Annotated in this window: 104 protein-coding genes, 1 tRNA gene and 1 pseudogene (2 of these 106 only partly in view); 29 read left to right on the forward strand and 77 right to left on the reverse strand. The window is 49.2% G+C overall.

The genetic code is table 11. The features are described 5' to 3' along the window. The 13 genes from ybgF to serA all read right to left on the reverse strand — a co-directional run. On the reverse strand, positions 1-557 hold the 5' portion of the coding sequence (ybgF, locus tag WJM45_RS14225) for a tol-pal system protein YbgF (protein ID WP_341325744.1). Its footprint begins 262 nt before the window's first position; the window shows 557 of its 819 coding nt (coding positions 1-557); its start codon is at positions 555-557; its stop codon lies beyond the left edge, outside the window. Continuing rightward, positions 557-1,156 carry a peptidoglycan-associated lipoprotein Pal gene (pal, locus tag WJM45_RS14230; RefSeq protein ID WP_341325745.1) on the reverse strand — a complete coding sequence of 200 codons (600 nt, stop codon included), beginning with the start codon at positions 1,154-1,156 and terminating at the stop codon, positions 557-559. The genes ybgF and pal overlap by 1 nt, the downstream gene beginning before the upstream one ends. Before the next feature lie 87 nt (positions 1,157-1,243). After that, complete coding sequence (gene tolB, locus WJM45_RS14235; RefSeq protein WP_341325746.1) at positions 1,244-2,536, reverse strand: Tol-Pal system beta propeller repeat protein TolB; 1,293 nt, start codon at positions 2,534-2,536, stop codon at positions 1,244-1,246. A gap of 307 nt (positions 2,537-2,843) precedes the next feature. Then, positions 2,844-4,181: a cell envelope integrity protein TolA gene (gene tolA / locus WJM45_RS14240; RefSeq protein ID WP_341325747.1), complete on the reverse strand. Its 1,338-nt coding sequence runs from the start codon at positions 4,179-4,181 to the stop codon at positions 2,844-2,846. A gap of 5 nt (positions 4,182-4,186) precedes the next feature. After that, positions 4,187-4,615, reverse strand: a complete 429-nt coding sequence (gene tolR / locus WJM45_RS14245) for a protein TolR (RefSeq protein WP_341325748.1) — start codon at positions 4,613-4,615, stop codon at positions 4,187-4,189. After that, positions 4,612-5,289 (reverse strand): protein TolQ, encoded by a 678-nt coding sequence (tolQ, locus tag WJM45_RS14250; protein ID WP_014147531.1) that lies wholly within the window; start codon positions 5,287-5,289, stop codon positions 4,612-4,614. Before tolQ ends, tolR begins: the two co-directional genes overlap by 4 nt. Beyond that, entirely contained in the window at positions 5,279-5,683 is a 405-nt protein-coding gene (gene ybgC / locus WJM45_RS14255; protein ID WP_125220522.1) for a tol-pal system-associated acyl-CoA thioesterase, read from the reverse strand. The genes tolQ and ybgC overlap by 11 nt, the downstream gene beginning before the upstream one ends. A 448-nt stretch (positions 5,684-6,131) precedes the next feature. Then, the gene (ruvB, locus tag WJM45_RS14260; RefSeq protein ID WP_341328950.1) at positions 6,132-7,163 is read right to left on the reverse strand and encodes a Holliday junction branch migration DNA helicase RuvB; all 1,032 of its coding nucleotides are present in this window, start codon (positions 7,161-7,163) and stop codon (positions 6,132-6,134) included. Further along, positions 7,163-7,768, reverse strand: a complete 606-nt coding sequence (ruvA, locus tag WJM45_RS14265) for a Holliday junction branch migration protein RuvA (protein ID WP_341325749.1) — start codon at positions 7,766-7,768, stop codon at positions 7,163-7,165. The genes ruvB and ruvA overlap by 1 nt, the downstream gene beginning before the upstream one ends. Continuing rightward, entirely contained in the window at positions 7,765-8,265 is a 501-nt protein-coding gene (gene ruvC, locus WJM45_RS14270) for a crossover junction endodeoxyribonuclease RuvC (protein WP_341325750.1), read from the reverse strand. The genes ruvA and ruvC overlap by 4 nt, the downstream gene beginning before the upstream one ends. A gap of 117 nt (positions 8,266-8,382) precedes the next feature. Beyond that, on the reverse strand, positions 8,383-9,135 hold the full coding sequence (locus WJM45_RS14275; RefSeq protein ID WP_341325751.1) for a YebC/PmpR family DNA-binding transcriptional regulator: 753 nt from the start codon (positions 9,133-9,135) through the stop codon (positions 8,383-8,385). 53 nt (positions 9,136-9,188) lie between these two features. Then, positions 9,189-9,830, reverse strand: coding sequence for an HAD-IB family phosphatase (locus WJM45_RS14280; RefSeq protein WP_341325752.1), 642 nt, complete (start codon positions 9,828-9,830; stop codon positions 9,189-9,191). Continuing rightward, a complete protein-coding gene (serA, locus tag WJM45_RS14285) occupies positions 9,827-11,410 on the reverse strand; it encodes a phosphoglycerate dehydrogenase (RefSeq protein ID WP_341325753.1) in 1,584 nt (527 codons plus the stop codon). The genes WJM45_RS14280 and serA overlap by 4 nt, the downstream gene beginning before the upstream one ends. 149 nt (positions 11,411-11,559) lie before the next feature. On the opposite strand from serA, the gene WJM45_RS14290 reads away from it, so the two are divergent. The 5 genes from WJM45_RS14290 (at position 11,560) to soxX (ending at position 14,888) form a co-directional block, all read left to right on the forward strand. Beyond that, positions 11,560-12,144, forward strand: a complete 585-nt coding sequence (locus WJM45_RS14290; RefSeq protein ID WP_341325754.1) for a TlpA disulfide reductase family protein — start codon at positions 11,560-11,562, stop codon at positions 12,142-12,144. Positions 12,145-12,463: 319 nt separating this feature from the next. Beyond that, positions 12,464-12,889 carry a protoporphyrinogen oxidase HemJ gene (gene hemJ / locus WJM45_RS14295; RefSeq protein ID WP_341325755.1) on the forward strand — a complete coding sequence of 142 codons (426 nt, stop codon included), beginning with the start codon at positions 12,464-12,466 and terminating at the stop codon, positions 12,887-12,889. Between the two features lie 225 nt (positions 12,890-13,114). Further along, on the forward strand, positions 13,115-13,906 hold the full coding sequence (locus tag WJM45_RS14300) for a hydroxymethylpyrimidine/phosphomethylpyrimidine kinase (protein ID WP_341325756.1): 792 nt from the start codon (positions 13,115-13,117) through the stop codon (positions 13,904-13,906). Beyond that, positions 13,903-14,529 carry a thiamine phosphate synthase gene (gene thiE / locus WJM45_RS14305; protein WP_341325757.1) on the forward strand — a complete coding sequence of 209 codons (627 nt, stop codon included), beginning with the start codon at positions 13,903-13,905 and terminating at the stop codon, positions 14,527-14,529. The genes WJM45_RS14300 and thiE overlap by 4 nt, the downstream gene beginning before the upstream one ends. Further along, a complete protein-coding gene (gene soxX / locus WJM45_RS14310) occupies positions 14,526-14,888 on the forward strand; it encodes a sulfur oxidation c-type cytochrome SoxX (protein ID WP_341325758.1) in 363 nt (120 codons plus the stop codon). Before thiE ends, soxX begins: the two co-directional genes overlap by 4 nt. Positions 14,889-15,124: 236 nt before the next feature. Here the strand turns inward: soxX and WJM45_RS14315 are convergent, their stop codons facing one another. The 5 genes from WJM45_RS14315 to orn form a co-directional block, all read right to left on the reverse strand. Further along, positions 15,125-19,270 carry an EAL domain-containing protein gene (locus tag WJM45_RS14315; RefSeq protein WP_341325759.1) on the reverse strand — a complete coding sequence of 1,382 codons (4,146 nt, stop codon included), beginning with the start codon at positions 19,268-19,270 and terminating at the stop codon, positions 15,125-15,127. A gap of 391 nt (positions 19,271-19,661) precedes the next feature. Further along, the gene (serS, locus tag WJM45_RS14320) at positions 19,662-20,936 is read right to left on the reverse strand and encodes a serine--tRNA ligase (RefSeq protein WP_341325760.1); all 1,275 of its coding nucleotides are present in this window, start codon (positions 20,934-20,936) and stop codon (positions 19,662-19,664) included. A gap of 96 nt (positions 20,937-21,032) precedes the next feature. Beyond that, positions 21,033-21,350: a DUF190 domain-containing protein gene (locus tag WJM45_RS14325; RefSeq protein WP_341325761.1), complete on the reverse strand. Its 318-nt coding sequence runs from the start codon at positions 21,348-21,350 to the stop codon at positions 21,033-21,035. Continuing rightward, on the reverse strand, positions 21,347-22,057 hold the full coding sequence (gene crcB / locus WJM45_RS14330) for a fluoride efflux transporter CrcB (protein WP_341325762.1): 711 nt from the start codon (positions 22,055-22,057) through the stop codon (positions 21,347-21,349). The genes WJM45_RS14325 and crcB overlap by 4 nt, the downstream gene beginning before the upstream one ends. Next, positions 22,057-22,602, reverse strand: coding sequence for an oligoribonuclease (orn, locus tag WJM45_RS14335; RefSeq protein ID WP_341325763.1), 546 nt, complete (start codon positions 22,600-22,602; stop codon positions 22,057-22,059). Before orn ends, crcB begins: the two co-directional genes overlap by 1 nt. An 86-nt stretch (positions 22,603-22,688) precedes the next feature. Here orn and WJM45_RS14340 point away from each other — a divergent pair, with 86 nt between their 5' ends. From WJM45_RS14340 to WJM45_RS14360, 5 genes are all read left to right on the forward strand, one after another. Next, positions 22,689-23,942 carry a M48 family metallopeptidase gene (locus tag WJM45_RS14340; protein ID WP_341325764.1) on the forward strand — a complete coding sequence of 418 codons (1,254 nt, stop codon included), beginning with the start codon at positions 22,689-22,691 and terminating at the stop codon, positions 23,940-23,942. After that, the gene (rsgA, locus tag WJM45_RS14345; RefSeq protein WP_341325765.1) at positions 23,939-24,823 is read left to right on the forward strand and encodes a ribosome small subunit-dependent GTPase A; all 885 of its coding nucleotides are present in this window, start codon (positions 23,939-23,941) and stop codon (positions 24,821-24,823) included. The genes WJM45_RS14340 and rsgA overlap by 4 nt, the downstream gene beginning before the upstream one ends. Before the next feature lie 558 nt (positions 24,824-25,381). Beyond that, positions 25,382-25,981, forward strand: a complete 600-nt coding sequence (locus tag WJM45_RS14350) for a DUF502 domain-containing protein (RefSeq protein ID WP_341325766.1) — start codon at positions 25,382-25,384, stop codon at positions 25,979-25,981. Between the two features lie 11 nt (positions 25,982-25,992). Continuing rightward, on the forward strand, positions 25,993-27,654 hold the full coding sequence (locus tag WJM45_RS14355; RefSeq protein ID WP_341325767.1) for a multicopper oxidase domain-containing protein: 1,662 nt from the start codon (positions 25,993-25,995) through the stop codon (positions 27,652-27,654). Next, positions 27,651-28,370 carry a multicopper oxidase domain-containing protein gene (locus WJM45_RS14360; RefSeq protein ID WP_341325768.1) on the forward strand — a complete coding sequence of 240 codons (720 nt, stop codon included), beginning with the start codon at positions 27,651-27,653 and terminating at the stop codon, positions 28,368-28,370. The genes WJM45_RS14355 and WJM45_RS14360 overlap by 4 nt, the downstream gene beginning before the upstream one ends. 158 nt (positions 28,371-28,528) lie before the next feature. On the opposite strand, the gene WJM45_RS14365 is transcribed toward WJM45_RS14360, so the two are convergent. Both WJM45_RS14365 and WJM45_RS14370 read right to left on the reverse strand, forming a co-directional pair. Then, entirely contained in the window at positions 28,529-30,622 is a 2,094-nt protein-coding gene (locus tag WJM45_RS14365; RefSeq protein ID WP_341325769.1) for an EAL domain-containing protein, read from the reverse strand. A gap of 76 nt (positions 30,623-30,698) precedes the next feature. After that, on the reverse strand, positions 30,699-31,568 hold the full coding sequence (locus WJM45_RS14370; protein WP_341325770.1) for an HDOD domain-containing protein: 870 nt from the start codon (positions 31,566-31,568) through the stop codon (positions 30,699-30,701). Positions 31,569-31,931: 363 nt separating this feature from the next. On the opposite strand from WJM45_RS14370, the gene gcvT reads away from it, so the two are divergent. Together gcvT and gcvP are read left to right on the forward strand one after the other, a co-directional pair. Then, positions 31,932-33,056, forward strand: a complete 1,125-nt coding sequence (gene gcvT, locus WJM45_RS14375) for a glycine cleavage system aminomethyltransferase GcvT (protein ID WP_341325771.1) — start codon at positions 31,932-31,934, stop codon at positions 33,054-33,056. Positions 33,057-33,058: 2 nt separating this feature from the next. After that, complete coding sequence (gcvP, locus tag WJM45_RS14380) at positions 33,059-35,950, forward strand: aminomethyl-transferring glycine dehydrogenase (RefSeq protein ID WP_341325772.1); 2,892 nt, start codon at positions 33,059-33,061, stop codon at positions 35,948-35,950. Between the two features lie 414 nt (positions 35,951-36,364). On the opposite strand, the gene WJM45_RS14385 is transcribed toward gcvP, so the two are convergent. From WJM45_RS14385 to WJM45_RS14405, 5 genes are all read right to left on the reverse strand, one after another. Further along, entirely contained in the window at positions 36,365-38,443 is a 2,079-nt protein-coding gene (locus WJM45_RS14385; RefSeq protein WP_341325773.1) for an EAL domain-containing protein, read from the reverse strand. Beyond that, entirely contained in the window at positions 38,444-43,033 is a 4,590-nt protein-coding gene (locus WJM45_RS14390; RefSeq protein WP_341325774.1) for a PAS domain S-box protein, read from the reverse strand. It abuts the gene before it with no gap. Next, positions 43,030-44,328 carry an urea ABC transporter substrate-binding protein gene (locus tag WJM45_RS14395; protein WP_341325775.1) on the reverse strand — a complete coding sequence of 433 codons (1,299 nt, stop codon included), beginning with the start codon at positions 44,326-44,328 and terminating at the stop codon, positions 43,030-43,032. Before WJM45_RS14395 ends, WJM45_RS14390 begins: the two co-directional genes overlap by 4 nt. A 270-nt stretch (positions 44,329-44,598) precedes the next feature. Then, positions 44,599-45,759 (reverse strand): ribonuclease D, encoded by a 1,161-nt coding sequence (gene rnd / locus WJM45_RS14400; RefSeq protein WP_341325776.1) that lies wholly within the window; start codon positions 45,757-45,759, stop codon positions 44,599-44,601. A 572-nt stretch (positions 45,760-46,331) separates the two neighbouring features. After that, positions 46,332-47,105, reverse strand: coding sequence for an EAL domain-containing protein (locus WJM45_RS14405; RefSeq protein WP_341325777.1), 774 nt, complete (start codon positions 47,103-47,105; stop codon positions 46,332-46,334). Between the two features lie 255 nt (positions 47,106-47,360). Between WJM45_RS14405 and rlmKL the strand changes: the two genes are divergently transcribed. The 3 genes from rlmKL to WJM45_RS14420 are packed head-to-tail and all read left to right on the forward strand — an operon-like array spanning position 47,361 to position 50,046. Beyond that, on the forward strand, positions 47,361-49,553 hold the full coding sequence (rlmKL, locus tag WJM45_RS14410) for a bifunctional 23S rRNA (guanine(2069)-N(7))-methyltransferase RlmK/23S rRNA (guanine(2445)-N(2))-methyltransferase RlmL (protein ID WP_341325778.1): 2,193 nt from the start codon (positions 47,361-47,363) through the stop codon (positions 49,551-49,553). Continuing rightward, entirely contained in the window at positions 49,550-49,822 is a 273-nt protein-coding gene (locus WJM45_RS14415; protein WP_341325779.1) for an acylphosphatase, read from the forward strand. The genes rlmKL and WJM45_RS14415 overlap by 4 nt, the downstream gene beginning before the upstream one ends. Before the next feature lie 53 nt (positions 49,823-49,875). Beyond that, positions 49,876-50,046, forward strand: coding sequence for a hypothetical protein (locus WJM45_RS14420; RefSeq protein WP_341325780.1), 171 nt, complete (start codon positions 49,876-49,878; stop codon positions 50,044-50,046). Positions 50,047-50,230: 184 nt separating this feature from the next. Here WJM45_RS14420 and WJM45_RS14425 read toward each other — a convergent pair whose 3' ends face one another. The 15 genes from WJM45_RS14425 to WJM45_RS14495 all read right to left on the reverse strand — a co-directional run bounded on the left by WJM45_RS14425 (position 50,231) and on the right by WJM45_RS14495 (position 65,210). Next, complete coding sequence (locus tag WJM45_RS14425; protein ID WP_341325781.1) at positions 50,231-50,698, reverse strand: MEKHLA domain-containing protein; 468 nt, start codon at positions 50,696-50,698, stop codon at positions 50,231-50,233. A gap of 523 nt (positions 50,699-51,221) precedes the next feature. After that, a complete protein-coding gene (locus WJM45_RS14430; RefSeq protein WP_341325782.1) occupies positions 51,222-52,550 on the reverse strand; it encodes a PepSY-associated TM helix domain-containing protein in 1,329 nt (442 codons plus the stop codon). 133 nt (positions 52,551-52,683) lie between these two features. After that, positions 52,684-53,592: a flagellar hook-associated protein FlgL gene (flgL, locus tag WJM45_RS14435; RefSeq protein ID WP_341325783.1), complete on the reverse strand. Its 909-nt coding sequence runs from the start codon at positions 53,590-53,592 to the stop codon at positions 52,684-52,686. 13 nt (positions 53,593-53,605) lie between these two features. Then, positions 53,606-55,255, reverse strand: coding sequence for a flagellar hook-associated protein FlgK (gene flgK / locus WJM45_RS14440; RefSeq protein WP_341325784.1), 1,650 nt, complete (start codon positions 55,253-55,255; stop codon positions 53,606-53,608). 37 nt (positions 55,256-55,292) lie between these two features. Further along, positions 55,293-56,297: a flagellar assembly peptidoglycan hydrolase FlgJ gene (gene flgJ, locus WJM45_RS14445; RefSeq protein ID WP_341325785.1), complete on the reverse strand. Its 1,005-nt coding sequence runs from the start codon at positions 56,295-56,297 to the stop codon at positions 55,293-55,295. A gap of 12 nt (positions 56,298-56,309) precedes the next feature. Beyond that, positions 56,310-57,410: a flagellar basal body P-ring protein FlgI gene (locus tag WJM45_RS14450; protein WP_341325786.1), complete on the reverse strand. Its 1,101-nt coding sequence runs from the start codon at positions 57,408-57,410 to the stop codon at positions 56,310-56,312. A 31-nt stretch (positions 57,411-57,441) separates the two neighbouring features. Beyond that, positions 57,442-58,110 (reverse strand): flagellar basal body L-ring protein FlgH, encoded by a 669-nt coding sequence (gene flgH, locus WJM45_RS14455; RefSeq protein ID WP_341325787.1) that lies wholly within the window; start codon positions 58,108-58,110, stop codon positions 57,442-57,444. 9 nt (positions 58,111-58,119) lie between these two features. Continuing rightward, complete coding sequence (gene flgG, locus WJM45_RS14460) at positions 58,120-58,908, reverse strand: flagellar basal-body rod protein FlgG (RefSeq protein ID WP_017842462.1); 789 nt, start codon at positions 58,906-58,908, stop codon at positions 58,120-58,122. Between the two features lie 63 nt (positions 58,909-58,971). Then, positions 58,972-59,715: a flagellar basal-body rod protein FlgF gene (gene flgF / locus WJM45_RS14465; RefSeq protein WP_341325788.1), complete on the reverse strand. Its 744-nt coding sequence runs from the start codon at positions 59,713-59,715 to the stop codon at positions 58,972-58,974. A gap of 22 nt (positions 59,716-59,737) precedes the next feature. Next, entirely contained in the window at positions 59,738-61,093 is a 1,356-nt protein-coding gene (flgE, locus tag WJM45_RS14470) for a flagellar hook protein FlgE (protein ID WP_341325789.1), read from the reverse strand. A gap of 24 nt (positions 61,094-61,117) precedes the next feature. After that, positions 61,118-61,786, reverse strand: a complete 669-nt coding sequence (locus WJM45_RS14475) for a flagellar hook assembly protein FlgD (RefSeq protein ID WP_341325790.1) — start codon at positions 61,784-61,786, stop codon at positions 61,118-61,120. Between the two features lie 12 nt (positions 61,787-61,798). After that, complete coding sequence (gene flgC / locus WJM45_RS14480; RefSeq protein WP_014147484.1) at positions 61,799-62,215, reverse strand: flagellar basal body rod protein FlgC; 417 nt, start codon at positions 62,213-62,215, stop codon at positions 61,799-61,801. 2 nt (positions 62,216-62,217) lie between these two features. Beyond that, complete coding sequence (gene flgB / locus WJM45_RS14485; protein ID WP_341325791.1) at positions 62,218-62,610, reverse strand: flagellar basal body rod protein FlgB; 393 nt, start codon at positions 62,608-62,610, stop codon at positions 62,218-62,220. A gap of 693 nt (positions 62,611-63,303) precedes the next feature. Next, on the reverse strand, positions 63,304-64,125 hold the full coding sequence (locus WJM45_RS14490) for a protein-glutamate O-methyltransferase CheR (protein ID WP_341325792.1): 822 nt from the start codon (positions 64,123-64,125) through the stop codon (positions 63,304-63,306). Between the two features lie 149 nt (positions 64,126-64,274). Further along, the gene (locus tag WJM45_RS14495; protein WP_341325793.1) at positions 64,275-65,210 is read right to left on the reverse strand and encodes a chemotaxis protein CheV; all 936 of its coding nucleotides are present in this window, start codon (positions 65,208-65,210) and stop codon (positions 64,275-64,277) included. A gap of 322 nt (positions 65,211-65,532) precedes the next feature. Between WJM45_RS14495 and flgA the strand changes: the two genes are divergently transcribed. From flgA to WJM45_RS14520, 5 genes are all read left to right on the forward strand, one after another. Next, the gene (gene flgA / locus WJM45_RS14500; protein WP_341325794.1) at positions 65,533-66,237 is read left to right on the forward strand and encodes a flagellar basal body P-ring formation chaperone FlgA; all 705 of its coding nucleotides are present in this window, start codon (positions 65,533-65,535) and stop codon (positions 66,235-66,237) included. Between the two features lie 76 nt (positions 66,238-66,313). Continuing rightward, entirely contained in the window at positions 66,314-66,622 is a 309-nt protein-coding gene (gene flgM / locus WJM45_RS14505) for a flagellar biosynthesis anti-sigma factor FlgM (RefSeq protein WP_341325795.1), read from the forward strand. Beyond that, positions 66,619-67,119, forward strand: a complete 501-nt coding sequence (locus WJM45_RS14510; protein WP_341325796.1) for a flagellar protein FlgN — start codon at positions 66,619-66,621, stop codon at positions 67,117-67,119. Before flgM ends, WJM45_RS14510 begins: the two co-directional genes overlap by 4 nt. A gap of 30 nt (positions 67,120-67,149) precedes the next feature. Continuing rightward, entirely contained in the window at positions 67,150-67,935 is a 786-nt protein-coding gene (locus WJM45_RS14515; protein ID WP_341325797.1) for a flagellar regulator YcgR PilZN domain-containing protein, read from the forward strand. Positions 67,936-67,949: 14 nt separating this feature from the next. Beyond that, a tRNA-Arg gene (locus WJM45_RS14520) sits at positions 67,950-68,026 on the forward strand. A gap of 257 nt (positions 68,027-68,283) precedes the next feature. Here the strand turns inward: WJM45_RS14520 and WJM45_RS14525 are convergent. Continuing rightward, positions 68,284-69,315 carry a hypothetical protein gene (locus WJM45_RS14525; protein ID WP_341325798.1) on the reverse strand — a complete coding sequence of 344 codons (1,032 nt, stop codon included), beginning with the start codon at positions 69,313-69,315 and terminating at the stop codon, positions 68,284-68,286. A gap of 677 nt (positions 69,316-69,992) precedes the next feature. Here WJM45_RS14525 and WJM45_RS14530 point away from each other — a divergent pair. From WJM45_RS14530 to WJM45_RS14550, 5 genes are all read left to right on the forward strand, one after another. Next, entirely contained in the window at positions 69,993-70,163 is a 171-nt protein-coding gene (locus WJM45_RS14530; protein WP_341325799.1) for a hypothetical protein, read from the forward strand. Next, on the forward strand, positions 70,156-70,290 hold the full coding sequence (locus tag WJM45_RS14535; protein ID WP_341325800.1) for a hypothetical protein: 135 nt from the start codon (positions 70,156-70,158) through the stop codon (positions 70,288-70,290). Before WJM45_RS14530 ends, WJM45_RS14535 begins: the two co-directional genes overlap by 8 nt. Before the next feature lie 15 nt (positions 70,291-70,305). Further along, positions 70,306-72,831 (forward strand): DNA phosphorothioation-associated putative methyltransferase, encoded by a 2,526-nt coding sequence (locus WJM45_RS14540; RefSeq protein WP_341325801.1) that lies wholly within the window; start codon positions 70,306-70,308, stop codon positions 72,829-72,831. A gap of 523 nt (positions 72,832-73,354) precedes the next feature. Further along, a complete protein-coding gene (locus WJM45_RS14545) occupies positions 73,355-73,627 on the forward strand; it encodes a DUF1778 domain-containing protein (RefSeq protein ID WP_341325802.1) in 273 nt (90 codons plus the stop codon). Beyond that, a complete protein-coding gene (locus tag WJM45_RS14550; RefSeq protein WP_341325803.1) occupies positions 73,624-74,121 on the forward strand; it encodes a GNAT family N-acetyltransferase in 498 nt (165 codons plus the stop codon). Before WJM45_RS14545 ends, WJM45_RS14550 begins: the two co-directional genes overlap by 4 nt. 1,142 nt (positions 74,122-75,263) lie before the next feature. On the opposite strand, the gene WJM45_RS14555 is transcribed toward WJM45_RS14550, so the two are convergent. The 7 genes from WJM45_RS14555 to WJM45_RS14585 all read right to left on the reverse strand — a co-directional run bounded on the left by WJM45_RS14555 (position 75,264) and on the right by WJM45_RS14585 (position 78,750). Further along, positions 75,264-75,581, reverse strand: a complete 318-nt coding sequence (locus WJM45_RS14555) for a type II toxin-antitoxin system RelE/ParE family toxin (RefSeq protein ID WP_341325804.1) — start codon at positions 75,579-75,581, stop codon at positions 75,264-75,266. Then, complete coding sequence (locus WJM45_RS14560; protein ID WP_341325805.1) at positions 75,569-75,826, reverse strand: type II toxin-antitoxin system Phd/YefM family antitoxin; 258 nt, start codon at positions 75,824-75,826, stop codon at positions 75,569-75,571. The genes WJM45_RS14555 and WJM45_RS14560 overlap by 13 nt, the downstream gene beginning before the upstream one ends. Positions 75,827-76,272: 446 nt before the next feature. Next, positions 76,273-76,902, reverse strand: a complete 630-nt coding sequence (locus WJM45_RS14565) for a GNA1162 family protein (protein ID WP_341325806.1) — start codon at positions 76,900-76,902, stop codon at positions 76,273-76,275. Then, positions 76,899-77,297, reverse strand: coding sequence for a DUF4810 domain-containing protein (locus WJM45_RS14570; RefSeq protein ID WP_341325807.1), 399 nt, complete (start codon positions 77,295-77,297; stop codon positions 76,899-76,901). Before WJM45_RS14570 ends, WJM45_RS14565 begins: the two co-directional genes overlap by 4 nt. 2 nt (positions 77,298-77,299) lie before the next feature. Beyond that, entirely contained in the window at positions 77,300-77,983 is a 684-nt protein-coding gene (locus WJM45_RS14575; protein WP_341325808.1) for a CsgG/HfaB family protein, read from the reverse strand. A gap of 153 nt (positions 77,984-78,136) precedes the next feature. Continuing rightward, positions 78,137-78,523, reverse strand: coding sequence for a type II toxin-antitoxin system VapC family toxin (locus WJM45_RS14580; protein WP_341325809.1), 387 nt, complete (start codon positions 78,521-78,523; stop codon positions 78,137-78,139). Beyond that, positions 78,520-78,750: a hypothetical protein gene (locus tag WJM45_RS14585; protein ID WP_341325810.1), complete on the reverse strand. Its 231-nt coding sequence runs from the start codon at positions 78,748-78,750 to the stop codon at positions 78,520-78,522. Before WJM45_RS14585 ends, WJM45_RS14580 begins: the two co-directional genes overlap by 4 nt. A gap of 202 nt (positions 78,751-78,952) precedes the next feature. On the opposite strand from WJM45_RS14585, the gene WJM45_RS14590 reads away from it, so the two are divergent. Further along, positions 78,953-80,284 carry an ISNCY family transposase gene (locus tag WJM45_RS14590; RefSeq protein WP_341325811.1) on the forward strand — a complete coding sequence of 444 codons (1,332 nt, stop codon included), beginning with the start codon at positions 78,953-78,955 and terminating at the stop codon, positions 80,282-80,284. Positions 80,285-80,408: 124 nt separating this feature from the next. Here WJM45_RS14590 and WJM45_RS14595 read toward each other — a convergent pair whose 3' ends face one another. Next, positions 80,409-81,146 carry an IS5 family transposase gene (locus WJM45_RS14595; protein ID WP_341325812.1) on the reverse strand — a complete coding sequence of 246 codons (738 nt, stop codon included), beginning with the start codon at positions 81,144-81,146 and terminating at the stop codon, positions 80,409-80,411. Positions 81,147-81,362: 216 nt separating this feature from the next. On the opposite strand from WJM45_RS14595, the gene WJM45_RS14600 reads away from it, so the two are divergent. Further along, positions 81,363-82,694 (forward strand): ISNCY family transposase, encoded by a 1,332-nt coding sequence (locus WJM45_RS14600; protein ID WP_341325813.1) that lies wholly within the window; start codon positions 81,363-81,365, stop codon positions 82,692-82,694. A 74-nt stretch (positions 82,695-82,768) separates the two neighbouring features. Here WJM45_RS14600 and WJM45_RS14605 read toward each other — a convergent pair whose 3' ends face one another. The 24 genes and pseudogenes from WJM45_RS14605 to coxB form a co-directional block, all read right to left on the reverse strand. Further along, on the reverse strand, positions 82,769-83,170 hold the full coding sequence (locus WJM45_RS14605; protein ID WP_341325814.1) for a type II toxin-antitoxin system VapC family toxin: 402 nt from the start codon (positions 83,168-83,170) through the stop codon (positions 82,769-82,771). After that, a complete protein-coding gene (locus WJM45_RS14610) occupies positions 83,154-83,399 on the reverse strand; it encodes a type II toxin-antitoxin system prevent-host-death family antitoxin (protein WP_341325815.1) in 246 nt (81 codons plus the stop codon). The genes WJM45_RS14605 and WJM45_RS14610 overlap by 17 nt, the downstream gene beginning before the upstream one ends. A gap of 339 nt (positions 83,400-83,738) precedes the next feature. Then, on the reverse strand, positions 83,739-83,972 hold the full coding sequence (locus WJM45_RS14615) for a hypothetical protein (RefSeq protein ID WP_341325816.1): 234 nt from the start codon (positions 83,970-83,972) through the stop codon (positions 83,739-83,741). Between the two features lie 187 nt (positions 83,973-84,159). After that, positions 84,160-84,393, reverse strand: a complete 234-nt coding sequence (locus WJM45_RS14620; RefSeq protein ID WP_341325817.1) for a hypothetical protein — start codon at positions 84,391-84,393, stop codon at positions 84,160-84,162. 202 nt (positions 84,394-84,595) lie between these two features. Further along, positions 84,596-84,892 (reverse strand): type II toxin-antitoxin system RelE/ParE family toxin, encoded by a 297-nt coding sequence (locus WJM45_RS14625; RefSeq protein ID WP_341325818.1) that lies wholly within the window; start codon positions 84,890-84,892, stop codon positions 84,596-84,598. Further along, positions 84,889-85,122, reverse strand: coding sequence for an addiction module protein (locus WJM45_RS14630; RefSeq protein ID WP_341325819.1), 234 nt, complete (start codon positions 85,120-85,122; stop codon positions 84,889-84,891). The genes WJM45_RS14625 and WJM45_RS14630 overlap by 4 nt, the downstream gene beginning before the upstream one ends. A gap of 771 nt (positions 85,123-85,893) precedes the next feature. After that, a complete protein-coding gene (locus tag WJM45_RS14635) occupies positions 85,894-86,157 on the reverse strand; it encodes a type II toxin-antitoxin system RelE/ParE family toxin (RefSeq protein ID WP_341325820.1) in 264 nt (87 codons plus the stop codon). Continuing rightward, on the reverse strand, positions 86,144-86,377 hold the full coding sequence (locus WJM45_RS14640) for a hypothetical protein (RefSeq protein ID WP_014147379.1): 234 nt from the start codon (positions 86,375-86,377) through the stop codon (positions 86,144-86,146). Before WJM45_RS14640 ends, WJM45_RS14635 begins: the two co-directional genes overlap by 14 nt. Positions 86,378-86,653: 276 nt before the next feature. Next, on the reverse strand, positions 86,654-87,991 hold the full coding sequence (gene ltrA / locus WJM45_RS14645) for a group II intron reverse transcriptase/maturase (RefSeq protein ID WP_341325821.1): 1,338 nt from the start codon (positions 87,989-87,991) through the stop codon (positions 86,654-86,656). Positions 87,992-88,651: 660 nt separating this feature from the next. Then, on the reverse strand, positions 88,652-90,349 hold the full coding sequence (gene rmuC, locus WJM45_RS14650; RefSeq protein WP_341325822.1) for a DNA recombination protein RmuC: 1,698 nt from the start codon (positions 90,347-90,349) through the stop codon (positions 88,652-88,654). A 36-nt stretch (positions 90,350-90,385) separates the two neighbouring features. After that, positions 90,386-91,894, reverse strand: coding sequence for a DndE family protein (locus WJM45_RS14655; RefSeq protein WP_341325823.1), 1,509 nt, complete (start codon positions 91,892-91,894; stop codon positions 90,386-90,388). Then, positions 91,891-93,939, reverse strand: coding sequence for a DNA sulfur modification protein DndD (gene dndD, locus WJM45_RS14660; protein WP_341325824.1), 2,049 nt, complete (start codon positions 93,937-93,939; stop codon positions 91,891-91,893). Before dndD ends, WJM45_RS14655 begins: the two co-directional genes overlap by 4 nt. Positions 93,940-93,944: 5 nt before the next feature. After that, on the reverse strand, positions 93,945-94,142 hold the full coding sequence (locus WJM45_RS14665) for a DNA modification system-associated small protein (RefSeq protein WP_341325825.1): 198 nt from the start codon (positions 94,140-94,142) through the stop codon (positions 93,945-93,947). A gap of 3 nt (positions 94,143-94,145) precedes the next feature. Beyond that, positions 94,146-95,285 carry a DNA phosphorothioation system sulfurtransferase DndC gene (gene dndC / locus WJM45_RS14670; protein WP_341325826.1) on the reverse strand — a complete coding sequence of 380 codons (1,140 nt, stop codon included), beginning with the start codon at positions 95,283-95,285 and terminating at the stop codon, positions 94,146-94,148. An 874-nt stretch (positions 95,286-96,159) separates the two neighbouring features. Then, positions 96,160-97,607 (reverse strand): annotated as a pseudogene (locus tag WJM45_RS14675) (IS3 family transposase). Positions 97,608-98,345: 738 nt separating this feature from the next. Then, positions 98,346-99,575: an NADH:ubiquinone reductase (Na(+)-transporting) subunit F gene (nqrF, locus tag WJM45_RS14680; RefSeq protein WP_341325827.1), complete on the reverse strand. Its 1,230-nt coding sequence runs from the start codon at positions 99,573-99,575 to the stop codon at positions 98,346-98,348. 235 nt (positions 99,576-99,810) lie between these two features. Then, entirely contained in the window at positions 99,811-100,419 is a 609-nt protein-coding gene (nqrE, locus tag WJM45_RS14685; protein ID WP_341328951.1) for an NADH:ubiquinone reductase (Na(+)-transporting) subunit E, read from the reverse strand. A 7-nt stretch (positions 100,420-100,426) separates the two neighbouring features. Next, positions 100,427-101,251 carry a Na(+)-translocating NADH-quinone reductase subunit C gene (locus tag WJM45_RS14690; RefSeq protein WP_341325828.1) on the reverse strand — a complete coding sequence of 275 codons (825 nt, stop codon included), beginning with the start codon at positions 101,249-101,251 and terminating at the stop codon, positions 100,427-100,429. Then, positions 101,238-102,443: an NADH:ubiquinone reductase (Na(+)-transporting) subunit B gene (locus WJM45_RS14695; protein ID WP_341325829.1), complete on the reverse strand. Its 1,206-nt coding sequence runs from the start codon at positions 102,441-102,443 to the stop codon at positions 101,238-101,240. The genes WJM45_RS14690 and WJM45_RS14695 overlap by 14 nt, the downstream gene beginning before the upstream one ends. After that, positions 102,440-103,804: a Na(+)-translocating NADH-quinone reductase subunit A gene (locus tag WJM45_RS14700; RefSeq protein ID WP_341325830.1), complete on the reverse strand. Its 1,365-nt coding sequence runs from the start codon at positions 103,802-103,804 to the stop codon at positions 102,440-102,442. The genes WJM45_RS14695 and WJM45_RS14700 overlap by 4 nt, the downstream gene beginning before the upstream one ends. A gap of 362 nt (positions 103,805-104,166) precedes the next feature. Beyond that, a complete protein-coding gene (locus WJM45_RS14705; RefSeq protein ID WP_341325831.1) occupies positions 104,167-104,946 on the reverse strand; it encodes a cytochrome c oxidase assembly protein in 780 nt (259 codons plus the stop codon). Beyond that, complete coding sequence (locus tag WJM45_RS14710; protein ID WP_341325832.1) at positions 104,937-105,269, reverse strand: hypothetical protein; 333 nt, start codon at positions 105,267-105,269, stop codon at positions 104,937-104,939. The genes WJM45_RS14705 and WJM45_RS14710 overlap by 10 nt, the downstream gene beginning before the upstream one ends. Before the next feature lie 26 nt (positions 105,270-105,295). Then, a complete protein-coding gene (gene ctaD, locus WJM45_RS14715; RefSeq protein ID WP_341325833.1) occupies positions 105,296-107,818 on the reverse strand; it encodes a cytochrome c oxidase subunit I in 2,523 nt (840 codons plus the stop codon). Beyond that, entirely contained in the window at positions 107,805-108,506 is a 702-nt protein-coding gene (gene coxB / locus WJM45_RS14720; RefSeq protein WP_341325834.1) for a cytochrome c oxidase subunit II, read from the reverse strand. The genes ctaD and coxB overlap by 14 nt, the downstream gene beginning before the upstream one ends. Positions 108,507-108,545: 39 nt before the next feature. Here coxB and WJM45_RS14725 point away from each other — a divergent pair, with 39 nt between their 5' ends. Beyond that, positions 108,546-108,998 carry a DUF2231 domain-containing protein gene (locus WJM45_RS14725; protein ID WP_341325835.1) on the forward strand — a complete coding sequence of 151 codons (453 nt, stop codon included), beginning with the start codon at positions 108,546-108,548 and terminating at the stop codon, positions 108,996-108,998. A gap of 33 nt (positions 108,999-109,031) precedes the next feature. On the opposite strand, the gene WJM45_RS14730 is transcribed toward WJM45_RS14725, so the two are convergent. The 3 genes from WJM45_RS14730 to WJM45_RS14740 form a co-directional block, all read right to left on the reverse strand. Next, positions 109,032-109,442, reverse strand: coding sequence for a CopD family protein (locus tag WJM45_RS14730; protein WP_341325836.1), 411 nt, complete (start codon positions 109,440-109,442; stop codon positions 109,032-109,034). A 310-nt stretch (positions 109,443-109,752) separates the two neighbouring features. Then, positions 109,753-111,258, reverse strand: coding sequence for a phenylacetate--CoA ligase family protein (locus WJM45_RS14735; RefSeq protein ID WP_341325837.1), 1,506 nt, complete (start codon positions 111,256-111,258; stop codon positions 109,753-109,755). A 459-nt stretch (positions 111,259-111,717) separates the two neighbouring features. Continuing rightward, positions 111,718-112,734: an IS110 family transposase gene (locus WJM45_RS14740; protein ID WP_341325838.1), complete on the reverse strand. Its 1,017-nt coding sequence runs from the start codon at positions 112,732-112,734 to the stop codon at positions 111,718-111,720. A 1,451-nt stretch (positions 112,735-114,185) separates the two neighbouring features. Between WJM45_RS14740 and WJM45_RS14745 the strand changes: the two genes are divergently transcribed. Continuing rightward, the gene (locus WJM45_RS14745) at positions 114,186-114,983 is read left to right on the forward strand and encodes a hypothetical protein (protein ID WP_341325839.1); all 798 of its coding nucleotides are present in this window, start codon (positions 114,186-114,188) and stop codon (positions 114,981-114,983) included. Here WJM45_RS14745 and WJM45_RS14750 read toward each other — a convergent pair. Beyond that, positions 114,980-115,343: the end of a DUF2156 domain-containing protein gene (locus WJM45_RS14750; RefSeq protein ID WP_341325840.1), read on the reverse strand. Its footprint extends 620 nt past the window's final position; only the last 364 of its 984 coding nucleotides appear in the window; the start codon falls outside the window, past its right edge; the stop codon is at positions 114,980-114,982. The genes WJM45_RS14745 and WJM45_RS14750 overlap by 4 nt on opposite strands.

Here is a 115,343-nt window from a genome sequence, read left to right on the forward strand (position 1 = left end):
TTATCGGAATACTCTCCCGCCGGATAATCAGTCAAAAATTGTTTAAACTCGGAAATGGCGTTACTGTAATGGCCATTTTTCAACGTTTCATAAGCCTTCTGATAACGCTGCTTTTCGGACTCGACACTTGCCTGCTTTACCGGTTCCGGCTTTGCCGGGACTTCTTGCGGTTGCTGTATCACTGGCGCAACCACAGGTGCCGGTTGCGGTGTCGCCGCCGGTTCAGTCGCTGTTTCCGAAATGGATGGCGCGCCAACTCCCGCATTCTCGACAGCTTGAAGCCGCTGATCCAAATCGGAATAAATCGTATTTTGACGCTTTTTCAACTCGGTGATCGTATACGCCTGCTCTTCCACTTGCCCACGCAATTGCTGAACCTCGACTTGCAATTGTTCGACGCGGCCCAGTATTTCATAGAGCGTACTAGCGGTCGAAGGTTTGGGAGCGTTGGCAACAGCGGCAGGATAAGCGGCGTTATCGACTACCGGCGGTAACGGCATTCTTTGCGCGAATACGCTACCGCTAATTGATAACAATAACAGCAGGCGTAATTTCATTATTGACCCTGGTAAAGCAATTCGACCCGGCGATTCAACTGATAGGCCGACTCATCATGTCCGTCAACGGCCGGCTTTTCTTCGCCGTAACTAACGACTTGCAATTGGCTTTCCGATACACCTTGAACTTTCATCATTCTGGCGACCGACTTGGCTCGTTGTTCGCCCAATGCAATATTGTATTCGGATGAACCGCGCTCATCGGCATGTCCCTCCAAAGTCAATCGTCGAGTTGGATGCGACAGCAAATATTGTGCGTGCGCTGCTATCACCGGAATAAAATCTTGCTGTACCTGACTGCTGTCGTACATGAAATAAATCGTGCTTTTCGACAATGGATTCGACGGGTCGCTGAATTCAGATCCTAAAAACGCGTTAGGATATTCGGCACTGCCGCTACCGTACCCACTGCCACTGCCACCGCCATAGGTCTCCGAGCCGGATATTCCCGACCCATCGCCATAACCGGATAGACTCGCATCAGCAGTACCGCCCTGCGTTCCGTCCATGAAATCGGTAGCCGTTTCGTCATCCGAACTACAGCCCGTTAATAATGAAGCCGCAATTGCCAACGCCAAGACTGATTGATTCAATTTCATTTAAGTGCTTCTCCAAAAATATAAGCCACTAATATTACAATAATTTGTTAATTTCCAACAGATTGTCCGTTGGCGACATTTGCCGGGCTAAGGCGACCAGGCCGGTTCACGCACCTCACCGCTGTTAAGTACTAATTTTTGTTGCATTCTACCATCGATGGATACGACCGATAAAACCGTTCTGTCGCCCTGTTTCGTGGCATAGAGTATTTTAGTGCCGTTCGGCGAAAAACTCGGAGCATCGTCCAAAGGTCCTCCAGTCAACACGTTAATTGTTCTCGACCCCATATCCATCACCGCTATGCGATAATCGCCTTTGTTACCATGAACCATTGCCAAACTATTGCCGTCGCTTGAGAACGACGCGCCGGCATTATATGCACCATCGAAAGTCAATCGTTTTACCTGGCCACCGCGCGCCGGCATCATATACAGTTGCGGCTTACCTCCGCGGTCGGACGTAAATACGATATGGCTGCCGTCAGGCGACCATACCGGCTCGGTATCGATCGAATAACCGGTCGACAATTTAGTCAGCGAGCGCGAGGATAAATCCAATGTAAAGATATCGGGACTGCCATCCTTCGAGAGCGTCAACGCCAACTTAGAACCGTCCGGCGACCAGGCCGGCGCGCCGTTAATACCGCGGAAATCGGCCACTCGGGTCCGTTTACCGGTCGCCAGCTCTTGCACATAAATCGCTGACGACTTGCTTTCAAACGATACATAAGCCAGCATCCTTCCGTCGGGAGACCAGGCCGGAGACATAATCGGCTCATAGGAAGCCGCTACCGCCCTAGGCCCATAGCCATCGGAATCAGCGACTTCTAGATTATATTTTTTCCTTCCATTCGGCTCTTTGTTGACCGTAACATAGGCAATACGTCCGCTAAAGTCGCCTTTCTTACCGATCAGCTTTTCAAATATTAGATCGCTTATATGATGTGCCGATTTACGCAGTTCGTTACTCGGAACCGTCATCCGATAACCCAGCATTTGTTCGTTTTTATAAACATCGAACAATTGAAAATTAATATTATACCTTCCGCCCTCCGGTATGACTTGACCGATCACCAAATAGTCTTGACCCAATACCTGCCAATTACGGAAGCGCACTTCCTCCGGCCTTGTCGGCTTCGTCAACATATCCTTGCGCGGCAAGGTATTGAAATAACCGCTACGATTTAAATCGTTATCCACAACCTCGGCGATATCGACCGGAATGGCTGCCTGCCCCGCTTGTCTACCAAACGGCACGATCGCGATCGGCATTGCTTTTTCCGAACCTTTAGTGATTTGAATGGTTAATTCAGCATGGCTAAGCGATGCATACAACGCGATGAAACTCAAAAGCGTAAAATTTCTTATCGAATAAAGCACGTTTACCTCTTAATACCTGTAATCATTTGGATGGTTGCACCCATCGCTGTTTTCAATTGTATAGCTTTCGCACTTCAAATTTCGGCAGTGCCGTAGGAGCGACCTACATGGACGTATTTTACCCAGCACCTAAACTCCATGACCCATTGGCTATGGTTGATTGTCTTGGATAATTCATCCAGCACCTAAATAAGCCATGCATTTGATCATTGCCAAAGAGCTATGGAATTTAGGTGCTGGATTTAGGTGCTGGGCCTTTGACCGGCACCCCGGGGCCGAATTTTCATCTACGATCGGTATAGCGTATTCAACATCCCGGACAAAATACAAACGTAAAGCTTCTGAACGACGCATAGAGCTCTTTGGGAAATGTTAATGGCGATGCCTTATTAACCGCATTTTCAGCAGATCGGTCAAACGCCGGATCACCACTGCTTGACACAACCGATGCATCCATTACCGTGCCGTCTGAAAGTAAATTGACCCGAATTGTACATTTTAATTGTCCTTGCGACGAAACCGGTCTAATCCAACTTCTTTCAACTTTATTTCTAATCTCCGCTATCGCTTTATTTTTGGCGTCGCTTAATTCTTGCTGACGCTTAGCTTCGGCTTGTTTTCTAGCTTCTTCGGCTGCGGCTGCAGCCTGCTTTCTAGCATCTTCTTCCTGTCGCAATTTTTCTGCTTGCTGTCTAGCCAATTCCGATAACCGCTCGGCCTCTCTTTTTTCTGCTTCGGCTTTTTGCCTCGCCAATTCTTCTTGACGGCGCTTTTCGGCCGCCGCTTCCTCAGCTTTTCGTTTTTCTTCGGCGGCTCTTTTCGCAGTCTCTTCTGCCTTACGCTTTTCAGCTGCTAAACGATCGGCTTCGGCTTTTTGTTTGGCGGCTTCCTCAGCCTTGCGTTTCTCCGCGGCCAATTGTTCAGCCTTTGCCTTCTCCGCTGCCGCTTTTTGCTTGGCCGCTTCCTCGGCTTTACGTTTCTCGGCCGCGACACGTTCGGCTTCGGCTTTTTGTTTGGCGGCCTCTTCAGCCTTGCGCTTCTCCGCAGCCACTTGTTCAGCCTTTGCTTTCTCCGCTGCCGCTTTTTGCTTGGCCGCTTCCTCGGCTTTACGTTTCTCGGCCGCGACACGTTCGGCTTCGGCTTTTTGTTTGGCTGCCGCTTCAGCCTTGCGCTTCTCCGCGGCCAATTGTTCGGCCTTTAGTTTTTCCGCTGCCGCCTTTTGTTTCGCCGCTTCCTCGGTTTTACGCTTCTCGATCGCGGCACGTTCGGCTTCGGCTTTTTGTTTGGCTGTTTCTTCCGCTTTACGCTTCTCTGCGGCCAATTGTTCGGCCTTTAATTTTTCGGCAGCCATTTTTTTTTGCTGCTCGACCAATTGTTGCCGCTTAAGCTTTTCGTCTTCTTGCCGTTTAGCTTCTTCCATTTGGCGTTGCGACTCGAGTAGCTTATTTTGCTGCGTCTTCAGTCGCTCCGCCTCAGCCTGAATCAACGATTCATCGATCACCATCGCTTCAATAATTTCGGGCGCGGGACCTGTCTCAAACACTGGAGATTTCGAATCGAAGCTGAACATGAATACGCCAAGAAGCAGAACGTGCAAAGTCAGGGCCAGGATAAAAGGCCCGGTTAATTTACGCTTACTAATCATACGTATTAATGCTGATATGGCTGCGTCATTAATCCTACTTTGGGGACTCCCGCATTTTTTAAGGCCGCCATCGCACTGATAACTTTGCCATAATCGACAAACTGATCGCCTCGAATAAATACTTGTATTGCCGGTTTATCCCTAAGCACATCGGCAACCGTGGCTGTCATTTCATCGGTCCCCATCTCCTGACTTTCCTGTCCTGCCATATCCACATAGAAACGCCCTTCGCGATCGATAGACACGATTACCGGCGGATCGCTCTGCTGCTCGGCAGTCTCGGTGTCCGCTTGAGGCAAATCAACGTCGACCCCGGTCTGAAGCATCGGCGCAGTCACCATGAAAATAATCAACAACACCAAAGTCACGTCGATGTAAGGAACGACATTGATCTCGGCTTTAGGCTTTCTGCGGCCTGATTGTCTACTGCTCATTGACTGTGCGCCTGCCTTTGCAATAAAACGACAAATTCATCGATAAAGAGTTCATACCGCCCGATCAAACGATCCAAACGACTGGCAAAACGGTTATAGGCAATTACAGCAGGAATAGCGGCAAACAAACCCATCGCAGTGGCTATCAATGCCTCGGCGATGCCCGGAGCGACTTGAGCCAAGGTTGCTTGTTGCACATTACCCAATGAACGAAATGAATTCATGATTCCCCAAACCGTTCCGAATAAACCGACATACGGGCTAATCGATCCGACCGTCGCCAAAAAAGGCAAATGTTCGTCGAGTCTTTCCAGCTCGCGGTTTAACTCGATCTTCATCGCGCGCTGCGCATTCTCGACTTGAACTTCGGGATCAATACCGGCTTTTTGCCGCATTCTCGAATACTCTCGGTAGCCCGCCAGAAAAATTTTCTCGATACCTTCCGGTTCGAAATCGGCATCGGTCAATCTTTTATATAGATCGCTAAGCTCGACACCCGACCAAAACTCCTCTTCAAATTCATCCGCAATATCGGCCGCTTTAGCAAGTTCCCTAGTTTTCGAAAAAATATAAGTCCAAGAAACAACTGACGCGACAACTAAGATCAACATCACCAGTTGAACAATAAAACTGGCTTCTTTAATTAAATGAAACAAGGATAAATCAGCATTCATTATGTAATGGCTCTAATAAAATGTCAGGTATGGCTTTAGGCCTCATGTTTTTGGAATCCAAGCAAGCGATACGCACCGTACCGGTACATAACACATCGCTTCCTCGGGTAATGGTTTGCTCGAATATTAGACTGGCTTTTTTAGCTAAAGTCACTATGGCGCTGACATTTATTTGTTCGTTAAAGCGCGCGGGCATCAAATAGTCGATCTGAACCGAGCGTACAACGAAAATAATGCCTTGCTCGTCGATCAAGCGATCTTGCTCGAACCCCATTGAGCGCAGCATTTCGGTTCGCGCCCGCTCGAAAAACTTCAAATAATTCGCATAGAAAACGACGCCTCCGGCATCGGTATCCTCATAATAAACCCGAACGGGCCAATTGAATGTTTGCATAGGGATGATTGTTTAGGGACTATTTGAGATGCAAAAGCATGAACAAGAGCGGTGAACAGTGAACAGTGAACAGTGAACAGTGAACAGTGAACAGTGAACAGTGAAATGATGCAGGATTTTACCCGCTTGTCAAGCGCCGATTTCACCTTTCACCTTTCACCTTTCACCTTTCACCTTTCACCTTTCACCTTTCACCTTTCACCTTTCACCTTTCACCTTTCACCTTTCACCTTTCACCTTTCACCTTTCACCTTTCACCTTTCACCTTTCACCTTTCACCTTTCACCTTTCACCTTTCACCTTTCACCTTTCACCTTTCACCTTTCACCTTTCACCTTTCACCTTTCACCTTTCACCTTTCACCTTTCACCTTTCACCTTTCACCTTTCACCTTTCACCTTTCACCTTTCACCTTTCACCTTTCACCTTTCACCTTTCACCTTTCCTCTCAAGTAAACAACTCGTCGGTCACACCCATTTGCACCGGCGGCTGCAAGCCGAAATGCAAATAAGCGTTCTGCGTTACGACTCGCCCTCTGGGCGTACGCATGATAAAGCCTTGCTGTAATAAATACGGCTCCAACACATCCTCGATCGTGCCTCGCTCTTCGCTGATCGCGGCCGCCAATGTATCTAGCCCTACCGGGCCTCCGGCAAAATTGTCGATCATCGTTCTAAGCAATTTTCTATCCAACGCATCAAAGCCGTTATTATCGACCTTGAGCATCGCCAGCGCTTCGCCGGCGATTTGTTCGGAAACCTTGCCGTCGCCTTTGACTTCGGCGAAATCGCGCACACGCCGCAACAATCGATTGGCAATACGCGGAGTTCCCCTCGAACGGCGTGCGATTTCATGAGCACCTGCCGATTCGATTGCAATTTTCAGTAAATTTGCCGAACGCGTCACAATGGCGGCCAATTCCTCGACCGTATAAAATTCGAGCCGCTGCACGATGCCGAAACGGTCGCGCAAGGGCGATGTCAAAAGCCCTGCTCTCGTCGTCGCGCCGACCAGCGTGAACGGCGGCAGATCAAGCTTGATCGACCGAGCCGCCGGACCCTCGCCGATCATGATATCGATTTGATAGTCCTCCATCGCCGGATACAGCACTTCTTCGACCATCGGACTCAAACGGTGAATTTCGTCAATGAACAAGACATCATGCGCCTCAAGGTTGGTCAACAATGCCGCAAGGTCTCCGGCTTTGTCGAGCACCGGCCCCGAAGTCTGACGAATATGCACATTCATTTCGGCGGCGATGATGTTGGCCAAGGTGGTTTTACCAAGGCCGGGCGGCCCGAAAATCAGAACATGATCCAATGCTTCCTTACGTCCGAGCGCGGCCCGGATAAAGATATCCATCTGCGTTCGCAGTTCTTGCTGACCGACATAATCCTGTAAACGCTTAGGCCGAATCGCTCGATCCTGGCGCTCTTCATCATTGTTGCCTTCTGCACTGATCAAGCGGTCGCTTTGAATCATTTCGCTGCTCCTTGCAGAGCTAATCTGATGATGTCCTCACAACTTTTGCCTTCGGCGGGAATCGCGCGAACCATTCGCCCCGCATCTTGCGGTTTGTAACCCAACGCGCATAACGCGCTAATCGCCTCCTGAACCGGCTGCGCGGCAATCGCCGGCAATATCGTCTCGCCACTTTCGGCCGAAGCCGACGATCCTTCCAATTCGGGTAAGCGGTCGCGCATTTCGATGATCAAGCGCTCGGCGGTCTTTTTGCCGACACCGGGCAAGCGCACTAAAGACTGAGTATCGTTATTGTGAATACAACGATGAAACTCTTCGGCGCTTTGGCCCGACAAGATCGTCAAGGCCAATTTCGGCCCGACACCGTTGACTTTGATCAAGGTTCTGAACATCAAACGATCGGATTCGGACGCAAAACCGAATAGGATATGCGCGTCTTCCCTTACAACTAGATGCGTGAACAACTTGACCTCTTCACCGAGTTTGGGCAAGTTATAAAACGTCGTCATCGGCGCTTCGACTTCATAACCGACGCCATTGACATCGATCACAAGTAAAGGCGGCGCCTTACTCGCCAGCTTTCCCCGCAAATAACCGATCATCCGGGCATTCCGAGCCGAAGGCGTTGCGCGGTTTGCTGGTAATGCGCATGACACAGGCAGATCCCAAGCGCATCGCCGGCATCGATTTGCATGTCGCCTTGTAAATTTAACAGAATTTTAACCATGTGCTGGACCTGCGCTTTTTCGGCATTACCCTTACCAACCAAGGCCTGCTTGACCTGCCTCGCCGCATACTCATAAACCGGCAAACCGGCCGCCTGTACCGCGCAAATAGCGGCCCCCCGGGCCTGGCCCAATTTAAGTGCCGAATCGGCGTTTTTATGCATGAAGACCTGTTCTATCGCCATTTGGTCGGGCCGGTAGAGCTCGACCACCTGTACCAATCCTTCGAAAATGAGTTTCAATCGGTCCGGAAAATAATCCGAACCGACCCTGATGCTGCCGCTGGCAATATATTTCGCGCCACGGGACGTATCCTCGATGATCCCGTAACCGGTGATACGAGACCCCGGATCTATGCCTAAAATTTTGGTCACTAAATAATGATATCGGTTGCGTATGAACGGTAAAAAAGTTTTTTCATTCGAAAATACAACACGCTAGATAAAGAGAAAAACCCTTTGAAGGAGATAGCCTTATGAATCGGAAAGCGATCAACCAGCGGACATTTGCTCCATGATTTCATCGCTGATATCGGCATTCGAATAGACGTTTTGCACATCGTCCAAATCTTCGAGCCGGTCGATCAGCCGCATCAACTTTTCGGCTTCCTCTGCGTTCAACTCGGCACTGGTCGAAGGCTGCATCGTTATCTCGGAATTTTCCGGCTTGAAATCTTTCGCAATCAACGCTTCCTTAACGTCCATATAACTCTCCGGTGCCGTGATGACGTCGATAGACCCGTCTTCGTTGGTTACGACATCATCGGCTCCGGCTTCGAGCGCCGCTTCAATCACCGCATCCTCATCGAGCGAATCCGGAAAACTGATAATGCCGACTTTGTTGAACAAATAAGCGACCGAACCGTCGGTACCAAGATTACCGCCCGCCTTACTGAAAGCATGGCGCACCTCGCCGACCGTACGATTGCGATTATCGGTCAAACAATCGACCATGATCGCGACACCGGCGGGTCCATAGCCTTCATAGCGCACTTCCTCGTAGTTTTCAGCTTCCAGCGCTCCGGTTGCTTTTTTGATCGTATTATCGATCGTATCGCGCTTCATATTGGCGCCCAACGCCTTATCGATCGCGGTGCGCAAAGTCGGGTTCGAAGCCGGATCGCCGCCGCCCGCCTTTGCCGCAACTGAAATTTCACGAATCATTTTGGTAAAAATTTTGCCGCGCTTGGCATCCTGCCCGGCCTTCCTATGCTTGATATTTGCCCATTTACTGTGTCCAGCCATTGCGTCTCTCTAAAACTTTTTAAAAAGGGCGGATTTTAACATTTCGCCATCAGTTAAGAAATATAATCCAACACACCGAGCAACGACGCATCGTCAACGTAGTAATCAGCATGCTCCCGAACTTTAGGCCTGTCGACCACCCCCCCGAAACCGATAAAACATGCGCCTGCCTGCTTCGCTTCCAAGTCGGTATTGCCGTCGCCGACCATTGCCAGCGACAAGCCATTCTGTTTTAAACGGGTACAGATTTCGGCTTTACCACCGGCTCTCGCTAAAACCGAGTCGCGGTCATAATCAATATAAGTCCCATCTTCATTAAAAAAAACATCGACCGCATGCACATGACTCTCCGGCACATTCAAAAATGCCGCCATCGGTAGAATAGACTGTCGAATGCCGCCGCTAACGATATAGACTTCGCGGCAATCGGCGTGTAGTCTGGCAAATAATTCGGTAACGCCTTCGACGATTTCACTTAGATATCGCTCGGCCAGCCAGTCGATTGCCGATCGGTCCGGTTTGATCAAATCCAAACGTTGTCCGTACACGGCCTCCAGCGGTACCTCGCCATTCATCGCCGCATCGGTCAATGTAGCAATAGCCTCGCCTTGCCCTAAGCGCTCGGCCAACTCGTCAATGCCTTCAATCCGACTCAAGGTGCTGTCGAAATCGAAACAAATTCGATCGAATCTCATAATATAATCTGCGTCGCTTGGAAAACCGCCGGCACATCGCACAACTGACCCAGTATTTCATCGGTTAAAGGTTCGGAAATGCTAATCACCGCCATGGCACACTCCTCTTCGTCAGCCGCACTCACCTCCATGCGCGTGATATTGATATTGGAATTGCCGAGCACCGCACTGATGGCCGAAATAACACCCGGTTTGTCATCGTGACGAGTCACAATCAACGTACCTTCGGGAACGACTTCTATTTCGAAGCGATCGATTTGAACCAAACGCGGATGCGATTCGCCGAGGAGCGTTCCGGACAAGACAATCGATTGATCTCCGCAAAAACCGGTGACTTTGACCAACGACAAATAATCGTGTGTTTCCTCGGTTTTCGACTCGACTAAGGCGATACCTTGCCGTTTGGCAATTTTTTCGGCATTGACCCGATTAACAGGTGTCGACAACTTACCTGCCAACAAACCGACCAAGGCCTCGACCGATACCGGACGCGCCTCGACTTCGGACGCCTTGCCCAATAAAGCAACCTCGACCCGTTCGATCGGCTTCGTCGCCAAGTTGGCCAAGACCTTGCCGAGGATATTGGCCAATCTCATAAACTGGCTGGCTTTTTTTAACTGCTCGGCAGACATCCTTGGCAAATTGAGCGCATTGACCGCCTCGCCGGTCGTTAAATAGGTCACGGCCTGGCGCGCGATTTCGACACTGACCGCGACTTGAGCTTCACTGGTCGACGCGCCCAGATGCGGCGTAAAAACAACATTATCCAACGTCAACAATGGCGAATTGACCGGCGGTTCATGTTCGTAAACATCCAACGCCGCTCCGGCGATATCATTATTAATGAGCGCATCGTAAAGAGCGGCTTCGTCGATCAAACCGCCTCGAGCGCAGTTAATCAGCATTGCACTCTTTTTCATTCGAGCCAATTGGTTGCGCCCGATAATGTTTTTGGTTTTTTCGATCAATGGGCAATGCAATGTCAAATAATCGGCCTTTTCAATCAACTCGTCGAGATCGACCGGTTTAACGCCATAACTTTCGAAGATTTCCGGGGTAACGAACGGATCGTATGCGATGACCTGCATTCCCAATCCTAAAGCCCGTTGAGAAACGATGCGCCCAATCGTGCCGAAACCGAGTATCGACAAGGTTTTATGCGCCACTTCGGAGCCCATTAATTTGGAACGCTCCCATTTCCCTGCGCGAATCGAACGGTCGGCAAACGGCAAATGACGACTCAGCGACAACAAATGCGCGATCGCCAATTCGGCGGTAGTCGTCGCATTGGCATCGGGCGTATTCATAACGATGACGCCTTGTTCGGTTGCGGCGGCCAAATCGACATTATCGACGCCGATACCGGCGCGACCGACAACTTTCAAACGTGAAGCCGCTTTGAGAACTTTATCGGTCACTTTAGTATCGCTACGAATCAACAAGGCATCGAAATCGCCTATTATTTCGCAAAGACCGTCTTCGTTAAGTCCGGTTTCGATATGAATATGAATATCGTCTCGATCATTCAAATAGTTAATGCCGGCTTCAGCCAGCTTGTCGGAGATGAGTATTTTGTACATGGATGTCAATATCTTGAAATGGGGCTCAGAAAGTGCATAGCTTAACAGCTTTGCTATAATCGGTTAATCGTAATCAAGCAAAAAAGACAGTTCGAGATCGATCTCGATCGCAAGCCCTGTCAAAATCCCAACAAAACATTAAAAACCTCATGAAAACCAAAGAGTGGTTCATCGGATTGATCGTCGCCGGTTTAATCGCATCAGCCGCCTGGATCTCGTTCAACCCGGCATCGATGGCGGCCCCCGACATTACATTCACGAGTATTACCGGAGAAAAAATCAACCTGAAGGATTGGCAAGGGAAACCGGTCATCGTCACTTTCTGGGCTACCGACTGCCCTGGCTGCATCAAGGAAATTCCGCATTTGATCGAATTGTACCGAGAATATCATAAGCGCGGCTTGGAAATAATAGCGGTAGCAATGTACTATGACCCACCGAACCATGTCGTCGAAATGACCCGCACCAAGCAATTACCTTATACGGTTACACTCGATCTTAGGGCCGAACACGCCAAGGCCTTCGGCGACGTGCGCCTAACCCCAACAACCTTTTTAATCAAGCCGGACGGCACGATTGCTTTGCATAAAATAGGCACATTCGACCTAAAGGATATGAAAAATCGCATTGATTCTTTTATCCTAGATTCAGCAGTTTTCTACCTCGTTCCCAAGCTCCAGCTCTCGCCGTTATACACAAGTATCGGTAAACTTGCTAAACAGAGTTCGTCATAGACCTGGAAACGGTGCTGTTTGATACATCTGCGGATATTGAACATCAGTGGCTTCGAAATCGCGATCTGGGGATCGCTCCCACAGAGCATCCGCCCCCTTGTGGGAGCGACGCCTTCTTCGTCCCTCACCTAACGCTAGGTGAGGGAAAGTCGGGAACGTTGAGCGACAAAAATTGGTATCGAAGCCTCATTAGCTAAGATTACAAAACAGTAATTTTTGACTTATGTATAACGATGAGAGCTCCAGCTTGGGAGCGAGAAACTTCCTGCTCTTCATGGTTAAATGCTCTCCTAATCGTACACAACTAAAAGGTTGATTTATGCTCTGGTTAAAAGCCTTACATCTGATCTTCATGGTTACCTGGTTCGCGGGTTTATTCTATTTGCCGCGTCTGTTCGTTTATCACGCAATGAGTAGCGACGATATCAGCAACGAACGTTTCAAAGTCATGGAACGAAAACTCTTTTTCGGCATCATGACGCCGGGCATGATGGTCACGTTTATCTTCGGCATCTGGATGCTGATCGATTATGCCTGGGCTCTATACGGACAAAGCGGCTGGCTGCATGCCAAATTGGCGTTGTTATTTCTACTGGTGATCTATCATATTTTCTGCGGCATTTGGCTATTCGACTTCAAACACGACCGCAACCGCCGCTCTCATGTTTATTACCGTTGGATGAACGAAGTGCCGGTACTATTTTTAGTCGGCATCGTGATACTGGCCGTCGTTAAACCGTTTTGATTCCTTCTCCGCGAAAAATGAAACTCGACATTTGCTCTGATCGCACAGAGAAAGTCAGGCCAGACCACGCGAAGTTTATAAAACATTCCAATAGGTTACCCATAGATTTTGAACAATCTTTCCGGAGAGTAGAATTGTTTTGCGAAGCCACAACAACCCATTGAATTAACTTCTTATTCTTCATGATCTTCATGGTGAAATGCTTTTTCTAGGATTAACCCTAATATGACCACTACACGCCCTACCGTTCTTTGCTTTTCCGGCCACGATCCCAGCGGCGGAGCCGGCATACAAGCCGATATCGAAACCTTGATCAGCCACCGCTGCCATGCCGCCAGCGTCATAACGGCTTTGACCGAACAAGATACCGGTAATGTCAAAAAACTCATTCCGCAAAAACCCGGCGACATCGTTGACCAAGCCAATACTCTATTGGCTGACTTATCGATACAAGCCATCAAAATCGGCCTAATCGGGCATTATGAAACCGCAAAGGCCATTCATACTATTCTTGAAAAACATCCTAACATCCCGGTCGTTCTCGATCCGGTTCTGGCGGCCGGCGGCGGCACCGAACTAGCCGGCGAGCAGCTGATAGACGCGATCAACGACCTGTTATTGCCCTGCACAACCGTGCTGACGCCCAATAGCGTGGAGGCGCGCAAACTGAGCGGCCGGCAAGATCTCAATGACGCCGCGTTGAGTTTATTAGATAAGGGTTGCCAATATGTGTTGGTCACAGGCACGCACGAACAAAGCGACACCGTGTGCAACCGGCTGTATCATGATCGCGCGCTATTCGAGTCGTTTCATTGGGAGCGTCTGCCGCATAGTTATCACGGCTCCGGCTGCACACTGGCATCCGCGATTGCCGCAATGATCGCTCATGGACTCGCGCCATTTTCAGCGGTCAACGAAGCTCAAGACTATACTTGGAACGCTCTCGAGAATGCTTATCGGCCCGGAAAGGGCCAGCACAACCCGAATCGACTTTTTTGGATGGAAAACGACGCATGAACATGCCTAAACGCGGGCTTTACGCGATTACTCAAACCGATGACAAAACAGTTGAAACTATCATTGAAGAAGTTGCCGCCGCGATACGCGGCGGCGCGGTGATGGTGCAATACCGAGACAAAAACCCTTCCGACACCTTGAAACTCGCCAAGTCGCTGCTCGAAACCTGTCATGCGGCCAATGTACCTTTGATCGTCAATGACGATATCGAGCTGGCTGCAACGATCGGCGCGGACGGCGTTCATCTCGGCAAGGATGATGAAGATATTGTCTTGGCCAGAAATCGCCTTGGAGTCAATGCCATCGTCGGCATTTCTTGTTACGACAGTATCGAACGCGCTCTGGAGGCCGAAAAGTTAGGCGCCAGTTACGCGGCATTCGGACGCTTTTTTGCTTCCGGAACCAAACCGCTTGCCTCACCGGCAAAACTGGAAACACTGCAACTTGCCAAGCAAAAATTAACGATTCCTATCGTCGCGATCGGCGGCATCCTACCTGAAAACGGCAAATCACTGATCGATGCCGGTGCCGATTTTCTGGCCGTGGTCGGTGGCCTGTATGGCCGGGACACTGAACAAGCGGCAAAAATGTTTAACTCGTTATTCGATCGCTCAAACCCATGAACAAATCGCAGCCTTTGCTTCGTTTCGGACAATACGCTGCGCTTGTCCCCTTACTAATAACGGCCTGCTCCACGAATACCGGCCTAATACGACAACAAGGCAAACAATTAGCTTTCGACCGAGACAAAGGCAATTGCCTTGCCTGCCATGCCATCGAAGACGGCGAGTCGCCAGGCAATATCGGTCCGCCGCTAAACAACCTGAGCGCCCGCTTCAAAACTCGGCAACAATTGAAACAACAAATCCGGGATGCGAGCGTTTTCAATCCGGAAACCAGCATGCCGCCATACGGACGAAATAAAATACTGACCGAAGAAGAGCTCGATCAGGTAGTCGACTATTTATGGTCGCTCGAATAACTATACCTTTCGCACTTCAAATTTCGGCATTGCTTAAGGGGGCCCGGGGTGTTCGGTCGATTTTTGCTCCTGCAAAATCGACATTCACGCCATCCATGGCACTCGCAAAGGCTTTGACAGCATGGATGCTGTCATAGAGTCTACATGGACGCATTCATGGCATCCTTTGACGAACGCCCCGGCGCCGAATTTTGATCTACGACGGGTAATATACCCCGCGGCTGCGGATGAAATTGTTACATCATCTTGTCACACACTCTTTTGCCCATCGCGAACTGTTTGAACTCGTCTTCGGGCAACGGCTTACTGTAGTAATAACCTTGCGCATAAGCACATGGACGAGTCTTGAGAAATTCAGCCTGCCCTTCCTCCTCAACGCCTTCGGCGATGACTTCGAGCCGAAAATTATTAGCGATATCGAGAATCGACTCGACGAGCGAAGCGTCACTCGGATCGTCCAGTATGTCTCTTATGAAAGTCCGGTCGATTTTGATAATATCGACGGGCAGTTTCTTCAAATAACTGAGCGATGAAAAACCGGTGCCGAAATCATCCAATGCGATTTTAATGCCCTGAGACCTCAGCTTTTGCAATTGCCGAATATAATGCTCCTTGTGGCTCATCATCAAGCTTTCGGTTATTTCAACAACGAAATTACTCGCACCGACACCGCTCTGGTTGATTATATCCAGCCATTTATCGACACAACTGCCGTTGACAAATTGTAGCGACGAAAAATTGACCGCAATCGATAACTCGGCCCCCAATTCGCTATTCAAACCGGCAATAAAATGGCAAGCCTTGGCTAACACGAACTCGCCAATCTGCCCGATAAGATTCAAGCTTTCGGCAACCGGAATAAATTCATCCGGCGAAATAAAGCCTCTCACCGGATGTTGCCAGCGGATTAAAGCCTCTGCGCCGCATAAATTCTGGCTTTGCAAGTCGACGACCGGTTGATAATAGACAATAAAACGTTCGAATTTAACGGCGTTTTTAATATCGTTGACGATACGGTGCTGACGCTGGGCCTTCTCATGCATTTCTTGGGTAAAAAAACGATAGGCGTTGCGCCCCTCCGCCTTGGCCGAATACATCGCATTATCGGCATTTTTAAGCAATGTTTCGGCCTCTCTTCCATCATTCGGATAAATCGTGATGCCGACACTGGCCGTAATATTCAGCTCATGGTCGTCCGCCTGAATCGGCATTTGAATGGCTTCGAGTATTTTTTCGGTCGGCGCGATCATATCGGTTTCGGACTCCAAGTTGGGGACCAGCACCGTGAATTCATCCCCGCCGAATCTGGCAAAAGTATCGGACTCCCTGAAGACATGCGCCATGCGTGCGGCAACTTCTTGCAGTACGCGGTCGCCTAGTGAATGTCCAAGCGCATCGTTGATATCCTTAAAACCGTCAAGATCGATAAACATTAACCCGAATAGCTTTCGTTCGCGGTGCGCTTTGGTAATAGCCTGCTGTAATCGATCATAAAACAAGTTACGATTAGGCAATTGAGTCAGCGCATCGAAATTAGCCTGCTGATGAATCAATTGTTGAGCGCGCAACGAGTCGCCGATATCCGAAAAAATACCGACATATTTCGAAACTCCTCCTTGCGCTTCTTTCAATGCGCTAATCGAAAGCCATTCCGGGTAAATCTCGCCACTCTTACGCTTGTTCCAGATCTCGCCCTGCCAACTTCCCGATTCCTCAAGAGTATGCCAAAGATTTCGGTAAAACGACTTCGTCTGCTTACCGGAATTGAGTATTTTCGGGTCTTTTCCCAATACCTCGTTCTTACTGTAGCCCGTAATTTCAGTGAATGCCGGATTGACTGAAATAATCCGGTTATTTTCGTCGGTAATCACGATGGCTTCATTAGCGGCATCGAACACACTGGCCGATAGACGAATTTGCTGCTCGGTTAAGTATTGCGAAGTAACATCCTCGATGGTTAACACGGCTCCCGTCACCTCGTTACCGGCTAAGCTTCGGTAAGGATAAAGCGTGAGGTCATAATGTAGCCCCTGTTTTTCTTTCTTTATCAAGACGCTCTGTTGTGTCTGTATCACTTGTTGCACAGGACCGACTAGATTTTCACAACCGAATAATATTTCCAACGATTCGATTGTGAGATTACCGTTTGCCATCGAATTCAGTTGCAGAAAACGCTGACCGACTCCATTATAACGGGTGATTCGCATCCGACTATCGATCACGATCACGGCCATTTCGATGCTTTCCAGTATGTTTCTCAAGTCGTCGTTTAACCCGACCAGCTCCTTCGTTTTAACGGTCAATTCATCGTTCACCAAGGTTAATTCCTCGTTGATCGATTGCAACTCCTCATTAGACGTTTCCAGCTCTTCATTGGTCGACTGGAGTTCTTCGTTGGTTGCCTGCGCTTCTTCGTGCATGATTTGCCATTCGCCGACCGAGTTATCCAGCGCGTCGGTCACGGTTCGCAAAGTCTCGCGAGTCGTTTGCAGCTCATGTTCCAATTCGGTAATACATAACGCCGCCTCTCGATCCGGGGAACTAACTTCGGAATGCTCGGCGGCAGGCTCAAATGAAATCAGCAATAAACTATCATTAGCCAGCTGATGGTAAACCGGCGTAACCGAAATCCGGTAATGATAAGGCATGCCTTCGGAGACCAAGGTCAACGGCGGACTCTTGACAGGTTTATTATCGGATAACGCCTGATGGCAGAAAGCTCTCAGCTCGGTTTTGAAGACCGGATCGATGATCGAAAATAGATTAAAATCCGCCTTGCCTTGCCGAATTTTAATAAAATCGTCGCAGCGATTATAAAACTCGAGAACGCGCCCCTCTCGTGTCGAAAGAATACTGGGCGGCACATATTTTTCAAATAGTTTATCCTGACCGACTATTCTATGGGCCGGAAAAATCGGATTGCTCACGCCGTCATTTTCCGTCAATGCAAAATCGATCATTTTTTTGGCATTTAAATCGGGACGGATGACGAGGGTACTGTTTTTGACGAACAACTTATTGTTACGATCGAGCCGTGTAAAGGCATCGTTAAGTTTCCATAGTGATTCGGCCTGCCCGAGAAACAGAATTCCGTTATTCAGTAATGAATAATGAAAATTCTTGAGCACCTGTTCCTGCATCGTCTGGTTTAGATAAATCAAAAGATTGCGACAGCTAATTAAATCCAGGCGAATGAATGGCGGATTCTTGATTAAATCTTGACGCGAAAAAATAACCAAATCCCGCAGGCTCCGATTAATACTAAAGCCTTGTTCCAGCGGCAAAAAATACTTTTCTCGGAATTCTCGACTTAAACCCTGTAAGGCAATTTCGTTATACTCGCCTCTCCGGGCGATTCGTATCGCATTGGCGTTGATATCGGTGCCGTAAATTTGCACCCGATAGCGGGAAATTGCGGCACCGAGCTCTTCCATTAACAACATCGCGATCGAATAAGCCTCCTCGCCGGTCGCGCAGCCGGGCACCCAAATACGGATTTCATCGCCCGGAGACTTAGCGTTGACAATCGTTTTGAGCGCATCCCTTAATGCCTCGAATGACTGTTCGTCTCGAAAAAAAGACGTTACGCAAACCAAGAAGCTGTAAGCTAGTCGCGACAGCTCTTCTGTGTTATCCAAACAAAACCGGACATATTCATCGAAGTCTTCGATTTGCAAAATAGCCATACGGCGATGGATTTGCCGGTTGATCGTACTGCTTTTGTAATTCACGAAATCCATTCCGGTCGTACTCAAGATGCGGTCGATCAATAAGTTGACCGCCTTAGGCGTGCCTTGTACAGGATTGTTTCCTAGATTCTTTTCGAAATTACGCGCTATCGCTGCCAACTTTCCGGCAGCCTCCGCCGGCTCAACAACTAAATCGACATCGGCGCAATCGATCGCGGCCTTCGGCATACTGCTGAATTTGGCCGATTCCGGGCGCTGAGCCATCGTAATGCCGCCCGCCGCCTTGACGGCTTTCAAGCCATTCGCTCCATCGCTACCGGCACCTGAAAAAATAATGGCAATTGCCTTCTCTTGGCATGATTCGGCAAGACTCTTGAAAAAATAATCGATTGAAGCCTTAGGAACTTGCTTAGAAAGCGGGCGGCTTAATTTGAAATGCTTGTTGTCGATTGCAATATCGAAATCGTGAGGAGCGACATAAATAGCATTGGCCTGTAAACGGGCACCGTTTTTAGCTTCGTTAACCGGCAGAGCCGTTTCTTTGCGTAATAATTCGGCCAACAAGCTAGGCTGATCGGCCGAACTGTGCTGTACGATGATAAAACTCATTCCGGTGTCCGGCGATAAATGCGATACGAAAGGAAGCAAAGCCTCCAACCCGCCCGCAGATGCGCCAATGCCAACAACAATCATGCTTGAATAGTCATAGTGATAAAACCACAAAGATTAGCATATTTAACGACTCTTTATGAGTAATCACATAAAATGCAATCGACTACTCAAAAAGTATACTCATCGTAGATGAAAATTCGGCCTCGGGGCGTCCTGTCAAGCGAGTAATCGTACCCTCTTCCACGCTCAGACTATCGGAAAGAGAACCGTTTCAATTGCTAACGCGAACATAGCCATAATTTAGGCGCTGGATCTTCATGAGCGTTACTGAGTCGGCGGATCATTCAACCCGCCCCGCTTGAGGGATAAACGTCTTAGGCTTCGCCAGTCAGGACGAAGGCGCCGCTCCCGCAAAGGATTCCAAGAGCCGCCTATCCACCATACACTCCTGACTGCTTACTGCTCACCAACATTACTCAATGACATCAATGCCGCCGAGATAAGGCCTCAGCACTTCCGGCACATGAATCCTACCTTGCTCGTCCTGATAATTTTCGATCACCGCAATCAATGTCCTTCCTGCGGCCAACCCGGAACCATTCAGCGTATGAACCAATTCCGGCTTACCGGTTTCGGGATTGCGCCAACGCGCCTGCAAGCGCCTTGCCTGAAAATCTTTGAAATTGCTGCATGACGAAATCTCCCGATAGACGCCCTGCCCAGGCAACCATACTTCCAAGTCATAGGTTTTCGCCGATGAAAAGCCCGTATCGCCGGCGCACAGCAAAACTTTACGATACGGCAGTTTAAGTTTTTTCAGAATCGTTTCGGCATGCCCGGTCAATTCTTCATGAGCCGCCTCGGAGTCTTCAGGCTTAACGATCTGCACTAGCTCGACCTTTTCGAATTGATGCTGACGAATCATGCCTTTGACGTCTTTACCGTAAGCACCTGCTTCACTTCGAAAACACGGCGTATGACAAACGAATTTCAAGGGCATATTCTTAGCGTCGACGATTTCGTCCCGCACGATATTGGTGACCGGCACTTCGGCGGTCGGGATCAAATAATACGGCGGCTCGCTTCCGACTTTGAACAAGTCCTGCTCGAATTTCGGCAACTGTCCGGTTCCGCGCAAACTCTGCGCATTGACCAGAAACGGCACATAGGTTTCGATATAACCATGTTCGCTAATGTGCGTATCGAGCATGAATTGAATAAGCGCACGCTGCAAGCGCGCCAGCGCTCCCTGCAACACAACAAAACGCGCACTGGCAATCTTCGCGCCCAATTCGAAGTCCATGCCGCCGACTTTCGCGCCTAATTCGACATGATCCTTCGCTTCGAAATCGAATTGCCCCGGCTCGCCCCATCGGCTAATTTCGACGTTACTTTCCTCGTCGCAGCCTTCCGGCACCGAATCGTCCAAGATATTCGGAATCCCTTCCATCAATTCGGTCATTTTGGACTGGATGTCGCCGAGCTCGGTTTCAGCCGTTTTCAACTGGTCGCCTAAATGTTGCACCTGATCGAGCAAGGGCTGAATATCTTCGCCATTGGCCTTGGCCTTGCCGATCGACTTCGACCGACTGTTACGTTCGTTTTGCAGGTCCTGCGTTTTGACTTGTATCGCCTTACGCTTGGCCTCCAATTCGGAATAAAAGGCCGCATTGAATTCGAACGCACGGCGCTTCAGTTGCTGTTGAACAAAATCGAGATCGGATCTGAATAAACGAGGGTCTAACATTTGGACTTTTTTTACCTTTAATAAAAAAGTATTTCTAACAGTACTAAGAACACTTTTAATAGAACAATTATCCTAGATTTCTAAAATCATGGAACATCAAGAATCGACGCTGATAGGCGCGGTCGCCGGCCAGGTGACAATGTGCGGCAAATCGAACCGTGACCGCAAAGCGATAATCGCATTTTCGGCCTTTTCAGGCTCGTCATAAAATTCGACGACCACCGGCAAATCCACGGACAGCGTCAACAGAGATGTCGTATGCATTTCCCGGTTCTCTCCATAACCTTCGATCGCTCGAAATACACTGACGCCTGAAATCGCTTGTTCATTGTGCAACATGTCGACGATTTCGCCCGAGCTTGCCTTGCCTTCCAATGCGTAAATACGCACGACAGTTACCGGTTTCGACTTCATAGCTTTTTCCCTATCCAATAACCCGACCAAAGCGCCAATCCGCAAAAAATCGCATTACTCAAAAAAACGCTTAGCATCCAATTCACATTGAGGTCGAGCGGATGCTCGTCTTCAATTAAATATAGAATCAAATACAAACCCGAAAAAGTCACGAACGCGCCGGCACCGATGATCATTACCGCAGCGCGGTATTCAGGCGATAGTGCAATTTTTTCGACAATTAACGAAGCCACCAAACCGATCAATAAGGCGCCAAGCGCATTGATCGTGGCCATCGCATACGGAAACGCCCAACCCATTGAACGAATCACGCCGCCTGAATAAAGCATCAATAAGCGTCCGCCTAACAAGCCGATCCAAACGGCAATTAAGCAAGCGGCGATGCTAACGCCGATATTTAACGCGGCCTTGCCGAAACTGCCTTGCTCGATTAAATAGACAGTTTCCAAAGAAAAAGTCGAGAAGGTTGTAAACGACCCGAATAATCCGACCAGAATCGCGGCCCGATATTCGACGGTCATCGCGACGCGCTGCAGTATCAATACTTCGACTAACAGCCCCATCAAAAAGGAACCCATTACATTGACCGCCAATGTACCGTAGGGAAAGCCTCGCCCCAACCATTGATAGACGCCGGTCGACACCAAAAACCGAAGCACGGACCCGCAAGCCCCGCCCATGGCGACCGCAATAACTTGATTTAACATTAATATCTGATGAAATGTTTCCGATAGTAACGGAGTTCTTCGATCGATTCGACAATGTCGTCTAAGGCGCGGTGCGCTTCTTTCTTGACGAAACCGTCCTTGACCGTAGGCGCCCATCTGGCTGCAAGTTCTTTCAGGGTCGACACATCGAGATTACGATAATGAAAATAAGCTTCGAGTTTTTTCATCGAACGGTACATAAAACGCCGATCCTGGCCGATACTGTTACCGCACATCGGCGATACGCCTTCGGGAACCCATAGCTTTAAAAACTCCAAAGTTTGATGTTCGGCTTCGGCTTCATCGACAGTCGATGTTTGCACCCGCTCGAGTAGACCGGATTGACCATGATGCGTTTGATTCCATTCGTCCATTTTGGCCAGTACTTTTTCATCTTGATAAATCGCCAACACCGGGCCCTTCGCTAATATTTCAAGGTCTTTATCGGTAACGATTGTGGCAATCTCGATAATTGCATCGTTATCCGGATCAAGACCGGTCATTTCGAGATCGATCCAAATCAGACGAGATGACACTTGCTCCATTTTAATTCCCTGTATGATTAAAGTTGCGCGAAATTATAGCATTGGCTACTCTGTATGCCTACTTCTCAACCTTGACGCTTTATATAATGAATACTTTTACCGTTATCTTCCTTTTTGCGCTGATTGTTTCCTATGCGATTCAGTTTTGGCTGTCCATGCGGCAATCGGATTATGTTATGAAACACCGCGACGAGGTACCCGATGCCTTCAAGGATAAAGTCTCGCTCGAAGCCCATCAGAAAGCCGCCGATTATACGATAGATAAAGGCAAGCTCGGCAAGATTGACAGCTTGATAGGCTTAGTATTCCTACTGTTGATTACTCTGGGCGGCGGTATCGAATATGCATTCAATCTATGGTCCGGATTCGAATTGTCGCCAATGCTTACCGGTTTGGGCTCGGTCGCAACCATTATATTGTTTATGACCTTAGTGGAAATTCCGACACATGTTTATCAAACCTTCGTAATCGAAGAAAAATACGGCTTCAATAAAAGCACACCGCAACAATTCATTAAGGATCAGTTACTACAACTGGGTTTGATGTTGGCAATCGGCCTACCGATTTTGGCCTTGATTCTTTGGGTCATGGACAGCATCGGTTCGCTATGGTGGCTTTGGGCCTGGGCTATTCTCATCAGTTTTTCATTATTGATGAGCTGGCTATTTCCGACCGTTATCGCCCCGCTGTTCAATAAATTCACACCGATGGAAGACGGATCGCTGAAACAGCGTATACAAGGCTTGCTGGCCCGTTGCGGCTTCAACAGCCAAGGTATTTTCATCATGGACGGTTCGAAACGCTCCGGACACGGTAATGCTTATTTCACCGGCCTTGGCAACAACAAACGCATTGTGTTCTTCGATACCTTAGTTAATTCTCTCGAGGAAGAAGAACTTGAAGCGGTGCTGGCGCACGAACTGGGGCATTTCAAATGTAAGCATGTCATTAAAATGTTGGTCGCCAGTTCGATCATGAGTCTAATTAGCCTGGCCATTCTCGGATGGTTGATCGACAAGCCTTGGTTTTTCAGTGGCTTGGGCGTTTCAGAAGCGTCGAACGCAGCTGCCTTGCTACTGTTCACGTTGGTTTCGCCGGTTTTCACGCCATTTATGCAGCCGATCAGTGCCTATTTTCAGCGTAAATTCGAATTCGAAGCCGACGACTTTGCCGCCGCGAATGCTCGCGCCGATAAGATGATCAGCGGTCTAGTTAAGCTCTACGAAGAAAATGCCAGCACGTTGACGCCGGACCCGTTATATTCGGCCTTCCATTATAGTCATCCACCGGCGGCCATTCGCATCGCGCATCTGGAAACCAAGCTTGCGGCAAACGGATGAGTCCGCTTCAGGAAGGGCTTGTCATCGCGCATTTAGGTCAAGGTATTGCCGTCGAGAGCGACGGTAAAACCGTGCTTTGCCAACCGAAACGGAAGCTCGAAACCGTGACGGTCGGCGATAAAGTTTTATGGCAACTTTCGGCCCCCGATCAAGGCAGTATCGAGGAAATCCTGCCGCGACGCTCCCTCCTGACGCGTCCTTCTCGGAACGACAAAGTCAGACCGGTCGCCGCGAATATCGATACCGTTTTCGTGGTCTTCGCTCCCGAACCTTATTGCGATTTTTTGCTGATCGACCAATACTTGGCTATTTGCGAAAATCGCAATATCAATGCAGCCTTGGTCTATAACAAAACCGACCTGAATCCTCAGACCGCTCTAATCGACGAACTGACTATCTATGAGAATCTGGGTTATTCGATTTTCCGTGTCAGTGCCACCCATCGACACGGATTAGATCAGCTTAAACTCGCACTGACAGACCAAACCGGCATTCTGACCGGCCAGTCCGGCGTCGGCAAATCGTCATTGACCAATGCGCTGATTCCCGACAAGGATCTAAAAATCAATACCATCAGCGCAACCACGAAACACGGTCGGCACACAACGACCGCCGCGACGCTTTATCATCTTCCATCCGGAGGCAATCTGATCGACAGCCCCGGCGTCGCCATTTTCGGACTCGACGGACTCTCCGAAGCGCAATTGGCTTACGGTTACCGCGAATTTCAACCGTTAATCGACCACTGCCGTTTCAATAATTGCCGGCATGTCAACGACAAGGATTGTGCGGTTAGAGCAGCGGCCGAACAAGGAAATATTCCAATGTCACGCTACCAGCGCTTTTTAAAGCTCCGGGATAAAATGCCTCGAGCTTCTTGACGTTTCAATCAAAACGGAAACCTCTCGACGTTGTCCTGAATTAATTCAATACCAGTATAATATACCTCGAAGGGTTAAGACGGCCTCAGGTAGCGCTACCTAATACTGACCGGTTTCTTAAACCGAACTCAGGTTTCGTGGAGTCTATATCACTGATTATACCCATCGCAGATCAAAATTCGGCACCAGGGTGTCCGTCAAAGGACGCCGTGAATACATCCCTGTAGGCTCTATGCCAGCTCCATGCTGGCAAAGCCTTTGCCGCACACCCTGGCGCCTCCTCAGGCACTGCCGAAATTTGAAGTGCGAAAGGTATATTAATCGGTGAACTCAAACCCTACAGATTAACCATAAAGCACATAAAGTATTGCATCGACTTACCCTAAAATGTCAACCACTTTTTAGGGGAACAAAATGATTTGCATAGGCAGAACAAGCCATTGAATTAACCTCTTATTCTTTATAACCTTCATGGTGAAATGCTTTTTCTAGAGTAAATCCATTCCTTACAAGACACACTCTACCTGCCACTATAAAAATAACGAGGAGACCATTATCATGAAAAACCTACGAACCTTTGCGGATTACGTACTGATTGGCATCATCGGCTTCGTTCCTATCGCCATTATTCTGCAAATTGTATTTTATGTGCAAAGTCTACTGATCAATTTCATTTTGCTTATCCATGGCCGTTATGAAAACCCATTCGTGACCTTTACATTATTCGCTTCGGCGCTTGCGATACTCGGTTATTTCGGCTACTTACTCAAGCAGGAAAAAGCGCATTTACTGTATTACCTGGAAAAAATGATCTTACGCATTCCTTTTATCGGCACCGTTTACCGCGTCACGCAAAAACTCTTTAAATTATTTCTGACCAAAGAAGAGGCGCAGGTTCGCGCTGTGGTTTATGTCGAGTACCCCAAGGAAGGCATGTGGGTGCCTGCCTATGTTACAAACCGCATCGGCGACAATTATGTTTTATATGTACCGACTTCGCCGAACCCAACCTCTGGCTTTACCGTGATCGTCCATAAATCGAAGGTAGTCAATTCGCAAATGGATATCGAGGCGGTATCGAGTTTCATCATCAGCGTCGGCGTCGACTACGCCAAGCCGGAAGAAGTAGCGGCACTCACCCACACCAGCGCGCCATAAGCCCTATCACTATGCATCGACACTTTTTTGTTTTATTTAGCCTTTTGATCGGCTCTCAGCCGGCATTTGCCTGGCTGACACCGCCTGCCATGCAAGAACCTGCGGGTATCGAGCCGCCTACAACAGTACCGTATCGCCTCGATGAAGCCGGCGGCATCGAAAAACCCTGTTCGAACGAACAGCCCGAATGGCGCGATGCGCAAAAGATCGACGGTTTAGAAATCGCCGCATCGCCCTTGTGCGAACCGGACAATCCCTACGATATTGCCGTGTCGGTCAAAGGCACCAATAACGTCTCGATGCATACCTTGATGCAAACCCACTTCGCCCAAGATGCGTTGATCAAGACCGACGATCTCGACGGCGACGGCGACCCGGATGTCATCCGCATCAAATTGGAAGTAACCGAACTGAACGGCCAGAGCCCCGACGGCGAATTCTTGATCAACACTTTCCCTATCGCACCGGGCATCGAACCGGGGCTTTGGGTTTACTCACCCAAGATGGTCGGCATGGGCGTCAAGCATTTCAATTCGCTCGTGGCAAACCCGATTCTGCGCGCACCGTCCCCGGTGATTCGGGTCGAGCAAGGCGATAAAGTTTACATCACCCTGGAAAATACCCATTATCTGCCGCATACGATCCATCTGCACGGCGTCGATCATCCCTGGCTGAATTCCGAAGGAAAGGATAACGACGGCGTCGAGGAACACCCAGTCTTTCCGGGGCAAAACCATACTTACGAAATTCAAACCCGTCATGCCGGCACGATGATTTATCACTGCCATGTACAAACCGCGCAACATATGATGATGGGCTTGACCGGCATGATCATCGTCGAGGAAAACCGGCCTAATAATTGGCTGCAAACCTTCAATATCGGCGCCGGCCATGTGCGACACCCCTCGGTTGCGGTCAAGGAAAAATTCAGCCGCGAATATGACTTGGTCTATCAATCGATCGACAAGCGGCTCGCTAGCATCGTGCAGGGCGCGAACGACCCAAGACTGATCGCGCAACGCATGAACCGCGAATATAACATGACCGAGTCGTTCGAAAATTATTTCCTCTTGAACGGCCGCTCGTTTCCTTACACGCTACGAGACGGCATCATCGTCGCCGAGGAAAACGAACATATCAAGCTCAATTTAGTCAATGTGCAGCGATCGGCCGCGGCGATTCATTTCCATGGACATAAAGCAACCATCATGGCTTATGACGGCGTCAAGGCGCCGGAAGGCTCGCAAATCACCCGCGACGTTTTCGACATTGCTCCGGCACAACGCCTCGACCTCGATCTGTACACCAAAAACGACGGGCTGCATAGTTACGGCCCGGGCTTGTGGATGTTTCACGACCATGTCGTGACCGGCACGACCACCGACGGCCTGGAACCTGGCGGCAATATGTCCATTTTGGCTTACCGGCATTTGCTCGACGACCAAGGCATGCCGCATATGCATGACGAAATGTTCGACCAGGTTTTCACTAAAAATTATTACCAGAAGAAACTGCCGGTCTGGGGCAGCGGAGAATATGGCGACGCACTCGGCGAAGCCGGCATGCTCGCGCCGGATTATGTTCGCATCGCCGGCTTCGGTCTCGCGGTCGGTTTATTGCTCGGACTGATTATTTTTATTGTCGTTGCGCTCAACAGGAAACACTCACAATGACCCGACAAAATTTTATTCCCCGGATTCAAAAGTTATCAAGCGCGTCGTTATGCTTGCTTTTGTTGGCGGCGGTCAGCCCTCCCAGCACGGCAATGATGAAACACGGCAATATGATGATGGATGAAACCGGCATGATCATGAATGCCAATGCCGACAATTTGCCACGCGACTGTAAGGAAATTTCCGAGGATGTCGATATCGTGATCCGCGCGGGCCATGAGCATGCGCAAAAATTCCCCGGCAAGATGTTTGCGTTCGACAAGCAAGAATGGGATGTTAAACCGTGCAGTCGAATCAACATCACCTTCATCAACGACGACCAAATCCGGCATCAAATGATGATTCACGGCCTGCCCGGTTATCTATACCCGGACGGCATGGTGCATTTGGAACTATACGGCCAAGGAAAATTACAGGCCTCGCTGATCGTTCCGTCGCGGCCTAAAACCTATCTGGTGCACTGCGAGATACCGCAGCACATGGAAAAAGGCATGAAGGCGCAATTGAAGGTGGACGGCGGGGACGGCGACCTGCCGAGCATTCCCGGCATCAGCGAACCGGTCACGCCGGATGTGTATCCGGTAGCATGGAGTCAAACGACCTGGATTGCCTTGATCGTTTCGCTGACTATGGGATTGGCCGCACCTATTATTGGCGGCGTTTGGTTAAACAAACGCTTACAAGCAAAGAAGCTATCTGCTAAGGATAGCGCTTGAATCTAGCCAATTTGAAAAGCTATGTATTCGGTAATGGTTGAAAATACCCACTTCTACCGGAAACACTTATAAATCCAAAGTGACTTGAGCCTTCAAGTTTAGAGATGGGTGTAGTATTAATTTCAACTATCAACGCGAACATGGTCATTTGAAAGGCTCTATGCGGCTAGCAGTAATTGCTTGAATTCGTCTGCCGTGCCCGGCGGACTAAAATAGTACCCTTGATAATTCGGACAACCCAACGACTTGAGCAATTCGAGTTGATCCTTAGTTTCAACCCCTTCGGCAACAACTTCCAACCCCATGTGCCGCGCCATCGCAATGATCGTATCGACGATTGAGGCATCATCCTTTTCGGTACACATATCCTGAATGAAAGTACGGTCGATTTTCAGCACATTCACCGGCAAACGTTTGATATAGCGCAAGGACGAATATCCGGTACCGAAATCGTCGATCGAGAAACGAATACCTAAATCATGTAGATCCCGCATAATTTCAACGGCCTTGTCCAAATCGTAAATCACGATATTTTCGGTGATTTCCATTTCCAAGCAATGCGCCGGTACTCCGGTTTTTTTTACGACTCGTTCGATACCGGCGGTAAAATCAGTATCTCTGAATTGGCGCGGACTAATATTGATGCAAAGATGATAATCGTCTTTCCAAATACCTTCAGCGACCCATTGCGCCAATTGGTAACAGGCGGTTTCGAATACCCATTGACCTACAATCGAAATCAACGCGCTACTTTCCAATACCGAAATAAATTCATCGGGGGCAATAATACCCAGTTCGGGATGATTCCAACGAATCAGCACTTCGGCACCGCTGACCTGTCCGTTGTCGATATTGACTTGCGCTTGATAATAAAGCCGAAACTGGCGCTCCTCGATCGCTTTGCGCAATGCCACTTCCAGCTTTAATTGCCGACTTACCGCCTCACTCATGCCCTGCTTGTAAAAAGCGATGCCGTTGCGGCCTTGCGCTTTAGCATGATACATCGCGGTATCGGCATGTTGAATCAATTCGTGCGAACCGCCTTCGAGTAACGGAAATAATGCTATACCGATGCTCGCGGTCACTTGAATCCGGTGACTTTCGGCATGAATAATCTTGGCGATGTCCTGACGGGATTTTTCGGCGATTTCCCCCGCTTTTTCAGCCGCCTTTGCTTTGTCGATAGGCAAACCGCTCAAAATGATAATGAACTCATCGCCACCCAATCTAGCCACGACATCATCGCGGCGGACATTGGCTTTTAATGCCAATGCAATCTGCATCAATACCGAATCGCCGGCAAGATGACCCAGGGTATCGTTGATTTTTTTAAAATGATCCAAGTCAATAAACAAAACCGCGCCTGTTTCATTATGCCGCAACGCCCTTGCAATTTCTCGCTCGAGTTCATTATGCAATTGCGTTCGATTGATTAAGCCGGTCAATGAATCGTGATAGGCCAAAAACTCGATTTTTTCCTGAACTCTTTTATATTCGCTGATATCGCGAATGATCGTGGAAAAAAAGGCAACGCCGCCAAATTCTGCAAAATGCGAGATCAGAACCTGAGATACCGGAATCGTATCCTTACTTCGCGTCAACAACTCGGTTTCACCGCACCATTGCCCCTTGCGAATTGCATTCGGAATCGCTTCGGAACGAATGATTTTCGCGCATTCAATCGGGTAAAAGTCGGTCAAACGAAAATCGGACAAATTTTGAACTTGACTAAAACCTAATAGCTTTCTACCGGCGCAATTCATATATTGAGCGAAACCGTCTGCATCGAAAATAGCCACCATATCGGGCGTCACCTCCAATATTGACATCAGACGCTGCTGCATATCGGTCGCTTGTTTTTTCTCAAGGAAGTGCAACCAATCGCGCATGACCCGGCTAATCACATGGGTTATATCCGCTAACGCACTTTCGGTTTTGACCAAGTAATCCCAAGCACCGGCATTCATCGAATGTATCGCCGGCGTGGCATCGTCCGGCCCGGTCAAAATTACGACAGGACAATCCAAATGGTCGACGTGGCCGGAGAGCAAATCGGTTGCCAAACCATCGGGTAGAAAAAAATCGATCAACATAAGATCGGGACGTTTTTCATTAAGGCATTCGCGCGCTTTTTGCAAATTTTCAGCAATCGTCAAACGGTAACCGGCTTCATTTTCCAATGTATTCTTGATAAGCTCGACATAAACATGATTATCCTCGACCAATAAGATATTGAGTTCCTGTTTATCCATAACCTGTTACCTATTTTTGGAATACTTATCAATTAGCATTGACAATGCTAATTTTCCGGTGATTGACATTATACGATCAGCTGCCTGAGCACATCATTGTTTGAACTTCCTTGCTTTGTTCTTGCACCGCCTCGACAGTTTCGAGCAACTTATTCATGCTCAAGCCGATCAATTCGAGAGCCTGCGGATCGAAACCTAGACCTTCGATTCCAGCTTTACTCGAATCAACCGACAAAGGTCCACGGCGGTTCGATAAAACATTGGCGATATGCACCATGCCGGCTTCAATCGCAAATGCTTCCGCTTGATTAGGCTGATGATGAAAAGCGACGCTTCGGCACAGAATTTCGGGTAACCTCCAAGCTCTAGCCAAGGCGCCGCCGACTTGGGCATGATTAAACGACAATAAACGCTGTTCCGCCTCTTCGATACGGCAACCGGTCATTTTCGACTCATCTAACACCGCGCGAGCCAAATCAGGCAATTGGTAATACAAAACGATTTTTCCGACATCATGCAATAAACCGGAGGTGAAGAGCGCTTCACAGTCAGCATGATGACTTTGTTTGGCAATGGCTCGAGCCATTAAACCGCATTCGACACTATGCCGCCAAAACTCCTGAAAGTCGATCAATGGATTGGCTAAACGCTTGAGTACCGTCGTGGCGGAGGTCGCCAGTATCAGATTGCTCAAATCGTCCTCGCCGATAATCGATATCGCTTGATCGACTCTGTCGATCTTTCGAGGCAACGCATAATAGGACGAATTAACGATGCGTAATATTCTCATCGTCAAAGCAGGATCCTGAGAAACCAAACTCTCGATGTCGTGTCGACTATGATCGGGATCGGCCATTATCAGGTTGATCTTTCGGCATATTTCAGGCAACGTGACTAAATTGATCACGCCACTGACTAATTTTTCGGGTGTATATTTTTCAACCACTCAATTTATCCCGCTATCTCATTTCAGTAAAAGCTTCTAATAAAAATAGACCTTTATAGCACTTACTTGCAAAAATTTCCGACAGTTTACTTGTAGCCCCAGCAATTCCCAGTTTGAGGAATTTCGCCATATTCAAGGTATGCGGGGCATGCCTGTCGAGGAACGCCGTAACGCCAGAAACTAACGCTCATGAAGCCTCCGCCATCGCCCCAACAAATGAAATTTCGGCGTGGGAGGGTGCGATCACTCGCCCGACAGGACGCCGAATTTTGATCTACGATGATGATATCTAAATTTAGTCGCGCAAACGGCACCATTCCCGGAAAACCGAATTTTGTTATACACGCAAGGCGGCGTTAAACTATGGCTTCCTACTCTACCGTCTCTTTACCGACAGTGACCACAATGCACAAAACCGCGCTATACGGGCTACACATCGAATTAGGCGCCAAAATGGTTCCGTTCGCTGATTACCAAATGCCTTTGCAGTATAGCAAAGGGATCATTCACGAACATCTGCATTGCCGGAATCAGGCTTCGCTATTCGATATCTCGCACATGGGTCAATGTTTGCTTAAGGGGCCTAGCGCCGCCATCGGCCTGGAAAAACTGACGCCGGCCATTATCTCCCGCCTCGGTCCCGGTCGGCAGCAATATACAGTGCTGACGAATTCGGACGGCGGAATTATCGACGACATCGTCGTAACTCGGCTCGGCCAGGAATTGACGATCGTCGTCAATGCCGCCTGTAAGGAAAAAGATTTTAAACATTTGCGCAAACAACTGATAAACGACTGTCAATTACAGGAACTGACCGAACATGCCCTATTAGCTCTGCAAGGGCCTTCGGCCTCCCACGTCTTACAAGAGATTGCACCGGAAGTCTGCCGCTTACAATTCATGCATGCCTATCGTACCGAAATAGACGGCATACCTTGCATGATCAGTCGTAGCGGCTATACCGGCGAAGACGGCTTCGAAATTTCGTTGCCGAACCGGTTCGCCGAAAAACTGGCTCGAATTCTGTTGAATTTCCCTGAAGTCGAGCCGGCCGGCTTAGGCGCCAGGGACACATTGAGGCTAGAAGCCGGACTCAGTCTTTATGGTCATGAGCTCGATGAAAAAACCACACCAATCGAAGCCGGACTGTCCTGGCTGATCAAAAATACCCACCAGAGCTATCCGGGAGCCGGCACGCTGCTCAACCAAATGCAAAACGGCTCCGAAATACAACGCGCCGGCTTGCTCGTCGAAGCCAAAATGCCGGTTCGGGAAAACGCGCAGGTCTTCGACAACGAAGATAAATTAATCGGCCGCGTGACTAGCGGCAGTTTTTCACCTAGCTTGAGCAGACCGATCGCGCTAGCCTTGATTGACAGTGAAGCGGCCGTCATCGGTGCAACGCTGTTTACACGGGTTCGTAATAATCTGATCAAACTCACCGTCTGCGATCTACCTTTCGTCCCCCACCGTTATCACCGGAGTTAGCCATGTCCTCATCCGCCCCCGCTTTGAGTCAATTGGAAATGCGCGGCAGCTTCATCAACCGCCATATCGGCTCGAATCCCGATGAACTCAAAAAAATGCTCGAAGCCCTTGGTCTGGATGCACTTGAAGACTTGATCAGTGCCGCAGTACCGGCGGATATTGTCGACCTCGAACCGTTAAGCCTAACCGAAACCATAAGCGAAAGAGCGGTCATCGAACATCTGCGCAAGATCAAGGAACGTAATAAAGTCTTAACCTCATTAATCGGCATGGGTTATTACGACACTTCGATGCCGGCCGCAATCAAACGCAACGTCCTCGAAAATCCGGGCTGGTATACCGCTTACACGCCTTACCAAGCCGAAGTTAGCCAAGGGCGCCTCGAGGCTTTACTGAATTTTCAGCAAATGGTGATCGATTTGACCGGCATGGAGTTGGCCAACGCCTCATTACTCGACGAGGCGACCGCCGCGGCCGAAGCGATGAGCATGTCCAAGCGTCTGTCCGGTAGCTCATCGAGCACTTTTTTCGCGGACCGAGACTGTCATCCGCAAACGCTCGCAGTCCTCAAAACCCGCGCCGAATCGATGGGCTTTGACTTAGTCGTCGGCGATGTCTTCAACGACCTGGATAAACAATCCTGCTTTGGCGTACTCGTGCAATACCCTGGGTCAACCGGAAAAATCCGAGATCTAACGCCTATCGTCGACACGGCTCATCAACAATCGGCCTTGGTCACAGTTGCTTGCGACCTGCTCAGTCTGGTGCTGCTCAAACCGCCCGGTCACTTCGGAGCCGACATTGCGGTCGGCAATTCGCAACGCTTCGGCGTACCGATGGGCTACGGCGGACCGCATGCCGCGTTCTTTGCCACGCGCGACGAATACAAACGTTCGGTTCCCGGGCGAGTCATCGGCGTTTCGAAAGATCGGCACGGCCAATTCGCACTACGTATGGCACTACAAACCCGCGAACAACACATTCGCCGCGACAAGGCAACTAGCAACATTTGCACTGCCCAAGTATTGCCTGCCGTGCTGGCCGGATTCTATGCCGTTTATCACGGCCCCACCGGCCTGCGCATGATTGCCGGTCGCGTGCACCGCTACACCCGAATTCTCGCCGAAGGATTGATACAGCTCGGCTTCACCATCGAAACAAGCTGTTATTTCGACACGCTGTTGATCAAGACGCCGAATCGTGCAAAACGCATCATCACCAACGCCCAGGAAGCCGGTATCAATCTCAGATTCATCGACAGCAACAGGATCGGCCTGTCGCTCGATGAAACGACCTCGCGCCAAACTATTCGCAGCTTGTGGCGGGTTTTTGCGGCGCAACCGGTCGACTTGCCGCAAATCAATGCCTTGGACGCACATCTTGACGACTGCATACCGAACGCATTACTCCGCAGCGATGCGATCCTTCAGCATCCGGTATTCAGCAACTATCACAGCGAAACCGAAATGATGCGTTACATGCGCCGTCTAGCCCGGCGCGATATCGCGCTGGATCGCTCGATGATCCCGCTCGGCTCATGCACGATGAAACTGAATGCCGCTACTGAAATGCAAACGATTTCTTATCACGAAATCAACGGCCTGCATCCGTTCGCCCCGTTATCGCAAACCCACGGATACCAGCAATTGTTCGACGAACTGGAAGCGATGCTCTGCGACCTGACCGGCTTCGACGCGATCTCGCTTCAGCCGAACGCCGGCTCGCAAGGCGAATTCACGGGGCTTTTAGTCATTCGTAAATACCATCGAGTCAACGGTCAAGATCAGCGCAACATTTGTTTGATTCCGGCCTCCGCACACGGCACGAATCCTGCCAGCGCGGTGATGGCCGGGCTCAACGTGGTCGTGCTCGCCTGCGACGACGACGGAAACGTCAGCGTCGACGATTTACGCAAAAAAACCGAACAGTATCGCGATACGCTGGCCGCGTTGATGATCACCTACCCGTCGACGCACGGCGTGTTTGAGGAAGCCTTTCGTGAAATCTGCGCGATTGTGCATGACGCCGGAGGCCAGGTTTATCTGGACGGCGCCAATTTCAATGCCCTTGCTGGCATTTGCCGACCCGGCAAAATCGGCGCCGATGTCGCACATTTGAACCTGCACAAGACCTTCGCGATTCCGCACGGCGGCGGCGGACCGGGCGTCGGACCGATCGGCGTCGGCGCGCATCTCGCGCCTTATCTGCCGGATCATCCTGTCGTCAAAGGCGTCAACCCTTATAAAAACGAACACGGCACGATCGGTTCGGTATCCGCCGCGCCTTGGGGTTCGGCGAGTATCTTGTCGATCTCGTGGGCCTATATCGCGATGATGGGCGCGGCCGGTTTAAAAAAAGCGACGCTGACCGCCATTCTGAATGCAAACTACATCGCCCATCGCCTTGCACCGCATTATCCGATTCTATACACCGGCAAGAACGGTTTTGTCGCGCATGAATGTATCATCGATTGCCGGGCCTTCAAAAAAACCTGCAACGTCACCGTCGAGGATATTGCCAAACGCTTGATCGACTACGGCTTCCACGCGCCGACCGTAGCCTTCCCGGTCGGCGACACAATGATGATCGAGCCGACCGAAAGCGAATCGAAACGCGAAATCGACCGCTTTTGCGACGCGCTGATTGCAATCCGGCAAGAAATCGCCGATATCGAAAGCGGCTCGGCCGATCCTGAAAACAATCTGCTGCATAACGCGCCGCATACGCATCGCTTGCTATTGGATAATTGGCAACTGCCTTATTCCAAACAACAAGCCTATTTCCCCGACAATCATCAGCACGACGACAAATATTGGCCGCCGGTCGGACGCATCGACAATGTTTACGGCGATAGGCATTTAGTATGCACCTGCCCCCCCCGTTTCGGATTATGAGTAGCTTCCTAAGTTATAGAGGCAGTGAACGTATTGGCAAATGCCTCATAAAAAATATTTCACCATGAAGAACATGAAGGCCTAGCCATTGCCCCGGCAAATGAAAGTTCTCGGTAGCGGAGGGCTCAGGGCAAGAGCTACCTGAGACCAACACACCCCACACATTATCAGTCAACCCCGACTTGCTCGTTCAATCTTTCTTGATTGTCGGGAAGCTAGAGCTTCCTGAACAGGTTACCCAAGCTGGAGCTTGGGTAACAGCATCTACTGGAGCTTGGGTAACTGCAAAATATTTCACCCTAACTCTTCATGTCACTTCATGCTCTTCATGGTTATTTCATAATTTTGAATACTTTCACAGTCTCTAGAGCTTAGGAAGGAGCGAATTAGATAGGAGTCGCTCGATCGTTGCGTCTAAACCGCCCGAAGACTATTCAAAAACATCGGAACAGCTTCCGCCGGCATCGGTTTGGCGAACAAAAAGCCCTGCATGATATCGGCATCTCTATGCAGCAGATAGTCTCGCTGCGCCTCGGTTTCAACGCCTTCGGCAACCACCTCGATACCGAGCGCATGAGCCAGCGCAATCGTTGCCGAACAAATAGCCGCATCGTTCGGATCGGTTTCGATATCCTTGACAAAGGTACGATCCAATTTCAAGCGTTGAATCGGCAATAGTTTTAAATAAGACAACGATGAATAGCCGGTACCGAAATCATCGATAGCGAGCTCCACGCCGATGTTTCGTAAAGCCTTGAAAATCTCGATTGCAACTTCAGGGTTTAGCATCGCCGCCGACTCGGTGATTTCCAATTCCAAATCGCCGCCTGCTAATTCGTTTGCCCGTAGAACGCTAGCAACCCGTTGGACCAAATGCGCTTGCCGTAATTGCTGTACCGATAGATTCACCGCAATTCTCACATCCTTGAAACCTTGACCGCGCCAATCCCGTAATTGCGAACAAGCGGTATTGAGCACCCACTCGCCCAACCGGTCTATCAAACCGATTTCCTCGGCGACAGGGATAAATTGATCGGGAGGAACATTGCCCAAAACGGGATGCTCCCAACGAAGCAGTACTTCCAAGCCGATCACATGGTCGCTTTCGGATTTAACCTGCGGCTGATAGTGTAAATACAACTGCCCTTTTTCCAAGGCTTCATGGAGGCTATGTTCCAACAACAATCTGTCATTGGTGAGATGCTTCATCTCGGCCCGGAAAAACTGGTAATTGTTTCGCCCGACCGCTTTGGCATGATACATCGCGGTATCGGCATTTTTCATCAACAACTCGATGGTCTCGCCATCATGTGGATATAAACTAATACCAATACTGGGCGTGGTTCGTAAATTAACCCCATTAACTAAATAAGGTTTCGACAACGCGGTCAATATTTTATCCGCAACATGGGCTGAGGCATGCGCGGCATTTTTATCGGTCAGTACAATCACGAACTCATCACCGCCCAAACGTACGACCAAATCGCTATCGCGCACGCTATCCTTAAGCCGATGCGCCACTTCGATCAACAGGCCGTCGCCTACCTGATGCCCCAACGAATCATTAATCACCTTAAACCGATCCAAATCGATAAACATTACCGCCGCCTCTTCTTCTTTTCGGCGAACCAGCAGCATCGTCTGCTTCAGACTAATTTGCAGATACAAACGATTCGGTAAATCGGTCAACGGGTCATGATGCGCGATATGGCGAATCTTTTCCTCGGTGGCTTTTTGCGCACTGATATCGGCGAAGCTGGCGATATAATAATCGACCGAACCCGACACGCTGCGCACGACCGATATCGTCAATAGTTTCGGATAGACGCAGCCGTCCTTATGCCTATCCCAAATCTCGCCTTGCCAGAATCCCGACTCATTGATCGAATGCCACATCGCGCGATATTCGTCGGGAGTCGTTTTACCTGAAGCTAGAATACTGGGGCTTTTTCCGCGAACCTCACTCGCCGTGTACCCGGTTAACCGCGAGAATGCCGGATTGATTTTAAGAATGTGATTGTTCCGGTCGGTTATCATGATCGCTTCGCCACTGTGCTCAAACACATGCGCCGCCAAGCGTAATTGAGCCTCCGCGTATTTGCGTTGCAAAATATTGCGCACTCGAGCCATCAACACCGGAACCACGACCGGCTTGGTTAAATAATCGTCGGCCCCAAGATCCAGACCGGCGACTTGGCTTTGTTCGGAGCTATCCGCACTGACAAATATCACCGGAATATCTTTTGTTTCCGGTCGCGCGCGCAATTCACGCATCACCTCAATACCATTCATGCCGGGCATCATCACATCCAGCAGAATCAACTCAGGTTTGTCGTGGCGCTCGGCCAAATCCAATGCGGCAGGACCGTTGACGGCAATTTTGATACGGTAATCGGCTTTCAAAGCAGCCGCTAAAACATGGATATTGGCGGGCACATCGTCGGCCAACAATATGAGCGGTTTCTTCCCGGTTTCGTCCACCGTCTGAATCATTTAACTATCCTGCTTCAACAAGGTCAAAAGTCGTTCAATCGTGGTCATTGCGCCGCTGTAATCGAATCTGTCGAGTTGATCTCGCAAGCGTTTCAGCAGTTCGCCGGCCTGGCCGGAGCGATAAAGCACCGATAATGCATCTAAAGATGCTTCGGGAACCAACTCCCGCTCCTCGACATAGGGTAACAAATCATTTAATACTTGCGCGATGGCTTTTACATCGGAATCCGATTTTTGGACACCGCTCGTTTCAAGCGGCGTTAACGAATTGGCAATCGCGTCAACGGCCTGCTGTAGTTGTAGAATAAAAGACCGGTATAAGTCGGAATTGGATCCGGAATATATGTCCTTTTCCAATGCGGCGGCTGCGAGACTCAACGAATCCGCGCCCAAATGCCCCGCCAATCCTTTAATAGAGTGCAGCATGGCTGCCGCTTCGTCGTATCGCTGTTCCCGCATTAGCCGGTCGAATTGTGCCGGCGAATTGCTGTATTCATCGAAAAAACCGACCAACAACCGACGTAATAACACGGCATTACCATCGACCCTCCTTAATGCCCGATCCATATCGAAGCCGGGCAAATCAGGCAACTTTACGGCATTCGCCACAACTTCGGATTCCAAATTGACTTTGCGCGCGTCCTCTTTGACGCTCAAACCCTTGAACCATTTAACCAAGACCCGCTCAAGGTCGCTAGGGTCGACCGGCTTCGCGACAAAGTCGTCCGCGCCGACGAGCCGGCATCGAGCGCGTTCCTCGGGCATTACCGCCGCACTCATCACGACAACCGGCAAGACACGGTAATCCGGTATCGCCTTGATTCGGCGAGTGGCTTCGAAACCGTCCATTTCCGGCATCTGCAAATCCATCAGCACCATGTCGAAAATTTCTTGTTCAAGCTTGTCTAACGCGACTCGACCGTTTTCGGCAACCGTGACCGATGCGCCTCTATTTTGCAAAATTTCAACGACGACTTCTTGGTTGAGCACATTATCCTCAACCACCAAAATTTTTTTACCTTCGAGACGAATCGCGCCAAGCACTTTATCTTCAGGCTTAGGAATCACGGAATGCCCTGCCAGCGTTTCGTATAACACCGATGGCGTTACCGGTTTGGTCAAGATCTTATCGAAATGGACCCTATCGGCTTGAGCTAAAAGCTGCTCTTTATCATAAGCCGTAATCATGATCACTGTCAGCGGATGTTTCAACAAGCCCTGACGACAATCCTTTTCAAGCCGACCCGCTACTTCGGCCCCGCTCATGCCGGGCATACGCCAGTCGAGCAGCACCGTAGAAAACGGACAATTCTTTTGTTCCGCCCCATAAATACGGCGCAAAGCATCTTCTCCCGAATCAGATGTTTCGCAGAACACCCCCCACTCGGTTAATAAACACTCGAGTATCAAACGAGAAGTCGATTGATCGTCAACGACAAGTACCCGCTGAGCTCGGATCCGGCTTAAATCGAGATTTTGCGGCGCTTCCGCTTCGATACCGACGCGAACCGTAAACGTAAAAACAGCCCCCTCGCCTTCGACGCCGGCGGCACCGATCGTGCCACCCATTAAAGCGACTATCTTGCTGCAAATCGCCAAACCCAAACCGGTTCCGCCGAATTGCCTAGTAATCGAGCTATCGGCTTGCGTAAACGGCTGAAATAATAACTCGGCTTTTTCCTGAGACAAACCGATGCCGGTATCGCGAACCGAGAATTGCAACAGTAACGAATCGTCGCTCTGCTCAATCGCTTCGACCTTGATATGAACTTCGCCCTCGTTGGTAAACTTAATTGCATTACCGACCAGGTTATTAAGCACCTGAGTCAAGCGTAACGGATCGCCAATCAACGTACGATTTACAGCCGAATCGATTTCAAAAAACAGCTCCAAGCCTTTTTCCTCTATACGCGCGGCGAACAAATCGGCGACCGATGTCAGTACCGACTCCACTCGAAACGGCACCCGGTCTATTTCAAGACGCCCGGCCTCGATTTTCGAATAATCGAGCACATCGTTAAGAATGCTCAGCAGGGCTTTCGACGAAGCATGCACTTTTTGCAGAAAATCCTTCTGCCGGACATTGAGTTCGGTTTCCAAAACCAATTGCGTCAAGCCCAATATGGCATTCATCGGCGTGCGAATTTCATGACTCATATTGGCGAGAAACGCCGACTTGGCTCGATTGGCCGCTTCCGCGCTTTGCTTGGCTTCGATTAAGGCCGCTTCGGTTTCCTTTCGAGCACCGATATCGCGCAAAAAGACGACCAATCGGCCTTCGCCAACCGGTAAATAATTGACGCTAACTTCGATATCCAATAATCGACCATCTTTATGCCGATGCCGGGTTTCGAATCGATCCGCCCCGTTTTTAAAAATATTATCGAGATGCTGTTGAGTTTCTTCGGGGCTTTCAATCGCTTCGATATTCCGTATTGTCATTTGCCGCAGCTCATCCCGTTCATAGCCGATTAAACGGCAATAAGCGTCATTGACATCGATAAAACGACCTTGACTGTCGCACAACGCAAAACCGTCCTGTGTCGTTTCGAGAATGGTGCGATACTCGGCCTCGGACTCCTTACGCGCAGTGATATCGATAATCATGCCGATAAAATTGATCGGTTGCCCTTGTAAGTCTCGCAATACTGTTACCGTCAAATCCCCCCAAACCACTCGTCCGGATTTTGCGACGTATCGCTTTTCGAGCCGATAATCGTCTCTTCGACCCTCTACGATTTCTGCAACCAAACCCACTTCCATCGACAAGTCATCGGCATAAGTCAGTTTTGCGAAATTGACATCCGACAGCTCGGTCGTCGAATATTCTAAAAAACGAGCCAAACTATCGTTCGCCTGCAACAAATTACCCTCGGCATCGGCAAAAGCCATGCCGATACTGGCTTTTTCGAAAATTGTTCGAAAACGCATTTCGCTATCCAACAACGCTTGCTCAACCTTTTTTAATTTACCGATATCGACCGCTATCCCGAGATAACCGCTAATCATTCGATCGACATTACGCATCGTACTAACCGACAACAATACCGGAATCACCGAGCCATCCTTACGCCGATAGAGCCATTCATGCTCATTGGGTTTATTATTACGCGATTTAACAATAATCGTATCGAAACCGGGTCTTACCGGTATCCCCAACTGTTCGGAAAACTCTTGCGTCCGCTTTTCTAGCTCATCGGAATCATGAAATATGTCGGGGCTTTGCTTGCCGATCACTTCGTCCGCCAGATAGCCCAGCATGTCTTCGGCAGCACGGTTGAATACGGTAATGATCCCTTCCGGTGTAGTCGCAATAATCGCATGCGCGGCATTATCCAGTATCGCGGCATGCAGCGTTAACAAATCCTGCAAACGCCGGTTCGCGTTTTCCAAATCTGCAGTTCGCTGCTCGACGCGGAGTTCCAACAGCAATTGATCTTCCGCCAACCGGTCGGCCATACGGTTGAAACTGCCCGCCAACTCCTTCAGTTCCTGCCAGCCTTCGACCGGCACTCTTCGATCGATATCGCCGCCGGCAATAGACCCGGCGACTTCAGTCACCTTTCGTATCGGCAAAATCAACGCCCTGCCGAACCACAGCGCGGTGAGACTCGACAAAACAAACAATAACGCCAATGCTCCCCAAGTCAGTTGTCGTAGTCTCTGAGCCGCAGCAAGAGCTTCGTCGACATCCATTTTGACGACCATCCCCCAGCCCAAGGATGGCAAATAGCGCCATACCGATACGATATCGACGCCCACATAATCCTGAGTCACGCCCATACCGAGTTCACCCGACAAGGCTGATCGCATCGGACTAGCGGTTTCCGTCAATGGTACATGATAGCGAAAAGCGGCCTCGCTAATTCGACTCAAGGGGGCGACATACAATGTGTGATCGCCCTCACGCTGCGCCAGCACGGTCTCGCCGGTCCCACCCAAGCCGGTGTTGTCGGCAGTGACTTGTGTCAATCGATTGAGATCCAATTGAAAAGCCAGGGTTCCAATCGGCCTGCCGTCGCGCAGCAACGGCGTGACGATAAAAACAGCGGGGTTATTTCCGGAAGGTTCGTAGAGCGCCACCGGCGTCACTTGTGTATCGAGCAATGCCAAAGCGCTACGCTGGGCTTCGGCCAGCGCCGTATCGCGTAAAAACCCGGAATTTAAATTAGTGCCGAGGTCGCCTTCATGCAATATCGAAAAAATGACATTACCGAGTTTATCGATCAACAACAGGTCGTAATATCCGCTACTGTCTTTAAATCTGACAAAATCGCTTCGATACTTGCGTATTTCATTTCGATATTGCACAGAATCGATCGACCCGTCGAATAAAGCCGAAAGCGTGTCCAAGGCTTGATTCGTCAACGACATATTGGCTAAAAATTGAGCATCGTCCAAGCGTTCGCTTAGGTAAGCCTCGATTTGATCCTGTTTTTTATCGGCAATCGAAGACAAATGCGTCATGACCGTTCTAGTTAATTCTTGCTCGAACGTTCCGACGAACAAATAAGCCAAGCCCGCCAACGGCAACGGCGACACCATCAAAAAAACGAATAAAGAGCGAGGAATGATTTTACCTAGAATCATTGGCTGTCCTTGTGTTGCAAGGATTGATCCTCGAATGCGTCATCGACTTGCAAACCTTGACTCGCGCCGGCTTTAACATTTGATGACACGCTTTCCAACACCTCGAACCACTGCTCCCGAGTTCGATAATACGGCCAAGACTTGGGCCGTAGCGGCTTTTCGGTGGCAAAAACCTGCTCAAATTGCCCTCCGGGCATCACTTGCCCGATACGCACCATTTTCCAAGTATGCCGGGTCGATAAATCAACCGATGTAATTGCCGAAGGGCCGTTCACCGTTTGCCTTAAGATAGTTCGATTGACACGCGCCGCTTCGGCCGACCCTGCATCACGTACCGCTTGGGCCCAAAGTTTTACACTCACATAGGCCGCCTCCATCGCATCGCCAATCAAGCGGTCCTTGCCGAAACGCGCTCCGAATGCGTTAACGAATCGTTTGTTTTGAGGACGATCTACCGATTGAAAATAACTGCTTACCGTAAAATGCCGTTTGAACTTATCACCTCTCCAGGCTTGCATCTCACCCTCGCTAACACTAAACGACATCAAGGGTATATCGGCCAAACCCGCAGTCAGTAATCCGGCAAAAAATGCCTTATTCGTATCGCCGTTCAAAGTATTGAGTACGACATCGGGCCTTTGCTGCCGGATGTCCCGAACGACCGCGGCAACATCTTGTTGGCCTAAAGGCACATAACGTTCGGCTAATACTTGTCCGTCGATAGCGGTTATCAAATCACGAATAATAATATTTGCCGTATGGGGAAAAATATAATCCGAACCGACTAGATAGACGCGGCTACCGAAATGCTCGAGCGCCCAATGTGTCCCGGGAACGATTTGTTGATTCGGCGCGGAGCCGGTATAGACGATATTTGGCGACTGCTCGAGCCCTTCATATTGGACCGGATAAAACAGTAGATGATCGAAGCGCTCAACGACCGGTTTGACCGCTTTACGACAAGCAGATGTCCAACAAGCAAACAATGCATCGACTTTCTCTTGTGTAATCAGTCGCTCGGCCTCATGAAAAAACACTTGCCAATCGGATTGTCCGTCGACGACTTTCATTTCGACGAGACGTCCCAGCAACCCGCCTTCGTTATTGATTTCGTCAACCGCCAAGCTAATCGCATCGATCAATGGCGCCTCGCTGACCGACATCGTGCCGGTCAGCGAATAAATCACGCCAATTCGAATCGGCTCGGGCCCGGGTGGCGTTGCCCGAATCGTCAATAATGCGATTAACAACACGGCAACGCTAATCCGTAGCAAAATAGTTAGTATTTTATGCATCGAGTGCCGCTCCCAACATCGGATAATCCGAAAAAATCTGTCATCCATGGCAACTGGATCCTTCAGCGCCTCCTTAAGCATCACCGAAATTTGAAGTACAGTTTCCTCGTTCCCACCGCTCCTGCGTGGGAATGCATACCAACCATACCTCGGCAGCCGAGGTATGGGTTCCCACGGAGGACCGTGGGAACCAGAAAAACCAACCATCCATGGTAATTGGCATCTCCAGCGCCTCCATAAGCATCACCGAATTTGAAGTAGAGTGGATAATCAACTACAAGGATTATCGATGGTATAGACTTTTTCTCCGTCAATACCGAGTACTTGCTCGCCTTTCAATAACCCCATCAACTCGCGACCAGCCATTGCATAGCGCCAACCTTTCAACAATAATGATTCGGGATCTTCAAACAATAACAGTTCCAATGCCTTACGATCGGCCAATATAGCCGGATTCAGTGAATTTTCGTCCGCTCTAATGCGTACCAATGCCGTCAAGATATCCAAAATCGCTTCTTGCTGCGGGGTCTTTTTGGGGGATCGGCCATTTTCGTGCAGTGGTATCGGCGGCCTTTGCTTCGCCTCATTGATCAATTGGCAAAGTACTTTGCCGTGCTTGTTGACCATGCGCTCATTGATATTATGGACTTTCAACATTTCTTCGACGGTACCGGGCTGCTGCTTTGCCAGCTCGAACATCATATCGTCGCGCAACAGCCAATTTCGCGGTCTATCTTCTTTTTGCGCGGTTTGTTCGCGCCACTTGGCCAAGGTTTGTACGATCGATAATTGTTTACCGGTCAATTTATTTTTGCCGCGAATTTTAAGCCAAGCATTTTCCGGTGAAATATCGTAAAGTTCGGGGTCGTTCAACATCGCAAAATCGTTTTCCAGCCAATCCAAACGATTGAGCTCGGCCAATTTTTTGAGCATGGTCTGATAAATTTGACATAAATAAATCACGTCGTCGGCAGCATACTGTAATTGGGCCTGACTGAGCGGCCTAACCGTCCAGTCGGTGCGGGTATGAGCTTTGCTGAGATTGATGTTCAAAAAACTCGATACCAGCATCGCATAACCGGGATTTTCCTGAAACCCTAATAAAGGGGCTGCAATTTGCGTATCGAAAATAGGCTGCGGAATTTTACCTGTCAATTGATAAAAAATTTCCAGATCCTGCCGACAGGAATGGAACACTTTGGTTATCGCCGGATTATAGATAGCCTCGAACAGCGCGCTTAAATCATTCAAAGCGATCGGGTCGACACAAGCAACCCATTCGGGCGTTGCGATTTGCAGCAAACAAAATTTGGGATAATAAGTTTTTTCCCTGAGAAACTCGGTATCGAGCGCTAGCCAAGATTCCTTGGCGATCTGCCGGCACAATTCGTCAAGCTTTTGCGGAGTATCGATATATTGAATGGCGGTCATGGTTCGTCACGTTAACTAAATGTATGCAACATGGCGGGCTTAATCTCTCAAACGAGAGGTAAACCAGACACCTTGCGAAAAACATGCGATTATCACTTAGTTAAGTTAATTTTGCGACTCGAATTTATCCCTTTTGCATCTCAAATTTCGGCAATGCCTTAGGAGGCACCGGGGTGCTCGGCCCATGCGCATCAAGCTAAGCACAAATCCCTGCTGCTAAATCGCAATCGACCGCTTCCGGCTAATCTAATCTGCGTAGCCCGGATGGAGCTTAGCGCAATCCGGGAATCTCGGAGCCACGCCATTCCCGTATTCCGCTACGCTATACCCTTCGCACTTCAAATTTCGGCAGTGCCTTAGAAGGCACCGGGGTGCTCGGCAAAGGCTTTGCCAGCATGGAGCTGGCATAGAGCCTACAGGGATGTATTCACGGCGTCCTTTGACGGGCACCCCGGTGCCGAATTTTGATCTCCGATAGGTATACATACGGGCTACATGCTTGCTACATTTCGGAGCGGAGACATTTGGCAAATTTTTCCGATAAAAACGGTATGACTCGCTCTCCCTGGCGTTCAACGACCGGCAAACGCATTCGGCGCCAAAGCCGCCAACGATTGAAAGGCCGGCTTAGCGAAATAATAGCCCTGAAACAATTCCAGACCGAAAGATTGCAGCACACTCAGCTCTTCATAGGTTTCGATACCCTCGGCAAGAGGTATGATCGATAGCTCGCCGCATAGCTGCAAAATCGCTTTGACGATAGCTTGACGATTACGATCTTGGTCGATATGACGAATCAAAGCCATATCCAGTTTAATGATGTCGGTTTGGATCTCGGCTAATAAATTGAGTCCGGAATATCCGGTTCCGAAATCGTCTATCGCGGTTTTAAAACCTTGCGATTGATAATACCGAACGATTTCGAGTAAATGCGCATGATCCTTGACTTGCTCGCCTTCGGTAATTTCAAAAATAATACGATCAACCGGAAATCCGTAGATTTTGGCGGCTTCCAATGTGGTTCTTATACACAACTCGGGCCGGTACACCGCATTCGGCATAAAATTAATACTCAAAAAAGTATCCATGTTTAACTCCGAGGCCAACTTAATTGCCTTGGTACGGCAACTTTGGTCGAAACGATAGCAGTTTGCATCGTTGACTTGCTCGAACACCTTACCTGCCGGTTCATTATTCAAGCCTCTCGCCAAGGCCTCATGAGCATAAATCGACTGCGTCGTCGTATTCACGATAGGCTGAAACGCCATCGTGAAGTCGAAACCTAGTCCGACCCCGCCCGCACATTCCGCGCAACCGAGTTGTTTATAATGGTTATCCGGTTTCATATTTTATTAACCCGCTCAGTTTGTTGTTATTTTTAGATATTGCGTGTCGTACCCTAATGCACTCCAACGCTGAAGCGATGGGAACAAGCAAAAAAGACCCTTACATTAGTGCATGCTTTACGATTAATCAGGCTATTCTAGTCGTCTTAACCCATCAATTGGAATTGAAATACTCGACGTACTCGCTCAAACTATGCTTTTTATTATCCAGTTCTCACTTTTCGCGTGCGAACCCATACGGAACTTAACTTAATAATGACCTCATTCTCACTGTTCGCGACATCGCCGAAAGCCCTGGAGCAACTGCTTGCCGACGAACTGTCCGCGCTGGGCGCGCAAAACATCAAACAAACCGTTGCCGGCGTCGCGTTCGAAGGCGCGCTTGAAACGGCTTACCGGGTCTGCCTGTGGTCCCGCATCGCCAACCGAATCTTGCTGGTACTCGATACTTTCGAGGTCAACAGCCAAGACGATCTGTATCGCGGCGTCAAAAGAATCAACTGGTTCGAACACATAAAGCCGGACGATTCGATCGCGGTCACGTTCAGCGCGAAAAACTCGAAAGCGATCAACAACACTCATTTCGGCGCACTCAAGGTCAAGGACGCGATCGTCGATCAAATGCGCGCGAAATTCAACAAACGCCCCTCGATCGACACCGAGCAGCCCTCGTTACGCGTCAATGTTTATCTACACGGCGAGAAGGCGCAATTAAGCATCGATCTGTCCGGCGAGAGCTTGCATAAACGCGGTTATCGCGATATCAACATCAAGGCGCCGATCAAGGAAAATTTAGCTGCGGCGATTCTGATCCGCTCGGGATGGCCCGCGATCGCCAAACAAAACGGCTCGCTAATCGATCCGATGTGCGGTTCCGGCACGCTCTTGGTCGAAGGCGCGATGATCGCCTCCGATATCGCACCGGGGTTACTGCGCAAACATTACGGTTTCAGCGGCTGGAAAAAGCATGACCCCGAACTTTGGCAAAATCTGCTCGACGAAGCCGAACGACGTAAAACCGAAGGACTGAAAACATTGCCTGTAATCGTCGGTTTCGACCAAAGCCGACATAGCCTGAATGCGGCGGCACTACACATCGAGCGAGCCGGATTCAACGGCAAGATTCACCTGGAACGGCGCGAGATCGCCGATGCGCGGCCTGCCGCCGGCTGGCCGAAAGGCCTTTTGGTCTGTAATCCTCCTTACGGAGAACGCCTCGGCGACGCGGAAGAAACCGCCGAGCTTTATCAAAAGTTCGGCGACACGCTGAAAGCCGGATTTGCCGGCTGGCAAGCCGCGCTGATCGTCAGCGACCCCGAACTCGGATTCCGCCTCGGGATTCGTTCGCAAAAACCGATCACGCTGTATAACGGCGCGCTCGAATGCAAATTGCTGCGCATGACGATAGCCGATGCGGCCTTTTTCATCCCGAAGCCGAAAAACCGCGACGAACGCCTCGCGCAAATCGCGGAAAGCGTGACCGGCAGCGGCGATACCGGGGCGGAAATGTTCGCGAACCGGGTTAGAAAAAATCTGAAAAAACTGAGCAAATGGGCCAAGCAAAATCAAATCGATTGCTACCGGGTTTACGATGCCGACCTGCCCGAATATGCGGTCGCGGTCGATCTGTACCAAGGCGATAAAACCTGGATCGTCGTTCAGGAATACGAACCGCCCAAATCGATAGACCCGGACAAGGCCGACCAACGCTTGGCCGGGGTCTTGGCGGAAATTCCGAGCGTGTTCGGCATTTCGAAAGAACAGGTCTTTCTGAAAATACGGCGCAAACAAAAAAGCTCCGATCAATACGAAAAACAAGGCCACAACAACGAATTCCATGTTATCCGAGAAGGCGGCTGCAAGTTGCGCGTCAATTTCGCCGATTATCTCGATACCGGCTTATTTCTCGATCATCGCCCGATGCGGCTGCGCATTCAACGCGAAGCCCAGGGAAAGCGCTTTCTAAATCTGTTCGCCTATACCGGAAGCGCAACCGTACATGCCGCAATCGGCGGCGCGAAATCGACCACTACGGTCGACATGTCGAAAACTTATCTGGATTGGGCAGAGCAGAACCTGGCCTTGAATGTCGCCGGCGGCGATCACGAATTCATCCGTGCCGATTGTTTGGAATGGCTGGCCAATGAAGCCAAACAGCCTTATGCCCGTCAATACGACCTGATCTTTTTGGACCCGCCGACGTTTTCCAACTCCAAGCGCATGGACGACGTGTTCGATATTCAAAACGATCATGTCGAATTGATCGAAAACGCCGTAGCCTTGCTGGCGCCCGGCGGCGTGCTGTATTTCTCGACCAATTTCAGGCGTTTTAAACTCGATACCGAGGCTTTATCGGACCTGGTGATAGAGGACATTACGCCGGCGACGATTCCGGAAGACTTTGCCAGAAATCCCAAGATTCATTATTGCTGGAGGATTAGCGAATGACTAAACAAGTCAGAATACTCGTATCGGGGCGAGTGCAAGGCGTTTATTTCCGCGCCTTCACGCAAAAGGAAGCGAAGAAACATCAACTGTCCGGATTCGCGAAAAACCTTCCGGACGGACGGGTCGAAGTCGTCGCGGCCGGGCCTAAGGAAGCAGTTGAAAAATTAGTAAGCTGGTGCCATAAAGGACCGATCACGGCCCGGGTCGATCATGTCGATACCGAGGAACTGACAGACATCGATCTGCCGGCCGGCTTTGAGATTCGGTGAAAAGTATACTTGGGAGCCATATTAATCAATCTTATCGGGTTGATTAACAAAAAATGTCATTTATTTTTTACCATGAAGCGCATGAAGGACTTGAAGATACAGTGTTTTCAATTGAAATGCGTTACTCACCATTAACAGCCTATGTCATCATTATTGTCGCTGGAGTGCTGGCTTTGCCTGCCTGCGCAGACGAAGCCAGCACTCCAGCCCCGCCATTGTTTTGATATTTTTAGTCATTAACTGGATTTGAAAAACCTGTATTACCGCATTGAATTTATTGATTCAGTTCATCTGTGATATTGGGACAGTTCATAAAGCACTCAATTCTCTTCCCTTCATTATCTTCATGCCCTTCATGGTAATAAAAAACAAGCTATGAACAATGTGCTGCATCAGCACCCGTATACTTTATAAAAAGCGCCAATCACCGAAGCACGCGGCCTGACCTTTATAGTTTCCGAATCGATCGATCAGATTCCAAACCACGGCATTTTCGATCATGAAACGGGCTCCGGAACTCGAAATACGCACGCCTTGATAATGATCGATATAGCCCTGTTCTGCCACCTTCTTCAACAGACGACTTCGTTCTTGCCGATTGACCGGCTCCGCGGATAACCTGGACGGTATTCGAGTGAATTCATCCCAATTCATTTCGAATAAGGTCAATGCCTGAGCATTGGCATAATTAAACACGGGATCTTCGGCGGTGTCGTGCGAAACTACGGCGAATGGCGCATGAAACAAAGCTTCGGCAAATTGCTGACTCCCGCAAATGCCGGTAATCAGCGGTTTACCGAGCAAGCGATGATAGCTGTCGCCCAATAAAGCGGCATGTTCTGCTAAAAAATGATTATTAAACGAAGGTTTTTCCATCGATCTTAGAAAAGCATTTCACCATGAAGAATATGAAGCAGCGTAGCCCGGATGAAGCGTAGCGCAATCCGGGAAGCTCGGAGCCGCGCCACTCCCGTATTTCACTACGCTGCATACGGGCTACATGGCTAAACTACCGATTTTACTGTAAAAGATCGTAAATTTGGATTCATTATCTAATTTTTCGATATGCAAAACTCCATTCTGGCAATGCCGGTTCCGGAGAGGGTGCGGTTGCTCGATCGACAGGCGTCGGCGGCAGGGCAGATTTTTGCTCCTGCAAAATCTGCATTCATGCCATCCATGGCAATCTGATAGCCGCCGTCGAGCCTACATGGACGTATTCACCCAGCACCTAAATAAGCCATGATTTTGAATCATTGCCAAAGACCTATGAAATTTAGGTGCTGGGTTCACGGCGTCCTGTCGAGCGAGTGACCGCACCCTCCCCACGCCGCACAATTTCATTTGCCGGGCCTTCATGAACAATTAGAATAATTCTTTTATTCCGGACTAAGATTATTTATTTCGATAACCCGGATGCAAACTCAAGACAGCGCCGCCATAGCTTTTGCGCCTTTACTCTAAAATATGGTTCGTTTCGCTCGATATAACGTGCCAATAAAACGGCCCAACGCCTCCACTCCAAGCCGATGCGTTGCCCTATTATTAGCGTATAAGACCGCAAAGGGCGAAAATTCGGCACGTTCACTGGTCTGTCCTTAAGCCAGCCCTTCCTTCGCAACCACACCATCAACCCGCTGACATAAAGTATCAACGGAAGCCACCCGACTAAAAACCATAAAAACCTTCCCCAAGGTCCCAGCGCTTCGCCGGTATGAATCGGCCAAATGGCAATAGTCAAAGCTTGACCGGACGTAAAACTATAGGGATCGCGCGCCGCCTTGATATGGCCGCTCCAGCGGTCCACCCATACCGTCGTGTACGGATGCTTTCGATTGATTTCTTCATTCTGGCGCAAATCGACCCGATAGATCCCGACCGCTCCCGCCGGGGTCGTGATGCGTCTGAGCTTAGCTTTCGGAAACGGGCCACGGGCCAATAGTACAGCTTCTTCCAACGTGACAGGCCTGTCATTCGCAACGGCGGTGCTGCGAATCGGCGGACCTTGATCACCATGACCCAAATTATCGGAACCGGTCAAATTTTCCAACACGGAAGGAAAACTCAAATGAAGTCCGGTGACGATCAACGCCGGCAACAATAACGCACCGACCAAGCCAATCATCCGATGTAGATCGAATGCCAAACGCACGATACCGGAATGATAACGAATCTTAAAGGCTTGCAAAATTCGTCCTTTGCCCGGCCACCATAAGTAGATGCCGGTTAGAATCGAAACGCCGAACAACAAGCCGAGATAGCCGACCAGTCGCCAACCGCTGCGATCCAGCCGAAGCTGCGTGTGTAGATCGAGCAGCCAAGTCGTTAGCGTACGCCCCCAAAACCGACTGGCAACGACCTCCCCGGTATAAGGATTGACCGAAACCATCAATGGCGCATAGAGTTCGCCGATCGTCTCGTGCGGCTTTTCATACCAAACGGTTACCATGCCGTTCGGCGTTTGCGGCATTTCCAATGTCCATGGCCCATGCCTTGCCGGATGGGCCGCCTTGACCGAAGCCATGATACGATCGAGCGGCAAATAATTGCCGGCTTGGTTTTCTACCTTATGACTTGGATTCAACAAACCATCCAGTTCCTCGCGATAAACGCTAAGACTGCCGGTCAAACCCAACAATACGAATAACAAACCCAAACTTAACGCCAGGTAAAGATGAAGAGTCAACCAGACATTTCGTCCCGGCAGACGCTGAATAATTCGCCGCATGAAAACCTTACTATGCTAAATAAACAGGCGGATTATCCCATACGCGCAGATCAGTGTCTCTTTTGGATGCTCAAGATACAGCGCAAACGCATTAATGCGATATGTATAAATGAGTTTGGACTTCGTCTGTAAGCTATAAATAATTGAATAAAGAGAGGCGCTGTACCGTGGTAAAGGTTTGTTGAGCCGCTTGTAACGCTATTGTTTGTAAATTGAATTGACTAATGGCTTCGGCATAATCGAGGTCTTCCGTTTCGGACAATACCGTTTTCATGTTCAATAGAATATCGTCATTGTATATTTCTTGACGATCCAGCGCGTTTAAACGAACCCCCACAGATGATTGTATGGATGCAATTCTCTCCATAGCTACATCCAGTTCACCCAGGGTTGTCGGTTGCGGATTATCACTTTTAAACTCATCCGACATTTTCCGAACGATATCGAGCAGATTATCGACTCCGCCTGGTGTAGAAGGACCAAACACGCTCGCACCGCCATCGCCGTCGCTAATCTGCCTTGCATCACCGATCTTCACCAAACGCCGAGTATTGTCGCCGACATATTCATAAAAAGGAGGGGCAATCGCGGCATTGTCATACTCAAACGGAGCGTCAAGCGATGCCAATCCGGCAAACAAATATTCGCCGTTGGCATTTTTTGTATTTGCCAAGCCTGTTAACTGCTCATTCAACCTATCCAATTCGTCCGCTATCGCAAGCCGCTCTTCCGGACTGTTGATGGCGTTCAAACCTTGCAAGGCAAGGTCTCGAATCGAAAAAACCACATCGGTTACGGTATCTAGCGTAATATTCTCTAAAGAAAGTCTTTGCCGTGCCGTATCGATATTGCGTTGATATTGCTCGGTTTGTTCGATACGCTGTTTAAAATCCAAAATTCTGACCGCGGCAACCGGATCTTCCGATGGCGTCAGAATTTTCTTGCCCGACGACAGCTTCAACTGGGTTTGATTGAGCTGCGCGCTCTGTTTAAGCATTGAGTTAAGGCTTAATTGATGGGACATCACTGTTGAAACTCGCATGATTAATCCTCTGCTACCTGAACGCGTTCAGCATCGTGTCGAATACCGTGCGCGCAACATTAACAGCTTGCGCCGCAGCTTGATAAGAATTTTGATATTTAATGAGATTAGCCGCCTCTTCATCCAAATTGACTCCGGCAAGGTTTTCTCTGGCCTGATTGGCTCTGTTAAATAATATTTCCTGAGCCGACCGGCTAACATTAGCCGAATGAGCAGCAACACCGATTTGCGATACCAGTTGGCCGTAAGTCTGCGTCAAAGATCGGCCGCCGGTCATGAACGCACCCGACTCCAAATCCGCCAATTTCAATGCATTGCGATTGTCGCCCGGCAGCGCCGTTCCACCTGGCGGAACCTGTTCGGCCGCCGCGATCAAAGCGGGATCTTTTATTTCGGTGTTGATATTTTTAGCCGCATTATAGGTCGGTCGGATCAAAAAGCTGGCATCGCCGGTTGGGGCTGTCGTCACATCAATCTCGATACCGCCGACCGTTTCGGGAAAAGTACCCGAAATAGGGATATTCACGTTATCGCTCAAGCGCTTCAAACTATAGCTCCCGCCGATATAATCGAGCCGGTAATCGCTGGCTTGCAATTGATTAATCGTTGCGGGATCGAAAACCGCGCTAACGGCACCGCCTCCGGGAAAAGTATCATCCCCTATCACCGTAATTTCCGGGGTTCCCATGGAAAATAGGTCCAGCCCGCCATCGCCATTCAAGTCCGAGCCCTGTTTATGCAGCGCATTGAATTGTACGCTTAATCCAGCCGCAACCAAGCCTAATTGCTGCTGAGCGGGATTGAGTATTTCATCGCGAAAACGCATCACTCCGGCCAATTCTCCACCGGTAATGAACTTCGAGACATTTTGATCGCCGATGAATACTTGCTGGCGCTCAGGCTCGCTATTGGAGGGCTTCAAACTTACCGGCGATACATTCATTCCCAACACAAGCGATTGCCCCTGTCCAATGAAAACGCTAACAGTACCGTCTTGCTGATCAACCGCCGAAACATTGGTTAATTTTGCCAATTTTTGTAACATTAAGTCTCGACCATCGAGCAAATCGTTCGGCATACTACTGCCGGAAGACTGCCCTATATCGGAAGCAATGCGTTTGTTTAAATCGGCAATACCCGATGCCAGTAAGTTAATCTCATTGACCATGGATTGCATATCGACATTGACTTGATTTCGCAACGAATCCAATTGCCCCGCCATCATATTAAAGTGGTTGGCTAGCGAATCCGCCTCTCCAAGCATGACTTGCCGGATCGGAATCGATGTCGGATCGCCTGCAACATCGTTCACGGATTTAAAAAACGCACTTAATGAAGACGCAAGTCCCGAATCATCGTCGGCAACAATAAAATCGACTTGTCTGGCCATCGATTGCAACTTATCCGCTTCGCCGAATCCTGAAGCACTGGAGCGTAATTGCGCGCTGATGAACTGATCGTAACTCCGGGTAATATCGGTAACCTGTACGCCCGCGCCCATATAACCACCGGCACCGGAAAATTGCGCCGGCATGGTTGATAATTCGGTACGCTGCCGGCTATAACCTTCAGTATTGACATTGGCAATATTGTGACTGGTCGTGTCCAGCGAGCGTTGAAAAGCCATAAGCCCTGAAATTGCTGTGCCTAAAATTCCACTCATTTTCTTGCCCTGCTATTACCGTGTAAATTGTTTTCAACTATTGCATCGCTACAACAACATTCGGTTGATAACTCGCCACATCATCGCTGTGATAAATTCTCATCACCTTATCCGCATAATGCGGGTCGGTCGCGTAACCGGCTTTTTGCAACTCCTGCATGTAGCGCCCCGGATTGTTTGCATGTTTCAATGCTTGACTGTAACGGGGGCTGTTTTTCACTAACCGGACATAGTCGTCGAAACTTTCCTGATAAGAATCATAAGATCTAAACCCGGCCATCTGCTTTTGAGGAATACCTTTTTCATATTCCAATGTGGCAACATTCGCCCGCTTGCCTGTCCATGAAGATCCCGCTTTAATATTAAACAAATTGAAACTGCTGCTGCCGTCCTTATGTTTGATCACCGACCTTCCCCAGCCGGTTTCCAAGGCGGCTTGCGCCAGCAGCACCTTAGGTTCGACACCCAATTCGGCGGCGGCTTTCTCGGCATGACCATGCAAGCGTTTCACAAATTGACTTGCTGTTCGAATTGGCTCCTGCGATTTTATCCCTTCACCCTCAATGGATTTGGACTCTATTGGTTGTATCGGCCGATCGCTGTTTTTTATTAGCCTTGATTTGACTTCGGACAAAATCGGATTGAAATTCGACGCATCTTTCTTAGTATTGCTTGCGGATAGAAACCGCTGTAACGGATTGTTCAAATAATCGTCAAGCGTCATTCTTTCGGTTTCGCCGACTTTTTCGCCGCCCAATTGCTTTACGATTAAATCGGCTAAACCGACGCCCGGTTTACCAGATAAGTGTACGGCTAATTGTTGATCGTACATTTCGCGGTAAAATTTGCTCTGATCGTTATCAAGCATGCTGTCGGCCAATTTAGCCTCACGCATACTTTTCAACACCATGTTTAAAAATAACGACTCGAATTGCTTGGCGACCTCGTTGATTGCCCCGGGCGTTTCTTGTTTAGCCTGATTTCGTAACCGGGACAAACCGGAAAAATCGGTATAGACATCGGCACTGCCTGGACTCAACACGACCCACCTCCGCTAAATAACAATCAATTCCGCTCGTAAGGAACCTGCAGACTTGAGCGCTTCTAATATGGCGACCAAATCGCTCGGCGCCGCACCGATATTATTGACTGCGGCGACGATTTCATCGAGCGATACGCCGGGATTAAACACAAACATTCGATTATTTTCTTCTTCGACGATAATATCGGTTTGCGGCACCACCGCCGTTTCGCCTCCCCCGAAAGGCTCCGGTTGAACAACTTGCGGGCTTTCACTAACCGTTACGGTCAAGCTACCGTGCGTCACGGCGGCCGGCTGCACAGTCACTTTACCGTTGATCACGACCGTACCGGTTCTGGAGTTGACGATCACTCGTGCCGGCGCATCGTCAGGCGCTAGCGTCAAATTTTCGACCATCGAGGTAAACATGACCCGCTGAGACGTATCGGAGGGTGCGCTGACTTTGACGGAAGTCGCGTCAACCGCAGTCGCGGTATTTTTCCCGAAAGTTCGATTAATTTCCGCGGCCATGCGATTGGCATTGGTAAAATCGGCGTTATGCAAATTGAACACCAGATACTGACCGTCTGCAAATGGCGTCGCCACCTCCCTCTCGACCGTTGCTCCATTGGGAATCCGGCCTACAGCCGGGTTATTGATGGTAATTTTAGACCCGTCCAAACCGCCGGCGCTCAAACCGCCCACGACTAGATTCCCCTGAGCGACCGCATAAACCTGACCGTCCGCCCCTTTCAACGGACTCATCAGTAACGAACCGCCGCGCAAACTCTTCGCATCGCCGATCGATGAAACCGTCACATCGATCGTTTGCCCCGGTTTCGAAAAAGGCGGTAATTCGGCATGAATCGAAACCGCCGCGACATTACGCGCTCTGGGATCGATGTTCGGCGGCAAAGTCATTCCAAGACGCGCCAACATACTGCGCAGCGCTTGACCAGTAAATAATGTTCTGTCTCCGGATTTGTCGAGACCGACAACCAAGCCGTAGCCAACCAACTGGTTGGTTCTAACACCGGCTACCGAGGCCAGATCCTTGATCCGCTCGGCATGAACCGTTGACATTAAGCCCAACCAGAGCAACGCAATGACTATCACATACTTTATTTGTTTCATGGTCAGTTCTCTCAACCGGTCAATCCATGCATTAAAACGGAAACCACGGGCTCATGAAAAAACGCGCCAACCAACCCATTTTGCTGGCGTCGGCAACCGCTCCATCGCCGGTATACATGATTGTCGCATCAGCTACTCGACTAGACAGCACGCTATTCGCGACATCGATATCGACCGGTCGGACAATGCCGGACAAGCGCACATATTCGCTGCCTTGATTAAGCGCGACACGTTTTTCGCCGCGAACTCTCAAATTACCGTTCGGCAATACCTCGACGACAGTTACCGATAAATCGCCGGTTAGACTGTTGCTTTGATTGGCCTCGCCTTCGCCGGTAAATTGATGGTTTGTCGCGACTTCGGTTTCGACATCATGCCCTAGCAATTGAGCCGCTTCCATACCGAAGATCATCGGCGCCTTTACCGACAAAGAAGTATTTTTTCTAGCTTCCATATCCGATAATTTCTTCGCCTGCGTTCTTTCGACCAAGCGAATTGTCAAAACATCGCCGACCCGTTTGGCGGTATGATCCTCGAATAAGCGCATATCGTAATTGGCTTGATAAATCGAACCGCTATTTTGGGCCGGCGCCCGCAAATCGGCGGGTTCGACCGGCGCGAACGCCGGGTCGCGAGTCGGTAAGGGAGTGCAAGCTACCGCAAACAAGGATATGAATATTATCCATTTAAAATGCGCCATGACGATCACCTAAAGTTGTTGCGTCACATAGGACAACATTTGATCGGTCGTCGAAATCGCCTTGGAATTCATTTCGTAAGCGCGTTGCGTCTCGATCATATTGACGAGTTCTTCGACGACATTCACGTTCGAGGTTTCCAAAGATCCTTGGAACACGGCGCCGAATTCGTTTTCACCGGGAATACCCAGTACCGGAGGGCCGCTCGCAACCGTTTCGCGAAACAGATTCTCGCCGACCGGTTCAAGGCCTGCATAATTGATAAAATCAGCCGTTTGAATCTGCCCCAATTGAACCGCCGCCGGGCTTCCCGGTTGTACAACGGAAACAGTACCGTCCCGTGTAATCGACAAACTGATCGCATCGTTCGGCACGGTAATCGCCGGTTCCAACAACAAGCCGCCGGCCGTGACGATTTGGCCCAAAGAATCCAATTTAAACGATCCGTCTCGAGTATACGTAATGTCACCGTTGGGCATCAAAACTTGAAAGAATCCCCGCCCGCTGATTGCCACATCCAGGGAATTTTCCGTTTGCACCATATTCCCCTGAGTATGCAATTTCTCGGTAGCGACAGTTCTAACTCCGGCGCCTAGTTGTAAACCGGTGGGAAGTTCGTTTCCTTGATTGGTTTGCGACCCGGCTTGACGAATATTTTGATAAATCAAGTCTTCGAAAATCGCTCTGGATTTCTTGAAACCGGTCGTATTGACGTTGGCCAAGTTGTTGGCGATTACCGCCATCCGCGTTTGCTGGGCATCGAGACCCGATTTAGCCACCCATAATGCTCTTTCTGTCATGATAACCTCCTATGATGACGAATTACCGTCTTTACCGACTCTTCTACCTGATACATGCACAGCTTATGCCATTTGCATCAACTTAGCGCTAACGCCCGCATTGTCATCGACTTGCTTCATCACCTTGGTTTGCAATTCAAAATTCCTAGCCAGCTCGATCATCGCAACCATCGCACCGATCGTACTGACATTACTGCCTTCCAAGGCACCTGGCGCCAACCTCACATCGGCACTAGCTTGCGCGACGCCATCATTTTTTAGGTAAAGCAAACCATCGTTCTGTTTTTCAAGATCATCGAGCGGCGGATTAACCATCTTGATGCGTTCAACGATGACTTGATTCGCCGCGTTTGTTTCACCTAGCGGGATGATGTTAATCGTGCCATCCGGCATGATTGATACCTTGGAAGCAGGAGGCACTGCAATCGGACCATCATTACCGATCACCGGCAAACCGGTTCCGGTTTGCAGCAAGCCCTCCGGCGTCAAGCGCAAATCGCCGGCCCGCGTATAGGCCTCCTTGCCATCCTGACCTTGAACCGCCAACCAGCCTTCGCCGTTGATCGCGACATCCAGATCCCGGCCGGTAATTTGCATCGGGCCGGCGCTCAAATCGACTCCCGGCCTCTCAGACATCGCATAGACACGCGTCGGAAAGCCGGGACCGAATACCGGCATGCTGCGAAACTGCTCGAAATCGGATTTAAATCCGGCGGTTTGCGAATTCGCCAAATTATTGGCGTTAGCCGACTGCGCCAGCAAAGTTTGCTTGGCGCCGCTCATTGCGATGTAGAGGCTGCGGTCCATGACGGGCTCCTGCTAGAATTGATTATCGAATATTCAAAATGGTTTGCGTTATCGTGTTTTGAGTACTAATGGTCTGGGCATTGGCTTGATAAGCCTGCTGGGCGATAATCAGCCGCACCAATTGATCGGACAAGTCGACATTAGAACTTTCCAACGCCGCGGATTGCATGACTCCAAAGTTATTGGATCCCGCCGAGCCAAATATCGGCTGCCCGGAATCCGCACTCTCGCCCCAACTCGTGTCGCCCAATTTAGCCAATCCTTGATCATTCGGAAATCTAGCCAAAGCAACCTGGCCGATGGGCTTCGAAGCGCCGTTACTAAACCTAGATAGCATGACTCCTTCGCTGTTAATATCAATGCCTGTCAAATTTCCGGACGGCAAACCGTCCTGAACTAAATCATTAACACTGAATGCCGAATTGAATTGAGTGCCTCCGGCAAAATCAAGCTCAAAATTCAAATCTTCAACAACAAAATCCGGCGCTAAATCAATGCCGTTTAAGAAAATATTACTCGGAAAAGAGCCGGTAGATAAAGCGGCCTGACCATTCACATTCAATAACAATCCGGATGCACTAAAAGTAACGGGTACTGGAGTTGGTGCGGTTCCAACCGGCTCATAGGTCACATCGCCTGCTGGCGTAACAATGGCATCGTTAGCGTCATAGACTGGATTGGCCCCAAGAGTCACCCCTCTATCATTCAGATAGACATAAGTATCCCACTGATTAGCACCCGTTTTTCGATAATAGGTGCTTAGTGTATGAGAGTTACCTTGCGAATCGTAAATTGTCGCGGAAGTAACGTTATTGAATGAATCCGGATTGCTTGGGTCGAACGCCGCAGTCGGCGCTAAATCTCCGGCATTGAGATTAATTTTCAAATTGATGGATTCCGTGGCGCGCGGTAGACCTTGGCTCGTATCAACCTGCAAAGCTTGAAACACGCCTTGACTAAATCCTTCCTCAATGGTTTCACCATTGGGCTTGAACGCCATCAAATAACGCCCTCGATCATCGACAACATAACCTTCTTTATTTAGCTGAAAGGCTCCGTTTCTAGTAAAGTTAGTCGGCTGCGGGTCATTTACATTATTTGCCAGTGTAAAAAAGCCATTACCGCTAATCGCAATATCCAGGCTGTTTTCGGTAAAATCAATATTACCTTGAGTAAACTGCTGAGCCACCTCGGTCACTTTCACTCCAGACCCGGGCTGAGTCTTCGCCACGCCACTCAAACTCGTTGCATACACATCCGCGAACTCGGCTCGCGATTTTTTAAAACCCGTCGTATTGGCATTGGCAATGTTATTACCGGTAGTTTGTAAATCGCTCGACGCGGCTCTCAATCCGCTTAATCCTGTTGCAAAACTCATGATCGCTCTCCTGATGAAATAACGCTAAAAAATCCGTCTGACATCGTTGAATTTCACCGAGTCAAGACCGTTTAAACTTAATTGAATACCGTTGCTGCCATTACCCAGAGTGACGCTGTTTACGCCTGCGTTGACATAGGTTTGTAGCGCAGTGTTTTTATTATCGATACTCGCTCTGGCTTTGATTTGATAGACACCGGGGTTGGCAAAAGTCCCGTCATCTAATTGGCCATCCCATTCGAACTCGACATTACCTGCCGATTGCCGCCCCAAATTGAGTTGTTTGACCGTAACGCCGTTACGGTTTTGAAACTCGACGATGAGGTTATCGGTAAGCCCGGTCAGTTCGACTTCCCCTTTCATATTGTCATTGAGCGAAAATACGCCTTCCGAACCGGGTACCAGCACCGACCGTCCGACCAAGCTGGCGGCCTGTAGCGCTTGGTTCGAGCTGATCGAACCGGCAAATTCGGCAAACGATTTTTGCAAGTCTTGAATCCCGCTGACGGTGCTGAACTGCGCCATTTGACCCAAAAAATCGCCGTTTTCCATCGGCTTGGTGGGATCTTGATGAGTCAATTGGGTGGTCATCAATTTCAAGAATTGTTCCTGCTCTAACGATTGCTTTTTTACAGGAGCATCCTCGACCGTTCTAACGCCTAGATTTTTTAATGCGTCAAAGTTAATGGACATTGGCTTCTCCTTTTATTGGCCTATTCGTAAAGTTTGCAATACCAGTTCCTTCGCGGTATTAAGCACTTCGACATTATTTTGATAAGAGCGTGAAGCCGACATCATATTGGCCATCTCTTCGACGATATTGACATTGGGTTTATAGATATAGCCGGATTGATCGGCCATGGGATGATTCGGCGCATACTCCATGACCGTTGGCGCCTGACTTTCGACCACGCCCAAGACATTGACCTTGCTAGCAGCATTTTGCTTATCCATGATATTTTTCAATTCCGCCGCAAATACCGGTTGCCGCGACTTGTAGGTTTGATCAATGCTGCTGCTAACGCTGTTGGCGTTGGAAATATTACTAGCGACTAAATTCAATCTCAGCGATTGGGCATTCATGCCGCTGCCGGAAATATCGAAAATACTGAATGAGCTCATGATTACTCTCCTTTAATCGCCGACGTTAAACCCGAAAATTTACCGTTCAGAAAACGCAAACTGGCTTGGTATTGCACGGCATTCTCGGCATACTTGGCCTGCTCGACATGACCTTCCACGGTATTTCCGTCCAACGAAGCCTGATTCGGAGTGCGATACATCATAGAAGCGCCCAAGAGCGTATTGTTTGCCGAGATATGCCCGTTCCGTGTACGCTCCATCGGCAACGCATCCGGTATCGCGGTTTTTAGAATCGATTGAAAGTTAAGATCTCGAGCTTTATAGCCGGGAGTATCGGCATTAGCCAGATTGGAGGCAAGCACCTCCCCGCGTTTTTCGCGCAATGCCAATGCCTGGGGATGAACACCTAATGCTTTATCGAAATTAATTGTCATGGTAGTAACCTCTTACACTTGTTGCTTATGAAATAAGCACATCGTATGCCATAGGCTATTTTTACTGACTTATCTTTGACTTACAAATAAGGACGTCAATTTTTTCACGCCGCCGACAAATCCGACCGGCAATATCTAACCGCCAGCCTGATAGTTGGGGCGATGCTGTGGAAGTGGTGAATGGGAAAAGAGGAAAGAGGAAAGAGGAAAGAGGAAAGAGGAAAGAGGAAAGAGGAAAGAGGAAAGAGGAAAGAGGAAAGATTGCCAACCCCTTGAATGTATTGTCAAGCTATTTTTTAGTCAGTCAAGCCTTGCCGTTAACCCTGACAAAACAGAAAACTAAACGCAAGTAAGGATTTGGACGTAAATAACTTCCCTATTTTTGGAGGGTTCGGTTGCTCGATTGGCAGGTGTCGGCGGCAGGGCAGATTTTTGCTCCTGCAAAATCTGCATTCATGCCATCCTTGGCAATCAGTCGCCGCCGCCAAGCCTACACGGACGCATTCACCCAGCACCTAAATTCCATAACCTTTGGTTATGATTAATTGTCTTGGATAATTTAGGTGCTGGGTTCACGGCGTCCTGTCAAGCGAGTTACCGAACTCTCAACAGAGCTCATAGTTCCAGGACGTTATTTATCACGAAATCCTAAGTCAGTAATAAAATATCCGACCGCCCATTTTTCGCCGCGCATCAGCCGATTTTTCGATAATACCGACCGCGCTCACCGCGCACCGTTTCAAAACCTGATACCGAGGCAGGCAACACTTCGCTGCTACTCAAAAAAAGAAATCCGCCCGGTTCGATAGCTTGCGACATGCGCCTTAGAATATCTTGCTTTAACGCGTCGGAAAAATAAATTAATACATTCCTACAAAAAATCACATCGAAGCGTCCTAATACCGAAAAAGGCTTAAGCAGGTTAAATTGCTGAAATTTTACCCGAGCGCTAATTTCCGGTTTAACGCGAAACCCCTCATCAACCGGTACAAAAAAACGCTTTTTCTGCATAGCATCGACCCCCCTGGACAATGCCGCCGCAGAATACACGGCCTGTCTAGCTTGCCTCAGCACGGTTTCCGAAATATCGGTTCCGACAATACTCACCGACAATGATTTACCCTGGTTTTTGATCATATCATCGACGCACATGCTGATTGAATAAGGTTCCTGCCCCGAAGAACAAGCCGCCGACCAAATTTTGATCGTGCTCCGTTTGACCGCAAGGGACGGCAAAACGGCTCCTGTCAATTCGGCAAAATGACTTTCATCCCGAAACCAAAATGTTTCGTTGGTCGTCATCGCCTCAATGACTGCTACCTTGATTTTTGAAGATGCATGAGACTCGCTTTGCAGTACGGCAAGGAGATCGGCAAACGAACTCAAGCCGAATCGCGGCAATAGTCCGAACAAACGATTTCTCACTAAATATTGCTTACTATCGGACAAAACTATGCCACATGCTTGCACGAGAAACTGCTGAAAATATTTAAATTCCTGCTGCGTCATTTCCATGGGTTACTTTCCGAATAAGCACTCACCCATCTATACTCCTTGATGATAATCAATAATTGGCTAACCTGAGAAGGTGCGGAGCGTATCTAGGGAGTCACCGCCCCCCCCCACAAACCTTCTGTTTCGGGAAATTATTTTGTGCATATCCCTTACTGTTTATTTAAGTCATGAAAAACCTGCAAACGTTTTTGAATGGTTTTGACCAGTTCGTCCGGCTCGAATTTCGCCAAAAATTCGTCAGCACCCACTTTCTGCACCATCGACGAATTGAACACTCCGCTTAGCGAAGTATGCAATACCAAGTAGATATGCTTCAATTTAGGGTCGTTTTTGATCTTAGTGGCTAACGTATAACCATCCATACGCGGCATTTCTACGTCGGAAATAATCATCGCGTAATAGCTTTCCAAGTCAACATCATTCTGAGTCAACTCCGACAGATGCTCCCAGGCTTCCAAACCGTCTTTCAACACATCGTATTGAAGATTGAGTTGATCACAAACTTTTTTGATTTGATTTCTAGCCACCATCGAATCGTCAACGATCAATACTCGATCGCCGGCACCCGACACATCTTTATCGATCACCTCATCACTGGCTTGTTCGCGTAAGCCTATGACTTCCTTCATAACCTTTTCGACATCAATCACTTCGATCAAGTCGCCGTCGACCTCGGTTACCGCCGTTAAATAACCTTCCCGACCCAAGCCCGAAGGCGGCGCTTTCACCGAGCCCCAACCGATATTAATAATTCTATCCACCGACCCCACTAAAAAACCTTGTATGGTTCTGTTATATTCGGTAACGATGACATAAGATTTCTCGTCTCGGTCAATCGGCCTCATGCCAATCGCCATTGACAAGTCCAAAACCGGAATCGTTTTTCCTCGCAAATGCGCGACACCGCAAATCACCGAATGCGATTTCGGTATTTGCGTCAAAGACGGGCATTGGATCACCTCTTGAACTTTAAACACATTGATGCCGAATCTCTGGCGCCCGCCAAGCTTAAACAGCAGTAACTCAAAGCGATTATGACCTGCCAGCTGAGTACGCTGATCGACCCCATCTAAAATTCCAGCCATTGACATCAACTCCGATAATAATTAGTTTCTAATCGAAAACACTTTGTATTGAAACGCAAACCAAGACCAAATTGCACGCATAATTAGACTTCACGCCCCAAAAACATTGAAAATGCAGGGAACTGCGAGAAATAAACATAATCGTTAAAGCCTCACAATACATGCCTAAATAAAGATAAGCGATAAGTATAAGCTCATTCAGCAATCACAGCGTCCTGACCATCGAGAAGAATTATAATCAATTTCGATCAAACTTCTTTGATAAATAACTGGCACTATTCCTGCTTATTCTATAACAACGTCATAAAACCGACAGAACACCATGATCATCAAACTACTCGTTGTTCTAATCGCACTGCTCGCAGCGAGCAATAACGGTTTCGCCGCGACGCGTTATCAAACGCATGCATCGATCTATCAAACAGTGACCCATTTTATTACCGGTCAACTAGGGGAGTCCGCCGACTACGACATTCAGATATCGCCGCTGGATAACCGTTTGAAATTACCGCAATGCGCCGACCAATTAACCGCCTTCACCGCACATAACGAACCGCTTCGAGCCGGACGTTTTTCGGTCGGCGTTCGCTGTAGCGAGGGACCGAAACCCTGGTCGATTTACACGACCGGCTCATTAAAAATCATGCAAGAAGTATTAGTCTTGACTCGACCGGTCAGCCGAGGTCAGATTTTGACGCGTCAAATGCTCGCCATCGAAAAACGCGACCAAGCCCGGCTTAGAGGCGGCTATTTCAATCGAATCGAATCCGTCGAAAACAAACAATCCTTACGCAATCTGCCAACAGGATCCGTCATTACTTTTAACAATGTTTCAGATGCGGTCTTGATAAAACGCGGGGAAAGCATAACCATTAGCGCCTCGTCGCCCGGTTATAATGTACGCATGCAAGGTAAGGCCATGATGGATGGCGTAAAAGGTCAATCGATACGAGTAAAAAACGTTTCATCCGGTCGCACGATTACCGCTACAGTGATCAAGCCCGGCTTAGTTTCCATTATTCAATAATTTAAAGCCATGACTCTAAATAAATTGGTAATATTGCCGATAACAATACCGAATCTAATTATGTGAGGAATTTGTCATGGCTATCGAACCCATTGCAAGCCGTATACCCAGCGCAGCGACAATCAAAAGTCCGGCAAAGCCAGGCATTGAAACCGGCTCCGCAAAAGCTCAATCGGAACCAAACAACGACCGCATCGAAATTACCGCCAATTCCGGTCAAATAAAAAAAGCATTAGACACAGCTGCAAATCTTCCTGTAATCGACAATGAACGCGTCGCTTCAATAAAACAAGCACTGGCGGAAGGAACCTATGCCATCGATCCGGAACGCATCGCGCAAAAAATCAGTCAATTCGAATTATTGAGCACCGAGGACAGTCCATGAGCCTTATTAACCAAACATTTCCCATCGCTGAAAAAATCATTGCGAATGGTTTATCATTGACGGAACAACTTTATCAAGCACTGCAACAGGAGGCGATTACGCTAAAGCAGTCTCCGCTTACCGAAACGCTCGATGAAATAACCCGCCAAAAACAACCGCTCGCTCAAGAACTCAATCTGTTTACCAAGCAACTTGCCCAAATACTCGAAACGGAAAAATTACCCAACACCCGAGCAGGTCTAAGCGACTATTTAGGGCGGGCCTTACAGGCAGGATCCGACACGTCCAAAACAGTCGAAAACTGGACAAGGCTCATTAAAACGACCGAAAAATGCCAGTTACTCAACGAACAAAACGGGGCATCGGTTGAAATCTTACTGCGCCATACTCGACAATCGTTGAACATCCTTAAAGGAAAACCGCAAACGACCAATACCTACGGACCTGACGGGAATACCAAATCGGACTTATTTTCCGGTACCTTATTTTCGGTATAATCTTGTGTTTTGATTAAACCGAACCAAACCATGTTGGATACGTTAAGTCAATTATTTGTAACACACGAAACCAAGAACTCACAGAAAGTTACAATATCAAGCAACGACGATAATCCCAATTTTGTTACCGATCCTAACCATATCATAAAGCTAATCAATGCAATAGCTGTCTCACCCCATTTATGCACGATTACCTTTAGCGGATCGAAAAAGCCTTTTACCGCTTCGATTATCGCACTTCAACCCGACAAGGGCTACCTTGTTCTCGACGAACTTAGACCACACAAGGGAAACGAACTTCTTCACAAAAAACGGATCCTGAAATTATCGACGTTTCTGAATGGCGTTCATCTCGCCTTTCTACTACGCATTATCGACTCAACACCTTTACACTATAAAGCAACTATTCCGAAACGGATTTACTACCCACAGCGGCGAACAGCACCTAGAATATTTATTCGTTCGACCGCTTTAAAATTTCGAACTACTTCGCACCTTAGTAGCACGCCCTTATCCGGAACCGTGTTCGATCTTTCGAGAAACGGCGCCTGTATCAACATTGCCGCACCCCGAAAACTTGCCATTGCAAACGGTGATGTCGTCAAAGATTGCTTTATCGAGTTACCGGGCGAATTGACTCTTCATTTCGACCTATCGATCCGTTTTTCCAAAATCAATCGGAACAATAAGGCGCAAATCGGCGGTTATTTTGTCAACCTACCTCCGCAAAACCAAAAAAAACTCGACAGTTTCATAGCCAAACTCGAACGGGAAAACATTAGAAATCAACGAAACTTAATTAGAAAGTTATGTTAAAATCCGTCTCCGAAGCCCCGGTAGCTCAGCTGGATAGAGCGTCCCCCTCCTAAGGGGAAGGTCACACGTTCGAATCGTGTTCGGGGCGCCAATTAAATCAAAATCTGAATGCTTCTCAAATTTCGGCATTGCTTAAGGAGGCGCCGGGGTGTACGGTCCCTAACCTATTACTGTGTGAGGAACTGCCATAAAGCCTACATGAACCTATTCCACCTAGCACCTAAATTATCCAAGATAGTTCCATAGCTAACGGACTGTGGAATTTAGGTATTGGATGAACGGCGGTCCTCGACAGGCATGCCTTCCCCGTAAAAAACTCCGAGAACATGTTAAAACTGGGAATTGCTGTTATAACGACGACCGGTTAGCTTTACTCAATTGCCGGGCAACCTTATAGAGTAAATCTAAATTTAGGTATGTCAACTGTCCTTGTTGAGCCAATTTAAACATTTGGGTCAGGCTACTACGGCTTCGGGCGTCTAACCCGCTAAGGTTCAATGTCGCTTCTTCAGGTTGACGCTTAACGCAAGTATGTTCCGGCGTTTGGCTGGTTTCAAGCGACGGAGTGTGCCACAAGCGTTCCGGCGGCAATAACTTGGCTTGCTTAAATAGGCGTTTCTCCAACGGACCTAAGCCGGTCTGTTGAATAAGATCTTCCAGTCGATCGGCTATCAAGACCTCTTGATGCTCATTAACCAACAGTTGCTGGCTCTCCTTGTTAACAACTTTGGCCACCTTGGGTTGGTTGCGGTGTAGTAACCAAGTTCCAAGACGTTCGCCATAAAGCGTCAGGCAGGTTTCAGGAATATCGGGACTATTGACTTGGCGCACTTGAGCTAAACTAGTCACATCAACCTGAAGATCTGCTTGGCCGGTTCGCTCCAGAACACGGGTTTCAACAGACCCAAAATGGCCTACAGGACCGGTTGCGATCCAGTTAATCAATCCTTCGCGACATGTAAGCTGTTGACTGTACAACCAATCGAGGAGGGTTTTCCGCAAAGCATCAACCAAGAGCAAGGAGGTCTCGTTTGAAGGCAACGAGGTTAACTTAGCGCAAGCAGGGAACTGACTTTTACCTGCAGAATGCAGAAGACGCAACCAAGGCATATCTGATGTAAGCATGACATGATCGATCTTGTGAAGCGTATAGGTTACAGCCTCCTGACCGGTTGCACCGGCCACGGCGTCATCGGGACTCGTAGCCCCTGAAAAGACCATCGAAGAACATTCAGCCGTTCCCTCATCAAGCAAACCGTCCGATTCGTCCAACGACAGACTTGGCGGCCAGTCCCCTATAGCAGCCCATGAATTGCTAACGAGGGTAAGATGCAATCCAAGTGGACTTATAGCATCATCGGGCAAAAGGTCAACAGCCATATCCAATTGCAAAATCCGATTGCATCCCTGACCAAAAAGCCGGAACCGAATAGGAGTTACCAGACCGCTCGTGACCCGACTAGTCAGACTAACGCTAGGCAAGCAATTCGCTAGGTAATCTTCATCTAGCCTCAGCACTGAACAATGGCTGAACGAACCTCCCCGTCCGTGATTGGTCTCTGCGCTTGAGTCTGTATTCATCGTTCTTATGCTCCGATTAGAGTTCAAATTATAACAGATTACCTCGTTACCACGCTCCAGAGACTATGAAAGTATTATTGCATTCCATAAGCTATAATGTACACATCACTTAACCAATACCCGTTAAACCGCCATGTCATCCTGCAACTATCATCGTGCATTAAACCTACCGCCTCGTGTTGCTAACTATGTTACTCAGAATAACCCAGTACGAACCATTGATAACCATGCCGATATTTTGGACTCGCATGCCTTAGGCTTTAAAAACACCAAATCAGTCATCGATGACGCGCAGTAGACACCAACAGGCACCGACATTAGTAAAGGCGCAAGACTTTTTGCAGTCCCAAAATCTGACCGAGCTTACCGACAGTGGATATTACGAATGTAACTAACTGAAATCTTGCGAAGACCCAAACGCCCCCGTTTATGTAGCCATACCCGATGAATCGAAAGCTGTCGCCGCGAAGAGGCGCTTGACGCGCGAGCAATTTAGCTACACCCCGGAACAAAACACCTATCGTTGTCCGCAAGGCAAGCTATTGACCGCCAGTGGCAAAGCACATCAAAAAAACGGCAAATGGTTAACCAGCTACAAAAACAAGGCCGCGGACTGCAGCCAGCGCCCCTACGCGAACAGTGTTTAACCAAAAAAACCGCGATAAACAAATCCAGCACTGGGAGCATGAAGCCGTCATCGATTACCGCCTGCGGATGGCACAACAACCGGGCATCATGAAAAGACGCGCCGCCTTATTTATCACGAAATACTAAGCAGTAATCCGTTATATGATCGGCAAAAAAGTCCTCAACCATGTTTATTGGCATTTCAGCTTAACCGGCGAACAATCCCTCGAAGTTCAGCAACGCATTACCGAAGCGGAGAAGTTGAGCCGTTGCCTTGCGGAGCGCGATTACAATATCGTCAAATATGAAATCAACGGAACGGCCATATCCCTGCTGCATTATCCGGATTTTTTCGACACTCCCTTCCCTGTCCTGGCCACGAGTCATCGCATCGATTTAAACAACAAACGAATCGAAAAACGCAATTATCAAGACTCATACAACCCCCCTATTCTGCACCGTAAAGAACTATTACTCGGCGAACAGCATCCCCGCAACCCGGAATACCGAGAACTCACCGCTACCGCCGAACAACTCGGCCTGTTCGATAATCCGGTCACCATCGGCTTTAAACAAGCTTGGGATGCGTTGATTGCCGAAAAAGGCTTTCAGCTAATCGACGGACAATTCGTACCGATCGGGAACGAAGTCGATATGCCAACGGACACCTTGACAGATAGCCCGTCCGCTTCGATTGTTCGGCATTTGACCGCACTGTCTCGTAGTAATTTGTCCGCACCGATGCAATGCTTGGCCCGACACGGTTTTTTAGACGGCGACCTATCGGTATTCGATTACGGTTGCGGTAAAGGCGACGATATTCGCAATCTCAAAGCCAATTCGATTTCGGTCGCCGGCTGGGACCCTCATTATGCGCCGGACCAATCTAAGCAAGAAGCGGATATCGTCAACCTGGGATTTGTCATTAACGTGATCGAAGACTACCAAGAACGCCTGGAAGCACTCATCGGCGCCTATCGACTAACCCGGCAAATCTTGGTCGTTTCGGCGATGCTGTTCAACCAAAACGCATTGAAAGGCCAGCCCTATAACGATGGCGTCATCACGCAGCGCAATACCTTCCAAAAATATTACACTCAAACCGAACTCAAAGAATTTTTAAGCGACACGCTAGACACGGACGCGATTCCTGTCGCCCCCGGCATCTTCTTTATCTTCAAGGATCAAGACGCCGAACAGCGTTTTTTATTAAACCGGCAACGCAGCCGTCGAAATATTTTGCGCGTGCCGCAACATCCTTTCGGCCCGCCGCAGCCGAAACTGTCGCGTCGAGAAAAAATATACCAAGCCTATCGGCATTTACTCGATCCGCTTTGGCAACAAACCTTGGCGATCGGACGCCTGCCGGACAAAACCGAAATCCCGGAATTAATAGCGCTCACCGAAGCCTTCGGCACAGCCAATAAAGCCTTGCGCTTCATGCTCGACCAGTTTGAAGAAGATTTACTGGAACAAGCCCGGCAAAGCCGCATCGACGACTTTCTTACCTACCTTGCCTTGCAGACTTTTTCCAAGCGCAAACCTTATAAACACTTGGAAAGCGGCTTACAGCGGGACATCAAAGCTTTTTTCGGCGACTATAAAAACGCGGTGGCCTGTGCTCAATCGGTTCTATTTCAAATCAGCAATACCGCATCGATCGAAACCACATGCCGCCACGCCACAGAACAAGGTTTAGGCTATTTCGATGACGAACACGCTTTGTACCTGCATACCAGCCTAGTCGACCGCCTACCGGCGCTACTGCGCATTTACATCGGCTGCGCAACGGTATTGTATGGCGACATCGACCAAACCGATCTAATCAAGATTCATAGCCAATCCGGAAAGCTGAGTCTGATGCGTTACGACGACTTTACCGAGCAACCTCTGCCGCGTTTGCTCGAGCGCGTCAAAATCAATCTGCGCGAACAAACTTTCGATCTGTATCAATACGGCGAAGAATTCGAGCCGACTAATTTGTATTTGAAATCGCGCTTCATCAATGAAGAATTTGCGAACTACGCGCAGCAATTACACTTCGACGAACAATTGCAAGCACTCGATCTTTTCGACCTGAGCGGATACGGCCCGAAACCGGACGAATTTCGCGAAACCTTGGCCAAGCATCGCTGGGAAATCGACGGCTTCGACTTGATCCGCAGCCGAAGTCTTCCGAATATCGACGACAACTGCGGCGGTTATTTGACCTATCGGCACTTGATCGAATGCGGCGAAACGCAACAACATACAGGCCAACCGAATCTGCCCAAAGAGCCGGACAGCTATAACGCGCTTTACGATTTGGCCGTCAACATACTCGATCCTGTCATTGACTATTTCGGCATGATTCGCCTGACCTACGGCTTTTGCTCGCATGAGCTCGGCAAGCTGATCAAAAAGCGCGTCGCGCCGAAACTAGACCAACATGCCGCACACGAACGCAACACGCGAAACAACCTCATCTGCTCTCGTCTCGGCGCTGCAGCCGACTTTATCGTCGAGAACGAAAACATGCGCGAAGTCGCCGACTGGATCGCCGAAAACACACCGTTCGACCGGCTGTATTTTTACGGCGAAAACCGACCGATTCATGTCAGCTACGGGCCGGAGCATAAAAAAGAATACATCGACATGGTCACGACCGAATCGGGCAAACAAGTGCCGAGGAAAAGGCGATTAGCCTAGATGAAGCTGGATGCCTTTCTGGTTCCCATGGTCCTCCGTGGGAACCCATACCTTGGCTACAGCAACAAGATCGGTATGCATTCCCACGCTGGAGCAGTGGGAACGAGGAACGCATCATTCCACCAGGGATTGTCGGAATCCAGTGCTAGGAATGGCAATGCTTAGTTTTCTTGGCAGGACAGGGTTTTTCTGGTTCCCACGGTCCTCCGTGGGAACCCATACCTTGGCTGCCGCAACAAAATCGGTATGCATTCCCACGCTGGAGCAGTGGGAACGAGGAACGCATCATTCCACCAGGGATTGTCGGAATCCAGTGCTAGGAATGGCAATGCTTAGTTTTCTTGGCAGGACAGGGTTTTTCTGGTTCCCACGGTCCTCCGTGGGAACCCATACCTTGGCTGCCGCAACAAGATCGGCATGCATTCCCACGCTGGAACGGTGGGAACTAGGAACTTTGTGTTGACAACAACTACACACAACACTACCATTTGTATATCTATTGTAACCACATAAGGAGATCGCTATGCGCGCAGCTTCTATCAATCTACGTGCCTTGCCGGAACAGCGAGATCTCATTGATCATGCAGCCAATCTGCTAGGCAAAAACCGTTCGGACTTCATGCTGGAAGCTGCTTGTGAACGTGCCCAGTCGGTTTTACTTGACCAAGTCTTTTTCGGCCTGGATACGGATCAATTCCAAAAGTTCACTGCAATGCTAGACGCGCCGCCGAAGCCCAATGTCGGCCTGGAGCGACTGATGGCGGTTAAGCCGCCTTGGGAAAATAATAAAGAATGAACTTGACGCTATCCGCACCTCAACCGCTTGCGCCCACACACCTATTGAATGATTTCGAGTGCGGTGAACATACACTGGATGACTGGCTCAAACGCCGAGCGATGAGCAACCAACTCAGCGGAGCCAGTAGAACGTTTGTGATCGTTGATGAAAGCGGGCGTGTGTGGGGTTACTACGCCATGGCTGCTGGCGCGATATCCCACCAATTGGCGACGAGTGCAATTCGCCGCAATATGCCTGATCCCGTTCCGGTCATGGTGCTTGGCAGGTTGGCCGTAGATCGCCGGACGCAGGGTATCAAGGTGGGCGCAGCCATGCTTCAAGACGCCGTAAAACGTGCGCTTGTCGTATCACAAAACACAGGCGTTCGCGCATTGCTCGTCCATGCCCTCAATGATCGTGCGAAGCAGTTCTACGAGCATTACGGTTTTCAGGAGTCGCCGCAGCATACTATGACTTTGATGCTACGTTTGAATAGCTACGCAATTTCTTAACGGACCTTTCAAATCTTTCTGGTTCCCACGGTCCTCCGTGGGAATCCATACCTTGGCTGCCGCAACAAGATCGGTATGCATTCCCACGCTGGAGCAGTGGGAACGAGAAAAATGTCATAGCCTTCGTAAGCTCGACACCTTATGTTATTACCCTGCTTCCCGACCTCGAAATCGCGATCAGGGAATCGCTCCCAGTGCGCCCAGGAGGGCACAAAATCAGCAGGGTGCAAGTCCCTGTCGGCGTAAGCCATAACGTCGTAGCTGAAAGTGACTGCGTCACCGTGAGGTGGGGTGGAGAGCAACTGGAAGCAAAAGAGCAGTCCGCAGTAAAGCGAATCCGATTCGGCGGGGTAAGGCGGCGAGTCCCCTGGGAGTCGACGAAGCCTGAAAACCATCATTTACGTTGTTGTGGCAGATAAAACGATAAATGGGCCTACCTTGTGGTTGGGAGTGGAATGTTCGGAAGGTTTTGTGAAGAAACTGGGGAGGCCTGTTACGGAGGTGACCGTGGCAGGAGTCAGAACCCTTATATTACCGTAAGTCGAGGAAGCTCAAGGCAAGGCGAGGATAGTGTGGCACCGCTGGGAAACTAGGCGGAAACAGAGAAAACAAACACGAGCCTAAACCGAGAGAGGGGAAACGATGGTAAAAGCCGGCTAGCAAAACCGGCCATAGGAAAGAAGGGTAGGAAGGTGGAAGCGAGGTAAGGTACGGTATCACGCACATTAAGCCAACCTCAGGTAAAAGGCTTAAAGAGGCTCAGCCGTTAAAGCGAGCCGAAGGTAACGAATCAATCCGAGTTTGCGGGCTGACGTAGTAACGCGGAGTCATGGAGTTCACCAATAATAACAACGTGACTCACCAGCTCGTCCCGATGAGGAAACCACCGACTGGAGAGCCGTGTGCGGGAGAACCGCATGCACGGTTCGGAGGGAGGGGAGAGAAATCTTCCTTACCCCTATCAGAACATCCGCCCCCCTTGTGGGAGCGGCGCCTTCGTCGCGATTTCGAAGTCGAGATTGTTAAGAGAAAAAGGGGTCAGGTTACTTTCTTGTCGCTTGTTCTTAACCCAATCAGAAAGCAAAAAGTAACCTGACCCCTTTTTGAGGAAACTGCGAATTATTGGTTAAGCTGATTATTCATTATCCGCTTTCTTTCGCCCTATCCTCTAATAGGAATTTACGTAACTCACGCTCACTGCGCATCACATAGAGGATATAAATAGTAGTTTTCTGTACACGATAAAATATTCGGCAAGGGCCTACTATTAACTCTCGATAGTTTGTATCTTGTAGCTCCGGTGGACAGCGACCGGATTCCGGGAAATTTTTAAGGTGCCGAGTGGTTTTGAAAATTTCTGTGACTAATTTCTTAGCGGCGCCTGGTTTATCTAAAGCGATGTACTCTGCAATCTCATCGATATCGTTTAGTGCAGGCTCAGTCCATTTTATTTGAGCCATTTGCTCATTTTCTCTTCTGCTTCCGATTCTGAATATATTCGCCCTTCTAAAACTGCTTTTTCGCCTCTTGCTATACCTTCCAGGATTCGCATCCTATTCTGGATTCGTTCAAAGTCTTCAAAGTCGACAAGATAAGCAGACGGCTTGCCATGCTCGGTAATGAGTACAGGCTCTTTGGATTCGCGCAAGTCGGCAAGAATCCGGGTGGCGTGACGTTTTAGTGTGGTTACAAGTTCAGTCTTCATAAAAGTGATACTATTCTATCACTTGGCATTTTGCAAACTTGGATTCAAGTCATAAGCGCAATCGTAGTAGGCATGAGAATTTTTTCTGATTCCCTCGATCCTCCGTGAAAATCCATACCTTGGCTGCCGCAACAAGATCGGTATGCATTCCCACGCTGGAGCAGTGGGAACGAGGAAAATGTCATAGCCTTCGTGACCTCGATACCTTAATGTTATTACCCAGCTTTTCTGGTTCCCACGGTCCTCCGTGGGAACCCATACCTTGGCTGCCGCAACAAGATCGGTATGCATTCCCACGCTGGAGCAGTGGGAACGAGGAAAATGTCATAGCCTTCGTGACCTCGACACCTTATGTTATTACCCAGCTTCCCGACCTCGAAATCGCGATCAGGAGATCGCTCCCACAGAACATGATACTCCGCGCGGGATCAAACCCAACATTTCAACTAAAATCGTTCATGATCCTTTTTGTACTCGGGATGATAAGGTCCCGCCGGCAAGCCTTTCGGAGGCGCAAAGGCCATAAAATTAGCCTGCCTCGCCAACGGCAGATAATCGGTAACCAATGCATTGATCGCTGCCGCTACCGCCATCGCAATCGGATGACCACCACCGCCGGAATCGTGCGTGTAAGTCTGCTGGTTTTCCCACAAAACCAAGCCCGTTTTGGTATCTTTCAGAACGTATTCCATCGAAACCACGACCGACGAGGCCACTACCAAATATTTAGTACTCCAATCTTTGATCGTGACGAACAAGACCGCATCGGCGCCGAATAACTCAAAAAACCGATCCACCGGCATTTGATGAATATGCCCGGCTTCAACGAGACCGAAATCGCGCAGTATCATATCCGTTAAATAAACCGGAAAAACATAATAGCCCCGCTCCGCCAAAGGCCGGCTTATGGTGCTGATAAAAACCGATTGCGCAGTAACCTCGGGAGACTCGTTAACGACCGGCACGACTAAAATCGACCTCGGCTGATGCGCATAAAACGTATCGAGATCGAGCCGTTGTCTCGGCGCGCAACCGGCCATAAGCCATGCCGTTAAAATAATCGCACCCCATTTCATCGCTCTTCTCCGGCTAATTCCGCGGTTGGCAAATCCGCCGCACCCGATTTATCTTGCTGTTCGATCCGTTCTATCAATTTATTCATCAAGGCCGTGGATTCGGGATAAAGCTCGCGTTCACGACGAAAATAGTCGATTGCGCCCGCCTTGTCTCCGCGTTGATACAACACAAAACCATAATCCGCATATAAACCCGGGGGCACAGGCATGCGATTAGCCTCTGCCTCGGTCATCGATTGCCGTAAATAAGCTTCGACTTGTTCGCCGCTGTTTTCGACATAACGATCATAAAGCCCGTCTTCATAAGCCCCCCAATAATACAATCCCTGAGGAGCGCAGCCGGCCAAAACAAAGACCGACATCACGCACCAACCAACAAGCCGTAATGAAGACATGGTTAACGAGGCCGGCTTTGGCGCCGTGCATCCAAAGTCGATACCACATTATTGATCATGTTGACAATCGCGGCATCGATAGCCTTGCCTTCCAAAGTCGAATCGAATCCGGCCGTGCCGCCGAAACCCAACGTGCTGGTGGCCGACATCGTCGCATCGCCGCTGCCTTCTTGGCTGTAAAACACTTGACCGGTTTTCGGATCGACCAAACGCAATACGACACGAGCGCGAGCGCGCTGGGTTTTTTCTTTACCCAATAACCAAACGCCACCGGTGGTGTCGCGCCCTAATTCCACGACCGATCCCATGATCAAGGCATCGACCCCGAGCAAATTTTGCTTGAACTGCTGTTCTGTCGCGCCCATCAACTCGGCCTCCGACTTGAGCCTTCCGATGTCTTGCCTTTCCACGACATTGAAACGCTGCGTCGCCATCAAATGACGCGACAACATATCCGCGGCTTGCTTGCCGATCCTATCGCCGGAAGCGTCCGTAAACAAACCGCTGCCGTAAATCGATTCATTGGTAAAACGAGACACGGCAATGGTCATCCGTTCTTCCGGCGCCAATGGAGCCACCACGACTTGCGGCCCCTTATCGACGACATCTTCACTAATACCGCGACTGACACAGGCAGCCAAACTCACCGCCGACAATGCAACTGCAAATATAACAATTTTTTTCATCAATTTACGCGAGAGCCCCGGAACTTCAGCCGGTTGGGATAGCGCCCGCCCTCAGGCGGCCTGTCTCGCTTGCTCCTTTGGATTCAATGCTATCTTCATTTCAAATAATCGTATTCGCGCAACCCGAAACGCGTGCTTTTAAAAAATAAAAAGTCACCAAATCAAGTTTACCGGATAGTTGGCAAACACCCGATCAGCACTGACGAAATGCATTTGCTCTTTGACGCTTTGAGCGATCAATAGGCGGTCGAATGGATCTCGATGCGGGGATGGTAAATGACCAAGAGCCTTGATATGCTCCAATTCGATAGGGAGTAATTGCAATCCGTTGTAACTTTGTTGAGTGCTAATCAGAGTTTGCAAACTTTCGCTAAGCTCAAGCTTCCCGAGTTGTTGTTTGATCTGGATTTCCCAGGCGGATACCAGACTAAGAAACAGATCATTATTTTCGTCCTGACAGGCATTCAATGCCGCGTGGGACAGATTTTCCGGCGTATCGTTCAGCCAAAGAAAAACATGAGTATCTAGCAACAGGTTCATACGTCATTGCCCAACCAGAAGTCGTCCGACAATTCGTTTTCGAAATCCTCTCTGATTTTTATTTTGCCGCGAAATTGTCCAAACACCCGCTTTTTCTTTGGCTGTGGCTCGGTAACATCCTCCAGCAATACAATTACCTTAGCTTTACCTGCTCTAATTGAATCCGGCAATTGTAAATGGATTTGATGCTTTTCGTTAATTTCAGTTGATAGTTCTAAAGCCTGCATAGTCATGTGCTCGTATTTTGATTGCGCCCAGTCTATTCTTTCTGCATAAAATAGTTTCGTTATCGCAAACAGGTCATTGGTCTAATGAAATATTATAGCCTGCTTTATGTGGCAGTCGAAAAGAAGCGGTGATTGGCCAGCAGTTCTCAATTTAGCCCATGCTGGTAAACTGGGCTGATTTTTTCATATCCGTACACGGACGATGGCTTACCCTTTTAAAGAAAAAGAACAATTCACGCAAGCTCGCTTGATCGAGCGAATCAGGCAAGTCTTCGAAACCTTGCCCGACGGTCGCAGTGGGACTGGTGTTTACCAGAAATACAGTATGGTCGATGCAGCACTGAGCGCCTTTTCGGTGTTTTTTATGCAATCACCCTCGTTTCTGGATCATCAGCGGACGATGCAAAAAGAGCGCGGCAAGAATAACGCACAGAGTTTGTTTGGAGTCTACCAAATTCCGAGTGACAACCAGATTCGGAATCTGCTGGATGCGGTGTCACCCGACGCCCTATGGCCACTGTACCGATGGGTGCTGCAGGCATTGGAAGCGCAAGGCAAACTCAAAGAGTTCCAAGTGCTGGGTGATAGCGTGCTGGTGGCCTTGGATGGGGTGGAGTATTTTAGTTCGCAGAAGATTCATTGCGCCTGCTGCTCAACGAAGACACTCAAGAACGGTGCTATCCACTATGCTCACAGCGCAGTTACCCCGGTAATCGTTTCGCCACATCAAGCGGATGTCATTCCGTTGGCACCCGAATTTATCGCACCGCAAGACGGAAGCGATAAGCAAGATTATGAACTGGCAGCCGCGCGGCGCTGGTTGGAGCGCGAAGGCGGCCACCTGCCGGCGAACGTGACGTTTTTAGGCGACGATTTATATTGCAAACAGCCTTTTTGCGAATACCTCAAGCAACAGGGTCGGCATTTCATTCTGGTGTGCAAACCGGAATCCCATAAAACCCTCTACGAGTGGGTGGAGGATTTTCAGCGGCTCGGGCAGGTTGAAGTGATCGAAAAACGCCGCTGGACAGGCAAGCAACGACTGACCGAGCGTTACCGCATCGCTCAGCAAGTGCCGTTGCGCGACAGCGACGATGCCCTATTGGTGAATTGGTGCGAAATTGAGGTCATCGATGAACAAGGTCATATCGTTTACCGCAATGCGTTCGCCACGGATTACGCATTAGGCGCGCATAATGTGGCCGATATCGTCAGCGCCGGTCGTACGCGCTGGAAGATCGAAAACGAAAATAACAACACATTGAAAACCAAGGGATATAACTTCGCGCATAACTTCGGGCACGGTAAAAAGCACCTCGCGGCCTTATTAGCCAGCCTGATCATTCTAGCTTTTCTGGTTCATACGTTGTTGCAATGGTTCGATCAATGCTATCGCTTGCTGCGTGAAGAATTGTCCAGCCGCAAGACGTTTTTTAACGATTTAAGGGCGCTCACCCGCTATTTTTGTTTTGATAGCTGGCAACATTTGATGGAATTTATGCTTGATGGCTTGAATATCCCCATTCCACACTGAGAGCTCTTATGGTTATCTGCTTAAATTGAGAATTGCTGGTGATTGGCCAGGCATTACATAGCCCCCCAAGTGGATTTAGTACGCTGGGAGAAGACTAGGGGCTGTTGCCGTTTCACATAGGTAATCATAAAAAAGCGCAAGCTAAGGCCACAGAAGCTTCAAAATTTCGCTTTAGCTTGTCATATCGTGTAGCAATAGCTCTAAGATGTTTCAGTCTTGCAAACACATTTTCAACTAGGTGACGATATTTGTAGAGACACCAATCCATATCATCATTCCCTACGTTTGAATTCTTTTTTCTTGGAATGACAGGAACAGCTCCTTTGCCTTGAATCTGAACACGTAGTGGTTCACTGTCATAGCCTTTGTCAGCAACGATATAGTCAGCTTTAGGCAGTTCAGCGACTAAGGTTGGCGCTTCTTTACAATCATGAACTTCGCCACCTGTCACTGTAAAGTGGATGGGAAGACCACAGGCATCAACAGCCATATGAATTTTGGTTGTATTACCCGCAACAGATTTACCAATCGCCGATTCTTGCCCATAGGCCGCACCGCTACTATGCTGATGAGCTTTCACAATACTTCCATCAATAAATGACCATTCCAAGTCAGGCTCAACTATCAGTTCGTTAAAAATACCCATCAGTTTTTCTTTACGAGACCATTCATTGAAGCGTTTATAAACAGCATTCCAGTTACCAAAGGCACTGGGTAGATCTCGCCAGGGACAACCTACGCGCAAACGATAAAAAATCCCTTCGGTTGTTTGCCGAAGAAAGGGTTTGTCATATATCCCCATTTTCAACATAATCATCTTCAATTTTCCCCAGTGTTCATCCGTAAACATTTGTCGCGGCATAGTTTGCTTGTTTTTGGCTCAAAATAAACAAGCTATGAGGCGGAATTATTGAAATTCAAGGGTAAGTTACAAAACGGCAACAGCCCCTAGTAGCTATTCGGCAATGTTTGTAATTTCTGTCATGTCGCCTGGGATTTTGGGTACAAAATGTCAGCAGTTCTCAATTTAGCCCATGCTGGTAAACTGGGCTGATTTTTTCATATCCGTACACGGACGATGGCTTACCCTTTTAAAGAAAAAGAACAATTCACGCAAGCTCGCTTGATCGAGCGAATCAGGCAAGTCTTCGAAACCTTGCCCGACGGTCGCAGTGGGACTGGTGTTTACCAGAAATACAGTATGGTCGATGCAGCACTGAGCGCCTTTTCGGTGTTTTTTATGCAATCACCCTCGTTTCTGGATCATCAGCGGACGATGCAAAAAGAGCGCGGCAAGAATAACGCACAGAGTTTGTTTGGAGTCTACCAAATTCCGAGTGACAACCAGATTCGGAATCTGCTGGATGCGGTGTCACCCGACGCCCTATGGCCACTGTACCGATGGGTGCTGCAGGCATTGGAAGCGCAAGGCAAACTCAAAGAGTTCCAAGTGCTGGGTGATAGCGTGCTGGTGGCCTTGGATGGGGTGGAGTATTTTAGTTCGCAGAAGATTCATTGCGCCTGCTGCTCAACGAAGACACTCAAGAACGGTGCTATCCACTATGCTCACAGCGCAGTTACCCCGGTAATCGTTTCGCCACATCAAGCGGATGTCATTCCGTTGGCACCCGAATTTATCGCACCGCAAGACGGAAGCGATAAGCAAGATTATGAACTGGCGGCCGCGCGGCGCTGGTTGGAGCGCGAAGGCGGCCACCTGCCGGCGAACGTGACGTTTTTAGGCGACGATTTATATTGCAAACAGCCTTTTTGCGAATACCTCAAGCAACAGGGTCGGCATTTCATTCTGGTGTGCAAACCGGAATCCCATAAAACCCTCTACGAGTGGGTGGAGGATTTTCAGCGGCTCGGGCAGGTTGAAGTGATCGAAAAACGCCGCTGGACAGGCAAGCAACGACTGACCGAGCGTTACCGCATCGCTCAGCAAGTGCCGTTGCGCGACAGCGACGATGCCCTATTGGTGAATTGGTGCGAAATTGAGGTCATCGATGAACAAGGTCATATCGTTTACCGCAATGCGTTCGCCACGGATTACGCATTAGGCGCGCACAATGTGGCCGATATCGTCAGCGCCGGTCGTACGCGCTGGAAGATCGAAAACGAAAATAACAACACATTGAAAACCAAGGGATATCACTTCGCGCATAACTTCGGGCACGGTAAAAAGCACCTCGCGGCCTTGTTAGCCAGCCTGATCATTCTGGCTTTTCTGGTTCATACGTTGTTGCAATGGTTCGATCAATGCTATCGCTTGCTGCGTGAAGAATTGTCCAGCCGCAAGACGTTTTTTAACGATTTAAGGGCGCTCACCCGCTATTTTTGTTTTGATAGCTGGCAACATTTGATGGCATTTATGCTTGATGGCTTGAATATCCCCATTCCACACTGAGAGCTCTTATGGTTATCTGCTTAAATTGAGAATTGCTGACAAAATGTATGTTGCTTGACGATGTTTTGCTTTTGTCACCAGATACATTGCAAACCCGAAGTAGCTCGAAGTTTTTCATCAGCAGTAATTAATGGTGCCTGATGAGCAATAGCCGTAGCGGCTATCAATCGGTCGCCTGGATCGCCATGTGTAACAATGCCACTTTCTGCTAGGGCGGCAATCGCAGGCGTTAGTTGCAAAATATTCAGACCCAATGATTCAACGATGTCTTCCATGTAGGAAGTGGGTGTATAGTGTGCGGGGAGCACTAGACGGTTTTTTCGAAACAGCATCGCTATTTCCCAAAAGCTTATAGCTGCACATGCCAGTGAGCCTTGCTCACGTCCTTGATCTAAAGCCTGTTGGGCGGCAACGGTTAAACGATCTCGATTATCCGCCCAGAACAACAGGACGTTGGTATCACAGATTGTCAGCATCGGCCGTCCATTCCTCATCTAACGGAGCCAGAATATCGCCGACAATGACCGTCCCACGCAGTGCTTCCAGGCGTTTTAAGGCTGCTTCGCGTTTATTTTCCTGGTGATCGGGTACGATTCGAGCAATGGTTTTGCCGTGCAGCGTAATCGCAATTTCTTCGCCTTGTTGCACTTGCTTCAGATAATCCGGCAAGTGTTGGCGTAGTTCAGTGACATTAACTGAGTGCATGTTCATTCCTATAATGTACATTTATCATGTACATTATAGGCGTTCTGCTCTAGAAAGTAACTCTTCTAGATCATAATTTATGCTGGCCACGCCAAATTCGGGCTCCTGATTAAACGGATTTTTCAGGTAATACGGGCCTTGGTGGCTATCGCCGTCGACAATGACAATGGCCAGAATAAATTGATCAGTTTGGTTAGACCAATATTCGTTGGTTACAAAAGCCTTTTAGCTTACTACTACATCGTTAAGAAGGTCTTTTGAAAAAATCCACGACCACTATGATACGGGACAGGATTCGTAGCATGCGGAACAGGCGTGGATCTATCTCCAATCAGATAATTAATGCGAATAACGAAGCGAGAAAATCGCTTCGTTATTCGCATTAACCATTTGTGTAGGTCCTGGCGTTATACCCACCAAAACAATGCGTGCCTCCGGGTTAAGATATTCAAATGGTGCGTAATAGATTTTTATCCCTTCATTTTCCTCCATAAGTAATCTTGGATCTCTTACTACAGGCGGGTTTGACGAAGTTAATACTGATGAGAATTTTTCAAAAAATTGTGTATTCATGAATAGTTAAATATGTCGTCGTAATAATTAACGTTCAAAATAATTCTTTTTTGTTAAGCACTGTCCATCTCGGCTCAAGATTCAAACCTAGAGGACCAAGCGCTTTACTAAATGGCAGCAATAAAATCGAATGTTGGTTACTCTTTTATTGCAAGCCTGCCCTGAAAACCATAATAAAAAGCGAAACCTATGCGTGCCAGAAAATTGATGCGCCTTTAAAAACATCTTCTACTGCTCCATAAACGGCCAGACCGATGTAATAAAGCCCACTAAAAAATGGAAAGAAAATTTCCCTGACAAGCTCCATCGGTAGAAATAAAATGCCAAGCTGCAAGCCAATCAGCACAGACTTGAGGTATTTCTTATTCCTACTTTCTAAAACTAACACGGCGTCGATCGAGGTCACGATAGAATTTTTCATGGGCACTCCTTCATGGATTGAGCTAATTACTTCAACTGCAAAGCAAGATCTTCGATTAACTTCCTGTTGTTTACTCGGAAACCCTAACTTGAGAATTTAGCATAAAATATAGACCTGACCCTGCTCGTTCAAGAAAAAAAGATCTAAATGTCAAATATAAGGCCTTCCCCCGATCTTTTTGCTTGACAGCCGTTGATTTAACTCAATTGGAAATTCTTCGCCGCCAGTAGCCTGGTTCACGATGGCAATGCATAACCGCAATAATGAGGACATAGTCCTTTTCGATGGTGTAGAGTACGGCATACGGGAATACCCGCGTAAGACGCCAACGAATGTCTTCCTCCAAGATATGCCAGCGTTCCGGTGCTTCGATAATCTGCTGGACGGCATGTTCAACCGCCGCAATGAAGCGAAACTCCAATCCTTCCCGGCACCCCGCGTAATATTGGGCGGCCTCTTCATACTCTGCAAGGGCATCGAGATGGAACTCATATCTCATCGAGCAAAGGCCCGTCGCACACGTTCCAGTGCTTCATCGCCTGGGATAGTCTGCACACGACCAGCCCGGACATCGTCACGGCGTCGCCGGGCCTCTGTTGACCAAAGTTGCTGAATATAACCGTCTTCTGCAGGGTCTAGGCTTTCTACTAGACGATCGGCAAGCAAGGCGCGCGCTTCGCTAGGCAAAGCGAGAGCTTCTTCGGCAATTTGTTCGACTGTCAAGATCATAACGATAGCCTCTTTGTAGCGATACGAAAAATATACCAACAAGAAATTCAGACGTCCTTTGCAACCACTTGGTAATAGTAGTGGGCAACTGAGTAACTCCCTGGCCGTTAATTTGCTATATGACGTAATTGTATCTGCAGCAACGCATTTTGACTATCCGCATGACTTCCAATGTTTGATACAAGCCCCTAAAAGCCACAGTCACTTTTCGTTCAAGAACAAAAAGATATGAAATGTCAAATACAAGGTCTGACCCTGAGGTATCCCCACAAAACGCTCGTTCCCATGCTCTGCGTGGGAATGCTGCTTTAGACGCTCTGCGTCGACTGCCTCGGGCAATTGGATTAAGAAACTGTAGAGAATAGAATGTCTGGTTGCTGGGATTATCGACCTATCGGGACGCAGAGCGTCCCAGGATGCATTCCCACGCAGAGCGTAGGAACGATGATAAAAAATCAATATATCTATCAACCAATTTTCAGCCAAAAAATTGTTTTATTTGGCTATTTCGTGGGGATACCTCAGGGTCTGACCCCGATATTTCATTCGATCATCGTTTGATAAATAACTAGGGTTTCATATTCTGACCCAGTTATTCCGGGATGCTTCCCTTTGTTTGCCCCCCCTGCAACCGCAATCCTTTATGTGCTTGTGTTTAATGACTTGATCTTTCAGGCTAGAAACGCTTTCGCTATTTTGATCCTACCTTTTATTTACTCGGAAACCCTAACTTGAGAATTTAGCATAAAATATAGACCTGACCCTGCTCGCTTAGCTGTCTTTGTAGACTTGGGAACGATGCCCAATTTTGACCACAACGACGACAATTTCGGCATCCTTGACCTCATAAATTATCCGATAAACGCCTTGCCGAGTGCGGTAACGCTCCTGACCGGACAATTTGATACAGCCTTCGCTCCTTGGGTTTACCGCCAAGGCATCTATTCGCTCCAGTATTTTCTTGACATCCTTTTTTGGAATAGCGCGAAGATCTTTGGTAATTGACTTCTTGAACTGAATTTCATAATTTGCCATGTAACTTTAAATCTTCCAGCAATTCCTCATAGCTCAGTGTTGGCTCTGCCGCCCGTTCTTCAAACGCACTCAGATCTTCTTGATCTTCGCGTAGAGCCATACGAACCGCCTCATTGACGAATTCGGAGACAGATTGATGCGTGTTTGCAGCCATAACCCGAAGGGCATGGTGAATCTCTGGTTCGAAGTAAACCGTGGATCTTTTTGATAACTCACTCATAAAAGGCACCTCTTTTTTTCCGATTATAGCACTTTAGCGCTATAGCGCCATAACGCTTCACACCTAACGTCGCTCATCACTCGCTAATTAACCCAGAGCGAAGCAGTGCGCATGGGTAGAGTAGAGAACAGGATTTCACTTTCCGTAGACATGGCCTATCTGTTTCCGCCCCTTTCGTCTGGCGGTGCCTCATTAGCTTTATCATAGTTAGTTTCTCCTGTCCTCCCTCATCAAACCGTGCATGCGCTATTAACGCACACGGCTTTCCGATGTTCTTCACACCACGGCATGCGCTGTTTTCCAGCCCGCCTTTGTCGGAACCTTGTATAACCCGTATCTCGCATATAACTGCTGGCTTGGGAAACGACCGAGGCCGATCCCACGGTCTTTGACCTTGTGCCGCTTCATGAGGTGCTTTCGCAGACGTTCTTCAGCATGCGTCTTCACCTTTTCCAGTACGCCATTGGAATTGCGATAGTGAAAGTAACCCGACCAGCCGCGAAGGCTGGCGTTCATGCTTCCTATAATATCTTCCAACGGTATCGGCGTACGCTCCCGTGCGGTCAATTGCGTTATACGGTCTTTGATTTTCGCAAGCGATTTCGGTGCCGGGCAGACATGCGGATAACTTTTGCCCGACTTCAATCCCTTGCTCACCCTGATTGAAAAACCCAAGAAGTTAAAACTTTCCTCTCTGGCATCAACTATGCGGGTTTTGGTATCATTCAACTCAAGATCAAGACGATCCAGCACATGCCGTACCGCGGCCAATGGTGCATCAACTGCACCTGCACACAGCACGACAAAATCATCCGCATAACGGACGATGCGCGCCTTTAACTTCCATCGTAGCTGATGTTTCTCCCATATCCGGTCAAGTAAATGCAGGTAGCAGTTCGATAGCAACGGTGAAATGACTCCACCTTGCGGCGTGCCCTTGCTGTTTGCTTTGCCGCCGCCCATATGCTTCTTGGTGCCGTCCTTATCCTCTTCGATGACCGGTGCTTTGAGCCATAGCTTGATGACGTGCAATATCGCACCATCAACAATGCGCTCGGCAATAACGGCCAGCAGTTTGGCGTGAGGGATGCTATCGAAGTATTTCGACAGATCGGCATCAATCACTTGGGTATAGCCCTGATGTAGCGCTTCCGCTATTTCATCAACCGCGTCGTGGGCCGATTTCTTTGGCCGAAATCCGTAGGAGTTCGGGCAGAAATCCGCTTCAAATATCGGTTCAATGACGAGTTTTACCGCCATCTGGGCTACCCGGTCGCGGATCGTCGGAATGCCCAGCGGGCGCTGACTGCCGTCCGCTTTGGGAATCATGACGCGCCGTACCGGACTTGGGTGATAAGTCTTGTCTTTCAGGTCTTGAGCTAATTCCGACAAAAACTGGTCTATCCCTATCTTCTGCTCTATGTCCTCGAAGTTCACTCCGTCAACGCCGGGACTTCCTTTGTTAGCACGGACAAGGCGGTAAGCAAACATGAGGATGTCTGCCCGCCACACCTTGTCATAGAGCGCATAGAAGCGATAGGCCGGTTCTTGCTTGGCCTTGGTATAGAGCTTCCTCTGTAGTGTCCTGATTTCATCAGGGGTTATTAGCAACATGGCAATCCCCTTTTCCTCCACTCTTCGGTTACATGAACAAAGCAGGGTCCCTTCCCTCGGTCTGGGTTATGTTGTCCCTAGACTTCCATCGGTACTATGAACCCCTCCGACTCCCGTTACGGCCTATTGCGCCTTCGTTTCCTTATACGCAATAGTCGATGGCCTCCCCACCGCCGCAACGGGTCTCCAGCACTGGGCAATGAATCTTCAAGAACATGCCGACCCTGCTACCCCGGAAGTCGACGGATACCACTTCCGTTATTTCAGTATCCATCCAACGGCCTTCCCCTTCTGACCACAGGGTCGGCTCCTCCAATTCGTTTACGAGGCTACGTGTAGGTTCACTTGCGTTACGGCCTGCTCTCTTGCTGTTTGGAAACTTACGACACCGTGTTACCACGATGCCGCTTCCTCATACTACCAAGGCGTACGGACAATTCCTTGGACGGGACTTTAACCCGCTAGATTTACTGCTGTTACTGCGAACGGTCAAGTCTTTTAATTTGGTATCAAGTCTCGTTTATGCAAGCACATATTTGCAAAATTCAAGACCCCTTCTTTTTCTGACCCCGTCTTTTTTATTTAACTAGTACCTGACCCCAGTTATTTGTATTTGTATACAACTAATGGACTATTTAAGATTTTACAGAACATCGTTACTTATACAGCCTCATGGCTTTCAAAATCATTAACGTCAATGCCTGGCAATAGCAATGAACTCTCTTCTTTAGGTAAAGCCTCAACTTGTCGTAATTGCCGGCCTATAGCTCTTGTCCGAACTTCAGCTTTGTCTATGGTATCCCGAGCCTCATCAAGCTTTTTCTTGGTTTTCGCCAATACATCACCAAACTTACCAAACTCTGTCTTAACTGCACCCAGCACTTGCCAAACTTCACTTGATCGTTTCTCTATTGCTAAAGTCCTAAAGCCCATTTGCAAACTATTTAAAATCGCCGCTAATGTGGTTGGGCTAACTAAGGTGACACGATAATCACGCTGTAACAAATCGGATAATCCAGGACGACGTATAACTTCCGCATACAACCCTTCGATAGGTAAAAACAAAAGAGCAAAATCCGTGGTATGCGGAGGCTCAAGATATTTGTCTCGTATGGCTTTTGCTTCTGCTTTGATGCGCGTCTCCAGAGCTTTGCCGGCTTCTTCCATTGCGGATAAATCCGCCATTTCTTGTGCCTCAGCCAGTTTCTGGTAGTCTTCTAACGGAAACTTAGCGTCTATTGGCAGCCAAACAACCGAATTATTGAGATCGCGCCCTGGCAATTTAATGGCAAACTCTACACGGTCATTGCTTTTCGGACGGGTACTGACATTTTTGGCATATTGATCCGGGCTTAGCAATTGTTCCAACAAATTCTCCAACTGAACTTCTCCCCAAGTGCCTCGGATTTTAACATTGGACAAAACTTTTTTTAGATCACCTACCCCTGAAGCTAAGTTACGCATTTCCCCTAAACCGTTATGGACTTGCTCTAAACGCTCACTGACCAGCTTGAAGGATTCGCCTAACCGTTGCTCCAAGGTGTTGTGCAGCTTTTCATCGACCGTTTGGCGCATTTGCTCCAGCTTTAGATTATTGTCGGTTTGGATATGCGCCAATTTGGTTTCCACGGATTGACGTAATGTCTCCAGCCCTTCGCTGTTGCGTTGTGTTAATTGATGCAATTGCCCTGTTAGTTGTTCGCCAAAGTGTTTTAGGCTGTTGGCTTGTTCGGTACGTCCTTGACGAGCATCCTGCTGGGTTTGACTCAGACGATCTTCCAATACCGTGCTAATTTTGGCAAGGTGTTCGCTGTTATTCTGGGTAAATGCTAACAATTGTAAACCCAGTTGGCTCGTAAAGGTTTCGATTTGATTTTTTAGCAAGCTGCCCAAACTTTCCATCTGTTCTTTTTGGCTAGTACCAAACAACTTTAGGCTTTCGGCCATTTCGCTGCGACCCTGGCGGGCATCTTGTTGTGCCAAATTAAGCTTGTCATCAACTAATTTACGCAACAGTTCCGATTGACTACGGTGTTCTTGCTGAAAAGCGCCGAGCTTATCATCCAACATCTGACGCGACTGCGCCGCACCGGTATGCAATAACTGATTTTGCCGCTCAATCGCAATCCCCAATTCTTCGCGGCTTTGCCGTAAAGTATCGCTGATTTCTTGGCGATTAACGGCCATTTCCGCACGAATACCTCGTTCAAGCCGATCATCATTACCTTGTGTAGCATCATATTGGTACCGTAACTCAGCAATTTTAACTTTTTGTTGTAGTACCAAGAATAGCAACCCGGCTAATAACAGTAGAGTACTTGCAAAAGCGGCTACCAACAGCCATTGCTCAATAAGCATAAAAATATGTCCTTAAAAATTAAAACAAAGAAGTCATTAATATGCTTTGATCTTCTGCATACTTCCGCCCGCTTCCAAAACACTCAGGCATACTCCAGCATCCAGCGCAGAAAAATTCGGGGCAGAACCAAACATATTGTTAAGTACTTTAGGACTGTTTGCATTCGTACGGAAGCAAACCGGTAAACCGATTTGCTCCAAATAGTCATCGGCCGCACCCTCATAGTCGTCCGGACTTTGTGAAGCCAACATCACGCATAAGCCTTTTGAGCGATGGAGACGTAGGAGATTGCTCAGCCCTAAATGCCTTGCAGCCAACAAAGGCTTGGCCTCATCGATTGCCAATAACACTCGCAAAGACCGATGACCGTACTCATCAAGTGGTGATTCCGGACATCGCTTAAGGTAGTTATGAAGCGCGTCAACCAACAAAAATGCAGCCAATTTTTTACTGGTTTCTGTGGCATTGCCAAATGTGATAATCCAATTGTTCCTAAAAAACTCATCGGGAGTTTGTACTGGATTGAAAAGGTTGAATTGAATCAAATCATTGATGGTTGCAATAACAGCGTCTGTCTTGATTTTCTTTTCACTATAATAGCGATCCAAGGCTTGTTTTATTTGCGCCAAGGAAATACGTTCTTTGGATATAAAAATTGACCTCAGTGCCTCCCTAAAAGCATCCAACTGCTTAGGTCCGGGCTTGCTACTCATAGCGCGCTCGAAGGAATCTCGAAATGACTGCAAAACATGCGCTGCATTGTCGACATCTTCGTTACGATAAAACATATCCAACGGTATAGCTTGCTCGGGAACTCTCAAAACTGTGGCATTTAACTGCTTTGCCAACATACTGTTATTGGCAAGATCACCTTTTCCTAAATCAAGCAAAATGACAGGCGAGCCCGACTGCATTTGCGCTTGCTCTAGTAGCTTTAGCATCGTATGTGTTTTACCAGAACCGGCTTGTCCCATTAGAGCGATATTAGGCGCATAACCTTTGCCATTGACTAACCAACGAGCTTCTGCTCCATCGTCTACCAATTTTCCAAGTGTTAACCAAACCGAACCTGCGACGCCTTGCCAGGTATCTTCAGTACCTTCATTCGAGCTATTCTCTTCTGCAAGCAACGCCCTACGGGTAACCAATATTTCAACAAATTTTTCAAAACGACCTTCAGCTTCATGCCAATCCTCAAGCAACAAACCTATTCCGCGATGCCAATGATCGCGAACCATGCTTTGCAATTGCTCAATGGTAAACTCCGCTTTAGGTGAATAAGTCTTAAAATTCGTCGCCAACAAACTAACCCATAAAAGCTCCTCGCCATTACTGCCGAATAACTGTTGTCCCTTAAGCGGATATTTGCTGGCATCAGGCGCTGTCGGAGGAAAACTAGGCTCCCCTAATGACCTCCCTATTGCCAAACGAGCCAATTTATACTTTTCTGCAAAACCTAACTTTAGCTCCTTGGCTTGTTCTTCGGCTGATTTGCTGCCACTGAAGTTAGTTAACAAGACTTTGGTTATGTCAAAGTGTGTCATGCCGCAACCTCAAAATACTTATTTTCTAATGCAACTGTTTTACCGACTCCTTCACCTAGCTGTTCATGTTTCAACAAATAGGTTTTGGCAACATGAGAGCAAATCCGGGTATAAACATCAGAATCAATTTCTTCATCTTGGCTAAGCAAAATAATTTGCCGATCTGGGTCGGACAACCAATATTCGAGTATGCGTTTTCTATGCTCGCTATCCAAACGTCCTAGCGGTGTATCAACGACCAACGGGATATTGAATCCCGATGTTTTGGCTAACCCTGCAATCAATGCTGTAGCGAATATCTGGTTTTCACCCGCCGAACGATCCAAACCAATTTCCTTCCCCTCGCCGCTCAATAACCGTGACATGCCTTTTTCGTCTATTTCGATACGAGCAATTTGTTTCTTATGAGCCAATTTGATAAATATCTCAGTGACCGAATCTGACAAGGCTTTTGTTTTCAAAGCAAACAGTTCTGGAAGTAGTTCTTTTATTAAATCAATAACCCGTTCAGCTTTACGTAAATTACTTTTAATGGGGGTAGCCTTTAAAAAAATGTCATGCTCTCTTTCATAAGTTGAACGCTTATCATGCACTTCACTTTCAAGCGTAGTAATATGTCTATTTTTGTCGCCTAGTTTTTCTCTTAAATTGCCCAATTTATCTTCTATTTCCTTTAACTCTTGTTGCAATTGATGCAATGTGCCATCGTCATGCAATGCCTCCAAGCGTATCCGATCTTTTATTAACGCTTCAATTTCTTTGTCAAGCAAAGCCTGATCTTCTAATAATTTTTTAATTTCGCGCTCGGTAACCTGAATTTTAACAAATTGCTCATCCAGTTTTTGGCGTTGGCGAGGCTCCAAGTAGTTGTGTATCAGTTCTTTGGCACAACCTTCCGGTTGCGGATTAAAAAGGCCTTGCCAAGCAATATCAATGCTTTCACGAAGTTTATTTTTTACCGTATGATCAACAAAAGGACCGTTGAAAAAATCAGTTGCAAAAAAACTACTGACAAAACGTTCTTTTTGCGGCGCTACGCTTTGTTTTTTGTTCTCCCATTCAAGAAGAGTTGCTTCTTGTTGCAACTGATTTTTCAAATTTGTCATTAACGACGCATTCACTAAATGGAAAGGCAATTTTTCTGTTAATAATCTCTCCAGAGCATCATTTGTCTTACGTAACGCTTCTTTTTTCTCTCCTTCGTCTCGAATAAGGTTTTCAACTTGTTTCAATTCACCTCCGCCGGCACCAATAGTACTAAGCCTTTGATGTAGTGAATTGCGATTATTCTCAGAAGATTCTTTATCAGTCCAAAGCAACTGTCGCTCTGCTTTCAGTGCTTTAAGCTCGTTTTCTTTGCCTATCAACGTCTTGTGCAAAACTGCCAGTTTTTCCTCATCCATGCTGGGCTTCCCTGAGGGATTTCTATTATTTTGGTATTGCTCAAGGCGCACCCGTAAATCTCTCAATAGCACCACCCCAAGCAAGCTTTCCATACCTTGTTTTATCCATTCCTTACGATCCTGGTCTGCAAGCTTTTTGACCTCTTCGCCATCAAAAAAGAAAAATGGAGCTAAATGAGCAGGCACTGCATAATCATCGAGAATTTCGAGCAGTTCATCTTTTGATAATGGATCCCTTCCATTATTTCCTTTTAATTTGTACAACTTAACTTCTTCTTCCAAAAAACCGCCTTGCGGATCAAAATACCAACGCCTACTAAGCTCATAACCCATATAATCATCGGAGTAAAATTCAGTTGACACTTCCATCATATTTGACCGACCTAACCTTAAGGCTTTGCCATGCAAGGCTTTTTTCAGGAACTTTCCATAGGCGTCGTTATTTAGGCCTGCACGGGCCAAATGTGACGTTGCTTCCGCACCATAGAAACAAAGATAGATGGCTTCGAGTAGTGTGGTTTTACCGTAACCGTTCATACCGCCAATTAATACCAAGTTTTTTCCGGCATGAGGCTTTGGAAACTCAAATTTTTGGTGCATGTAGCTCTTAAAGTTGATTAATTCAATACGCGAAATCCACATGCTTATCAGTCCATTCGGTTAAATATTTCTTCAAATTGGCCATAAATGCCCTTTGCTTTCTCACGATGCTGATTTTGCCGCTGCACCAATACCAGTTCTTGAAGTACATCTACGGGTACATCGTGTTTTTTACATAAACTTTCCAATACAGAGAATGCTTCTGTGTCATTCCACAATGGTAAATCTTGAATGTGTTCATCCATATTTCAATCCTGTTCCAGTTCAGTTATAGCAAGTTGTCTCCTAGAGATATTGCCAGATAAACTTTGGCTCCATTCACGTCGGATCAACTCAATTTCTTCGGGTAATATTAGTGTTGAGCCATATTCTTTCTGTACTTCAAGTAATTTATCAAGAATCATTTGCCTTGCTTTTACGGTAAAGGGGCCAGGAATATGGTTACCATTGCTATCAAACTGCACTTTTCCGTTTCTTCTCTCAACTTGTCTATATTTGGGATCATTTCGAATACTTTTAAGCCAATCCCTAAAACCGATAAGTATGCCATATTCATGCATCCCGCTGTCCACGAAACCTTGAAGGCTTCTATCCTTTTCAACAACGGTACACGTCCAACAACCAAAGCGGCTAGAATTAGTACCACAACCCGGAGCATCTTCCTTGCTCATGACCACTGGGCACTCTCCACCCTCGGCATTTCGGTAAAGCTGGATCAGGTCGCGGTGCGTTCCGCCCCACGGAGGCGAATGCTCGGCTAGTAATTCCCAAACATCGTCCGTGGTCAAATCAACAATAGGGCGATATACAAACGCACCCGGCAAACTGGTGTGTGCAGCCAGTTTACTGTCGCTAATGTTCTGGTGTTTTTCGATAGCGCGTTTTCTTGAGCTGCTTTCATCACTACGAACACCCAAAACTACAATAGCCGCCCCATGTATTGAAACCTTATCCAAAATGTAGGCACTGGTTGGCTGAATTTTTAACCGATCAGTACACCAGCGCATGGTTTGGTTTGGTGTCGGGTAGCCTTTACCGATTAATAAAACCCAAAAAGATTGGGTCAGGATGGGTTCTGTCGTAGCTACTTTCACTGGCAGGTTTAAAACTTCTGCAGCATGTCTGATTTGGTTTTGCACTTTGTCTAAATGGTCTATGACTAACGGGCTCTCCACTAGCGTGTCATTAGAAATGATGTGGACATCGCGAATACGCAGGGATGGCGCGATACTTAGCAATGCATCAAAGACTAGATGTGCCACCAAAGTACTATCTTTGCCGCCGGAAAAACCAACGATCCAGGGATAGCTTTGTTCAACAGACAAATATTCACTCCGAATTTGCTCAACTAGGTCTATTTTTAAGTTTTCTGTAAAAGATTCTAACATGTAATTAATCTCTATCTTGAATTCTGGTAAGCAATTTGCGTTCTCAAAGAGCCCTGAATCAAGTCGATAAAAGTGAATATTTTAGTTAATTCTTCTTCGTACAAGAAAAAGAATCACCAATTATGTCTCATTCCCAAAACTCAAGCTCAGGAATACCTCCCTACAAACTCTGCTTATCGTTTTAATACAGATCGTATGATGCGGTGAACAGTGAACCGCATCATACACGAACAACTGGCTATATATAATGGACCCCAAAAACTGAACAACTAATTGACGTTGGGGTCCACTTTTATAACCTAGATCGAGCTGCCACATAAGCCTTAGACTTTTCTCGCTTACCAACAGCAATCACTGTGACAAAAACAATATCATCATCGACGCGATAAATCAGGCCATAGCCTTTGCTGGCGAGTTTGATCTTATAACAGTTAGGCATGTCGGAAAGCGCTGAAGCCGAACCCTGGGATTTTCAAGTCGCTTAGCCAGTTTCTTTTTCAATAGTACGCGAACACTACCATCGGGTTTCTCCCATTCCTGTGTAGAGCTAGTTCATGGAAACGCAGTTCATAAGTCATTAAGGCTTACCTTGGTAAATGGGCCTTCTAATCGTTCCTGCACCAACTGTGGATCTTCTGTAAGTCATCTAAACATTTCATAGTACGCGACGGGCAGTAAATAGGCTTCAGCCTTATTGTGGCTTAAAATAGCGATAGCTTCATCGTCGGCTTTTCTCAGAACATTAAAAAACTGCGTTCCAGCTCGGTTACGCTGTTGGTAATTACTGAATAAACTCGTAGATGCGGTTCATGCGGAATGTGTCAATGACATTGAGACACCAAGTTGATTTAATTAGTGTCTAATTGTTGTGTATTTATGGGTCGAGGTTCTCTTTTGTGTTAATAGGCGGATTAATCCAAACGGCGTTAGGCAAGCTGGGTGGTAAGGGGCACTTTCCTTTGCATCGCTTCGGATTGGCGAGGAAGGCAATCTCCAGGGTTTTTGCGCGTGCTTGGTATACCGTATCCGCTTGGTCGAAATGGACGGTGGCCGGGGTCATGTAACCGATGCCCGAGTGGCAATGGGACTGGTTGTACCACGGGAAGAAGCGTTGGCAATGGCTGCGGGCATCCTCAATGCAGCCGAAGCGGACGGGGAAATCAGGCCGATATTTCAGGGTTTTGAACTGGGCCTCGGAATAGGGATTGTCATCCGAGACATAAGGCCGGCTATGGGTCTTGGTGACATCCAGATCGACCAGTAAGGCAGCCACGGGCTTGCTGCGCATGCTGGAACCGCGATCGGCATGCAGCGTCAGGGTATGCGGCGGGATGTTGTGCTTGGCCACTGTTTCGGCGATTAGCTGCTCGGCCAGTTCCGCGGTTTCCCGCGGGGCGACCATCCAGCCAACGACATAGCGGCTGAAAATATCCAGGATCACATACAGGTGAAAACAGGTCCATTTAGCCGGGCCTTTGAGTTTCGTAATATCCCAGCTCCAGACTTGATTGGGCGCGGTGGCCAGGAGTTCAGGCTTGGTATAGACCGGGTGCATCCGTTGGCGCCTGCGCTCCGCTGACTGGCCGTCCGCTTCCAGAGCACGGTACAAGGTGCGCACCGAGCCGATGTAGCGCCCCTCGTCCAGCAGAGTGGCATAAACAAAATACGGCGAGCAGTCGGCGAAGCGTTCGCTGTTAAGCACCTCCAGCATTTGCTGCCGCTCATTAGTCGAGAAAGCCAGCGGGGCGGACGGACGAGGCACCCGCGTTACCGGCACAGGCGCCAGGTGGCGCCGACGGGCATCCTCGCGATAGACCGAACTGCGGTTCAAATTCAGGGCTGCACAAGCCGGAGCCAGGCCGACCTCCGGGGCCAACTGGTTAAGGGCTTGCATCAGTTGGACTCGCTCGGCGTCTCGTCCGTCGGCAGTCCGAACAAGACGCAAAGTTTTTTTTGGACATCAATAATGGCATTGGCCTGAGCGAGTCTACGACGCAGGCGCTCATTTTCCTGGGTAAGTTGGCGCACACGACGGTCCTCGGCCTGAGCTGGATCGGTCTTGCGCCCGCGCTTTTGCGGTGCCAGCGCGGCACGCTGATCGGCAGCACGCTGTTTGCGCCAAGTGGCTAATTGGGAGGAGTAAATCCCTTCTTTGCGTAATAGGGCGCCAATCTCACCCGGCTGAGTACAGCGATCAGCGGCAGCCAGGATGCGGCGCTTGTCGCTGCTGGTAAATTGTCGGCGCTGGGCGGTGGCAACCACCTCTGGATCGGGCCGCGCGCCGGAGGTCGCGTTTCCAGCCGCCCCACGGGCGACTTCCAACGCGACCTCCGGCGCAGTTAATTGTGGTGATTCCATGGTCTCTGCTTTTGATTTGCTCATGATTCTGGCCTACCTTTATACTCTAATTTCCGAGGGGTAAGTGTCTCAGGTCATATTGGCACAGGGGGCCGCCCCCTTGTGGGAGCGACGCCTTCGTCGCGATTTCGAAGCTACTGATGTTCAATATCCGCAGATTTATCAAACAGCACCGTTTCCAGGTATACGATGACCTCTGTTTAGCAAGTTTACCGATACTTGTGTCTAACGGCGAGAGCTCCAGCTTGGGAAAGCCCCCCGGAAGCTCCAGCTTCCTGAGACCGACGCAACCTCCGCATATTCTCATTCAACCCCGACTCGCTCGCTCGTTCAATCTTTCTTGATTGTCGGGAAGCTAGAGCTTCCTGAACAGGTTACCCAAGCTGGAGTTTGGGTAACAGCATATTTTAGTTTTTGCGACTACGAATGGCCCCTGCTGCTGCGCGCGGGGCGAACGGAAAAGCACTTAACTCAATGGCGGTGGCAAACAATACGCACTTAACAACCTTGAGTACAAAAGCTTCAGCCTGAATTCGGCAGTTTAACCATGAAGCACATGAAGTTCATGAAGGATTCCAAGAACTTACCAAATCCTTCTCGCTAACCTTTTTGGTGAGCGAAAGTTCTATACAAACGCGTAATAAGCTATTGAATTAACTTCCTATTCTTCATGATCTTCATGGTGAAATGCTTTTTCTAGGTTCAGAATTTATCAAAGAGTATATTCTTCGAATCGACGCCGAGATCGGTCAACATATCGACCACGGCATCGATCATCACCGGCGGGCCGCATAGATAATATTCGCAGTCTTCGGGGGCCGAATGGTCTTTTAGATATTCGTCGTACAGTATTTGGTGTATGAAACCTGTAGGTCCGGTCCAGTCGTCTTCGGGCAGCGGGCTCGACAAGCCGACGATCCAACGAAAGTTGTCGTGCTCCTGCGCCAGCCGGTCGAAGTCTTCGGCGTAAAATACTTCGCCGAGACTGCGGGCGCCGTACCAGTAGGATATTTTCCGGCCGCTATGCAGCCGTTTCAATTGATCGAAGATATGCGAACGCATCGGCGCCATGCCGGAACCGCCGCCGACGAAGATCATTTCGTTGTCGGTTTCCCGCGCGAAGAATTCGCCGTAAGGCCCCGATATGCTGACCTTGTCGCCCGGTTTCAGACTGTAGATATAGGACGAGACCTTGCCGGGCGGCACGTCGGGGTCGGAGGGCGGCGGCGAGGCGATGCGGACGTTCAGCATGATGATGCCTTTTTCTCCCGGATAATTGGCCATCGAATAGGCGCGCATGACCGGTTCGTCGACTTTGGAAACGTATTGCCAGAGTTTGTATTTGTCCCAATCCGGCCGAAACCGTTCTTCGATTTCGAAATCGCTGTATTTGACGGTATGGGGCGGCACATTGATCTGAACATAGCCGCCGGCCCTGAATTCCATGTCTTCGCCGGGCGGTAACTCCAATACCAATTCCTTGATGAACGTAGCGACGCTGCGATTGGAACGCACCGTGCATTCCCAGTTGCGGATCGAGAACAGTTCCGGCGGCAAATCGAGGCCCATATCGCCCTTGACGGAAACCTGGCACGACAATCGGTAGCCGGCTTTGATCTGCTGCCGGTTGAGTTTGGCCCGCTCGGTGCCCAGGATAGCGCCGCCGCCTTTTTTGATCACGACTTTACATTGGCCGCAGGTGCCCTGGCCGCCGCAAGCTGAAGGGACATAGATAGCATTGTCGGCTAGGGCGCCCAACAATTTGCCGCCCATCGGCACGGACAGGCTATGATCCGGATCGTCGTTAATCGTAAGGGTAGCGTCGCCTTTTTCTACCAGCCGGGCTTTGGCGAACATCACGACCAGCGTTAGCAGTAGAACGATGACTGTAAACAAGGCCATGCTAATGATGATTAAGCTAGTATCGCTCATGCCGGTCTCCGTTCGGTCGTTAGGAACGAGCATGAAGTGACTTCTTCAACAATCGGAAAGGGGATTCGGTGGCTCGATTGACAGGTGTCGGCGGCAGGGAAAGCCGCCGTCAAGCCTACATGGACGTATTCACGGCGTCCTGTCAAGCGAGTCACCGAACCTCCACAAAGCTTACTATTTCGAGAAGTTGAATTGTGCATATTCCTTAATATCATCATTGTGGGAGGCCGCATCGCTAGAGCTCTATGCCCGAAAACAACATGAAGGCCATCGCCATCAAGCCGGCCGTGATGAAGGTAATGCCGAGACCTCGCAGACCTTCGGGTACGTTGCTGTATTTCATTCTTTCGCGAATACCCGCCAATCCGACGATGGCTAACGCCCATCCCGTTCCGGTGCCGAAGCCGAACACGATGCTCTCGGTAAAATTATAAGTACGCTCGACCATAAACAGGCTGCCGCCTAGGATGGCGCAATTGACCGTGATCAGCGGTAGAAAGATGCCGAGCGCAATATAGAGCCGAGGAATATATTTATCCAAAAACATCTCGAGAATCTGCACGACGGCGGCGATGACGCCGATATAGCATAAAAGCCCCAGAAAAGTCAGGTCTATACCTTGTAGTCCGAGCCAGGCGAGCGCGTTTTCCTTGAGGACATGCCGATAAATCAGGTTGTTGATAGGCACGGTGATCGACTGCACGACGATGACGGCAATGCCGAGGCCGGTAGCCGTAGACAGTCGATCGGATACGGCCAGAAACGTGCACATGCCCAGAAAGAAAGCCAAGGCCAGGTTTTCTATGAAAACAGCGGTCAAAAAAAGACTCAAGTAATGTTCCAGCATGGATTTACTCCGGTCCGTTGTTATCGGCGAAATTCTTTTGTTTACGCGCTTGTTCGAGAGCGTTTAGGTAGGGTCCGTAGCCGTGTTCGCCCAGCCAGTATCGGACCAGATTGTTGACTCCGCGACTGGTTATCGTCGCACCGGAAAGCCCTGAGACTTGATGATCCGCATCGCCGGAGTCCGGTTCGACTTCACCCCTCACGACTTCGATCATGACCCGACCTTGATCGTCAAACGCTTGCTTGCCTTTCCAGCTATTTTTCCATTGCCGATTGTCGACTTCGCCTCCGAGGCCCGGTGTTTCTTTGTGCTCGTAAAAGGTGATGCCGGTAATCGTTCGCAGGTCTTTATCCAGCGCTATAAATCCGTAAAGAGTCGACCACAACCCCCGTCCGTAGATCGGCAGGATGAGTTTTTGAAGGTGTCGATCCGTCTCGACTCGATAGACCGCCATGTATTGTGGGCGCTGTTTGATTTTTGCCTTGTCGTACTGAGGCGGAACGGCTGCGCTATAGCGAGGATCCGAAGTCAGAGTTTGAATATCGAAGGCTTCGATGTTAAGAGTCTCATCGAATTTTTCCGGGTCAACCACGTCTCCCGAATCCAATACTACCATCTGCGGTACGATGTTTTGTCGGTAGACGGCGTCAATATCGATCCCCGGTTCATAGAGATCCGCAACGGTCAGGATGTTTCCGATCCTATCCAGGCGCTGGTTTTGCCTTTGCTTCGGGTGCAGCAATATCGCGGTCGCGGACACCATTAAAGAACAGATCAAGCTCACGCCCAATACGACCCGGAGGGTATTTTTGAAGCTATTTTTCCGCATCGACAGCTTGCCTCCTCAACCGTTTTCGGATATGGCGGCTGACGAACAGCCTGTCTATGGTCGGCGCAAACACATTGCCGAATAAAATGGCCAGCATGATGCCTTCCGGGAAGCCCGGGTTTATGACTCGGACCAGCACTGTCAAGGCGCCGACCAGAAATCCGTAAACGTATTGACCGGGCCGAGAATGCGCGGCCGATACCGGATCGGTGGCCATATAGACAGTGCCGAAGGCAAATCCGCCCAACACGAGATGCCATTGCGGCGTGAGCTGAAACATCGGATTCGACGGGCTGCCGACTAAGTTGAACAGCAATGATAAGCCTACCATGCCTAGAACCACGCCAACCATGATGCGCCACGATCCGACCCGGCTAACGATAAGAATCAACGCGCCGATCAGGCAGGCCAGCGTCGAGGTTTCGCCCATGGAGCCCGGCATGAACCCGAAGAAGGCATCCTGCCAGGAAACGCTCAGTTCAAGTTCAGGGTCGGGCAATTCCGCCAAGGGCGTGGCCCGGCTGTAACCGTCGACCGGCACCCAGACCGTATTACCGGTCATTTCTCTCGGATAAGAGAAAAACAAAAAGCTACGTCCGACCAGGGCCGGATTGAGTATGTTCATGCCGACGCCGCCGAAAATTTCCTTACCGATCACCACGCCGAACGATATACCGAGCATGACCTGCCACAAAGGAATGTCGGGCGGCAGAGTCAGCGCGAACAGCAGACTGGTGACCAGAAAACCTTCGCTGATGGAATGTTGCCTGATGCCGGCGAACAGCACTTCCCAGAAGCCGCCCGTAACAACGGTAACGATATAAATCGGTAAAAAATACAGCGCGCCCAGCAGCATGTTATCCAGCACACGGTTCGGATCGTGGCCGACGCCCAGCAAGGTTAGCAGTGCGCCGCGCCACCCTGGGGCGTGTTCGAAACTTTGTTGTTGCAACGCCAGGTTGATTTGCAGGCCGGTATTGTAAAAAGCCATGACGACGGTCGGTATCAACGCGACGATGACGGTGACCATCATGCGTTTCATGTCCATCGCGTCGCGCACATGCGGAGCGCCACAGGTAACCGTACCCGGCGTATAGAGAAAAGTGTCCGTGGCCTCATAGAGGGGGCCAAGTATCCGCCGTGTTCCGCCCTTTTTAGTTGAAGAGCTAATTTTTCCGGAATCTTCGCTCATAAGGATTCGTGCTCCAGGGTTTCTTCCTCGATCATGTCCAGATTTCGGCGCAACAGCGGCGCGAAATCCAGTTTCGACGGGCACACAAAGGCGCATAAGGCCAGGTCTTCCTCGGCCAGTTCGAGACAACCGAGGTTTTCGGCTTCTTCGATATCTTCGACGGCCAGCGCGCGCAGCAAGAACAACGGCATCAGATCCAAGGGCATGACGCGTTCGTAATTGCCGTTGGGAATGATGGCCCTGATATCGCCGTGCGTCGAGGTCGTGAAATCATAAGCGCTGCCGGGAATGAACTTGGAAAGTACGACATTTTTGACCGAATAGAGCCTAAAGCCTGGATTCACCCAGCCTAAGAATTTGCGTTGCCGGTCCTCCGGCAATACCGAAATCTGTTGATGATAGCGGCCTAGAAATGCCGTGGCGCCTTCGGCTTTGTGACCGGACAATACCGAGCCGGAAATGATGCGATTCTCGCCGTCGATTAGCGCGTCGCGGCAATGGTCGTCCAGACATACTCCGATTCGGGTCTTGATCAGACAGGGATGCAGAACCGACGGACCGGCCAAGGCCGCGATGCGGTCTACATAAAGCCGGCCGGTGGTGAATAATTTGCCGACTGCGATTACATCCTGAAAGCCGATATGCCACACCGTCTTACCGAGATGGACGGGGTCGAGAAAATGGATGTGCGTGCCGACATTGCCGGCCGGATGAGGGCCTGAAAAATCCGCGATAGTCAGATTTTCGATAGCCATGCCGGATAGCGGCGTTTTGGGGTGTTTGCAAAGAAAGACTCGGCCTTCGGTTAACCGGGAAACGATTCGCACGCCGTTGATGAAATCCTGCTCATGACCGTCTATCAGCAGCTCGATGGCCGGCGCCAACGGGTTGGTATCCATGGCGGTGATAAACAGCGAGTGCGGCACCGTGTCGGGATCGGCCGTCTTGTTGAACGGCCGCGTGCGCAACGCCGTCCATAATCCCGAAGCCAGCAGTTGGTCGATAATTTGGCGGCGGGTTAGCGAGATTAGCCGGTCTTCGGAATAGGACTCGAAATGAACTTCTTCGTCGCTGTCGGTCAGCTCGATTACGACCGACAGCAGAGCACGCCTTTCGCCGCGATTGACCGCTTTGACAAAGCCGGTTCCGGGTGAGGTGTAGCGTACCGACGGCATTCTTTTATCGGTGAACAACAATTGGCCTTTAATGACCGCATCGGACTCTTTGACCGCCATCTGCGGCTTTAATCCGACGGAGTCGAAGCCAAGCACCGCAACGGTTTTCGGCGGAGGTACGGTCTTGATAATCTGTTCGGGTCCGCCTTTTATCGGTAGATCCAGGCCATTTCTGATTTTAATCATAATTGACGCCCCCTTTCGACAGAAAATACTCCAGATATTACAAGACAGCAACAGTTCATCGTTTTTGAACGCTACCCTTCGCAAGTCAAATTCCGTGTCGGAGTGCCCGGCAAAGGACGCCGTGATTACGTGCATGTAGGCTCTATAAAGGCATTCATGCTGTCAAAGCCTTTGCGAGTGTAGCCCGGATGGAGCGTAGCGCAATCCGGGAAGTTCGAAGCCACGCCATTCCCGTATTCCGCTACGCTGCATACGGGCTCCGTGTTTTAACAGCGTATATGCCCCGTCGTCTCCATACGTTAATGCCCAAATTTGAAGTGCGAAAGATATAAAGCACTCGCACATCGTGAACCTTGAACGTACTAACCCAACCTAAACAAGCGCAGACCGCACCACCCAGCAGCAATAAGGTAAGGGAGTCCGCCAGGCACCCACATGATCAAACCGGTCAATTGTTGATCTTGAAGGTTGAGCAAATCGTCGTAGAACGGGGTTTGCGCGAAAGTCAGCAAGGCTCCGAGCATGCCTGTGCTCATTAGCGTCAATACTAAAGCCGGCAAGACGGTTAAGGTGCGCCTTAACAAAATCGACCACCAAAATAAGCCGGAGGCGAGTGCGAAGCTGATATGCTCGGCTAGGTGCCACCAGGGATTCACCAACGCCAGATTATAAAAAACCGGTGTATGCCAGAACCAAATCACGAGACTTTGCAGGATGCCGGTCCTCAACGGATGACGACTCAGCCTTAAAAATGGCTTCCACAGCCGTATTCCCGTTGCTCCGCTTGCCGCAAACCATTGCGGTAAAGGCCGAGCCAGTACATAAAGCGGGGCGATAACGACCAGTATCAGCATGTGTTGAACCATGTGCAGGGCCGAGCTTTTATCGAACCACCCGCCCGTACTGCCGAACATCGTCATGACAGCGGTGAGACTGGCTGCATGAAACATCAACCGGCGGTCATTTGTAGGCCGGATGTCTCTTGCTCCGATGACATAGAGCATCCAAAGAGCGGTTGGCAACAGTCCGCCGAGAATGGCCGATAACCGTGCTTCAGTAGCATCCTCGCCCCAGCCATGCGCTTGAACGGAATGAATTGGCAGAGCCGAGACCGCCAACAATAACGCGAGCCTTACAAACATGGCGGTAATAGCAGCGACATGAGTCCCTGGCTGAGCGTTACGACGGCGCCCAATAGATTGACACCGGCCCCCAGTCCGGCGATAAACGCATTGATTTCGGAGTCGGCTCCATTATTTCCGGAACGCGCCGCGCGCCAACAATTATTCGCCCAAAACAACAGCAGACCGGTTACGGCTACGGAACCGATTAACAGCGTCGTATTGATCCAAGTGAAAGCTCCTTGTTCGATAGGAGGCGGCACTTGTTCGCAGAAAAATGCCAAGGCCCCGTACTTCACTATAAACCAGACGATCCAGACCGTGAGTCCTAAAGCCAGTTGCATTGGATGATATACTTCGCGCGGCCACATCAGGCGCTTCTCCAAGCAATAGGCAACAGAATGATGGCGATAAAAGCCAGCCAGAAAACGGCGGTCGTATAAAGCCACCAGGGTTTCACGACCGCTGTTTCGTATGGCGCGGCCTTGCCGACATAGCCATAAGCAACGCGCATAGCCTGCAACGCTGTCATGATCACGGCGAGTCCGCTGTGAAACAATTGATACATCAGTATCACCGCGATCACGGCATCATGGGCAGTTTGTGTGGCAACCAGAGACGAGGACGACCAGGCCCAGATCAATACACAACAATGAGCCAAACCGATCGCCGCGATGCCCCACAATTGCCCCTGCAGATGGTTATCCCTGTCCGCGCGCAAGCGCCGGACGATAGAATGATTCCAAAATGTTGAGATCGTAAGTAGTCCGCCGCTGATCAGCAAAGGCTGCCAAGCCAACGGCGCCGTAGCAGGCTCTTGCCAATGCGGCGCCACGACCCGTAAGTAGAGCCAACCGAAAAGTATGGACAAAAACAGCGCGCCGTCGGCCAAAAGCGTTACGATCATGCCCCATAAACCGGGGCCATTGAAAGTGCGCGAATGCAATTGCGGATAGCCGGGTTTCACGGCAGAATCGGAATCCGTTTCAAGAAAGGCACCGTTTTTCCATGACCAGCTTAGTAATAACACCAGGCTGACCGATACCGCAATCAAGGCTAGATTATTATTGCGGATCAAAAGACTGATACATAACCCGGACAACGCCAAAGCCGAGAAAAAAGGCAGCCAGGAATTACCGGGCAAGTGAATGATTTCTCGAATAGCGCCGGAAACCGGATCTGACCCCCAGGTTTCGCGCCTGCCATGATCGATTTCGGATAAGCGGTGATGTCCTTCAGCTATGGTTGTTTGCAGATCGGGGCTATCCCACATCGGGTGCCGCGTCGAACAGTCCGGCAAGCTGATGAAATTGTAGGGTTGGGGCGGCGTATCGGTCGCCCATTCGAGCGTATCCGCCTGCCACGGATTAGCGCCGGCAGGGCGTCCGAAGCGAAAATGCAATACGATATCGAGCAAAACCATCGCGATACCCATAGCCATGATAAAACCACCCATCGACGATATGCTGTTGGGCAGTTCCCAGCCCAATCCGGCCGGATAGGTGTAAACGCGTCTCGGCATACCGAGCAAGCCGGTCAGGTGCATCACTAAAAATGTCGTGTTAAAACCGATAAAAGTCAGCCAGAAGCCCCAGCGCGCGAGTTTGTCCGACGGCATTCGCCCGGAGAAATGCGGCAACCAATAATAAAGACCCGCCAGCAAAGGAAAGAGCATGCCGCCGACCATCACATAATGCAAATGCGCAACGACGAAATGCGTGTCGTGTACCTGCCAGTTAAACGGCACTAAGGCCAACATGACGCCGGTCAAGCCGCCTATCATGAAGATAAATAGAAAGCCGACCAGCCATAACATCGGCACATGATAAACAGGCCTCCCAGTCCACAACGTCGCCAGCCAGGCGAACAATTGAATACCGGTAGGAATCGCCACCAGCATGCTGGCCATCGAGAAAAACGCCTGCGCCAATTGCGGAATCCCGATCGTAAACATGTGGTGTACCCACAAACCGAAACTGATGAATCCCGTCGAGATAATGGCCAGCACGATCCATCGATAGCCGACGATGGGTTGACGCGAGAACACCGGCAACAGGGTCGAGACGATGCCCGCGGCCGGTAAGAAAATAATATAAACTTCGGGATGGCCGAACAGCCAGAACAGATGTTGCCAAAGAATCGGGTCGCCGCCTCGTGCGACGTCGAAGAACGGCATGCCGGCAGCGCGCTCCAGTTCCAACAGGATGCTGCCTAGTATCAGTGGCGGAAAGCCGAACACGATCATCAGCGCCATGACCAGAATGTACCAGCAAAAGAGCGGCATATGCAACAATGTCATGCCGGAAGTGCGTGTGCGTAAAATCGACACGGTCAGTTCGATGCCTGCCGATACCGCCGAGATTTCGATAAACGTGATGCCGAGCAGCCAGAAGTCGACGTTCGGCCCCGGCGAGTAAACGTCATTGGTCAACGGCGTGTACATAAACCAGCCTGCGGCCGGCGCGATGCCCAACACTAAGCTCGACATCAATATAAGGCTGCCGAAAAGGTAACACCAATAACCGAAGGCGCTAAGACGCGGGAAAACCAAATCGCGTGCGCCGATCATTTTCGGGATCAGATACATCGCCAAACCTTCGAGCACGGGCACCGCGAACAGGAACATCATGACCGTTCCGTGCATCGTAAACAGCTGATCATAAAGCTTCGGTTCGATGATGTTCTGCTCGGGCAATGCCAGTTGCGTGCGCATCAGCATCGCGAGCAATCCTCCGATCAGAAAGAAGATGCCGCCCGTGACCATGAAGCGAATGCCGACCGTCGTATGGTTGACGATAGTCAAGGCGCGCCAGCCGCGCGGATTGCCCCAGACCTTGAGAAATTTATCGTGCAGAGCGGCCTCGGCCTTTCGGGTTTCGTTATTCGTATTCATATTCCTCCAGCCACGACTCAAAATCTTCAGGCGTGTGAACCTGAATCTCCAGCATCATATGGGCGTGGCCCACTCCGCAAAATTCCGCGCACTTCCCCAAGAATTGCCCCGGCGCATCGGCTTCGATCCGCAAGACGTTGGTGCGACCCGGAATCATATCGATCTTACCGGCCAACCTCGGCACCCAAAACGAATGAATGACATCGGCGCTGGTCACATGGATATCGACCGGCGTCCCGGCCGGCAAGTACAGTTCGTTTACCAGCACGATATCGGTATCGGCATAGCGAACCTCCCACCACCATTGATGCCCGATGACATCGATACGCGGCACCGACTGTCCGGCAACAGGCAAAGGCAGCATGCGATAGCCCATCGGAATGCCGAAGCTTAGCAGCGCTACGATGCCGACGATAGGCAGCACCAATCCGCCGCCGATGATCCAGTTTTGATTGATTTTATCGGCTTGCGCTTCGCTAAGCGATCGGGGTTTGCGCCGCATCGCATAAATCCATAAAGCCATGACGACCAGCAATACCGTAACCGAAAAACCGAACATCCCCCACCACAGTCTGCTTACGGCAAGGGCCGAGGGGCCTGCGGGATTTAAAATGGATTGAGGGCCGCTGCAGCCGCTCAGCAAACTCAGCGTGATAATTAACGAAGGTAAGGTTAAACTTGGAATCATCGTTGATAATTCCGACTTCAACCGAGAAAGGAGAGCGTTATGGCGAAAGAACCCATCATCAGCCGCATGTCCATCGGCGGACATCCGATCCACCCGATGCTGATTCATTTCCCGGTAGCCTTTTTGCTCGGCTTGGTAGGCGCCGATTTGGCCTTCCTCTATACGGCCGACCCATTCTGGATTCGAGTCGGTTTGTGGTTGTCGGGTCTTGGCAGTCTCGGCGGCTGGTTTGCCGGGCTGGCAGGCTTCATCGACCTGATACTCGTTCCGCGCATCCGAAATTTGCCGATCGCGTGGATCCATGCGTTGCTGGCCGTCATGACCCTGGCGCTGGCTTCGCTCAATTGGGCATTGCGCTTTCATGACGAAAGCGGCTTCGATCTTTGGTATTTGTATCTTTCGCTGCTGACGGCGGCGTTGATTGCCGTTACCAGCATGTTGGGCGGGCAACTGGTTTATGGGCATGGCGTCGGGGTTCATTCCGAACCTTGATACAGTCACCTTGAGATATCTCACTGTCGACTCCTAAAAAGGTTTGGTCAGCACAATCCAAACGATGGCCGGAATCATTATCGCCGCGGTAATTCCGATCGCTATGCACGGCAGGGTTAAGTTTTTATCGAGCGCTTGTTCCGTGCGAATTAGAATCCAGCCGTTAAGAGCATGACACAATACGAGTATCACGACCAGACTTAGCTTCAAAATGAGCCATCGGTCGATAATGCCGCTCGTCAAAAATAAGGCCGTACCGGAAACGATTGCGGTCAAAGCGGCCGGCGTCGCTACCCCAGTAAAGATCTGGAACGTCAAGGCCTGATGACTTTGTTCTTCATGATCGGAAAAAACACCAGTAATCAGCGCGGGCAGATAAAGCAATGAACCGCACCAACAGATCACAGCCGCTATGTGTAACAGTAACAGCAAAAGCCAAAGCATATTGTTCCCCTTTTAGGTTTGAAGTTTTTCCTAACACCTTCATAAAGTTAGTCAATTTTCAAATATCAAGGGCGTAAATTCAAAGTCCTTCCTGATTAGCAAGTTTCTTCAGCTAAAGCCCAAAGATCAGCAATTCCCTAGCAGGACGGGTTTCGTAAGTCATCCGCGTCAAGCGAAAAAAACGGCCAACCCACATCACGCTCTTTCCCAAGCTCCAGTAGCGTAGGTCGGGTTAGCGCAAGCGTAACCCGACATTTTGTCCATCGACATGTCGGGTTACGGCTCCGGCTAACCGGCAAGAGATATGCAATTAGTTTCGCGTATAACGATGTTTCACGCCTGCGGGAAAATAGTCGGGATCGGCAAAGGCATGTAAAGTCAGTTTGGGCCGCTGTCTTTCGGCTGGCGTGTAATGAGCAAATTCGCTGTTCAGGCGTAATAATTCCCGACGAATCGAGTCCGCGATCGCCGGCGCCATGGCTTCGGTCGCCTTGATGTCGGGTAATAATTCTACGGCAATATGCAAAACCTTATTTCCCTCACTGGTTTCCTGCGTTTCCAAAACGAATTTACCGGTGACCCAACGCATGATGTCGGGCTTTTCTAAACCGACCGAAACATTTTCAGGATAAATATTGGCGCCGTAATAGGATACGGTAAAGTCGGCACGGCCGAACACAAAAACGAATGGCAATTTTCGCGGCTGAAAATTCTCCGGCAGCCCCAGACCGCTTGAAGAACTCATGCCTTGCGATTCGAGGAATGCCCACATCGTATCGTATGGGATTAATCCGCCTTTATCGGCGATGTGATAGCGAACTAGAGGAACGCTGTTTTCACCGGATACGACTAAAGTCCCTTCATGCATTTCGAAAAAACGGCTGATTGGATCATACTGCACCAGCGTCGGTAAGCGCGATTCGCCGAATAATTGACGCGCGGCAGTAGGATGTTTGGCCAACCAACGGCGAATCGCTATGCTCAACGGCGTTTCGTTACCCAGTACGCCTCCATCCGCAGTACCGTACAAGGAAGCCGAATCGAAACACGGCGCGTTCGAGCCGGTGCGCTTGCCGATCAATTCACGCCATTCCTCGCTGAATACTTCACCGGCAAATACCAATTTAGGTCGGTAGGCGTGCCAGTTTATGCCTTCGGCACTACCGGCATCGATTACGTCTTTGACGAATGGCGGATAACCCAACAGAACCGTTTGCTCGAAATGCGGCGCTAGCTCTCGGACTACTCGAAAAATCTCAGCTTTATTATTGCCCGGTGTCGCCACCATCAAAGGATAACCTTTTTGGGCTAGGTGCCAGCAACAGGAGGTCGTAAACAAACCGCCGACCCAATTGCCCAGGGCAAAACAAACGATTGCCAGGGTACGTTTTTCGTGCGCGCGGAAACTGTCGCGAAAAACTTGCTCGAAGCGTAGTGCCACATCCAGTTCGTAAGCGGCGGAGCGAGGCCAGAAAGTCGGCCGACCGGTAGATCCGGAAGATACCGCCACACGATCAGATCCCGTCAGGGTTCCTCCCAAGCAGCGATCCGGTAAAGGGTACGACTGCATATAATCGCTTTTGCCCATCAGCGGCAAATGGCTGAATTGTTGATAAGTCGTTATGTCGCCCGGATTGATTTGCCGCGAGTCGAGAAAATGACGATAAGCGGGGACTTCAGCCGCACAGCGTTGAAACAATTTCAGTACGCGCTCTTGTGCGTCGATATCCTTATGATCCGTCAGCAATTCATCTAAAGGAGTATTGAAAAAGCGATTAAATAGGGAGTCGTTAGCGGGCTTTAACGGGTTGGACATGGCGATTTCCTAACATTTTTGTTTAAGAAGATTCATTGTCATGCTTCTCGCTCTTTGCGACGAACAATTAAATAGCTATACTCATATATGGACTCCTCGTTTATTGCAAGCCAAGTTTTCAAAAAATGATGTCAAAACAGAGATCAAGATTGCAGCCATATATCCGGTCTCTCAACAGAGGCTTTATTGCCTCAGGACTCCTGATGAATCTATCCGCGCGCCTATTCCTCAACCATCGTAACGGTTTCTTAAGAACCTATGAGTATATCGGGTTGTAAAAGCACCGGTCTGACCTGTTGTTGTCATCAATGATTGTCTACTTGCCTCCGCAATCTTGTGTACTCGGTTAAATCAATCGCACTCATCAGGGTTATCCACGCTTTGTCCACGGGCGGAGAGCTCTCTTCTCTAGCTCGGAGCCGGTGGGCAAAGGGTGGATAACCCGGCCCGAAGCCCGCGTTAGGCAGGCGCCCCTTGATAAGCTTCATTTTTCGTGGTCATTGCCCACAAGATGCGGGCGTTTTTGTTGGCCAGGGCAACCGCGGCCTTGTTAAAGCCGCGTCGCTCGACCAGCGACTGCAGCCACTGGCTGAGTTGATCTGTTTTGCCAGCACAGTTTTTGACCACCGCGCGTGCACCATGAATTAAGTTGGTTCGGATATAACGATTACCCCGTTTACTGATCCCCAGATAGCGGGGTTTATCGCCGCTGCTATGCTGCCCGGGAACCAGGCCCAGACTCGCTGCATAATCTCGGCTACTGGCATAGCCTTTGCCGTCCCCGATATCAGATGCCACAATCGTGGCGGTGATCGGACCCACCCCGGGAACATCCAGCATACGTCGGCTTAATGCATCGGCTTGACTGAGCCTGCCAAGCCGTTTGTCTTGCTCCTTAATCGCCTTATCCAATTCTCTTAACCGTTCGGCTTGCTCCGCAATCAGCTCTCGACACAGCGCTGTTAGTCCGTTCTCGGCATCTTCTAAAATATCAGGCAATTGTTTTCTGACTTGATCGACCCCTTTGTGAATGGCAATGCCGCGCTCCAGCAAGGCTCCACGAATCTGATTCACTACAGCAGTTCGTCGTTTGACCAGATCCTGGCGTAGATTATGAAGCAGTTGCATATCTTGCTGTACTTCGGTTTTGATCGACACCACCCGCTTATTGGGCCGGCCGACCGCATCAAAAATCGCTTGGGCATCGTTAAAATCATTCTTGTTGCCGACCACGAAGCTCTTGACAAACTTCGCGTTCAATAACATCACTTCATGGCCCAGTTTAGTTAATTCTCTAGCCCAATAATGGCTACTGCCGCACGCCTCGATACCAATCGTGCTGACCGGATAATTGGCGAAGAAGGTCAAGACTTGCGCCCGTTTGAGTTTTTTCTTGATGACTTTATTATCCGCATTCAACGTATACAGATGAAAAATGTTCTTTGCGATATCTAAACCAATTACGCTAGTATTCATCTCGGACTCCTCTTGTTTTGTTTTTTACTAAGGTGCTATTTGACACCAACAGAGTGAGAGGAGTCCATATCATCATCGCAGATGAAAATTCGGCCTCGGGGTGCCCGTCAAAGAACGCCGTGAATACGTCCATGTAGGCTCTATGCCAGCTCCATGCTGGCAAAGCCTTTACCGAGCACCCCGAGGCCTCCTCCGGCACTGCCGAAATTTGAAGTGCAAAAGGTATAATAATAGTCGACAAAATAATTGTTTTTTCGAACCCATGAGTACTTGTTACTGCACACCAGCAGAGCTTCTCTTAAAGGGTTTCCGGATGAAGAAGATACCAGTCTAACTAGGCTATGTGCACTGTTTACAGACGCTGATTCCATTAGGGATGTTATTGCATTTCCAAAGAATAACTCGGGCCACGACACCATGACAGATACACATTCCGCGTAATTATTCACACCCCTATCGTTCCCGCGCTCCGGCGTGGGAATGAAGACCGAGACGCTCTGACGTCCCGTACCGCTGGAGCGGTACTCAGGTAATCCCACGCAGAGCGCTCGCCGTTATACACAAGTATCGGTAAACTTACTAAACAGAGGTCATCGTATACCTGGAAACGGTGCTGTTTAATAAATCTGTGAATATTGAACATCAGTGGCTTTCCCTCACCTAGCGTTAGGTGAGGGACGACGAAGGCGTCGCTCCCACAAGGGGTCGGATGCTCTGTGGGAGCGATCCCCAGATCGCGATTTCGAAGTCGGGAACGTTGGGCGACAAAAAAATAGTATCGAGGACTCAATAGCTAAGATTGCAAAACGGTAATTTTTGACTTATGTATAACGATGAGTGCAGAGCGTGGGAACGATAATTGCCGGGGGACTGAATAGTTACCATTCCGCAATTAAAGTCGAACAACTTGACGAACTCGGTATTTCATTGCGTCCAACACGCTAACGGGAATTTTTAGCTATGTTGAATGTCATGTTTATTGTTGAGGAAAAATTATATTGATGAAATCTTCCATGATGTCTTTGCTTGGATATTTAAGTATTATGGCTTATTCGTGTGTTTCTTTCCTCTTTAGTATTTATAACCTATCGGAGATCAAAATTCGGCGCCGGGGTGCCCGTCAAAGGACGCCGTAAACCCAGCACATAAATTCCATAGCCTATTGGGCATGATTGATTACATAGATAATTTAGGTGCTGGGTAAATACATCCATGTAGGCTCTATGCCAGCTCCATGCTGGCAAAGCCTTTGCCGAGCACCCCGGTGCCTCCTTAGGCACTGCCGAATTTTGAAGTACGAAAGGTATATTCATAGTTATTCCTCAGTAATGCGAAAATATCGATCTATCTCCCGCGCTATTTTTTTATCGAGTCTACTTATATTTGAGATTAGTTGCAGTGGCTTCTGGAAACAACTGCCATTCGATAGACTTGCAGATGATGCCAGAGGCATGTCAAATGGCGACTTGGCCGGCCCCGGCCAGCAGCGGGTGCATGCCGCGCGCTTAGAAGTTCCGATTCAAGACGAAAGCTTGGAGGTCGTGCTTTATAAACCTAAGAGTCCTCCTCAGACACCGGCCCCCGCTATTGTCTTCTTGCCGGGCCGCATGGCCACGGACGACCAGTATGAAAGCTACGCCCGTGCGCTGGCCTCCCGTGGGTTTGTCGTGGCCGTGCGGAGTTGGTATTCGCTTTTCAGAAGCGACCTCGAACTGGCCCATGATGCGAAAATCATAGCCGATTGGCTAATCAAGGATCAGGGGGTCGATTCGAGAAAAATCGGCATCGCTGGTCATTCGATGGGTGGTAAGAATGCGATAATGGCCGCTGCAAAGTATGGTGGATTTGCCAGCGTAGTGGCCATCGATCCCGACGACAACGGTAACGTTTCGGTGGTACATGGTCTGCTTGCCAGCTTGAAGGCCCCCTTGCTGTTGATCGGTGCAGAAGTCGGATGGCGGGCTTCCAGCGTCTGCGCTCCGCTGGCGACTAATTATCTGCGTTTCTTCGAGCAGGCGCCGGCTGGAACCATTGAACTGGAACTAAAAGCTGCTGACCATGTGCAGATGCTGGATCAGCCGGACAGATTCGGCTATGGCATATGCCGAAGCGGCACGGCGGATTCGCGCCAAGTGCGCATCACGGCAAGGCGCGCTACCGTTGGTTTTTTCGTCCAGCACCTCCAGGGCGGGCCGGTTTTGCCAAAGGCGACTTCCGTGCACGCCAGGTTTCGCGTAGCAAAGGCTTAACCCGTCACGGAAAAATTAAAGGCCCGTAACAAGGCATAAAGCTCGGTCGGCCTGAGGCGAGACGATTGGAAAATCAGGTATAAAGGCTCCCTTTTCGTTATCCCGAACTTTTCCCAGAATACCGTTTTGCCGTGCTGATGCATCAGTTTAGCCGCTAAGCGGTAAAGCCTGCGAGACAGAAACTCAACGATGGCGCCGTAACCCTCAATACGCCCCAGTGCCTTCAGCGGCCCGACCCCCAGGCAGACCGAATCGACACCTTCTTCCCGAAGTGCCCGCAGGGCTGTAACTATCATAAGTTCGTTGGTGTGCAATGGGGCATTGGGAGCAGAAAACACGATATTGATCAGGTATTGACTC

Source organism: Methylotuvimicrobium sp. KM2, from assembly GCF_038051925.1.
In the GTDB taxonomy this organism is placed as follows: Bacteria; Pseudomonadota; Gammaproteobacteria; order Methylococcales; family Methylomonadaceae; genus Methylotuvimicrobium.

Bases quoted from the DNA above. Each gene is read 5' to 3' on its own strand.
- pal (WP_341325745.1), bottom strand. From the start codon at position 1,156: ATGAAATTGAATCAATCAGTCTTGGCGTTGGCAATTGCGGCTTCATTA.
- tolA (WP_341325747.1), bottom strand. From the start codon at position 4,181: ATGATTAGTAAGCGTAAATTAACCGGGCCTTTTATCCTGGCCCTGACT.
- tolR (WP_341325748.1), bottom strand. From the start codon at position 4,615: ATGAGCAGTAGACAATCAGGCCGCAGAAAGCCTAAAGCCGAGATCAAT.
- tolQ (WP_014147531.1), bottom strand. From the start codon at position 5,289: ATGAATGCTGATTTATCCTTGTTTCATTTAATTAAAGAAGCCAGTTTT.
- ybgC (WP_125220522.1), bottom strand. From the start codon at position 5,683: ATGCAAACATTCAATTGGCCCGTTCGGGTTTATTATGAGGATACCGAT.
- ruvA (WP_341325749.1), bottom strand. From the start codon at position 7,768: ATGATCGGTTATTTGCGGGGAAAGCTGGCGAGTAAGGCGCCGCCTTTA.
- WJM45_RS14275 (WP_341325751.1), bottom strand. From the start codon at position 9,135: ATGGCTGGACACAGTAAATGGGCAAATATCAAGCATAGGAAGGCCGGG.
- WJM45_RS14280 (WP_341325752.1), bottom strand. From the start codon at position 9,830: ATGAGATTCGATCGAATTTGTTTCGATTTCGACAGCACCTTGAGTCGG.
- serA (WP_341325753.1), bottom strand. From the start codon at position 11,410: ATGTACAAAATACTCATCTCCGACAAGCTGGCTGAAGCCGGCATTAAC.
- WJM45_RS14290 (WP_341325754.1), top strand. From the start codon at position 11,560: ATGAAAACCAAAGAGTGGTTCATCGGATTGATCGTCGCCGGTTTAATC.
- hemJ (WP_341325755.1), top strand. From the start codon at position 12,464: ATGCTCTGGTTAAAAGCCTTACATCTGATCTTCATGGTTACCTGGTTC.
- WJM45_RS14300 (WP_341325756.1), top strand. From the start codon at position 13,115: ATGACCACTACACGCCCTACCGTTCTTTGCTTTTCCGGCCACGATCCC.
- thiE (WP_341325757.1), top strand. From the start codon at position 13,903: ATGAACATGCCTAAACGCGGGCTTTACGCGATTACTCAAACCGATGAC.
- soxX (WP_341325758.1), top strand. From the start codon at position 14,526: ATGAACAAATCGCAGCCTTTGCTTCGTTTCGGACAATACGCTGCGCTT.
- WJM45_RS14315 (WP_341325759.1), bottom strand. From the start codon at position 19,270: ATGATTGTTGTTGGCATTGGCGCATCTGCGGGCGGGTTGGAGGCTTTG.
- serS (WP_341325760.1), bottom strand. From the start codon at position 20,936: ATGTTAGACCCTCGTTTATTCAGATCCGATCTCGATTTTGTTCAACAG.
- WJM45_RS14325 (WP_341325761.1), bottom strand. From the start codon at position 21,350: ATGAAGTCGAAACCGGTAACTGTCGTGCGTATTTACGCATTGGAAGGC.
- crcB (WP_341325762.1), bottom strand. From the start codon at position 22,057: ATGTTAAATCAAGTTATTGCGGTCGCCATGGGCGGGGCTTGCGGGTCC.
- orn (WP_341325763.1), bottom strand. From the start codon at position 22,602: ATGGAGCAAGTGTCATCTCGTCTGATTTGGATCGATCTCGAAATGACC.
- WJM45_RS14340 (WP_341325764.1), top strand. From the start codon at position 22,689: ATGAATACTTTTACCGTTATCTTCCTTTTTGCGCTGATTGTTTCCTAT.
- rsgA (WP_341325765.1), top strand. From the start codon at position 23,939: ATGAGTCCGCTTCAGGAAGGGCTTGTCATCGCGCATTTAGGTCAAGGT.
- WJM45_RS14350 (WP_341325766.1), top strand. From the start codon at position 25,382: ATGAAAAACCTACGAACCTTTGCGGATTACGTACTGATTGGCATCATC.
- WJM45_RS14355 (WP_341325767.1), top strand. From the start codon at position 25,993: ATGCATCGACACTTTTTTGTTTTATTTAGCCTTTTGATCGGCTCTCAG.
- WJM45_RS14360 (WP_341325768.1), top strand. From the start codon at position 27,651: ATGACCCGACAAAATTTTATTCCCCGGATTCAAAAGTTATCAAGCGCG.
- WJM45_RS14365 (WP_341325769.1), bottom strand. From the start codon at position 30,622: ATGGATAAACAGGAACTCAATATCTTATTGGTCGAGGATAATCATGTT.
- gcvT (WP_341325771.1), top strand. From the start codon at position 31,932: ATGGCTTCCTACTCTACCGTCTCTTTACCGACAGTGACCACAATGCAC.
- gcvP (WP_341325772.1), top strand. From the start codon at position 33,059: ATGTCCTCATCCGCCCCCGCTTTGAGTCAATTGGAAATGCGCGGCAGC.
- WJM45_RS14385 (WP_341325773.1), bottom strand. From the start codon at position 38,443: ATGATTCAGACGGTGGACGAAACCGGGAAGAAACCGCTCATATTGTTG.
- WJM45_RS14390 (WP_341325774.1), bottom strand. From the start codon at position 43,033: ATGATTCTAGGTAAAATCATTCCTCGCTCTTTATTCGTTTTTTTGATG.
- WJM45_RS14395 (WP_341325775.1), bottom strand. From the start codon at position 44,328: ATGCATAAAATACTAACTATTTTGCTACGGATTAGCGTTGCCGTGTTG.
- rnd (WP_341325776.1), bottom strand. From the start codon at position 45,759: ATGACCGCCATTCAATATATCGATACTCCGCAAAAGCTTGACGAATTG.
- WJM45_RS14405 (WP_341325777.1), bottom strand. From the start codon at position 47,105: ATGAAACCGGATAACCATTATAAACAACTCGGTTGCGCGGAATGTGCG.
- rlmKL (WP_341325778.1), top strand. From the start codon at position 47,361: ATGACCTCATTCTCACTGTTCGCGACATCGCCGAAAGCCCTGGAGCAA.
- WJM45_RS14415 (WP_341325779.1), top strand. From the start codon at position 49,550: ATGACTAAACAAGTCAGAATACTCGTATCGGGGCGAGTGCAAGGCGTT.
- WJM45_RS14420 (WP_341325780.1), top strand. From the start codon at position 49,876: ATGTCATTTATTTTTTACCATGAAGCGCATGAAGGACTTGAAGATACA.
- WJM45_RS14425 (WP_341325781.1), bottom strand. From the start codon at position 50,698: ATGGAAAAACCTTCGTTTAATAATCATTTTTTAGCAGAACATGCCGCT.
- WJM45_RS14430 (WP_341325782.1), bottom strand. From the start codon at position 52,550: ATGCGGCGAATTATTCAGCGTCTGCCGGGACGAAATGTCTGGTTGACT.
- flgL (WP_341325783.1), bottom strand. From the start codon at position 53,592: ATGCGAGTTTCAACAGTGATGTCCCATCAATTAAGCCTTAACTCAATG.
- flgK (WP_341325784.1), bottom strand. From the start codon at position 55,255: ATGAGTGGAATTTTAGGCACAGCAATTTCAGGGCTTATGGCTTTTCAA.
- WJM45_RS14450 (WP_341325786.1), bottom strand. From the start codon at position 57,410: ATGAAACAAATAAAGTATGTGATAGTCATTGCGTTGCTCTGGTTGGGC.
- flgH (WP_341325787.1), bottom strand. From the start codon at position 58,110: ATGGCGCATTTTAAATGGATAATATTCATATCCTTGTTTGCGGTAGCT.
- flgG (WP_017842462.1), bottom strand. From the start codon at position 58,908: ATGACAGAAAGAGCATTATGGGTGGCTAAATCGGGTCTCGATGCCCAG.
- flgF (WP_341325788.1), bottom strand. From the start codon at position 59,715: ATGGACCGCAGCCTCTACATCGCAATGAGCGGCGCCAAGCAAACTTTG.
- flgE (WP_341325789.1), bottom strand. From the start codon at position 61,093: ATGAGTTTTGCAACAGGATTAAGCGGATTGAGAGCCGCGTCGAGCGAT.
- WJM45_RS14475 (WP_341325790.1), bottom strand. From the start codon at position 61,786: ATGTCCATTAACTTTGACGCATTAAAAAATCTAGGCGTTAGAACGGTC.
- flgC (WP_014147484.1), bottom strand. From the start codon at position 62,215: ATGAGCTCATTCAGTATTTTCGATATTTCCGGCAGCGGCATGAATGCC.
- flgB (WP_341325791.1), bottom strand. From the start codon at position 62,610: ATGACAATTAATTTCGATAAAGCATTAGGTGTTCATCCCCAGGCATTG.
- WJM45_RS14490 (WP_341325792.1), bottom strand. From the start codon at position 64,125: ATGGAAATGACGCAGCAGGAATTTAAATATTTTCAGCAGTTTCTCGTG.
- WJM45_RS14495 (WP_341325793.1), bottom strand. From the start codon at position 65,210: ATGGCTGGAATTTTAGATGGGGTCGATCAGCGTACTCAGCTGGCAGGT.
- flgA (WP_341325794.1), top strand. From the start codon at position 65,533: ATGATCATCAAACTACTCGTTGTTCTAATCGCACTGCTCGCAGCGAGC.
- flgM (WP_341325795.1), top strand. From the start codon at position 66,314: ATGGCTATCGAACCCATTGCAAGCCGTATACCCAGCGCAGCGACAATC.
- WJM45_RS14510 (WP_341325796.1), top strand. From the start codon at position 66,619: ATGAGCCTTATTAACCAAACATTTCCCATCGCTGAAAAAATCATTGCG.
- WJM45_RS14515 (WP_341325797.1), top strand. From the start codon at position 67,150: ATGTTGGATACGTTAAGTCAATTATTTGTAACACACGAAACCAAGAAC.
- WJM45_RS14525 (WP_341325798.1), bottom strand. From the start codon at position 69,315: ATGGCTGTTGACCTTTTGCCCGATGATGCTATAAGTCCACTTGGATTG.
- WJM45_RS14540 (WP_341325801.1), top strand. From the start codon at position 70,306: ATGATCGGCAAAAAAGTCCTCAACCATGTTTATTGGCATTTCAGCTTA.
- WJM45_RS14545 (WP_341325802.1), top strand. From the start codon at position 73,355: ATGCGCGCAGCTTCTATCAATCTACGTGCCTTGCCGGAACAGCGAGAT.
- WJM45_RS14550 (WP_341325803.1), top strand. From the start codon at position 73,624: ATGAACTTGACGCTATCCGCACCTCAACCGCTTGCGCCCACACACCTA.
- WJM45_RS14555 (WP_341325804.1), bottom strand. From the start codon at position 75,581: ATGGCTCAAATAAAATGGACTGAGCCTGCACTAAACGATATCGATGAG.
- WJM45_RS14560 (WP_341325805.1), bottom strand. From the start codon at position 75,826: ATGAAGACTGAACTTGTAACCACACTAAAACGTCACGCCACCCGGATT.
- WJM45_RS14565 (WP_341325806.1), bottom strand. From the start codon at position 76,902: ATGAAATGGGGTGCGATTATTTTAACGGCATGGCTTATGGCCGGTTGC.
- WJM45_RS14570 (WP_341325807.1), bottom strand. From the start codon at position 77,297: ATGTCTTCATTACGGCTTGTTGGTTGGTGCGTGATGTCGGTCTTTGTT.
- WJM45_RS14575 (WP_341325808.1), bottom strand. From the start codon at position 77,983: ATGAAAAAAATTGTTATATTTGCAGTTGCATTGTCGGCGGTGAGTTTG.
- WJM45_RS14580 (WP_341325809.1), bottom strand. From the start codon at position 78,523: ATGAACCTGTTGCTAGATACTCATGTTTTTCTTTGGCTGAACGATACG.
- WJM45_RS14585 (WP_341325810.1), bottom strand. From the start codon at position 78,750: ATGCAGGCTTTAGAACTATCAACTGAAATTAACGAAAAGCATCAAATC.
- WJM45_RS14590 (WP_341325811.1), top strand. From the start codon at position 78,953: ATGGCTTACCCTTTTAAAGAAAAAGAACAATTCACGCAAGCTCGCTTG.
- WJM45_RS14595 (WP_341325812.1), bottom strand. From the start codon at position 81,146: ATGCCGCGACAAATGTTTACGGATGAACACTGGGGAAAATTGAAGATG.
- WJM45_RS14600 (WP_341325813.1), top strand. From the start codon at position 81,363: ATGGCTTACCCTTTTAAAGAAAAAGAACAATTCACGCAAGCTCGCTTG.
- WJM45_RS14605 (WP_341325814.1), bottom strand. From the start codon at position 83,170: ATGCTGACAATCTGTGATACCAACGTCCTGTTGTTCTGGGCGGATAAT.
- WJM45_RS14610 (WP_341325815.1), bottom strand. From the start codon at position 83,399: ATGCACTCAGTTAATGTCACTGAACTACGCCAACACTTGCCGGATTAT.
- WJM45_RS14615 (WP_341325816.1), bottom strand. From the start codon at position 83,972: ATGAATACACAATTTTTTGAAAAATTCTCATCAGTATTAACTTCGTCA.
- WJM45_RS14620 (WP_341325817.1), bottom strand. From the start codon at position 84,393: ATGAAAAATTCTATCGTGACCTCGATCGACGCCGTGTTAGTTTTAGAA.
- WJM45_RS14625 (WP_341325818.1), bottom strand. From the start codon at position 84,892: ATGAGATATGAGTTCCATCTCGATGCCCTTGCAGAGTATGAAGAGGCC.
- WJM45_RS14630 (WP_341325819.1), bottom strand. From the start codon at position 85,122: ATGATCTTGACAGTCGAACAAATTGCCGAAGAAGCTCTCGCTTTGCCT.
- WJM45_RS14635 (WP_341325820.1), bottom strand. From the start codon at position 86,157: ATGGCAAATTATGAAATTCAGTTCAAGAAGTCAATTACCAAAGATCTT.
- WJM45_RS14640 (WP_014147379.1), bottom strand. From the start codon at position 86,377: ATGAGTGAGTTATCAAAAAGATCCACGGTTTACTTCGAACCAGAGATT.
- ltrA (WP_341325821.1), bottom strand. From the start codon at position 87,991: ATGTTGCTAATAACCCCTGATGAAATCAGGACACTACAGAGGAAGCTC.
- rmuC (WP_341325822.1), bottom strand. From the start codon at position 90,349: ATGCTTATTGAGCAATGGCTGTTGGTAGCCGCTTTTGCAAGTACTCTA.
- WJM45_RS14655 (WP_341325823.1), bottom strand. From the start codon at position 91,894: ATGACACACTTTGACATAACCAAAGTCTTGTTAACTAACTTCAGTGGC.
- dndD (WP_341325824.1), bottom strand. From the start codon at position 93,939: ATGTGGATTTCGCGTATTGAATTAATCAACTTTAAGAGCTACATGCAC.
- WJM45_RS14665 (WP_341325825.1), bottom strand. From the start codon at position 94,142: ATGGATGAACACATTCAAGATTTACCATTGTGGAATGACACAGAAGCA.
- dndC (WP_341325826.1), bottom strand. From the start codon at position 95,285: ATGTTAGAATCTTTTACAGAAAACTTAAAAATAGACCTAGTTGAGCAA.
- nqrF (WP_341325827.1), bottom strand. From the start codon at position 99,575: ATGAGCGATACTAGCTTAATCATCATTAGCATGGCCTTGTTTACAGTC.
- WJM45_RS14690 (WP_341325828.1), bottom strand. From the start codon at position 101,251: ATGCGGAAAAATAGCTTCAAAAATACCCTCCGGGTCGTATTGGGCGTG.
- WJM45_RS14695 (WP_341325829.1), bottom strand. From the start codon at position 102,443: ATGAGCGAAGATTCCGGAAAAATTAGCTCTTCAACTAAAAAGGGCGGA.
- WJM45_RS14700 (WP_341325830.1), bottom strand. From the start codon at position 103,804: ATGATTAAAATCAGAAATGGCCTGGATCTACCGATAAAAGGCGGACCC.
- WJM45_RS14705 (WP_341325831.1), bottom strand. From the start codon at position 104,946: ATGTTTGTAAGGCTCGCGTTATTGTTGGCGGTCTCGGCTCTGCCAATT.
- WJM45_RS14710 (WP_341325832.1), bottom strand. From the start codon at position 105,269: ATGCAACTGGCTTTAGGACTCACGGTCTGGATCGTCTGGTTTATAGTG.
- ctaD (WP_341325833.1), bottom strand. From the start codon at position 107,818: ATGAATACGAATAACGAAACCCGAAAGGCCGAGGCCGCTCTGCACGAT.
- coxB (WP_341325834.1), bottom strand. From the start codon at position 108,506: ATGATTCCAAGTTTAACCTTACCTTCGTTAATTATCACGCTGAGTTTG.
- WJM45_RS14725 (WP_341325835.1), top strand. From the start codon at position 108,546: ATGGCGAAAGAACCCATCATCAGCCGCATGTCCATCGGCGGACATCCG.
- WJM45_RS14730 (WP_341325836.1), bottom strand. From the start codon at position 109,442: ATGCTTTGGCTTTTGCTGTTACTGTTACACATAGCGGCTGTGATCTGT.
- WJM45_RS14735 (WP_341325837.1), bottom strand. From the start codon at position 111,258: ATGTCCAACCCGTTAAAGCCCGCTAACGACTCCCTATTTAATCGCTTT.
- WJM45_RS14740 (WP_341325838.1), bottom strand. From the start codon at position 112,734: ATGAATACTAGCGTAATTGGTTTAGATATCGCAAAGAACATTTTTCAT.
- WJM45_RS14745 (WP_341325839.1), top strand. From the start codon at position 114,186: ATGTCAAATGGCGACTTGGCCGGCCCCGGCCAGCAGCGGGTGCATGCC.